This window comes from Cryobacterium sp. TMT4-31 (assembly GCF_004403385.1).
Lineage (GTDB): Bacteria > Actinomycetota > Actinomycetes > Actinomycetales > Microbacteriaceae > Cryobacterium > Cryobacterium zongtaii.
In genome coordinates, this window is the sequence record NZ_SOGI01000013.1 from 1 (window position 1) to 108,649 (window position 108,649).

A 108,649-nucleotide genomic window follows, 5' to 3' on the forward strand; every position below is an offset into this window, starting at 1 on the left:
CAGCCACCCCGCGAGAAGCCCTGCATCAGCTACTCTCAGACCAAGAAAACAGCGGTGTTGCATCGACCAGTTGAATCCACCCCCGGCGTACCGGGTGCACTTGTCCGCACGGGCAACAGTTGGCGGGGCGGACCGGCCTAGCGTTTGGCGGTGGGCAGCGGCGGCCGAGCTGCCGCGATCTCGAGGATCCGGCCACGGCAGGCGAACCAGCCCAGGATCAGCGCCGGGATGATCAGGCCGAGCGAGCTGATGGTGAGGGTGCCGACCGGCCAGTCGAACGCCATCAGCACGAGCACCGTCGCGAGGAAGGCCAGCGTGAGGTACCCGGTGAACGGGGCTCCGGGCATCCGGAACGCCGGCCGGGTGAGGATGCCCGCCTTCGCCCACGCCTGCAACCGCAGCTGGCAGAGCACGATCATGCCCCAGGCGCTGATGATGCCGATCGCGGCCATGTTCAGCACGATCTCGAACGCCTCGTCGGGAACAAGCGCGTTCAGGGCCACGCCGAGCAGGGTGACGACACCGGTGAGCAGGATGCCGCCGAACGGCACCCCATTGCGGCTCACCTTGTCGGCGAACCGGGGGGCCGACCCGGCCAGGGACATCGACCGGAGGATGCGTCCGGTGGAATACAGGCCGGCATTCAGTGAGGACAGCGCTGCGGTGAGGACAACGAGGTTCATGATCACGTCGACGCCCTCGACACCGATCGAACCGAAGAACGTCACGAAGGGGCTCACGCCGGCCTCGTATGCCGTGTACGGCAACAACAGCGAGAGCAACAGGACCGACCCGACGTAGAAGACCGCGATGCGCACGATCACCGTGTTGATGGCCTTGGGCATCACCTTCTCGGGGTTCTCGGTCTCGCCGGCGGCCGTGCCGATCAGTTCGATCGAGGCGTAGGCGAAGACCACGCCCTGCACCACGAGCACCGACGCGAGCAGGCCGTTGGGCAGCCAGCCGCCGTTGTCGGCGATCAGGGAGAAGCCCACCGTCGCGCCCTCCACCGGGGTGCCGAAGATGACCATCCAGGTGCCCACGATCAGGAACACCACGATGGCGACGACCTTGATCAGGGCGAACCAGAATTCCAGCTCACCGAACACCTTCACCGAGAGCAGGTTGAGGCCCAGCACCACGGCGAGGGCCAGCAGCGCGAACAGCCACTGTGGCACGTCGCCGAACGGGGCCCAGTACTTGCCGAAGAAGTTCATGTACAGCGCCACCGCGGTCACGTCCACAATCGCGGTCATCACCCAGTTCAGCCAGTACAGCCAGCCGGTCACGAACGCGGTCTTCTCCCCGAAGAACTCCCGCGCATACGACACGAAGGAGCCGGAGGTCGGCCGGTGCAGCACCAGCTCGCCGAGCGCCCGCAGGATCAGGAACGCAAAAAAGCCGCAGATCGCGTACACGAACACCAGGGCGGGACCGGCGATGGCCAGCCGGCCGCCCGCGCCGAGGAACAGGCCGGTGCCGATGGCGCCGCCGATCGCGATCATCTGCACGTGCCTGGCCTTGAGGCCCTTGTGCAGGCCCTGGTCCTCGTGCACGCTCAGGGCGTCGTCGATGTGCTCGAGCGGGGTTTCCTCGTGGCCGGAGCGGTGCGGGGTGGCGCTGGTGCGTGCGGGCGAGTTCTCGGGGCGGTCTGGCCCTGTGGTGCGAGTGGTCACGTGGAGCATCCGATCTGGGGTTTGCGGCAACACTAGTCGACGGATGCTCAACGGTCAGGGTCGAAAGACCCCTCCTGTAGACTGGGCAGCGACACTCTGACCGTAGAGACGACACTCTTTTACAGAGAGCCGGGAGGCCCCATGGCGACAATTCTCCTGGTCTTCCTGCTCGTTTCCGTTCTCACTCCCACGCTCACCCGCCTGATCGGGTTGCGCGTTTTTTATGTCGTGGCCATCCTGCCCACTGTGGCGTTCGGCTACACCCTCACCCAGACGAGCGTGGTCACCGTCGGCGGCGCCGTCACCCAGAGCCTGCCGTGGATCCCGCAGCTGGGCATCAGTCTGTCCTTCCGGGTGGATGCGCTCGCGTGGCTGCTGGCCCTCGTCGTCACCGGTGTCGGTGCGCTGGTGCTCATCTATTGCGCTCGCTACTTCGACGCCGACGAGCCCAGCCTGGGCCGGTTCGCCGCGCTGCTGCTCGCCTTCGCCGGAACCATGTACGGTCTGGTCACCGCTGACGACATCCTGGTGATGTTCATGTTCTGGGAGATCACCAGCGTGCTTTCCTACCTGCTGATCGGGCACTACACGACCAAACGGGAAAGCCGCGGTGCCGCCCTGCAGGCCCTGCTGGTGACCACCTTCGGCGGCCTGGTGATGCTCATCGGCGTTGTGATGATCTCCGTCGACGCCGGCACCACCTCGCTGGCCGCGATCGTCGCCGAACCCAGCGGGACCCCGATCGCGATCTGGGCGGTGCTGCTGATCCTGGTCGGTGCGCTGTCGAAGTCGGCTCTGATCCCGTTCCACTTCTGGCTTCCCGCCGCGATGGCCGCGCCCACCCCGGTGAGCGCCTACCTGCACGCCGCCGCGATGGTGAAGGCCGGCATCTACCTCACCGCCCGGTTCGCGCCTGGCTACGCGGACTCGCCGGGCTGGTTGCCGGTGCTGGTCACCATCGGCATCTGGACCATGCTCGTCGGCGCCTGGCGGTCGCTGCGCCAACACGACATCAAGCTGATGCTCGCCTACGGCACCGTCAGCCAGCTCGGCTTCCTCATGGTCGTCGTCGGCTTCGGCACCCGCGACGCTGCCCTCGCCGGGGCGGCGCTGCTGCTCGCCCACGCGCTGTACAAGGCCACCCTGTTCCTCGTGGTCGGCATCATCGACCACCGCGCCGGTACCCGCGACTGGCGCAAGCTCTCGGGGATCGGCCGCCGCGAACCGGCGCTCGCCGCCATCGCCCTCATCGCCGTCGCGTCGATGGCCGGCCTGCCGCCGCTCCTGGGTTTCGTCGCCAAGGAGTCGGTGTTCACCGCGTTCCTCGAGGCCGGCCTGGCCGGCGACGGCTGGGGCTGGATCGCCCTGGCCGGTACCGCGCTCGGTTCGGTGCTCACCGTCGCCTACAGCGCCAAGTTCTTCTGGGGCGCGTTCGGCACCCGCCCGGTGATCAGCGACACCCCCCTGCACGCCAGTCGGTGGGACTTCGCTCTGGCCCCCGGCATCCTCTCGGTCGCCACCGTGCTGCTGGGCCCATTCGTTATGCTGCTCGACCCGATGCTGGCCGCGTACGCCGACACCGTGCCCGGCGGCGGCGATTACCACCTGGCGCTCTGGCACGGGTTCGAACCGGCCCTGTTGCTCAGCACGATCGTGGTGCTGCTGGGCCTGGTCATTTTCGCCCAGCGCAAGCGGGTGGCCCGCTGGCAGGCCGCCGTGCCCGCCTGGGTGGACGCCGGCCACGGCTATGGCCACACCGTGCGATTCATCGACAGGGTGGCCGCCCGCACCACCCACCTCGCCCAGCGAGGCGGTCTGCCGCAGTACCTGTCCACCATCCTCGTGGTGTTCGTGCTCGCGCTGGGCGCGGCGTCCTTCGTCAACCGCACCTGGCCCGACGCCATCGTGCTCTGGGACTACCCGGGGCAGGTGATCATCGGCCTGGTCATGATCATCGCCACCGTGATGGCCGCCAGGGTCGGGCAGCGGATGACCGCGGTGCTGCTGGCCGGCGTCACCGGCTACGGCCTGGTCGCCCTGTTCGCCTTCCACGGCGCCCCCGACCTGGCGCTCACCCAGGCGCTCGTCGAATCGATCACCCTCGTGGTCTTCGTGCTCGTGCTCCGCCGGCTGCCCAGCCGCATCGCCGAGCACAACCGCCCGATGCACCGTCGCCGGCGGGCGATCATCGGCGCCCTCGTTGGCATCGTGATGGGCACCATCGCGGTCATCTCCCTCGGCGCCCGCCAGGCGCAGAGCATCGCCGCGGAACTGCCCAGGCTGGCCGTCGAAGAGGGCCACGGCAACAACATCGTCAACGTGATGCTCGTCGACATCCGGGCCTGGGACACCATGGGCGAGATCTCAGTGCTCATCGTGGTGGCCACCGGCGTCGCGAGCCTGCTGTTCGTGTCCGGTCGCAGCACAGAAATGCCCAGGCTCCGCGAGTCCCGCAAACGCCGCGAGCCGAAGAACCGCCGCCGCGTCGTGGCCGACCCGCACGCGAGCTCCGCCGGCCACGCCGTGACCCGCCAGTCCTGGCTGCTCGGCGGTCGCACCCAGTCGGCCGAGAACCGGTCGATCATCATCGAGGTGCTGGTGCGGCTGCTGTTCCACCCGGCCATCATCGTGTCGATCTACCTGCTCTTCGCCGGCCACAACCTGCCCGGCGGCGGCTTCGCCGGCGGCCTGCTGGCGGGCTTGGCCCTGGTGGCCAGGTACCTGGCCGGCGGCCGGTACGAATTGGGCGAAGCCGCCCCGATCGACCCGGGCAAAATCCTGGGACTCGGCGTGGTGCTCGCCGTCGGCACGGCCGTGGGATCGCTGTTCGTCACCGGGATCCCGCTGGAGTCGGCGTACTTCGAGGCGGACCTGCCGGTGCTCGGCCACCTCTCCTTCGGCACCTCCAGCATCTTCGACATCGGCGTGTACCTCGTGGTCATCGGCCTGGTCCTCGACATCCTCCGCAGCCTCGGCAGCGAGATCGACCGGCAGAGCGAACTCGACGAACCCGGCGACGACGGAGAAGACCACTCCACCGTGCCACCGATCGGCAACGCCTCCAGCGACGCCGGCGACGCTCTCGGCTTCGACGCGTCGTCGGAGTGGACCCCCGCCGAGGCGCCCGCGCCCGGCACCGGACCTGACACGGCCCCGATCACTCAGCCGGCCGGCGAGAGCCGTAACGCACCGGAAGGAGACCGGCGATGAGCGCCTCCCTGACCCTGGTGATCGTGATGGCGGTGATGTACGCCGCGGGCATCTACATCATGCTCGAGCGCAGCCTCACCCGGGTGCTGATCGGATTCCTGCTCGTGGGCAACGCCACCAACCTGCTCATCTTCATCATGAGCGGCCGGCCCGGCAGCTCACCGATCGTCACCGGCACGTCCCTGGACGACACCATGGCAGACCCGGTTCCGCAGGTGCTGATGCTCACCGCGATCGTGATCAACTTCGGCATCACCGCACTGCTGCTCGCGCTGATCTACCGGTCCTGGTGGCTGGCCCAGCTCGGCGACGAGGGCGACACCCTCACCGACGAGCACGCCGCGGAGACCTCCGGGGATTCCGAGGTCACCTTCCGCTCCTCCACCGACGACGAGGCCGCCGTGCAGGCGTCGCTCGACGCCAGCGAGGACGGCAGCGACGACGACAGCAGCGGAGCCGACAACACCGGCAACAGCGACCGGGAGGCCGGCACCTGATGAACATACTCGTGCCCCTCGTGGTCGCCATCCCGCTGCTCGGCGCCGCGCTCACCCTCGCCCTCGGCCGCCGCTCGCGCTACCAGGTGGCGGTGAGCGTGTTCTCGCTGGCGGCCGTCGTGGTGATCAGCGCCATCCTGCTGGTGCTCGTCGACCAGCAGGGACCCGCCGTGGTGCACGTGGGCGACTGGCAGGCGCCGTGGGGCATCGTGCTCGTCGTCGACAGGTTGTCGGCGATCATGCTCATAGTCTCGGCGCTGATGCTGCTGGGCGTGCTGCTCTTCGCCGTCGGCCAGGGCATCGTGGAGGGCGACCAAGAGACCCCGGTGTCGATCTTCCACCCCACCTACCTGGTCCTGGCGGCAGGGCTGTTCAACGCGTTCATCGCCGGTGACCTGTTCAACATGTACGTGGGCTTCGAGATGCTGCTCTCGGCCAGTTACGTGCTGCTCACCCTCGGCGGCACCGGTGCACGCATCCGCGCCGGCGTGACCTACATCGTCGTGAGCCTGGTCTCCTCGATCCTGTTCCTCTCCGCCATCGCCCTGATCTACGGCGCCACCGGCACCGTCACGCTGGCGCTGCTGGCCGAACGCATCCCGGAGCTGCCCGGCGACGTGCAGCTGATCCTCGGGCTGATGCTGCTCATCGCCTTCAGCGTCAAGGCGGCGGTGTTCCCGCTCTCGTTCTGGTTGCCGGACTCCTACCCGACGGCGCCGGCCCCGGTCACGGCGGTGTTCGCCGGACTGCTCACCAAGGTGGGCGTCTACGCGATCCTGCGCACCCAGACGCTGCTCTTCCCCGACAACCGACTGCAGGTGCCGCTGATGATCGTGGCCCTGCTCACCATGGTCATCGGCATCCTCGGCGCGCTGGCCCAGGCCGATATCAAACGACTGCTCTCGTTCACCCTGGTCAGCCACATCGGCTACATGATCTTCGGCATCGCCATCGGCACCGAGGCGGCGATCGGGGCCACCATCTACTACGTCGTGCACCACATCATGATCCAGACGACACTGTTCCTGTGCGCCGGGCTTATCGAGCGCATTGGCGGCACCACCTCGCTGGCCAGGCTCGGCGGGATGCTCAAGGCCGCCCCGTTCGTCGCCATCCTGTTCTTCATCGGGGCGATGAACCTCGGCGGCATCCCGCCGTTCTCCGGCTTCCTCGGCAAGGTAGCCCTGTTCGACGCGGGCGTGCAGGTCGGCGGGGGCCTGAACTACCTGCTGCTCGCCGGCGGTGCGGCGACGTCGCTGCTGACCCTGTACGCGCTGGCCCGGGCTTGGAACATGGCGTTCTGGCGGCCGCGTCGCGACGTGGAAAACTACGACTCCGCCATGCTCAGCGCCCTGCAGGACGACCCGCACGACGAGGGCACCGTGCTGACCAAGACCACATCACCGCTGATGACCGCGGCCACCGCGACCATGCTGGCGCTCACGGTGTGCCTCACCGTCTTCGCCGGCCCCGCCTTCGACCTCGCCGCCCGCGCCGCCGCGAACATCGAAGAGCCGTCGACCTACATCGACGCCGTCTTCCCCGGCGGTGCCCCGTGAGCGCGCGCCGGGAGCGCCTCGCCGCCGCCCTGAACCAATTGCCGCTGTTCCTTGGCCTGGTGCTGCTCTGGGCGCTGCTATGGGGCAAATTCTCCTGGCTGAACCTGCTCACCGGGGTGATCTTCGCCGCTGTCGTCTCCATCGTCTTCTACCTGCCGGCCGTGCAACTGAGCGGCCGAATCAACCTCTGGCGCAGCGCCTGGCTGTTCGGCAAGCTGCTCTTCGACATCGTGCGCGCCTCCGTCGACGTGTCCTGGCTCGCCCTGGGCCCCACCTACACCCCGAGCAACGCCATCGTCGCGGTGCACCTGCGCACCCGCAGCGACCTCATCCTCACCTGGACCGCCGTGGCCACCTCCATCGTGCCCGGCTCCATCGTGGTCGACATCGAACGGCTCGACTCCACCCTGTACCTGCACGTGATCAACATGCACGACGTGGCGGCGACCCAGAAGTTCCGGGCCCGGGTGCTGGCCACCGAGCGACGCATCGTGCTGGCGTTCGGCTCCGCCGAAGACGTCGAGCGGGTCTCCAGGGTGCGCGCCGAAGAAGACCTGCGCCACGGCCTCGACCGGTCGGCCGGGCCGCACACCCCCACGGACCCCCAGAACGGAGCCCCGGCATGACCCCCATGGATATCGTCGCGATCGTCGCCGGCCTCATGTTCGGCGCCGGCGCCCTCGCCGCCGTCTACCGCATCATCCGCGGACCATCGGTGCTCGACAGGGTGATCGCCTCCGACGTGCTCGTCGCCACCATCATCTGCGCGCTGGGCGCCGAGATGGCGTTCAACCGGCACACCGACAACCTGCCGGTGCTACTGGTGCTGGCCCTGTTCGCCGTGCTCGGTTCGCTCAGCGTCGCCCGATTCCTGCCCGGCCGGAACCGCGCATGAACGCCCTCTGGAGCGACGTGGTCACCGCGGTCCTTGTGCTTCTCGCCGCCCTGATGTGCCTCGCGGCCGGCGTCGGCCTGCTGCGCTTCCCCGATGTGCTCACCCGGCTGCACTCCGCCACCAAGCCGCAGATCCTCGGCCTCATGGCGGTCACCCTGGACATCGCGGTGACCAATTTCAGTGTCGGCACCGTGACCCTGGTGGTCGCGATCGTGCTCTTCCAGGCGCTCACCGCTCCGATGGCCGCGCACCTCGTGGCCCGCGCCTCCTACCAGACCGACCACCTGCGGCCCGATCTGCTCGTGATCGACGAGCTTCGGAACGCACGCGGCTGATAGTATTGCCGGGTCGCGACTGGCGTAGCACGAAAGATGGGTCACCATCGGGGAGCGACTGACACGGTTAGTGACCGCACGCCTGGGCCACGACACATCCATCGATAGTCTCAAGGAGTTTTCCCGTGTCCGACAGTGTGCTTACCAGTTCCGTACCCTCCACCTTCAACGAGCCCCTCGAGGTCGTCGACCCCGAGATCGCCGCGATCCTCGAGCAGGAGCTCGGTCGCCAACGCGACTACCTCGAGATGATCGCCAGCGAGAACTTCGTGCCCCGCGCCATCCTGCAGTCGCAGGGTTCGGTGCTCACCAACAAGTACGCCGAGGGCTACCCCGGCCGTCGCTACTACGGCGGCTGCGAGTACGTCGACGTGGCCGAGCAGCTCGCCATCGACCGGGCCAAGAGCCTGTTCGGCGCCGAATACGCGAACGTGCAGCCGCACTCCGGTGCCACCGCCAACGCCGCGGTGCTCTCCGCGATCGCCACCCCCGGCGACACCATCCTGGGTCTGGAGCTGGCGCACGGCGGCCACCTCACCCACGGCATGAAGCTCAACTTCTCCGGCAAGCTCTACAACCCGGTCGCCTACGGCGTCGACCCGGAGACCTTCCGAGTGGACATGGACGTCGTGCGCGACAAGGCGCTCGAGCACAAGCCGCAGGTCATCATCGCCGGCTGGTCGGCCTACCCCCGCCAGCTCGACTTCGCCGCGTTCCGCGCCATCGCCGACGAGGTGGGCGCCAAGCTCTGGGTCGACATGGCCCACTTCGCCGGACTCGTCGCCGCCGGACTGCACCCGTCGCCGGTGCCGTACGCCGACGTCGTCTCCAGCACCGTGCACAAGACCCTCGCCGGTCCGCGCTCGGGCTTCATCCTCTCCCGCGACACCGCGCTGGCGAAGAAGCTCAATTCCAACGTGTTCCCCGGCCAGCAGGGCGGCCCGCTCATGCACGTGATCGCCGCCAAGGCCACCGCGTTCAAGCTCGCCGCGCTGCCCGAGTTCAAGGAACGCCAGGAGCGCACCCTCCGCGGCGCCCGCATCCTGGCCGACCGGCTCACCGCCGACGACTCCCGCGCGGCGGGCATCGACGTGCTCACCGGCGGCACCGACGTGCACTTGGTGCTCGCCGATCTCCGCAACTCGGAGATCAACGGCCAGCAGGCCGAAGACGCCCTGCACGAGGTGGGCATCACCGTCAACCGCAACTCGGTGCCCTTCGACCCGCGCCCGCCGATGGTGACCTCGGGCCTGCGCATCGGCACGCCGGCCCTGGCCACGCGTGGATTCGGCGACGCCGAGTTCACCGTCGTGTCCGACGTCATCGCCGAAGCGCTCAAGCCCGGCGCCGACATCCCCGCGCTCCGCGCTCGGGTGAAGGGCCTCACCGACGCGTTCCCGCTCTACCCCGGCCTGTCCCAGTAGGTCCGTCGGGTCGTGACGGATGCGGCCACTAGCGTCAGCGCATCCGTCACCGCCCGCACCCGGCAGCACTTCGCCGCCCCCGCGTCGGGGGCCGGCAGGGCCGCTGCCCGATTGGCGCGTGGCCCCAGGCTGGGGCCGGCGCGCAGTACTACCAACAGATCGGATGTCGCATGACCGCACTCACCCTCGACGGCGTCGCCACCGCGACCCAGGTCAAGCTTGAACTCACCGAGCGCGTACGCGCGTTGGCCGCGCTGGGCTCTGTGCCCGGCCTCGGCACCCTGCTCGTCGGCGACGACCCGGGCTCGCGCTCCTACGTGGCCGGCAAGCACCGGGACTGCGCCGAGGTGGGCATCGAGTCGATCCGCGTCGACCTGCCCGGCTCCGCCACGTCGGCGGATGTGCGCGCCGCGATTGCCGACCTCAACGCCGCCCGTGAGGTCACCGGCTACATCATCCAGCTGCCGCTTCCGGTGGGCCACAACGAGAACGCCATGCTCGAGCTGATGGACCCGGCCAAGGACGCCGACGGCCTGCACCCCACCAACCTCGGACGCCTGGTACTCGGCATCGAGGGGGAGCTCAGCTCGCCGCTGCCCTGCACCCCGGCCGGCATCGTGGAGCTGCTGCGCCGCTACGACGTGCCGATCGCGGGCAAGAACGTGGTCGTCATCGGCCGCGGCCTCACCGTGGGTCGCCCGCTGGGCCTGCTGTTCACCCGCAAGGGCCTGGACGCCACCGTCACCCTCACCCACTCCCGCACCGTCGATCTGGCCGCCGAGGTACGCCGCGCCGACATCGTCGTGGCCGCCGTGGGAGTGCCGCACCTGGTGCAGGCCGACTGGATCAAGCCCGGCGCGGCGGTGCTCGACGTGGGCATCACGAGGGTGGAGAACCCGGAGACCGGCAAGGGCATCCTCACCGGAGACGTGCACCCCGACGTCGCGTCAGTCGCCGGTTACCTCTCGCCGAACCCCCGTGGCGTGGGTCCGATGACCCGCGCGATGCTGCTGGCCAACGTGGTCAAGGCCTCCGAGCGCCTGCTCAAGCCCTAGTCTCGTTCCGCGAACCGTGAGGTAGGCCCCAGAATCCCGCCGATTCTGGGGCTCTCAGTTCGCGAGGCGATGCAGCGCTGCATGGCCCAGGTAGGCCACGGCGTTGTGCCGGATGCCCTCGATTTCCTCTGGCGTGAGGGCGCGGCGCACCTTGGCCGGCACGCCGGCCACCAGGGAGCCCGGCGGCACGATGGTGCCCTCGAGCACCACGGCGCCCGCGGCCACGAGCGAGCCGGCGCCGATCACGGCACCGTTGAGCACCGTGGCGGCCATGCCGATCAGGGCGCCGTCCTCCACAGTGCAGCCGTGCAGCACGGCACCGTGGCCCACCGAGACGTCGCGGCCCACGGTCAGCGGGAACCCGCCGTCGACGTGGCAGGAGACGTTGTCCTGCAGGTTAGAGCGCGCGCCGATGCGGATGGGCTCTGCCTCGGCGCGCAGGACCGCGTTGTACCAGACGCTCGCGTGCTCCGCCAGGCTCACGGTTCCCACCAGCACGGCGCCGGCGGCGACGAATGCGCTCTCGGCCACCCGGGGCCCCGGACGGTCGGGCAGGGTGATGAGGCGGGCGGCACTGTCGGCGGTCATGGGTCCACCCTAGTAATCCGACGCCGTGTTGCGCTGACCCCTTGAGCCCAAGGCCCAAAGCGTCCTATTTATCGGCCCATGTCCTTTCGACCGTTCGACCAGGTGGGCGGAAGGTGGGGGGCATCTAGGATGCAGGAATGGTGAACACCGCGCATCCGGCCGTCGACAGAGTGCGCCTGGCGCTGAACGCCCAGGGTCTCGACCCCGAGATCCGCTGGTTCGACGACGCCGCCACAACCGCTGTCGCGGCAGCCGCCGCGTTGGGCATCGAAGTGGGCGCCATCGCGAACTCACTGGTCTTCACCCTCGACGGCGCGCCGCTGCTGGTGCTCACCTCCGGCGCGCACCGCGTGGACACGGCTTGGCTGGGGGAGCGGCTTGACGGCACCATCGGCCGGGCGTCGAAAGACCTGGTGAAAGAGGCCACCGGGCAGGTCATCGGAGGGGTCGCGCCCGTCGGGCATCCGTCGCCGATTCGCACCCTGGTTGACGAGGACCTGGCCGATTACCCCGTGGTCTGGGCCGCGGCTGGGCACGCGCACACGGTCTTCCCCACCACGTTCGCCGAGCTGCTCCGCCTCACCGGCGGCGAGGCGACCCCCGTCGTTCCGGCGAAATAGGCGTCCGCCACCAGCCTTCGGCACACTGGAACCGTCCGCGGCAGCTCGGGCAGGTCGTCGAGGCGGATCTCCGGAGCCTCACTCACTCGAAGCTGGGGTGGATCGTCGACTGCCTGCCCTCGATCTCGGGCCGGTCGACGATGGGTGATCCGTGACGCGGCCGATCACGCGCTCCATGTGCTCGCGGTCCTGTACGGACATCTTGGCCAAGACTCTCGGCCGCCTGCGCGCGGCGCGCAGGTCCTGTTCGACCTGCTGCACGCGGCGGCGCCTGATGCCCGTGCTCTCGTCGAAGGCGCCGCCAAAGACGGTGTGGATGACGTCGTGGATGGTGGGGGGTCGGCTCGTTCATGTGGACAGCGTGAGCCGAGCCACCGACACTCGGGGCGCCCTGAGACTCAATTGCGGACTTCCCGCCTTAGCTGGTGAAACGAAGGCGGGAAGTCCGCAATTCGATCGCGGATGGTGTCTCGTTAGACGAGGCGGGCGGCCCCGGCCGCGGCGCGCACCACGAACATGTCGGGCGCGGTGAAGCCCGCGGCGGCGAACGCAGAAGACACGGCCTGCTGCACCGCGGGGATCAGTGCGTGCGGGGTGAGCGCGATGGCAGAGCCGCCGAAGCCGCCGCCGGTCATGCGGGCCCCGAGGGCGCCGGCGGTGCGGGCGGTCTCCACGGCCAGGTCGAGCTCGGCGACCGAGATCTCGAAGTCGTCGCGCATGGAGGCGTGCGACGCATCCAGCAATGCACCGATGGCGCTGGGACCCTCTTCGCGCAGCACCTGCACGGTGTCGAGCACCCGCTGGTTCTCGGTGAGGATGTGCCGCACCCGGCGGTATGTCTCCTCGTCGAGAACCGACGCGGCCCGCGGCAGGTCGTCCACGGTGAGGTCGCGCAGCGACCCGACGCCCATCAGCGCCGCGCCCTTTTCGCAGGAGGCACGTCGGTCGGCGTAGCCGCCGGTGGCGTGCGCGTGGCTGACCTTGGTGTCGATCACCAGCAGCTCGAGGCCCGCGGCGTCGAAGCCGAGCGGGATGACCTCGGACTCGAAGCTGCGGCAGTCCAGGAACACGGCGGCATCCGTCTGGCCCAGTAGCGACGCCGACTGATCCAGGATGCCGGTGGGCGCGCCAACGACCCGGTTCTCGGCCAGCTGCCCCACCCGCACGAGCACCCGCTTGTCGAAGCCGAGGTTCCAGACCTCGTCGAGGGCCACGGCGGTGGCGCACTCGATTGCCGCGGAAGACGACAGCCCGGCGCCGATCGGCACGTCGGAGTCGATGTAGGCGTCAAAGCCGGTCACCGCTTCGAGGTCCGCGCCGTGTTCGCCGAGGGCCCAGGCCACGCCGAGCGGATACGCCGACCAGCCCGACACTGTCTCGGGGGAGAGGTCGTCGAGCGAGATCTCGACGACCTCGTCGGTGAAGGAGCTGGCGACCCGTAGCATCCGGTCGTCTCGCACCGCGAGGGCCACGACGGCACGGCGGTTGATCGCGAACGGAAAGACGAAGCCGTCGTTGTAGTCGGTGTGCTCGCCGATCAGGTTGACCCGGCCGGGGCCGAACCACAGGCCGTCGGCGTCGCGGCCGAACCGGCCCTGGAAGCCGCTGAGAATGCTCTGGTGGTCGCTCACGAGTGGGCCTTTCCGGTGGTGCTGTCGGTGGCTGCGGCATCGGCGGCGTCCGACCGCGCGATCGCTGCACGGATGTTGTCGGCCGCCTGCTCGGGCGTCACGTCGCCGATCCAGGCGCCCATGGCGGCCTCGGAGCCGGCCAGGAACTTCAGTTTGTCCTCGGCGCGGCGCGGGCTGGTGAGCTGCAGCATCAGCCGGATGTCGTCCCGGTGCACGTTCACCGGCGCCTGGTGCCAGGCACCGATGTACGGGGTGGGCGTGGAGTAGAGCTGGTCGATGCCGCGCAGCAGCCGGCGGTACAGCACCGCGAGCTCGTCGCGCTCGGCCAGAGTGGTGCCGGCGAAGTCGGCCACCTGCCGGTGCGGCAGCATGTGCACCTCGACGGGCCAGCGGGCGGCGAACGGCACGAAGGCCGTCCAGTGCTCGCCCCGCAGGATGACTCGCTCGCCGGCCTGTTCGCTTTCCAGGATGTCGGCGAACAGGGTGGGGCCGTAGCTCTCGATCGAGTCGATCAGCCGCTGGGTGCGCGGGGTCACGTACGGGTAGGAGTAGATCTGGCCGTGCGGGTGGTGCAGCGTGACACCGATGGCCTCGCCACGGTTCTCGAACGGGAACACCTGCTCGATGCCGGGCATCTGGGAGAGCGCGTGGGTGCGCTCGGCCCAGGCTTCGATCACGGTGCGGGCGCGGGTGACCGAGAGGCTGCCGAACGAGCCCTCGGTGGCGGGGCTGAAGCAGACGACCTCGCAGCGGCCGACCGAGGTGCGGATGCGCCCCAGCCCGATCGTGCGCAGATCGTCCAGGCCGGTGGGCGCGTCGTCGTCGGTGAGCAGCGGGCCGAACGAGGGCGACTTGTTCTCGAACACGGCCACGTCGTAGTTGCTGGGCACCTCTGAGGGGTTCTCCGGGGTGGACGGCGCGAGCGGGTCCAGGTGCGCCGGCGGCAGGAACACCCGGTTCTGCCGGGCCGCGGCGATGGACACCCATTCGCCGCTGAGTGGGTCCTGGCGCATGCGCGCGTTCGCCGGACGCGGACCGAGGTCGCGCAGGTCGGGAGCCCGGTCGGGCGACAGGGTGGTGTCGGGGTCATCGAAATAGATGAGCTCGCGGCCGTCGGCCAGGGTGTGCGCCTGGCGTGCGATGGCGGTGTCTGCGACGAATTCTGGGGTGGGAGTCATGATGGCATCAACGCTAGCCGATTTGCGCAACCGAAACCACCGCTTGCGTATTGAAAAGCGACACAAAATAAGTGAAGATTGCGGTATGGCCTCAGCGGAACATCCGACCGACCGGGATTTGTTGCCCGCCCACCAGCGCCGGGAACAGATCCAGCGGCTCGTCGACGAACGCGGCTTCGTGCGCGTCAGTGAGCTCAGCGACACCTTCGGCGTCTCCGGCGTCACCGCCCGCGCCGATCTCGACCAGTTGGAGAGCGCCGGCACGCTCACCCGCATCCACGGCGGTGCGGTGCCCGCAGGGATCGCCACCACGAGCCGTCCCGACCGGGAGTTCTCCTTCGAGGAAGCGCTCGTCTCCTCGGTGATCCCCAAGCAGCAGATCGGCGAGCTCGCCGCATCGCTGGTGGCCAGCGGCCAGAGCGTGATCCTCGACGTGGGCACCACGACTCTCGCGATCGCCCGGGCCCTGGTGGCCCGCACCGACCTCACCGACATCGTCGTGATTACCAACGGGCTGAGCATCGCCCTGGCCCTGGAAAGCGCCATCCCACGGTTCACCGTGATCGTCACCGGCGGGTCGCTGCGCCCGCTGCAGCACTCGCTGGTCGACCCGCTCGCCGCGACCGTGCTCAGCCAGGTGCACGCCGACCTCGCCTTCATCGGCTGCAACGGCGTCGACGCCGACGGCGGCGTCACCAATATCAACCTGCCGGAGGCCGGCGTGAAGACCCTGATGCTCGCCGCTGCGGCGCGCGCGATCATCGTCGCCGACGGTGCCAAACTAGGGCAGGTGCACCTGGGCCGGATCGGCCCGCTTGCCGCCTTCGACACCCTGGTGACGGATGCGGCCGCCGACCCGCTCACCCTGGCCCCGCTCCGCGAGGCCGGCCTCGCCGTGCTCCAACCGAGCTGATCCGAAAGTCCACCATGTCGTTTGCTGCCGCCACCGGAACCCAATACAGCCTCACCCTGCAGACCCCGCAGGGCCCGGCCACGGCGACCATCACCGAGGTCGCCGCCGGCATCCGTGAATATGCACTCAACGGCACAGACCTGGTGGAGGGCTTCGCGGCGACGTCCGTACCGCCGCTCGGCGCCGGGACCGTGCTGGTGCCCTGGCCCAACCGCATCCGCGACGCGATCTGGACCCAGCACGGCGTGCGGCACCTGCTGGCCATCACCGAGCCGGCGCGGCTGAACGCCATCCACGGGCTGCTCGCCGTCACGGCTTATCGGCTGGTCGCCCAGAGCGACGCCGAGGTGACCCTGGCCGCCACGGTCTACCCGCAGGCCGGCTACTCGTACCAGCTGGACACCACCGTCAGCTATGCGCTCACGGCCGACGGCCTGGCCGTCACCCACACCATCCGCAACGTCGGCAGCGAGAGTGCCCCGGTCGCACTGGGCACCCACCCCTACCTCAAGATCGGTGACGTGCCCACCGGCGACCTCGTGTTGCGTCTGAACGCGACCAGCCACATCGACGTTGACCACCGGCTCAACCCCATCGGCGTCAGTCCCGTCGACGGCACCGCGTTCGACCTGCGCGCCGGCGCCCGGGTGGACGACCTCGACCTTGATGACGGGTTCGGCGGTGTGATCGTTCGGGACGGCCGCGGGGAGCACTCCCTCACCGCTCCGGACGGCCGCCGGGTCACACTCTGGGGCGACGAGAACATGGCCTACGTGCAGGCGTTCACGCCGCGCAACTTCCCGGTGCGCACCGGCACCGCGGACGGCGGCGAGACCACCGAACTCGGCCAGGCCGTGGCGATCGAGCCGATGACCGCTCCGGCGGATGCCTTCAACTCCGGCCACGGCCTCCGTTGGCTGGCTCCCGGCGAGGACTGGGTCGTTCGCTGGGGAATCACCCCGACGGGTTTCGCAGCCTGAGCAACCCGGCCTAGGGTGGCGGGAGCGCTGCGCACACCGCGCTCCCGGACCGACGAGGAACGACCAGACCCATGGCAACACCCTCCCTGAGTACATCCGCCCCCACCGCTCCCGGCGGCCGAGCCCCACTCAGCGCCTCCGACGAGGCCCGCCGGGTCGCACTCGTGGGCATGAAGCGATTGGCCCTGGGTCTGCTCGTGGCCATGGCCGTGGTCTTCGCGGTGTCGTTCGCGCTGCAGGACCGCTACCCGGGGCTCGAGTACGTGCGTGCTGCCGCCGAGGGCGGCATGGTGGGCGCGATCGCCGACTGGTTCGCCGTCACCGCGCTGTTCCGCTACCCGCTGGGGCTGCGCATCCCGCACACCAACATCATCGCCAACCGCAAGGACGAGATCGGCGAGAGCCTCGGCGAATTCGTGGAGTCGAACTTCCTCTCCGATGCCGTGGTGCGCGGCAAGCTCGAGTCCATCGGCATCTCCCGCCGCCTCGGCGCCTGGCTGGTGCAGCCCGCCAACGCCGAACGGCTCACCGACGAACTCGCGCACGCCGGCACCGGGCTGCTCGACCTGCTCAGCGACGACGACATCAAGGACCTGCTCGAGGGCGTCGCCCGTGAGCACCTGCTCGAACCTTCGTGGGCGCCGAGCCTGGGCCGGTTGGGCGAGAACCTGGTGGTCTCCGGCCGGCACCACGCCGCGGTGGACCTGCTGGTGGACAAGGCCCAGAGCTGGCTGCAGACCCACCCCGAGGCCTTCGGCACCTCGGTGTCGACCCGGCTGCCCCGCTGGGTGCCCGGCTTCGTCGGCGAAATGGTCGACGACAAGGCCTATCGCGAGGTGCTCGGTTTTGTGGCGACGGTGCAGGCCGACCCCGAGCATCCGCTGCGCGCAGCCATCGACCGCTACCTGGCCGAGCTGATGGACGACTTGCAGCACGATGACACCATGATCGAGAGGGTCGAGGTGCTCAAGCTCGAGTTGGTCGACAACGCCAAGCTGCGCGAGTTCGCCGGCGACGCGTGGGAGTCCGTCAAGCAGTCGCTGCTGAGCGCCCTGGCCGATCCGGCCAGCGCCGTGCGCACCGGCATCACCTCGACGGTGCTGGATGTGGGCGGCCGGCTGGTGCGCGACGCATCGCTGGGCGCCCGCATCGACCGCTGGCTGGCGGATGCGGCCGGCTACCTGCTGCAGAAGTACCGGCACGAGATCGCCGGCGTGATCACCGAAACCGTGGAGCGGTGGGACCCGGCCGAGACCACCGAGAAGATCGAGTTGCAGGTGGGCAAGGACCTGCAGTTCATCCGAATCAACGGAACCGTCGTCGGTGCGCTGGCCGGCCTGCTGATCTTCTCGCTCGCCCAGGGGGCGGTGCTCGTGTTCGGCCTGTGACCGCCTGGCACCTGGCGGATCCGGCCGATGCGGATGCCCGGACACTCTGACGGCGCCCACCGCGGTGAGCCATACTGAAACGGTGGAGAACGGTTCGCACAACACCCAGGGCAGCGCCACCCCGGGCCCGGCCACGCCCTCCACCGGCAGGATCGTCGACGAGGGCATGCTCATCGCCCTCGCCGCCGTGCGGATGGCCCTGAAGAACCGCATCATCGTCGGCGCCCTCCGCGACCACAGCGACTATGACCCGGCACAGTATGCCGCGCTCGCCAGGCAGGAACTGCTCGAGGTGGCCCGGCAGAACGACGAGGACTCCACCCGCGTCGAACGCCTCGGCGCCCACCTCTCGCGCACCACCGGTGCGGGCAAGAGCCGGGAGCTGGAGAACAAGCGCAGGGACGTCGTGCGGCTGGGTCGGCGACGCACCCTGCACGACCACGTCGCCGAACGGTTGCGGGAGATAGCCGACGACGACGAACAGGTCGCCGCTCTCGTACAGAAGGCCCGAGCGGATGCGCTCCAGGAGATCAACGACGCGCTCGCGGCCCGTCTCCTGGCCCAGCGCGTCGACCCGAACCAGCCCGGCTACGAGGCCGCCCGCGCCGCCAGTATGCGGGCCGTCGGCAAGATCGACCTCGCCGCCCTGGCCAAGAAGTCCCGGCACCGCGGCTGATCGCTGAGCGCCGGGGCGTGCGGGGCGGCCGGCACCGGCCCAGCCGTCGGCACGAAAGCCGTCGCCGTTCGCTACGCTCGAAGGGTGGATACCCAGGCAATACAGACTTTTCTCGATGACAGCGATTTCTCCGGCGTGGTGTTGGTGCGTGACGGCGACCGCACCATTTTTGAGGCGGCCCGCGGGTTCGCCACCCCGCGTTGGCAGGTGCCCAATACTCTGGACACCCGCTTCGACACGGCGTCGATCACCAAGCTCTTCACCAGTGTGGCCGTGCTGCAGCAGGTGGAAGCCGGCCGGCTCGACCTCGAGGCGTCGATCCACGAGTACGTGGACCTGGGGGGCAGCTCGATCGGCACCGACGTCACCCTGCTGCACCTGCTCACCCACACCAGCGGCATCGCCGATGACGTCGACGAGGAGGCCGGCGAGGACTACGACGAGTACTGGGCTGTGACCCCCAACTACTCGCTGATCGAAACGATCGACTTCCTGCCGTTGTTCGCCGACAAGCCGCGCCTGGCCCCGCCTGGGGTGCAGGTCGAGGACTGCAACGTCGGCTATATCCTCGCCGGGCTGGCCGTGGAGAGGGCCTCCGGCCTGTCCTACCGCGACTATGTGCGCGAAGAGGTCTTTGCCCGCTCGGGCATGGCCGACTCCGGTTTCTTCGACCGCCGCGACGCTGTGGAGCGGGTCGCCGAAGGCTGGGACCGCCGCGAGGACGGCAGCTGGGTCTCGAACATCTACAGCTCCCCGGCGATCGGCTCGCCCGATAGCGGCGCCCACACCACCGCCGGTGACCTGATGAACTTCCTCAACGCCGTCCGCGGCGGCCAGCTGCTCTCCAAGGAGTACACCGACGAGTTCTTCACCCCGCAGGTGGATTACGACGACGACGTGAAGTACGGCTTCGGCCTCGAGTTCGACCTCGACGACAACGGCAAGGTGCGCTCGTACTACAAGGACGGCGTCAACGCCGGCGCCAGCGGCATCCTGCGGCACTACCCCAAGAGCGGTCTCGACGTGGTGGTGCTCAGCAACGCCGAAGAGGGAGCCTGGGACCTCGTGGTGGAGATCGACGCCCAGTTCTAGGTGGATGACGGTACCGGGTGCCGGTCGGCGGGTCAGGCGCCGGTATGCGGGTGGCACGCCACCCGCATAACGGCGGGGCGCCCGCACACCTGACCGCGTGCGCTCCGGCGACGGGATGGCGCGCAGGGTCCTACTCGGCCACCGTGGGCTGCGGGCAGCGCAGCTGGGTGCGCTCGCCGCTGCGGTCGATGTCGTGCGCGGTCATCGGCTCCCCGCAGAGCGGGCACCGGGCCACCGGGCGCTCCTGCGCAGGCACCTCGTCGTCGTACGGGCCCAGCGGCGGCGGGCCGATGAAGGGCAACAATCGACCGTTCAACCACGCCGTGAAGCCGCCGGCCTCCTTGATGGTCGGTTTGCGTTTCTTGGCAGAGGTCATAATAGTTAGTGTACTAACTAAATGGCGGCGTGGCCACGGGTGCCCGACGACGGATGCCCGGCCCCGGATGCCCGCTCAGGAGACGCGATGACCGAACCGAACGTGCTCGCCCTGGAGAACCAGGTCTGCTTCGCCCTCACCGTCGCGGCACGCACGACTGTGGCCCTGTACAAGCCGATCCTGGAGCCGCTGGGCCTCACCCATCCGCAGTACCTGGTGATGCTGGCGCTGTGGGAGCAGCATCCGCGCACCCTTCGCAGCCTGGCCGAGGTGCTGCGGTTGGAGCCGGCCACCCTGTCACCGTTGCTCAAGCGGCTGGAGGCGACCGGCCACATCCGCCGCGAGCGGTCGGCGACCGATGAGCGTGCGCTGCAGGTGACGTTGACCGAGCACGGCCGCGAGCTGCGCCACATCGCCGAGACCATCCCGGAACGGGTGGCCGGCACCCTGGAGATGTCGCCCGAGACCCTGATCGCCCTGCGGGACACCCTTAACGAGGTCATTCGCGCCACCAGCGCGACCCGGTAACCCGAACCGGCGGCGGAGTCGTACGCTGGCGGCATGCAGAAGATCTCGATCGACGCCCTCGCCCGCCAGCAACTCGCCGCGGCCAGCACCGCCAGCAGCGGCCGGGCGGCCGACACCGTGTACGGCGGCCACGAGAAGGTGCTGCGCCAGACCGTCATCGGCATGGTCAAGGGCACCGTCCTGGCCGAGCACGAGAACCCGGGCGACGCGACCGTCTTCGTGGTGAGCGGGCGGGTGCGCCTGATCGTGGGGGAGGACTCCTGGCAGGCGCGCACCGGCGACCTGCTCATCGTGCCCGACGCCAGGCACAGCCTCGAGGCCGAAGAGGATGCGGCGATCCTGCTGACCGTCGCGAAGCGTCCGTAGGGAACGCCGAGGTGCCCTGTTCCGGACGAGATGCCCCGGTGTGCCGGGGCAACTCGTTTGCGCGGGGGCTACTCGGTGGGAGAGCCGTTACTCGGGCGGGGCGGGCCAGCCCAGAGCGAGCTCGGTCGCAGCGGCGCTCGCCGCGGTGATGTCCTCGGCGCTGCCGCCGTTCTGCGCGGCAGCCAGCCCCACCAGGAACAGGCTCAGCGGCGCCGCCGGCCGGGCCACATTGTGCGCCACGTCCCGGGCCACGTCCAGAAGCAGTCCGGTGGGGACCACGTCGGCGTCGAGGCCGAGCCGGGTCGCGAGGGCGGCCAGCCACTCGTCGAGGGCTTCGGGAGGGAGCGGGATGTTCGTGCTCATGGTGTCACTCCTCGGTGGCGGTGGCGGTGGCAATAATGGTGGCAACGGGTGAGGCACCGGGCGCGGATTCCGCGCCGTCGGTCTCGATCCCGGCACCGGAGGCGGCAGGCTGGGCCACCGGCAGCTGAGCGGCGTCGAACCGGCCGGACTCGGCATCGATGGTGAGCACCCGGCCGATCAGCGGCTCGCCGGTGCCGGTGATCAGGCGGACGGCCTCCGCCGCCAGGATCGCGCCGGCCTGGCCGCGCAGCGCACCGAGCACGCCGGGGTCGGCTGGGGCAGCGGCCGCGCCGGCCGCATCCGTGCCGAAGAAGTCGCGCAACCGGGTCGAGCGCTGGCCGCTGCGTCGTGGTGGGCTCGACCAGAACACCGACACCTCGGCGTTGCCGCGGGCCACGGAGCCCCACACCAGCGGCAGGCCGAGGCTGGCGCAGGTGTCGCCAACGAGGAACGGCTGCGGGGTGAGGTCGCTGCCGTCGATCACCAGGTCGTAGCCGCCGAGGATGCGGGTAGCCGACTCGGCCGTGAGGTCCTCGTCGTGCGCCGTCACGGCGGTGTCGGGGGAGAGGGTCAGGATGGTGGTGGTGGCGAGCACCAGGGCGTCGACGTCGAGTGGGCCCACGTCGGCCAGCCCGATGGTGCCCACCCCGGCCGCGGCGAGGGAACGCACGGCGGGCGCGCTGAGTCCCGTGGTGCCCAGCACCAGCACGCGGGCGGCCGCGAGGCGGCGGTGCCCGAGGTCATCGATCGGCGGCAGTCGCAGCTGGGGCAGGTTGCGCACCTGCTGCAGACGCGCGGTTTCGGTGGGGCTGAGCGGGCCGGTGGGCTCGACGAGAGGGGGAAGTGCCATGACACCACGGTACGCGGCAATCGTCCCCGGCATGCCCACGCCGCCCCGACCATCCAGCAACCACAGTCCCGCTCTAGCGTGTTGTCCCTTCCGCGAGAGCGGCCGGATGGCTACTTCGCGGCGCTCGAAGCAGCCACGCTCCCGCTCTCGCGTGTTGTCCCTTCCGCGAGAGCGGCCGGATGGCTACTTCGCGGCGCTCGAAGCAGCCATAGGCCCGCTTTCGCGAACGGCCCGGTCCCTCCCACCATTCGAATCCGAGGATTAGGCTCGAAGGAGGTTCCGGTGATCCCGCACGGGCACACCCGACGCACTCCCGAGGAGGGCACCCATGAGTAGAGTCACGGCACGGCGCAAGATCACCCGGCTTACGGTGGGCCAGCCGCCGATCCGCCGGGAGGACGTGCTCGCGGTGGAGGAGCCGCTCGAGATGCGGGTCAACGGCCGTTCCCTGGCCGTGACCATGCGCACCCCCGGCCACGACGTCGATCTGGCCGCCGGTTTCCTGGTCTCCGAGGGCATCCTCACCCAGGCGGAGCACCTCGCCACCGCCCGGTACTGCGCCGGTGCCACCGCCGAGGGCGTGAACACGTACAACGTGCTCGACCTGCGCCTGGCGCCCGGCGTCGCCGGGCCCACCCCCGGCATGGAGCGGAACTTCCTCACCACCAGCTCCTGCGGGCTGTGCGGCAAGGAAAGCATCGATGCCGTGCGCACCAAGTCCACCTGGGACGTGCGCGCGGATGCCGTCCGCGTCGACGCCGAACTGCTCACGACGTTCCCCGACACGCTGCGCCAGGCGCAGGCGGTGTTCGAGAAGACCGGGGGCCTGCACGCGGCCGCCCTGTTCGTCGGGGCCACGGGCGAGATGCTGGTGATGCGGGAAGACGTGGGCCGGCACAATGCCGTCGACAAGGTGATCGGCTGGGCGGTCAAAGAAAACCTGCTTCCTTTGCGCGGGACCGTGCTGATGGTCTCCAGCCGGGCCAGCTTCGAACTCGCCCAGAAGGCACTGATGGCCGGCATCCCGGTGCTCGCCGCGGTGTCAGCGCCGTCGTCGCTCTCCGCCGAGTTCGCGCACGAGGTGGGCCTGACACTGGTCGGCTTCGTCCGCGGCGACTCGATGGTGATCTACGCCGGTGAGGAGCGCATCGTGCAGGGCGCGCTCGCCGCGGTCTGACCCAGCCTCGACTGTGCCCCGATCGGACTTCTGCGTCCGGCGCACCGGGCGCAGAAGTCCGATCGGGCAACAGCTGCCCGCCTCAGCGGCCCGGCGTCAGCTCAGAACCGGAAGCCCGGCCTCGTGTGCGATGAACCGCACACTCATGGCCTTGTAGCCGGGGGTGTTCGATTCCCGGGCCACCAACTCCCGGTGCATCAGCTGGTTCGCCTCGGGGAAGTACGCCGCCGCGCAGCCGCGCGGGGTGGGGTACACCACGAGCCTGAACTTGTCGGCCCGGCGTTCGTGCCCGCCGAAGGTGCTGATCACGTCGACCAGATCGCGGTCCGCAAAGCCCAGCTCGGTGACGTCGTCAGCGTGGATGAGGATCACCCGGCGGCCGTCCTTGATGCCGCGGTAGCGGTCATCCAGCCCGTAGAAGGTGGTGTTGTACTGGTCGTGGCTGCGCATGGTCTGCAGAATCAGGTGCCCGGGCGGCGGGGTGAGGTACTCCAGCGGGCTCACCGTGAACCGGGCCCGGCCGATGTCGGTGGCGAAGCTGCGGGTGTCGCGCGGCGGGTTGGGCAGCACAAAGCCGTTCTTGTCGCGCAGCCGCTTATTGAAGTCCTCAAAACCCGGCAGCACCCGGGCGATGTGGTCGCGGATGACGTCGTAGTCCTCCGCCATCGCCTTCCAATCCACCGGGTGGTCGTCGCCGAGCGTGGCCCTGGCCATCCGCGCCACGATCACCGGTTCGGCCAGCAGGTGCTCGGAGACCGGGGCGAGCCTGCCCTGGGTGGAGTGCACCATCGACATCGAGTCCTCCACCGACAGAACCTGCCGGCCCGACGGATGCTTGTCATCGGTGTCGGTGCGGCCCAGCGTCGGCAGAATGAGCGAGGTGACCCCGTGCATCACGTGCGACCGGTTCGGCTTGGTGGAGATGTGCACGGTCAGGCCCACCCGCTGCATCGCGGCCTCGAGCAGGTCGGTGTCGCTGCATGCGAGCGCGAAGTTGCCGCCCATCGACACGAACACGTCGACGTCGTCGTTCTCGAACGCCTCGACGGTATTCACCGAATCGAGGCCGTGCTCGCGGGGTGAGACGATGCCGAACTCGGCGTCGAGCGCGGCGAGCATGGCCTCCTTGGGCTTCTCCCACACCCCCATGGTGCGGTCGCCCTGCACGTTGGAATGCCCGCGTACCGGGCAGGCGCCGGCGCCGGGCTTGCCGAAGTTACCCTGCAGCAACAGCAGGTTGATGATCTCCTTGAGAGTGTTCACCGAGTGCGGCTGCTGAGTCAGGCCCAGCGCCCAGCAGATGATGGTGGCCTTCGACGCGGCCAGCATCTTCGCCACCACACTGATCTCCAGACGCGACAGCCCGGTGGCCTTCTCGGTTTCGACCCAGTCGATCTCGGTGCGGGCGGCCCGGTACGCCTCGATGCCGTCGGTATTCAGGTCGATGAACTCCTGGTCCACCACGGAACCGGGTACCCGGGCCTCCTCCTCGAGCAGCAGGTGGCCGAGCGCCTGGAACAGGGCCAGGTCACCGCCGACCTTGATCTGCAGGTACTCGTCGGCCAACGGCACCCCGTGGCCCACCAGACCGGTGGGGGTCTGCGGGTCCTTGAAGTTGAACAGCCCGGCCTCGGGCAGCGGGTTCACGGCGACGACCTTGCCGCCGTTGGCCTTGCAGTCGGCCAGGGCGGACAGCATCCGAGGGTGGTTGGTGCCCGGGTTCTGGCCCACCACCAGAATCAGTTCGGCCACGTGGATGTCCTCCAGCGAGACGGTGCCCTTGCCAATGCCGATCGTGGGGTTCAGTGCCGACCCGGAGGATTCGTGGCACATGTTCGAGCAGTCCGGAAGGTTGTTGGTGCCGATCGACCGGGCGAACAATTGGTACAGGAACGCGGTCTCGTTGGCGGTGCGGCCCGAGGTGTAGAACACGGTGCGGTCCGCGGTGGTGGCGCGGATCTTCTCGCCGATCAGCGCGAAGGCGTCTTCCCAGGCGATGGGGGAGTAGTGGGTGTCGCCGGGGCGCACCACCACGGGCTGCGAGATGCGGCCCTGGTTGCCCAGCCAGTACTCGGTCTTGTCGGCCAGGTCGGCGAGCGAGTGCTCGGCCCAGAATCCCGGTCCGACGGTGCGGAGGGTGTTCTCCTCGGCCACGGCCTTGGCGCCGTTCTCGCAGAACTCGGCGGTTTTGCGGTGCCCGGTCGACTCCGGCCAGGCGCAGCCCGGGCAGTCGGTGCCGTTTCGCTGGTTGAGCCGCAGCAACGCCCGGGCGGTGCGACCGACCCCGGCCTGCGCGATGCCGCGGTCCAGCGCCACCACCACCGCCTCGAGGCCGGCGGCGGCCTTCTTGGGGGTGCCGATAACGAGGTCGTCTTCGTTGATGTCCTTGACCGGTGCGCGACGTGTCATGACCCCATCCTGCTCCTGTCGGAGCCGGATGCGTGCACCGGGTGCTCGCGGGTTTTGCGCTTTTACCGGGCCAAACGGATGCTCACGCGGCCAGCCCGTGTGAGCGGCGACCGTCCGCGCCCACGTTGCCTGCGGCCACGTCGGTGCCGTCGGGCACCCGGGTGTCCCGGTCCAGGCGTACACCGGCGGCGATCCGCACGTTGCGGCCGATGCGCACATGGCTGCCCAGGTGGGCACCGCCCGAGACGAGGCTGCCCTCGCCGATGTGCACGTTCTGGCCGACGAACACCTTGTCGCCGATGACGACGTCGTGGTCGATCCAGCTGCCCGGCCCGACCCACGACTCCCGGCCCACCTGCGCGCCTGACTCGATGTAGGCGGACTCGGAGATGAACGCGCTCGGTTGCACGGTCGACTTGCCGGACACCCACCCATTGCCGTTGGGGTGTCGGCGGTACTTCTCGATCACGCCGGTCTCCACCTCGACGTCGATGTTCTTGCGCACTGGGCTCCTCTCCTGACGCGCGGTATGTGCGCCGTCCTGCGCCGAAGCGCCGATTACGCGCCCGCGGCCGGACTACAGCACACCAGAATGCGCGTCTAGGGAGGGGGAAACACTGAAGACTCGCAGGACATTCCGTGCGCGTGCCCAGTCTCGGCGGCCGTTGTGGGATTGCGGTGACGATCCTAGGGTGGGGCCATGGCCAGAGGTGAGCTGTTCCCGGTCGTCAATTGTGTCGATCTCGCGACCACCTGGAGATGGTATGTGAGCGTGCTGTCCGGCGTTGTCGACTACCGGTTTCCCGAGCGCGGTGAGCCGGACGTGCCCGACCTGGCGGCCGTGGTCGAGGCCGCGGCCGCGGCCGCGGCTGTCGTGGTGCCGCCGGCCGACATGCCGTGGGGTGAACGGGTCGCGTACCTGCGCGATCCCGAGGGCACCATGCTCCTGGTGATCCAGGATGCCGACAGCAACGAATCGGGGCCGTCCTGAGCAGTCAGACGCGGCACGATCGACCGGCCGTGTCCCGGCACCCGAGAACACCCCCGGCGTTAAGAAAGTGGGCCCCGTCGGGCTCGAACCGACGACCCAAGGATTAAAAGTCCTTTGCTCTACCAACTGAGCTAGAGGCCCGCGGTTAATAACTTAGCGTGGATTGGCGGACGGTTTTTGTGACTAGCGTGGATGCATCCGCCACAGACGTCGGCCGGCAACACCCACACCAACCGGCGACGTACCCGACTACGCTGCCCTGAAAGCCAGGAGGAGAGCGATGGCCGACGATTTCCACAAGCCCACCCAGTTCTCGGGCGCCAAGTTCGAATCGATGATGGGCGGCGAAGATCCCGCGCAGATCAGCCGGGTCGCCCACGAGACCGCCCAGGCGTTGATCGCCAGGGTGCGTGACAGCCCCGACCCCGAGGTCGTGGAGCGCCTGGTGGCGTACACCGACGAGCACGGCATAGACGCGGTGGCGGAGCTGTGGTCGCGGGCCACGCCGCGCAGCCTGCCGGGCGCGCTCTGGCGCATCTACCTGGTGCGGTTGCTGATCCGGCAGGATGCCGATGGCACGGCGTTCCTTTACCAGCGCGGTATCGACGTGGCCGTCACCATCGACCCCCTCGTCGCCGGTGCGGCCGTGCCGACCGGTCCAGCCGAGATCATCCTGCTCGCCGACGAGATCCTCCGGGGCGTATTCACCGGCGACTTCGCCGTCGCCCTGGACCGGGCAGCCGCCTTCTGCCGGGTGATCGGCGCCGGCTGCGCGAGTGTCGCCGACGACCTGGACAGCACCGAACCTGGCCGTTCCTCGGAGCTGACCACCCGGGCCCTGCGGTTCTCCACTACCGCGCAGGAGTTCACCTCCTGCGCCCGGCTGTGGCGCAGCGACTCCCTCGAATAATTTCCCGGGCATCCCGGAATGAACTCTCAGCCGATGTCGTTTACACTTGATGCTGGCCGGACCGTAGTAACCCCGGGCTCCAATATTCGCCGTCTAGAACGGCCTCACGCCGAGAGGCGTTCTGCGGTCCGGCCTTCACTTTGCCCGGCGGCCACCCGGGCGGATCTTTTTCGCTCCAGACCAATCCAGCAGGGACTCGGTACCGAACCCTAAGCATGGAAGGGGACTGGACCTGACATGCTGGATCTCATGACTGCTGAGTTCGACCTCGACGCCTCGTCGACAGCGCCTTCGAAAGAAGAGCTGCTCGCTCGGGTAGCCGAAGGCGACCAATCGGCTTTCGGTGAGCTTTACGACCAGATCGCTCCACGGGTGCTTGGCCTTGTCAAGCGCGTACTGATCGATCACGCACAGTCGGAGGAAGTGACCCAGGAGATTTTCCTGGAGATCTGGCAGACGGCATCGCGGTACGAGTCGCAGCGTGGCGGGGCCTCGACCTGGATCATGACCATGGCGCACCGACGTGCGATCGACCGGATTCGGTCGTCGCAGGCCGGCCGCGACCGGGACACCAAAATCGGAATCCGCGACCTCGCGGTGCCCTATGACCACGTCGCCGAAACCGTCGAGGTCAAAATCGAGCATGAAAGGGTGGAGAAGGCGATGTCCAGACTGACCGAACTGCAACGCCAGGCCGTGAGCCTGTCGTACTTCAGCGGTTACAGTCACCGTGAGGTCGCCGACCACCTGCACATCCCGCTCGGCACCGTGAAAACCCGGCTGCGCGACGGGTTAATTCGTCTGCGAGATGAACTGGGGGTGGGCGCATGAGCGACACCGACAAGCCCGACACCGATCTGACCGGCAACGGTCCCACCAACAACCCGGCCGACCTGGCCGGCGCATACGCCCTGCACGCCCTCAGCGCCGACGAGGCCGCCGAATACGAGCGGTACCTGGCTCAGTCGGAGCAGGCCCGCATCGAGGCCGCCGAACTCAGCGACACCGCCGTGGCCCTCAGTCTGTCGGTGGCGCCCGTGCAGCCCTCCAGCGCGCTCAAGGCCGGCCTGATGGCCCAGCTGGCCTCCACCCCGCAACTCTCCCCGCTCCCGCCCGCGGCCGACTCGGTGACTCCTGACGAACCCACCGCCACGACGGATGCGCCGCCCGCGGCCATCCCGATCGGTTCCGCGTCCGCTCGCGCCGCTGCCGTTCCGGGCAGCGCCTCGACTTCGGCGTCCTCGGCCGACAAGTTCGCCGCCGGCAAGGGATCCGCCGGCGCCCCGGGCTCTGCCGCCGAACGGGCCCAGCGCCGCTGGTTCCAGCGTCCCGCCGGGTACCTCGTCGCGGCAGCGGCCGCCGCCGCCCTCTTCGTCGGCGGCACGTTCGCCGGCCAAGCCCTCTACGGCGATCCCAGCCAGGACTTCGCCCAAGAGCAGGCCGCCAGCCTCGCCGAGATCAACGCGGCCTCCGACAGCCAGCGGGCGTCGACCAAGACCGCCGACGGCCAGGATGCCACGCTGGTGTGGTCCGGAGAGCTCGGCCTGTCCGCGATCATCGTCGACGACCTGCCCGCCCTCGGCGACGACCAGGACTACCAGCTCTGGTACATCGGAACCGCAGGGCCCGTCCCGGCGGGCACCTTCGACTCCGACGGCTCCGGCACCGCCTGGCGGGTGCTCGACGGCACCATGTCCGCCGGCGACGCCGTCGGTGTCACGGTGGAACCTTCGGGTGGATCCGAGCAGCCCACCAGCGACCCGATCGTCGCCATCCAGAGCTAGCTCGCTCGCCAACGGGCCCGCACCCGGTGCCGGCACCTGCCGGTCCGGACCGGGCCGGCACGTACCTGCCCGGCCGGCACGTACCCGCCCGGCCGGCACGTACCCGCCCGGGCCTGCCCGTACCTGCCCGTGCCGGTCGGCGCCGGCCCGCGTGGCGCGAGGCCAGCATCCCGATGACCCCGACTTGCCGCAAAGTCTCCCGTCCGGGGCCCTGAAGCGGTACCTTGACCGAAGTCGCTGGCCGGCAGCATCCTTACTTGCCGCAAAGCCCCCCCCGCCGGAAGGGGCAGCAACTGGCAAGTCGGCCCCGCACCCAGCGGTGAGTTGCCGGTTCGGGCCCCTTCAGGGAGCCGGAAGGGGCGCCAAATGGCAACTCGCTGGCGCATGCTCGCTGTGTGCCCTAAAGCTGGAGGCCGGCTGCGCCGGGTGGGTAGGCTCGAGACATGACCCTGCCTTTCACGCTGCTCATCGACCCGGAGCCGGCCGACTCCACCCGCACCGACTTCGTGGACACGTTCCACGAGATCGACTCCGGCGCCCCGGCACTGCGGGTCGCCGAGCTGAGCACCCAACGCGGCGACGGCATCTTCGAGACCCTCAGCGTGGTCAACGGGCACCCGCAAGAGGTTGAGCCGCACATCAGCCGGCTCATCAACTCCGCCCAGATCTGCGACCTGCCGGTGCCCAACCCCGCCCAGTGGCGCGCCGCGATCGCCTATGCAGTGGCCCGGATCCCCGGCGAGGGCGAACTGGCGCTCAAGTTCGTGCTCAGCCGCGGCGTCGAGCACGGACCCGCGCCCACCGCCTGGCTGCACGCCACCCGCGCCGCCGACTTCACCGCGGTGCGCGAGCACGGCATCAGGGTGATCACCCTCGACCGCGGCTACCCGCGCGGGGTCGCCGAGCAGGCACCCTGGCTGCTGATGGGCGCCAAGACCCTCAGCTATGCCATCAATATGGCTGCCCTGCGCGAGGCCAAGCGCCGTGGCGCCGATGACACTATCTTCCTCACCCACGACGGCTATGTCATGGAGGGTCCCACCTCGAGCGTGATTCTGCGCATCGACGGCCGTTACGTCACTCCGGCGCCGAGCGGCGCCATCCTGCACGGCACCACCCAGCAGAGCGTGTTCGAGTACCTCACCGCGCACGGGGAGAGCGTCGAGTACCGCGATGTCACGGTCGATGAGCTGCGGGCGGCGGATGCGGCGTGGCTGGTCTCCAGCGTGCGTCTCGCGGTCGCTGTGATCGCCCTGGACGGCGTGGAGTTCCCCCACGACACCGAGCTCACCCGCGCCCTGAACGCGTCCCTGCTGGCTCGCACCGGCGCCTAGCGCAGCCACCCGTCGCGCGAGAGCGGCCGCGTGGCTGCTTCGCGGGGCACGAGGTGACCGTTTGGCCGCTTCCGCGACACGACGGTTCCGCGAGAGCGGCCGCGTGGCTGCTTCGCGGGGCACGAGGTGACCGTTTGGCCGCTTTCGCGACACGACGGTGGTAGACGGGGAACACGCACGGCGGGAACGAAAGACCGCCCGGGCGACCTTGGGGTCGACCGGGCGGCGGGAGCAACGGGTGGTGCGTGGTTAGCCGAAGCGGCCGGAGACGTAGTCCTCGGTGGCCTGCACGGTGGGGTTGGAGAAGATCGTGGTGGTGTCGTCGTACTCGATGAGCTTGCCCGGCTTGCCGGTGCCCGCGATGTTGAAGAACGCGGTGCGGTCCGAAACCCGCGAGGCCTGCTGCATGTTGTGCGTCACGATGACGATCGTGTAGTCGGTCTTCATCTCTTCGATGAGGTCCTCGATCGCGAGGGTGGAGATCGGGTCGAGCGCCGAGCAGGGCTCGTCCATCAGGATCACGTCGGGCTGCACGGCGATGGCGCGGGCGATGCAGAGACGCTGCTGCTGGCCGCCGGAGAGGCTCGAGCCGGGCTTGTCCAGGCGGTCCTTCACCTCGTTCCAGAGGTTCGCGCCGCTCAGTGAGCGTTCGATCAGCGCGTCGGCGTCGCTCTTGGCCATCCGACGGTTGTTCAGCTTGACGCCGGCCAGAACGTTGTCACCGATCGACATGGTGGGGAACGGGTTGGGCCGCTGGAACACCATCCCGACCTGACGGCGCACGAGCACCGGGTCGACGCCGGGGCCGTAGAGGTTGTTGCCGTCGATGAGCACTTCACCGTCGACGTGAGCGCCGGGGATGACCTCGTGCATGCGGTTGAGGGTGCGCAGGAACGTGGACTTGCCGCAGCCGGAGGGGCCGATCAGCGCGGTCACCGTGCGCGGTTCAATGGTCAGCGACACGCCCTCCACGGCGAGGAATTTGCTGTAGTAGACGTCGAGGTCGTTGACTTCAATGCGCTTGGACATGTGTTCCTTCGAATCTGTTGAAGCTGGAGTCTGGGCGGCGGCTGCGTCAGCGGCCGAGTTTGGGGGAGAAGGTGCGCGCGACCAGCCGGGCCACGAGGTTGAGCAGCATGACGATCACGATCAGGGTGAGCGCACCTGCCCAGGCCCGGTCGATGTAGGCCTGCGAATCGGCGCCCTGGCTGGCGTACTGGTTGTAAACGAACACCGGCAGGGTCATCATCCGCTCGTTGAACAGGTCGTAGTTCATGCTGGCGGTGAAGCCGGCGACGATCAGCAACGGCGCGGTCTCGCCGATCACGCGGGAGATCGAGATCATGATGCCCGTGACGATGCCGGCCAGTGACGTCGGCAGCACCACCTTCACGATGGTCAGCCACTTGGGCACACCGAGTGCGTAGGCGGCCTCGCGCAGCTCGTTGGGCACCAGCTTGAGCATCTCTTCGCTGGAGCGCACCACCACCGGGATCATCAGCACCGACAGAGCCACCGAGCCGCCGAAGCCGAACCGGATGCCGGGGTCGTTGAACAGCAGCGAGAACAGGGCGTAGGCGAACAGGCCGGCCACGATCGAGGGGATGCCGGTCATCACGTCGACGAAGAAGGTGATGCCGCGCGCGAGCCGGCCGCGACCGTATTCGGTGAGGTAGATGGCCGTGAGCAGCCCGATCGGCACCGAGATGAGGGTGGCCAGCCCGGTGACGAAGAGGGTTCCGACGATGGCGTGCAGGGCCCCGCCGCCGGCGCCCACGACGTTCCGCTGGGACTCGGTGAAGAAGGTGGGGGTCATGAAGGCGGGCAGCCCGTTGACGATGGTCGTGCCGACCAGGGAGATCAACGGGATCAGCGCCACCACGAACGCGATGGTGACCAGGGCGGTGACCAGGCGGTCCTTGGCCCGGCGGGTGCCCTCGACGAAGTAGGAGAACAGGAACAGGGCGATGCAGTACAGGACGGTTCCGAAGAACAGCGTGCCGGCCCAGTTGAAGCTCTCGGTGGCGCCGGAGAGGAAGATCACCAGGAAGATGGCGCCCACGACCAGCCAGCTGGCGGCGAGCACCATCATGGGGGCGTTCTTGGGCAGTTTGCCGGCGGTGAGGGAGTTCGTCACGGGAGAGGAGGCGGTCATGGTGATGCTCATCAATTCGCTCCTGAGAAGGCCTTGCGGCGGTTGATGATCACGCGGGCGATCATGTTCACGATCAGCGTGATGACAAAGAGTACGAGGCCGGTGGCCAGCAGGATGTTGACCCCCACGCCGTGTGCCTCGGGGAAGTTCAGCGCGATGTTGGCCGCGATGGTGTTGGAGTTCTGCGAGGTGAGCAGCTGGAAGATCACCTCGGGGTTGGGGGAGAGCACCATGGCCACGGCCATGGTCTCGCCGAGCGCGCGGCCCAGGCCCAGCATGGCGGCGGAGATGATGCCGGCGCGGCCGAAGGGCAGCACGGCCATGGTGATCATTTCCCAGCGGGTGGCGCCGAGGGCCAGCGAGGCTTCCTCGTAGAGCACCGGGGTCTGCAGGAAGATCTCCCGGCAGATGGCGGTGATGATCGGCAGCACCATCACGGCGAGCACGATGGCCACGGTGAGGATCGTGCGGCCGGTGCCGGACACGGGGCCGGCGAACAGCGGGAACCAGCCGAACCAGTCGACGAGGTTGGCGTAGAACGGCTGCACCATCGGGGCCAGCACTCCGATGCCCCAGAGGCCGAAGACCACGGAGGGAACGGCGGCGAGGAGGTCGATGAGGTAGCCCAGGCCCTGCGCGAGTTTGCGCGGGGCGTAGTGCGAGATGAAGAGGGCCACGGCGATGGCGACGGGCACGGCCATCAGCAGGGCCAGGAAGGCCGACCAGACCGTACCGAAGGCCAGCGGGGCCACGTAGGACCAGAAGTTGCTGAAGTCGCCCTTGAAGGCGTCAGCCGGCGCCACGAAGGCGGGGATGCTCTGCACGAAGAGGAACAGGGCCACGGCGGCCAACATGGCCAGGATCAGGCTGCCTGCTACCACCGTTGCGGTGGAGAAGATGCGGTCGCCCGGTCGTTCCTTGGCCTTGATCGCAATACGGTCAACTGCGGTCGTCATTCCGAGCGTCTCCCTGGAGGGGTGAGGTGTTACCGGTAAGGGTGGATCTTGAGCCGGACCCCAAGCCTCAGTGTGCCCGGCAGGGCGACCGCGTGCAACGCGATCGCCCTGCCGGGCGGTGTTACTGAAGCCGGAAGCTCAGCGGATGTTGAGTTACTTGACGGTCTCGAGGACAGCGGCAACCTTGGCCTGCAGGTCAGCGGACAGCGGTGCGGCGCCGGCGGATGCCGCAGCCTCAGCCTGGCCGTCCTCGCTGGCCATGTAGCTGACGTACTCCTTGACGAGGGCGCCCTGTTCGGCGTCCGCGTACTCGGTGCAGACCAGCGCGTAGCTCACCAGAACGAGCGGGTAGTGCGTCGCGTCGGTGGTGAGGCGGTCCAGCTTGACGGCCAGATCGTTGTCGGCGCGGCCTTCGACGAGCGGCGAACCGTCGACGACTGCTGCGGCGGCCTCGGCCGTGTACTCGACGAACTCGTCGCCGACCTTGATCTTGGCGACACCGAGGTCACCGGCGCGGGAAGCGTCGGCGTAGCCGATGGTGCCGGTGCCGTTGGTGACGGCGTCGACGACACCGGAGGTGCCCTGGGCGCCCTCACCGGTGGCGTACGGGAACGGGTCGGCCGGCTTTTCGGTCCACACGTCGGGTGCGGCCTGGAAGAGGTAGTCCGCGAAGTTCTTGGTGGTTCCCGAGTCGTCCGAGCGGTGCACGGCGGTGATCGCGGTGGCCGGCAGGTCGGCGTCGGCGTTCAGCGCGACGATGGCCGGGTCGTTCCAGGTGGTGATGGCGCCGGTGAAGATCTTGGCGAGCGTGTCGGCATCCAGGTTGAGGTCGGTGACGCCCTCAACGTTGAAGATGACGGCGATCGGGGAGATGTAGACCGGCAGGTCGACGGCGAGGGTGTCGGGGGCGCAAGCGGCGAACGTGCCGGCCAGCTCCTCGTCGCTCAGGTAGGAGTCAGAACCGGCGAAGTCGGTGCCGCCGGCGATGAAGGTCTCGCGGCCGGCGCCGGAGCCCGACGGGTCGTAGTTGATGGTGACGTCCGGGTTGGCCGTCTGGAAAGCGGAGATCCACGCTTCCTGGGCCGAGCCCTGCGAGGAGGCGCCCGCGGCGTTGATCGTGCCGGTGAGGGTGCTGTCGGCGGCGTCGTCGGTAGCCGTGCTGCCGGCTTCGTTCGAGGCGCAGGAGGAAAGAACGAGGGCTGCGGCAATAGCAATGACCGCGGGGCGGCCAAAACGCATGAGATTCACAAGGATCCTTTTCAGGTTGACTACAGGGAATGCGATCACAGGAGAATCCTGCGAACTTCGGGCCGGTGCTGGCCCTCGGTAGACGCTAATCCGTGTGGTTAACGACACTCCCCCTCCTTGGTGAACGGGAGGTAAACGACATCCGTCGAGTGGACCTCGTGCCACCTGCGCTGCGCACATCAGCGCCCGCAGTCCCGGTCGGGTCTGTGAGCGCTGGGAGAACCGGGTCAGAGGCGCGGCGGGTGGGTCTCGATGGCGAGGATGCCCGCGCTCGGGTTGTCGCTGGAGAGGTGCACGACCGAGAACCCGCTGGGCGACAACGCCGCGGCGTTGCCCAGCTGCTGGGTCATCGGGGAGCCCGTCGCCAGGGCGATCTCGCGCAGGATGTCTGGCAGCACCGGGCCGTGGCTGCAGAGCACCGCGGTTTTGCGGGCGCGGATGCGCTTGCCTACGTTGTGGCGCACATCGGAGGTGCCCTGCTCCCACGCATCCTGGCTGATCAGGTCGGTGCGCTTGAACGGCACCCCTGTCGCGGCCGACAGCGGTGCCACGGTGGTCACGCAGCGGGTGGCGGTGCTGGTGAAGATGCGCTGCGGCTGCCAGGCGCTCACCGTGGGGACCAGGGCGGCGGCCTGGGTCACGCCGCGTTCGCTGAGCGGGCGGGTGGCGTCCGGGCCAGACCAGTCGTGCGGCGCGGTGGCCTTGGCGTGGCGCAGCGCGATGATCGCGAAGGTGCTCGTGATGCCCTGGGCCACCAGGCGGGCGAACGCGTCGATGATCTCCACGTCCGGGGCGTAGCTGAGGTAGGTCCTGGCCTTCTTGATGGTCACCCATTCCAGGGCGGCGACCTCACCGTTGGGCACAAAGGTGGAGCGCAGAATGTGCTCCGGCAGCACCTCGGCGGCCCAGTAGTGCACGATCTTGGCCTTGCCGTTGGGCATCGGGTACTCCGACACGCCCAGCGGCACGCCCAGGGCGATGGCGAGCCCGGTCTCTTCCTCGATCTCCCGCACGGCCGTGACCGGCAGTGTCTCGCCGGGGTCGACCTTGCCCTTGGGGATGGTGATATCGCCGTGCACGGTGCGGTGGATCAGCAGCACGTGCATCCGGCCGTCGATGAGGCGCCAACAGACGGCTCCGGCCGCGAACACGGGGGCGAGGTCGCTCATCGGCGGCTCACGGGTCGCTTGCGCTGGCCGATCTGCTGCATCAACCGGTTCTGCATGTCGTCCAGCGGCTTCCCGTCGGCGTCCTGGTGGTGCCGGGTCCACTCACCGTTCTCGTCGAGCCACCACGACGAGGTGCGCTCGTCCATCGCCCGGGTGAACAGGGCATCCACCTCGCCCAGGTGCCGCGGGTCGACCAGGCGCACCAGCGCCTCCACCCGACGGTCGAGGTTGCGGTGCATCATGTCCGCGCTGCCGATGAAGACCTGGGTCTCGCCCAGGGTGTGGAACGAGAAGATCCGCGAGTGCTCGAGGTAGCGGCCCAGGATCGACCGCACCCGGATGTTCTCGCTCATGCCGGGGACGCCGGGCTTGAGGCTGCAGATGCCGCGTACCCACACGTCAACGGGCACACCGGCCTGGCTGGCGCGGTACAGCGCGTCGATGATGTCCTCGTCCACCATCGAGTTGACCTTGATGCGGATGCCGGCGGGCTTGCCGGCCAGCGCGTTCGCGGTTTCATCGGCGATGCGCTTGAGCAGGGCCTTGCGCAGGTGGAGGGGAGCAACCAGCAGGCGCTTGAACTTCTTCTCGATCGCGTAGCCGGAGAGCTCGTTGAACAGCCGGGTCAGGTCCTTGCCGACCTGGTCATCCGCGGTCAGCAGCCCCATGTCTTCGTAGATGCGGCTGGTCTTGGGGTTGTAGTTGCCGGTGCCGATGTGGCTGTAGTGCCGCAGCACGCCCTTCTCATAACGCACCACCAGGGCCAGCTTGCAGTGGGTTTTCAGGCCCACGAGGCCGTAGACAACGTGCACGCCGGCCTTCTCCAGCTTGCGCGCCCAGGAGATGTTCGCCTGCTCGTCGAAGCGGGCCTTGATCTCCACCAGGGCGAGAACCTGCTTGCCCGATTCCGCGGCGGCAATCAAAGCCTCCACGATCGGGCTGTCGCCGGAGGTACGGTACAGGGTCTGCTTGATGGCCAGCACGTTCGGGTCCGCGGCGGCCTGCTCGAGGAACGCCTGCACGCTGGTCGCGAAGGATTCGTACGGGTGGTGCAGCAGCACGTCGCCGCGGCTGATGGCGCGGAAGATGTCGGGTTCGTCGTTGGGTTCGCCGGTGAGCAGCTGCGCGGCCGTGGTGGGCACGTGCTTCGTGTAGTGCAGGTCGGGACGGTCGATGCGCAGGTCGAACAGCCCGCCGAGGTCCAGGGGCGCCGGCAGCCTGTACACCTCCTGCTCGGTCACGTCGAGTTCACGCACGAGCAGGCCCAGGGTCACCTCGTCCATGTCCTCGGTGACCTCGAGGCGAATGGGCGGGCCGAACCGGCGGCGCAGCAGCTCCTTCTCAAGGGCCTTGATCAGGTTCTCGGTGTCGTCTTCCTCGATGACGACGTCCTCGTTGCGGGTGACCCTGAACACGTGGTGTTCGAGGATGTCCATGCCGGGGAAGAGGTCCTCGAGGTGGTTGGCAATGAGGTCCTCGAGGGTGATGAAGCGCACCTTGTCGACGGACTCGGTGCGGTCCACCCGCACGAAGCGCGGCAGCATGGAGGGCACCTTGAGGCGGGCGAACTCCTGCTTGCCGGTCTTGGAGCTGTGCAGGCGCACGGCCAGGTTCAGCGACAGACCGGAAATATAGGGGAACGGGTGCGCGGGGTCGACGGCCAGCGGCATCAGCACCGGGAAGATCTGATTGCCGAAGTAGCCGCGCAACGACCGGCGGTCCACGTCGCTCAGGCTGTCCCAGGTGACGATGTCCACGCCGTGTTCGGCCAGCGCCGGGCGCACCAGCTCCTGGAACGCGTGAGCGTGCCGGTCCTGCAGCACGTGGGCGGCGGCGGCGATGTCGGAGAGCACATCCTGCGGGGCTCGGCCCACATTGGTGGGCACGGCCAGCCCGGTGAGGATGCGGCGCTTGAGGCCGGCGACCCGCACCATGAAAAACTCGTCGAGGTTGTTGGCGAAGATGGCCAGGAAGTTCGCCCGTTCGAGCACCGGCAGGGCCGGGTCCTCGGCGAGTTCGAGTACCCGCTGGTTGAAGGCCAGCCAGCTCAGCTCCCGGTCGAGGTACCGCTCGCTCGGTAGCGCCGGATCGTTTTTGCCGATCTGGGGGTCAAAATCGTCGTCGAGTTCGCTCTCGAGCCCTGAGGTGCCTGGGATGTTGTCGCCGTCCATCTGTCCATCTTGACACCCGGCGCCGAGCGGGCGCGACGTTCACGGTGAACGGAACGTTAACGAGGCGAACGGTGGTACTGCACATCCACCGTGCGGTCGGTGAATCCGAGGCTGCGGTACAGGCGAACCGGCCCGGCGCTCTCGGCCTCCACATACAGTTCCACGCTCGAGCAGCCGCGCCGCCGGAGGCGGGCCAGGCCCGCCAGCATGAGGGCGCGACCGAGGCCTGCGCCGGCGGCATCCGGATGCACGCCGAGCACGTAGATTTCGCCGAGCGGGGCGCCCGGTTCGATCTTGACCCAGTTGTAACCCAGGATGCGTCCGGGCGCGGCGTCATCCGTGCTCGCCCGGGCCAGCAGCAGGTCGCCGGCGTCGAACCAGGGTTCGGCCATGCGGGCGGCCAGATCGGCCTCGGTGACGGCGCCCTGCTCGGGATGCGTGGCGAAGACCAGCGCGTTCAGGCTCACCCAGTCGGCGTTGTCGCCGGGCTCGTCGGCGGTGGCCGCCCGGAACCCGGTGATGGCGACACCGTCGGGCAGCACAGGGGAGGCCTCGGTGTCGGCGTCGGTCAGCGGACGTTCCAGCTGCAGCAGGGTGCGCACGGCGCTGAAGCCGAACCTGTCGGCCAGGGTGCGGGCGCCGGGCAGGTCGCCGTGGGCCCAGGCGGTGAGGTCGCCGGACATGCCGCCCTCATCCTCGAACAGGCGGCGGAGCGCGGCGGTGGCATGGCCGCGCCGGCGATAGCGCGGATGCACGACGAGGGCGATCTGCCCCTCCCCGACGATCGCGGCGCCGACAGCGTCTTCGCCCTCGAGCAGCAGCTGCGGGCTGCGCCGCCCCGACCGGGCATCGAGCAAGGCCTGTTCGTTGAACGGGCGGTAGCCATCCGTGTGCGCAGCCGCATCGGCCACGTCGTGGAAGCGCGCCGCGAAAGCGGCGTCGGACAGGTCAGGCGCCGACAGAGTGCGGGACACGATCTCCTTCTTCCTCGTACACGTTGAACCGGTAGCCGACGTTCCGCACCGTTCCGATCAGGGACTCCTGGTCGCCGAGCTTGGCGCGCAGCCGCCGCACGTGCACGTCGACGGTGCGCGTGCCGCCGAAGTAGTCGTAACCCCACACCTCGCTGAGCAGCTGCTCCCGGGTGAACACCCGCGACGGGTGCGCGGCGAGGAAGCGGAGCAGCTCGAATTCCTTATAGGTGAGGTCGAGCGGTTTGCCGTGCACCTTGGCGGAGTAACTGGCCTCGTCGATGACGACACCGGCGGCGCGGATGGTGGGGGAGGGCGAGTTGTGCGGGGTGCGGCCGGCGGCGAGCCGGATGCGAGCATCGACCTCGGCGGGGCCGGCGGTGTCCAGCACCACGTCATCGACACCCCAGTCCGGACTGACCGCGGTCAGACCGCCCTCGGTGATCACCAGGAGCAGCGGCACACTGCTTCCCGTGGTGCGCAGAATCTGGCAGAGCGACTTGGCGGCCATCAGATTGGACCGGGCGTCGACCAGAATCAGGTCGGAATCGGGCGCTGTGACGAGCTGATCGGCCTGGGCCGGAATGAGTCGTGTGCTGTGGGACAGCAACGCCAGGGCCGGTAGAACGTCATTATTCAGGGCCGAGGTCAGGATCAACAGCTGCGCCACGCAGGTCCTCCAAGTATCGTGCGGCCCATACTAGCGTGCCACGGAATGCGACTCGGGCGTGCAGAATGGGACAGTGAGCTGGAAGCGTTTGAGTGTAGTGATGATTTGGTTGGTCGCCGTCGTCTGTGCGGTGCTGACCGGCGTCCTTGTCGCCCCCGCGGACCGGCTGGTGTGGGTCAGCCTGTCCCTGGCCGGTTGTACGATCCTCACCCTCGCCGCCCAACTGTCCACGGGGCAGAAGGAAGGCTACGTGCACAGAGTCACGCTCAGCCTGGTGGGTGCCGTGCTCGTTCTCGGTGCCGCGACGGGGTTGTTCGCCCTGATCGGCCTCGTATAACACTTCGCCTCACCTGGCGGCTTCCGGCCGGCCAACGGCTAGAGTTGGGGCATGTCAACGCTCGCACTCGAAATCCTGTTCCTGGGCCTCCTCGCGCTGGCCAGCCTGTCGATCGCCTGGGTATCCGGCATCGTGCTGTTCAAGCTGTTCCGGGGCCAGCGGTAACCCAGCGTGTACGAACTTCCGGTCGGCCTCCCGTCCGAACTCGTTCCGCTGTCGTGGCTGATCGGCGTCTGGGAGGGGTCGGGGATCCTCGACTACACAGTTGACGGCAAGAAGGTCACCCGTGAGTTCGGGCACCGGATCAGTTTCAGCCACGACGGTCTGCCGCACCTGAACTACAGCTCGTATACCTGGCTCGAGCCCGAACCGGCCGACCCGGATGCCGACGGCACCGTCGCCCCGACCGGTGCACCGGTCCCGCTGATGACCGAAACCGGCTATTGGCGGCTCAGCCGCCCCCAGGAGGCCGGCGACCCCGGCCCCGGCCTGTTGCCCGGTGTCGGGCCGGCGCCGTTCCAGACCGCGGAAGCCGTGGAGACGCTGCGGAACACCGACGGGGGTTTCGACATCGAGGTGAGCCTGGTGCATCCTGGCGGCATCATCGAGCTCTACCTCGGCCAGGTGAAGGGTCCGCGCATCGATCTCGCCACCGATGCCATCGTGCAGACCAGCGGTGCCAAGCCGTACGCGGCCGCCACCCGGCTCTACGGCCTCGTCGACAGCCATCTGCTCTGGGCATGGGACATCGCCGCGCTCGGCCAGGACCTGCAATCGCACGCGTCCGGACGGCTCAGCCGCGCGTCCTGACCGGCTCGCTGCGCACCGTGACCGGGCGCAACCGGCTGAGCCCGAACACCGCCGCGCCGGCCGTGATGACGGCCACGGCGATCAGCAGCACGTAGAGCAGCACCGAGCCGTACCCTGTCACCGGGTTCAGGAACGGGTACGGCACCCAGCCGTCCGTCGCGCCGCGCACCAGGACAACCGCGCACCAGAGCACCGGATAGACCAGCACCACCCACAGGCGGCGCCACGGCAGCGGCCCCCGGTCAGCCACGAGCGCCCAATCGAGCAGGCAATACACCGGGAAGACAACGTGCAGCACGGTATTCGCCCAGGGCAGCTCCACGCCGCCGGGCAGGCCGACAAGCAGGGTGTTGTAGACCAGGCCGACGACGATCATGTATGCCGTGGTCGCCGCCCTGGCCAGGACCAGCCAGGCCGGCGCCGTCCGGCCGAGCAGCACCAACACCGCGGTGGCGCTCAGCGCGGCGGCCGCCAGGAGGTTGGACTGGATGGTGAAGAACCCGAAGAAGTTGAACGGGTTGATGGTGGCCCGCGACGCCGTGGAGAAGAACGTGGCGCCGACGGCGATCAGGGTCAGTGCCGCCGCACTGAGGCGGAGTGCGGCGATCGAACGGGCGGGAAGACGCATTTATAGCTCCTTGCCGGGTGACGGCCGGGACGTGAGGGGAATACGGGGGACCGCTCAGACCGTTGGGCTAGCATATGGGCCGGAGTTCCCCCCTGTCGACAGCGCTCAGGCGGTCTCGTCGGCAGGGCGCCCGGAGCATTCACCGAAGGAGAGCTCGATGACCACCACCGCCGAACCGCTCGCAGCCGCCGCAGGGTCGCCGCTTCTCGAACTCGACGGCGCCGTGCAAGCCGACGGCATCGACGTCGGCGTCGCCGCGCACTACGGGAGCCCGAACACCGAACAACGCAAGCTGCTGGCCGGGACGGCCATCGTGGACCTGTCCCACCGCGGGGTGCTCTCCATCGCCGGCCCCGACCGGCTCACCTGGCTCAACTCGATGTCCAGCCAGGAGCTGCGCGGCCTCACCCCCGGCCAGTCCACCGAGACCCTGCTGCTCGACCCCGCCGGCCACCTCGAATACGCCATCGCCCTGATCGACGACGGAGTGGAGAGCTGGCTGCTCGTCGAGGCCGCCGAGCTGCCCGGCCTGCAGGCCTGGCTCGACCGGATGCGGTTCACCCTGCGTGTGCAGGTGGTGGACCACACCCTCGCCTACGCCACCATCGGCACCATGGCCGCAGACCCCGCGGCGCTCCCGCTCGGCCCGGCGAGCCCGAACGGGGTGCCCTTGGTCTGGCGCGACCCGTGGTCAGAGGTCGCTCCGGGCGGCTGGCAGTACGCCGCCGACACCGACCACCCCGGCGCCGCCTGGCACTGGACTGAGGTCCTGATCCCGCGGTCGGCGTTGCCGGCCCTGCGTGACGCCATCGCCGCCGGCACCGTGCAGGCCGCGGGGCTCCTGGCCCTGGAGGCGCTGCGCATTGCTGCCTGGCGCCCCCGCGGCGCCCTGGACGCCGACGAGCGCACGATCCCGCACGAACTGGACTGGCTGCGCAGCGCCGTGCACCTGAACAAGGGCTGCTACCGCGGTCAGGAGACCGTCGCGAAGGTGCACAACCTCGGCCACCCGCCGCGCCGGCTGGTGCTGCTGCACCTGGACGGTTCCGATTCGGTGTTGCCCGCGCACGGCGACGAGGTGCAGGGCGACAGGTTCGTCGCCAACGCCGCACCCGAGCGCCGCACCGTGGGCGCCATCACCTCCAGCGCCATCCACTACGAGCTCGGACCGATCGCCCTCGCCGTCATCAAGCGCACGGTGCCGGGAACGGTGACCCTGCACGTGCTCTCCCAGGGCCTCTCGATCACCGCCAGCCAGGAGGTCATCGTGCCGGAGTCGGCCGGGTCCGTGGCGGAGATCCCGCGGTTGCCGCGGTTGGGCGTGCGGGTTCCCCGCGGCTGAATGCGGGGTATCCGGCGGGACTTTCGTCACGCAGACGGGTACGGTGTGTCCGCGTGCGCCTCGCTAGAGTTGGAGCATGTCTGCTCCCTATACCCTCATCCTCCTCCGCCACGGCAACAGCACCTGGAATCAGCAAAACCTCTTCACCGGTTGGGTGGATGTGCGTCTGAGCGACCAGGGCCGGGCCGAGGCTCTGCGCGCCGGCGAGCTGCTGGCCGAGTCCGGTCTGCTGCCGGACATCCTGCACACCTCCGTGCTCACCCGCGCGATCCAGACCGCGAACATCGCCCTCGAAGAGGCCGACCGCCTCTGGATCGACGTCAAGCGCTCCTGGCGTCTCAACGAGCGCCACTACGGCGCTCTGCAGGGCCTGGACAAGGCCGAGACCCTCGCCACCTACGGTCCGGAGCAGTTCCAGACCTGGCGTCGTTCGTTCGACGTGCCGCCGCCCGTGCTTGACGACTCCTCCGAGTGGTCCCAGGCCAACGACGCCCGTTACGCGGACCTCGGTGACGACCTGCCCCGCACCGAAAGCCTCAAGGACGTCATCGCCCGGATGCTGCCGTACTGGGAGTCCGACATCGCCGCGGACCTCCGCACCGGCAAGACCGTGCTCGTCACCGCGCACGGCAACTCGCTGCGCGCCCTGGTGAAGCACCTCGACGGTGTCTCCGACGCCGACATCGCCGAGCTGAACATCCCCACCGGCATCCCGCTCGTCTACCGCCTCGACGAAGACCTCAAGCCGATCGGCGCCGGCGAGTACCTCGACCCCGCCGCTGCCGCAGCCGGCGCCGCCGCCGTCGCGGCCCAGGGTAAGAAGTAACCCACAGCCCAACAAAAAGCCCCCGTCACTGACGGGGGCTTTTTCGTGTGCGGATGCGACCTATTCGGTCGGCGTCGGCTGGTGCCAGTCGCCGGTGCCCAGGTACTGCACCTTCTTGGCGATCGACACCGCGTGGTCGGCGAACCGCTCGTGGTAACGGCTGGCGAGGGTGGCGTCGACGGTGTCGGCGGCCTGGCCCTTCCATGTCTCGCCGAGCACGGCGTCGAACACGCTCAGGTGCAACGCGTCCACCTTGTCGTCCTCGTTGCGGATGTCCTCGGCCAGCTGCATGTCCTCGGTGGTGAGCAGCTCGGCGAGCATCTTCGCGATCTTCACGTCGAGAGCGCCCATCTCGGCGAACGTCGGGCGCAGGCTCTTGGGGATCACCTTGTCGGGGAACCGGTACCTGGCCAGCTGCGAGATGTGCGTTGACATGTCGCCCATCCGCTCGAGCGATGCACTGATGCGCAGTGCGCTCACGACGATCCGCAGGTCCCGGGCCACCGGCTGCTGCCGGGCCAGGATGGTGATGGCCAGCTCATCGAGCTCAACGGTGAGGGCGTCGATCTTGTCGTCGTCGGCGATGACCTCTTCGGCCAGCGCCACATCGGACTTGTTGAAAGCCTGGGTGGCCTTCTCGATGGAGATGGCCACGAGGCGTGCGATCTCGGCGAGGCGGTCCTGCACCTCGGCGAGCTCTTGCTGAAATACTTCTCGCATTGTGTCTGTGGTCCTTCCTGGTCGCGCCAAAGCGCGCGAACGCATGAGACCCGCCTGGCCCCCGAACAATATTGGCGAACGAGGGTTAACGGCAGGTGCCGTGCGACTGAACAATTACCAAAGTAGCGTGTGCCCACCCTTGCCGTCGCGATCGACTCGTGCCAGAGTCACTAATCTGGTGAAATGGAATCGACCTGGCTTGTGTTGCTGTCTCTGGCACTGGGCCTCACCGTCGGTGCCGGGTTCGTGACCTTGTTGTATGTCGCGGAACGGCACGGCAAGCGGGCCGCCGAGGTGGTCAACCCGGCGGTTCCGGACGGCATAGACCAGGTTCTCGACGCGTTGGAGAGCGCCGGGCTGGTGCTGGACCCGTCGAACAACGTGATCAAGTCCTCGCCGGGGGCGTTGAACATGGGGCTGGTGGTGAACCAGCAGCTGGCCCATCCGGAGCTGCTGGACCTGGCCCGCGGCGTGCGCCGCACCGGAGAGGCCGTGTCGGAGGAGCTGGTGCTCTCCAGGGGCCCGTTCGGCGACGCGAGCATGCACCTGCGGGTGCGGTTGGCCCGGCTGGGCTCCCGCTACGTGCTGCTGCTCGCGGAGGACCGCACCGAGGCGTTCAGGCTCGACGAGGTGCGCCGGGACTTCGTCGCCAACATCAGCCACGAACTGAAGACCCCGATCGCCGCCGTCGGGCTGCTCGCCGAGGCCCTCGGCCACGCCGCCGACGAGCCCGTGCAGGTGCGGCGTTTCGCCGACCGCCTCACCACCGAGGCCGGCCGGCTGGCCCGGCTCACCCAGGAGATCATCGAACTCTCCAGGCTGCAGGCCCAAGACGCCCTCCGGGAACCTGAACTGCTCGACATCGACGACATCGTGGCCGCCGGCATCGACCAGAACCGGGTCGTGGCGGATGCCGACCGCATCACCATCGCGTTGGGCAAGAAGTCCCGCGCCAAGGTCTACGGCGACGAGAGACTGCTCGTGATGGCCGTGCACAACCTGGTCGCCAATGCCGTGCACTACTCGGCGCCGGGCTCCAGGGTCGGCGTGGGGGCACGAGTGTCGGAAGGGGTGATCCAGGTCACCGTCACCGACCAGGGCGTCGGCATCCCGGAGAGCGACCTGGACCGGATCTTCGAGAGGTTCTTCCGCGTCGACCAGGCCCGGTCCCGCAACACCGGCGGCACCGGCCTCGGCCTGGCCATCGTCAAGCACGTCGTGCAGATCCATGGCGGCGACATCCGGGTCTGGTCACAGCCCGGCCATGGTTCGACCTTCACCATTCGCCTGCCAGAGGCGACCCACCCCGCACCAGCGGCGACAGGAGACACCCCATGACCCGAATCCTTCTTGTTGAAGACGAGCAGGCGCTGAGCGAGCCGCTGAGCTTCCTGCTGGAACGGGAGGGCTACGAGGTGACGGTGGCCGAGGACGGCCCGAGCGCCCTCGCCGAATTCGACAAGGCCGGTGCCGATCTGGTGCTGCTGGACCTCATGCTCCCCGGCCTCCCCGGCACCGAGGTGTGCCGGGAGATCCGCACCCGCTCCGCGGTGCCGATCATCATGCTGACCGCCAAGGACTCCGAGGTGGACATCGTGGTGGGGCTCGAGCTGGGCGCCGACGACTACGTCACCAAGCCGTACTCGACCCGGGAGCTGCTCGCGCGCATCCGGGCTGTGTCGCGCCGGCACACCGATCCGGCCGAAGAGGATGACGGCGTCCTCGCCGCCGGCACCGTGCGGATGGACATCGAACGGCACACGGTGTCGGTGTCCGGCGCCGTGGTGAACATGCCGCTGAAGGAATTCGAGCTGCTCGAGTTCCTGCTGCGCAACGCCGGCCGGGTGCTTACCCGCGGGCAGCTGATCGACCGCGTCTGGGGCACCGACTACTTCGGTGACACCAAGACCCTCGACGTGCACATCAAGCGCATCCGCTCGCGCATCGAGGCGACGCCGTCGGAGCCCACGATGCTCGTCACCGTGCGCGGGCTCGGCTACCGCTTCGAGGCCTGACCCGCCGGGCGGCCATCCGCCCCTGAAACATCAGAATGCCCCGTGACCCAAGGTCACGGGGCATTGTGATGCGGTTCGCGGAAGTTACGGGGCCGTGGTGGCTTCCGGGGTCGCCGCGGGCGCCGGGACCTCGGCGGCGGGCTCCGTCGGTGTCACCGTGGGAACCGGAGGTTCGGTGGGCACCAGGGTGGAGTACTCCGCCAGGGTGCCGTCGAGCACCGGCACGAGAAGCTCGAGGCCGGTCAGGTCGCCGTACTGGAAGTACACCGGGAACAGCGAACCCGCTGTTGCGTTGAGGTTCTGGACGGCGACACTCTCGCCACCGGGGATCCCGATCTCGGTGGTCGCGTTGGCGTCGATCGTCAGGGTCGTGTCGACCTTTTCGTCGACACCCTCGTACTGCACGAGCAGCTCGATGTCTTCGTCGGCGCTGTTCACCACGTGCACGACGAGGTTGGCGTTCTCACCGTCCTCGGTGATCAGCATCGCGTTGCGGATGGCCAAGTCGCCCAGGTCCCCGCTGACGCCGTCGCTGGCGTCGTACTGGATGGTCGTCGCCTGGGGGGCGAACAGATTGCATCCGCTGGTGCCCAACAGGATGCCGGCCGCCACTACGACGGTTGCCATGGTTCGCGCTCTCACAAGACCTCCACAAGAGTTCAGCGTTCAGCCCAAGTGGCGTGAACGCTGCAGATTTGGCTCGAGTTTACCTTACGGAATCGTGCCGGGCAGGGCGGACCCTGATGAGCCGCGAATATCCCCTCAAAAGGGTGCCGGGGAGGGGTGGTATCATAGACGTTGCTGAAGGGATATCAATACATGTTATTTGAAGTCGGCGAAACAGTCGTTTATCCCCACCACGGCGCTGCGACGATCACCGAGGTGAAAACTCGCATCATCAAGGGTGAAGAAAAACTGTATTTGAAACTCAACGTCACCCAGGGGGACCTCACCATCGAGGTGCCCGCCGAGAACGTCGATCTTGTCGGTGTGCGCGACGTGATCGGTCAGGACGGCCTCGACCGGGTCTTCGAGGTCCTGCGCGCTCCGTTCACCGAAGAACCCACCAACTGGTCACGCCGGTACAAGGCCAACCTGGAGAAACTTGCCAGCGGCGACGTCATCAAGGTGTCCGAGGTCGTGCGCGACCTGTGGCGCCGGGATCAGGACCGCGGCCTGTCAGCCGGGGAGAAGCGGATGCTCGCGAAGGCGCGGCAGATCCTCATCTCCGAACTGGCCCTGGCCGAGAAGACCGACGAGGACCAGGCATCAACCGTGCTCGATGAGGTGCTCGCCTCGTAGAAGATCCTGTTCCAACGACAGGCGGCACCCCGCGGTGCCGCCTTTCGCACGTTCAGCCCCAGCCTCACCCAGCCCTTTCCACCCTGCGTCACCGCGCCCCACCAGATAGCCTCCAGACATGACTGAATTCCCGGTATCCGCCGTCGCGGTCATCGTCGTCGCCGCCGGCAGCGGCAGCCGGCTCGGCAGAGACCAGCCCAAGGCGTTCGTGCCGCTGGGGGACCGCAGCATCCTCGAGCACGCCCTCGCCGGCGTGTTCGGCCTGAACGAACCGGCCCAGGTCATCGTGGTGGCGCCCGAGACGCACCTGGCCGAGACCAGGACCATCGCCGGCCGCGTCGCCGGCCCCGCCGCCTGGTACCTCGACGTCGTCGCCGGCGGCGACACCCGGCAGGCATCCGTGGCCCGCGGGCTCGCCGTGGTGCGGTCCGGTGCCACCGTGGTGCTCGTGCACGACGCCGCCAGAGCGCTGACCCCCGCAGCCCTGATCGACGCCGTGGTGGCCGCCGTCCGCAGCACCGGCCACGGAATTGTGCCCGGTCTTCCCGTGGTGGACACCATCAAGAGCGTCGACGCGGCTGCCACCATCCTGGGCACCGTCGACAGGTCACAGCTCTCCGCCGTGCAGACCCCGCAGGGCTTTCCCCGCGCCATGCTCGACGCCGCCTTCGCCTGGGCCGCGACCCTGCCGTCAGCGGATGCGCAGGATCTCACCGACGACGCGGCGCTGGTCGCCGCATCCGGCAACACCGTCAGCGTCATCCCCGGTGACCCGTTGGCATTCAAGGTCACGACCGCCTGGGACCTGCGCCGCGCCGAACTCCTGCTCCGCGACGACGTCGGCGCACCGGCATCCACCGACCCGCGGGTGGGTACGGGGCTGGACGTGCACGCCTTCGATGACACCAGCGACCTGTGGCTGGCCGGCCTGCACTGGCCGGGGGAGCGGGGCCTGTCCGGGCACAGCGACGGTGACGCCGCCGTGCACGCCATCTGCGACGCCATGCTCGCCGCCGCGGGGCTGGGCGACATCGGCCAGGTCTTCGGCACCGCAGACCCCCGCCTCACCGACGCACACGGCGAGGTGTTCCTCACCGAGACCCTGCGCCTGGTCACCGAGGCCGGCTACAGGGTCGGCAACGTGACGGTGCAGATCATCGGCAACCGCCCCAAGCTCGCCCCTCGCCGGATCGAAGCCCAGGAACTGCTCACCGGCATCCTGCACGCCCCGGTGTCGGTATCGGCGACCACCACCGACGCTCTGGGCTTCACCGGACGCGGCGAGGGCATCGCCGCCCTGGCCACCGCACTGCTTCACCCGATCAGCCCCACCCGAGCATCCGACCGACCCTCGCCTAAACTGAACCAGTGAGCATGCGACTATACGACTCGAAGGCCCAGACCCTTCGCGATTTCCTGCCGATCGTTCCGGGCAAGGTGGGAATCTACGTCTGCGGACCCACCGTGCAGTCGTCGCCGCACATCGGTCACCTGCGCAGCGCCCTGGTCTATGACCAGCTGCGCCGCTGGCTCAGCTACCGCGGCAACGATGTCACCTTCATCCGCAACGTCACCGACATCGACGACAAGATCCTCCTGAACGCTGCGGGCACCACCGAGCAGTGGTGGGCGCTCGCCTACCGCTTCGAGCTCGAGTTCACCGCCGGTTACCAGAAGCTGGGCATCCTGGCGCCCACCTACGAACCCCGCGCCACCGCGAGTGTGCAGGAGATGCAGGACATCATCGGCCGCCTCATCGACAACGGGCACGCCTACCCGGCCGCCGACGACTCCGGCGACGTGTACTTCGACACCCGCAGCTGGCCCGCGTACGGCGAGCTGACCCGGCAGAACCCCGACAACATGGAAGCGGCCACCGACGCCGACCCGCGCGGCAAGCGCGACGCGCGCGACTTCGCCCTCTGGAAGGGTCACAAGGCCGACGAACCTGCCTCGGCGGGCTGGGTCTCCCCGTGGGGAACCGGCCGGCCCGGCTGGCACATCGAATGCTCCGCCATGGCCGCTCGTTACCTCGGCCCGCAGTTCGACATCCACGGTGGCGGCCTCGACCTGCGCTTCCCGCACCACGAGAACGAGCTGGCCCAGTCCAATGCGGCCGGTGACGGTTTCGCGAACTTCTGGGTGCACAACGGCCTGGTCAACACCAACGGCCAGAAGATGTCCAAGTCGCTGGGCAACTCGGTCTACGCGGCCGAGCTGCTCGACCAGGCCCGCGCCATCGTGGTGCGCTACTACCTCGGCGCCGCGCACTATAGGTCCACCCTCGACTTCCACGAGGGGTCGCTGGCCGAGGCCGAGGCCGCCCTCGAACGCATTGAGAGCTTCCTCGACCGCGCCGACCGGCGCCTGGCCGACACCCGCTTCGCCGGCTCCGGCGTCGAGATCGTGCCGGATGACTTCGCCACGGCCATGGACGACGACCTCGCAGTTCCGCAGGCGCTCGGCGTGCTGCACGACACCGTGCGCGCCGGCAACGCGGCCCTCGACGCCGAGGACCTGCACGCGGCCGCGGCCGCGCGCGGTCAGGTTCTCGCGATGAGCGAAGTCCTCGGCATCAACCCCCTGTCGCCCGGCTGGGCCGTCGCGACAGATGAACCCGCCATGGTGGCCCTCACCGCCCTCGTCGAGCGCCTGCTCGACGACCGGGAGACCGCCAGGCAGAGCCGCGATTACGCGGCTGCAGACCGTATCCGGGACGAGCTCGTCGCCGCCGGCATTACCATCGAAGACACCCCGTCGGGTGCACATTGGAGTTTTGACTGATGAAGAACACAGATCGCAAGTCGCGCACCGGCGCGGTGCGCAAGGGCAGCAGGGGACCGCAGGTCGGTTCCGGCGGCCAGGGCCGTCAGGCTCTCGAGGGCAAGAAGCCCACCCCCAAGGCCGAAGACCGTCCGTACCACCCCGCCGGTAAGGCCAAGGCCGCCAAGGACCGCTTCGCCGCGGCCGGCGGCGGCCGCAGCCGCGCCCCGGGCGGCTCCGGTGCCCCGCGCACCGGCCGCAACACCGGAACCGGCAACACCGGCGGCGGCGGTTCGTCTACCCGCAAGGCAAAGTCGGATGCCGAGTTCGAGGTCGTCACCGGCCGCAACTCGGTGCTCGAGGCGCTGCGCGCCAAGATCCCCGCGTCGGCGCTGTACGTGGCCACCCGCATCGAAATGGATGACCGGGTCAAGGAAGTCCTCAAGCTCGCCACGACCCGCAACATCCCGGTGCTCGAGGTCATGCGCCCCGAAATCGACCGGCTCTCCGGTAAGGACGCCGTGCACCAAGGCCTCGCGCTCAAGGTGCCCGCGTACGAGTACGCGCACCCGATCGAGCTGCTCGACCTCACCATCAGCCGCGGCCACAAGCCGCTGTTCGTGGCGCTGGACGGCATCACCGACCCGCGCAACCTGGGTGCGATCATCCGCTCCACCGCGGCGTTCGGCGGCCACGGCGTCATCGTGCCGCAGCGGCGTTCCGTCGGCGTGACCGCGTCGGCCTGGAAGACCTCGGCCGGTGCGGCCGCCCGTCTGCCCGTGGCCATGGCTCCCAACCTCACCCAGACGCTCAAGGCGCTCAAGGAGCGCGGCATGCTCGTGATCGGCCTCGACGGCGGCGGCGACACCGAGCTGCCCGAGCTGGGCCTCGGCTATGCCGAGCGTCCCATCGTCGTGGTCGTCGGCAGCGAGGGCAAGGGCCTGTCCCGCCTCGTCACCGAGACCTGCGACGCCATCGTGTCGATCCCGATCAACGCGAACACCGAGTCGCTGAACGCCGGAATCGCCGCCGGTGTCACCCTGTACGAGATCTCCAAGCTGCGCGCCGAGGCCCTCGCGGCCAAGGTCGCCAAGGCTGCCGCGGCGGCGGAGGCCTAACCCGCCAGGTTGTTCGTCTGAGAACGGCGTGGATCGTCCCTTCGGGGTCGGTCTGCGCCGTTTCTTGTTGGTGGTGGAGGTGCTGTGGCCCGGTTCAGGGCGTGCTGATTATGGATGCGGGTGCTTCGGTGGGTGCCGCGCGTCCCGTCCCGGAGACCCTGCGGGCGCCACTTCGTGGGCCCAGATGCGTGAGTTGCCGCAAAGTGTCCCTAGGGAGCATCCGAAGGGGTCTTTGGGCGCAAGTCGGCGCAGCCAAGTGTCGCCAGAACGCGCAAAATGCCCCTTCGGACCTGCCGAAGGGGCATTCTGGCGCAACTCATGGGGCTGTGTTAGACGTTCAGGCGCCAATCGTCGGCGTCGGCGCCGACCTCGTCAGACTCGAGGTCGTCGTCGTCGCCTTCCTGCACCTCGATCGGCGTGGTGGGCGGGTCGATGACGGTGGCTTCGTCGCGGCGGTGACGCAGCACATCCTGAACGTACGAGGTGACGGCCTCGGCCAGCGGAATGTCCCGGTTCGCGTTCTGCGCCATGTACCAGCGGTGGTCCAGCAGCTGGTGGAACACCTCGGCGGGCTCGAGCTTGCCCTTGAGCTCACGCGGGATGGCGCGCACGACGGGCTCGAAGACCCGCACCAGCCACTCGTGCGCCATCATCTCCTCGTCGGCATCGGGGTTGCCGTAGGCGACCCCGTAGGAGTCGAGGTCGTTGAGCAGGCGGCGGGCCTGGTTCTCCTCGGCGTCGAGGCCGGTTAGGCGCAGCAGCCGGCGCTGGTGGTGGCCGGCGTCGACGACCTTGGGCTGGATGCGCACTGTCGTGCCGTTCTCGTCGGTCTTGATCGCGAGTTCCTCGATGTCGAAACCGAGGTGGTTGAGGCGTTCCACGCGCTCGGTGATGCGCCAGCGCTCGCTGCTGGCGAAGGACTCGGATCCGGTGAGTTCCTTCCACAGCAGCCGGTAGGCCGCGACGATGCCGTTGCTCACGTTCACAGGGTCGAGCTCGTCGGCCACGCGGCCGCCGGCCTCGAGGTCCATCAGTTCGCCGGCGATGTTCACCCGAGCGATTTCGAGGTCGTTCTCGCGCTGCCCGTTCGACAGGCCGCCGGGGTAGAGCTGCCCGGTCTCGGCGTCGACGAGGTAGGCCGCGAACGCCCCGGCGTCCCGGCGGAAGAGGGTGTTGGACAGCGACACGTCACCCCAGAACAGGCCAACCATGTGCACGCGCACCAGCAGCAGGGCGAGGGCATCGACGAGGCGGGTGGCCGTATCCGGGCGCAGGGCCTGGGAGTACAGCGCCCGGTAGGGCAGCGAGAATTTGAGGTGCCGGGTCACCAGCACCGAGTTGAGCGGGTCACCGTCTTCGTCGGTGCGGTTGGTGATCACCGCGAGCGGTTCGACGCAGGGAATTTCCAGGCTCTGCAGGGTGCGGAGCATCTCGTACTCGCGCTTGGCCATCTCACTGGTGGTCTCCTTGATGGCCACGACACGGCCACTGAGGTGGGCGAAGCGCACCAGGTGCCGGGAGAGGCCCTTGGGCAGCGAGGCGATGTTCTCGTTCGGCCAGGCATCCAGCGGAACGTTCCAGGGGAGATCGAGCAGGGCCGGATCGGCCGTGGCGGAGGTGATGTTGAGAGAACCGCTCATGAGGAGCCTAACTATCGAAAAGGCCCGTCAGGGCCGCAAGCCGCCCCGGCCGGAATCGGCACGAAGACGAGGAAAAGGCGCCGGGGAACCCGGGCGCCGATATGACAAACTCGACCGCCGAAACTGCCGGCGGTCGAGTTTGTCGATCAGTGCTTAGTCGGTGACGGCGCCGCCGAGACGGAGACCGGACTCTGCGTTGAACACGTGCAGGTGGTTCGGCGTCGTGGTCAGGTAGACGGTGTCGCCGGCCGACGGGTGCGAACGGCCATCGACGCGGGCGACGATGTCGGTGCGCTTGCCCTCGACGGTGGAGTGGCCGTACAGGTAACCGTCGGCGCCGAGCTCCTCGACCAGGTCGACGTCAACGGCGAGGCCTTCGCCCATCGTGGTCGACAGCTGGATGTCCTCGGGGCGCACTCCGATGGTGACCTTGGGGCCGTTGGCTCCGGACAGCGTCTCGCGGGATACGGGGACCGTCGCGGTGCCGAACTTGATGCCGCCGTCGACGGCGTCGGCCAGGAACAGGTTCATGGCCGGGCTGCCGATGAAGCCGGCAACGAAGACGTTGTTCGGCTTGGCGTACAGGTCGCGCGGGGTGCCGACCTGCTGCAGGACGCCATCCTTGAGGACAGCGATGCGGTCACCCATGGTGAGCGCCTCGGTCTGGTCGTGGGTGACGTAGACGGTGGTGACGCCCAGGCGACGCTGCAGCGACGCGATCTGGGTGCGGGTCTGCACGCGCAGCTTGGCGTCGAGGTTCGACAGCGGCTCGTCCATGAGGAACACCTGAGGCTGACGCACGATGGCGCGACCCATGGCAACACGCTGACGCTGGCCACCGGAGAGGGCCTTCGGCTTGCGGCTGAGGTAAGGCTCGAGGTCGAGCAGCTTGGCGGCTTCGAGAACGCGGGTGGCGCGCTCGTCCTTGTTGACGCCGGCGATCTTGAGCGCGAAGCCCATGTTCTCTGCGACGGTCATGTGCGGGTACAGGGCGTAGTTCTGGAAGACCATGGCGATGTCACGGTCCTTCGGGGGAACGTCGGTGACGTTGCGCTCGCCGATGAAGATGTCGCCGTCGTTGACCTCTTCGAGGCCGGCGAGCATGCGCAGCGAGGTGGACTTTCCACAGCCGGACGGGCCGACCAGGACGAGGAACTCACCATCGGCGACCGACAGGTCGAGGTGATCGACCGCGGGGCGGGTGGAACCCGGGTACAGACGGGTGGCCTTGTCAAAGGTTACTGAAGCCATTATTTCGTTATTCTCCTTCACCGGCAGGTACGTGCCGGACGATCCGTTGTGATGGGATTTATGTCCGGCCGACGTAGCGCCAGCGCAAGACCTCTCTAGTATGGCATGCCCGGGATGGGTGACCGCTGAATTGACAGCTCACCGCGCGCCGGAGGTACCCGGTGAGCCCGCAGTGAGCCCGCTGTGAGCTGCCGGTTGGTTATTTCCCAGACTGGGGTCCTACTATTTGGAGTGCTACCGCGCACAACCGCGAGCGCACCCCCTCAACTCGGAGCGATCATCCATGACAACTGGCGGCCCAGGCGACCCCCGTCCCTCGAAGAATCAGCGACGCGACGCAGCGCGCACGAAGGCAGCACAGATTCGAGTCGAGCAGAAGAAGCGGGATCGCCGCAACCGGGTGTTCCTGCAGGGCGGTATCGCCCTGGCCGCCATCGCCGTCGTGACGGCCATCGTCCTGATCATCGTCAACTCCGTTCAGCCCGCCGGACCGGGCCCGCGCAACATGGCCAGTGACGGTCTCCTGGTCGGCGAGGGCCTGACCGCGGTGACCACCCCCGCGCTGCAGCCGGATGCCGAGCCGGTGCCGTCCACCCCGGACGCCACCGGGACCATCGCCGACATCCGCGTCTACGTCGACTACCTCTGCCCGTTCTGCGGCACCTTCGAGACCACCAACGCCGAGCAGATCTCTCAGTGGGTAGACTCCGGCGCCGCCACCGTCGAGATCCACCCGATCTCGATCCTGACCAGCAAGTCCGCCGGAACCCAGTACTCACTGCGTGCCGCGAACGCGGCCGCGTGCGTGGCGGATTCCGCGCCGGACGACTTCCTGGCGTTCAACTCGGCGCTCTTTGCGGCCCAGCCCGTCGAAGGCACCGCCGGTCTCAGTGACGACGAGATCAAGGCGATCGTGAAGAGCTCGGGTGTGTCGGAGAACATCACCGCAATCAACGAGTGCATCGACGAGACCACCTTCAAGTCCTGGGTTCTCGCCTCCACGGATCGGGCTCTGAGCGGACCGATCCCGAACTCGTCCTCCCTCGAAGCGATCACCGGAACCCCGACGGTGCTGGTGAACGGCAAGCAGTACGTCGGCGCCCTCGACGATGCCAAGGAGTTCGCGGCCTTCGTGCTGCAGGCCGCCAGCGAGGCGTACTCCACCGCGACGCCGACGCCCACTCCGACGCCGGCCGGGTAACCGGTCGTTTCCCGGGCCGGATGCCGCGCCGATGCACGATTGCGTCGGCATCCGGTCGCCGGGTGATTTAGGATGAATGCTCGAGGCAGTTCGATCGCCTCATGCCGGCCTGGCGCAATTGGTAGCGCACCACTCTTGTAAAGTGGGGGTTACGGGTTCAAGTCCCGTGGCCGGCCCCATCTTTTCGGCACTTCTCGACGGCACTGCCCGGGCTACGATGTCCGCGTGCCGGCCAGCCTCAGTGCCGGCGGAATCGAGGATTCCCATGTTCACCCTGCACATCGAACACTCCGTCGGGGACTACGACGCGTGGAAGCAGATGTTCGACTCTGATCCGCTCGGCCGCAAGACGGCCGGCGTCAGCAGCTTCCGGGTCATGCGCCCGGTCGACGACCGTTCGGCGGTCCGGATCGATCTTGACTTCGGCTCCCGCACCGATGCCGAGAAGATGAAGGTCGCGCTCGAGGAACTCTGGAAGGGTCCGGGGGCTGCTCTGATGCGCAATCCGCGCGCCCTGCTCACCGAGACCGTGGAGGACGTCGCCCTGTGACCGGATTCCGTCCGGACAGCGAGACCGTCGCCGACCCGACCCTGATCTCGGCAGCCGACGAGACGCACCTCGCCCGGGCCATCGACGTGGCTCGTCTGGCGCGCGCGAACGGGAATCACCCGTTCGGCGCCATCCTGGTGGCCCGTGACGGCACGATCATCGAGGGCCAGAACAGCGTGGTCACCGCGGGCGACCCGACCGGCCATGCCGAGACCAACCTCGTTCGCCTGGCCAGTGCCCGGCTCTCCAGGGACGACCTGCACGCGAGCACGCTCTATACGAGCACCGAACCGTGCGTGATGTGTTCCGGCGCCATCTACTGGGCTGGAATCGGCCGGGTCGCCTACGCGCTGCCCGAGCAGATGCTCGGCGAGATGGTGCCGGAACAAGGCGGCGAAGCGACGCTCGACCTGCCCTGCCGGGAGGTGTTCGCCCGCGGCGGCAACACCGTGATCGTCGCCGGCCCCGCCCTGATCGACGCAGCGGCCTCCGTGCACGCGGGATTCTGGGACGCCGCACCCTGATTGCGGGCAGGCCGGGTCAGACCGTCGACGGGCTGGCGGAGGGGAGCGCGCCGCTCAGCCGCCGGCCCGGCGGCTCGGGTAACCGGCCGGTGATCACGTGCGCGACGACCACCGCCACGATCACCAGCGGCATCACGGCATACGCGTCGCTGCTGAGCAACACCGTGGCCAGCAGCACACTGGTCAGCGGCAGGCGCAGCATCGACACGCACATGGCGCCGATGCCCACCCCCACCGCCGGCACCAGCGCCATGCCGGGCAGGTGCGAGGCCGCGATCCCCAAAGCGGCACCGACGAACATGGCCGGGAACACCGGACCGCCGCGGAACGCGCTCAGCGACAGGCCGTAGGCGAGCGCTTTGCACAGGATCAGCAGCCCGACGGCGCCGAGCGGCCAGGAGGCCCCGTCATTGATCAGCGACGGCAAGGTCGACTGGCCGGAGAAGAGCACTTCGCCGGTGTCCTCCCCGGTCACCTGCGCGAACAGCACGGCCAGGCCCGCGATCGCCAGGCCGAGCACCGGGGTCACCAGGAGCCGATGGGCGTGCACGCACGGGCGCACGATGCGGGCCAGGGCCCGGATGCCCCACGCCAACAGCGGGCAGGCGACCCCGATCCCCAGCGCCCAGAGGAACATGGCCGCGGTGGGGGTGGAAAACGACGGCAGGTCGGGGAGTGCGAGGGAGAACGTGCCCAGGCCGGTCCAGGAGTCCAGGCCCACGAAGACCAGGGAGCCGATGCCGGAGGCGAGCAGACCGGGCAGCAGGCCCACCCCCAGCATCGCGCCGGCCAGCCCGGATGCCTCCATCAAGAGGAAGGCGCCGAGCAGCGGCGAGCCGAGGAGGGTGCTCACCGCCGCGAAACTGCCCGCGGAGGCGACCACCGCCACGGCCGACGGCGGTGAGTCTTTCTTGATCAGCCGAATCGCCAGGGCGCCCAAACCGCCACCGAGCGCGATCAGCGGCGCCTCCGGACCGAGTACGGCGCCGAGAGCCAGGGTGGCCAGAGCAGCAAGCACCACTCCGGGCAGCTCCCGGGGTTGCGGGAAGCCGCCGGCCTTGAACCCTTCAGACGGCGGATGCCCGCTGGTGCCCGGCAGTCGCTGGATGCACAGACCCACCAACAGTCCTGACAGGGCCAACAGTGGAAACGGCCACCAGAGCGGAACGTCGGCGAAGCCCAGGACACCGGGCAGTTCGGTGAACAGGTACTCCTGTAGCCAGTCGACCAGCGCGAGGAAGCCGTAGGCGGCGATCGACACCGGCACCCCGATGAGCCCGGCCAGCAACAGGATGCGCAGGTAGCCGCGGGAGCGGATCACCGCCAGTGGGTCGGGCGATGGTTTCGCCGGCGCCGACGGGTCGGGGTGCGCGTCCATGTCGGGGTCCTCCTCGATAGGGTGCGGGCGTGCCGGCGTCCCAGTCCACGCTGGCCCGGACGAATCGACAACGCAAGGCCCCACGGACCCGGCCGGGGCGGGTTTGACCGGTCGCAGCATCCGGCCGCAAATGGGGGCTGGTCGGTCGAGCGCCCCGTTCACTAGGCTGACCGGCATGTATGCGCTGTTCTCCGCTGTGCTCCTGGTTCTCATCGTCGCCGCCCTCGCAGACATCATCACCCGGCAGGACGGCCAGGTGAAACACCTGCCCAAGGTCCTCTGGGTGCTGTTGGTGATCTTTCTCCCGGTGATCGGCAGCCTGCTCTGGTTCGCGATCGGCCGGGAGTATCCCGCCCCGGCCGCGCGGTCGAGCAGAAGCGCGCCGCGCAGCGGGCCCGCATCGGCCGGGGCATCCGCTGTGCTGCCCGCACGCCGGGTGTCGAGCACCGAGGAGGAACTGGCCGCTCTCGACCGCGAGATCGACTTCCACGCCGAACAGGCCCGCATCCGTCGTCTTGAGGCCGAGCTGGCCGAACGACGCCGGCTGGCGGAGGGGCGTGAGTCGTCGGTCTGACGCCGACCCGGCAACGGGCTACGCTTGGGTTTGTGGTTACAGACAACAAAACACCCCAGGATTCTGCTCGCTCCGAATTCGACAAGATGGTGGCGGGGGACTGGTACCGGTATCGCTCCGGTCCCGAACTCGCCGAGATGACGACGAGCACTCAACGCACCTGCCGGCAGATCACCGCGCTCTACGACGACGACCAGCCCGCGGCGCATGCGCTGTTCACTGAGCTGCTCGGCAGCGTGGGAGCGGGCGCGGACTTCCGGCCGCCGCTGTACCTGGACTACGGGTCCCGGCTGCACGTGGGCGCCAACACCTTCATCAATGCGGACTTCCTCGCTTTGGGCGGTGGCGAGATCACCATCGGCGCCAACGTGCTGGTCGGACCCAGCGCCCGCCTGTACACCCCGACTCACGCCGTGGACGTTGCGGAACGCCGCGCCGGCTTCGAGCGTGTCTCGCCGATCACCATCGAAGACGACGTCTGGCTGGGCGGCAACGTCGTGGTCTGCCCAGGCGTGACCATCGGCGCGGGCAGCATCATCGGCGCCGGCTCCGTCGTCACCAAGGACGTGCCGGCCGGGGTCATCGCCGCCGGCAACCCGGCCCGCGTGGTGCGCGAGATCGGGCCGGGCGACCGGGTCGGCCTGGGTGTGGCCTGACTTACGGCGCCGACCGGGAGCGTATGCGGGACCGCAGTACCCGTCGCGTCAGAGCCGCCCGAGGATATCCTGGCGCTTGGTTGCGTATTCGGCGTCGGACAACAGTCCCCTGGCATGCAACTGCTCCAGCTGCGCCAACCGGTCAGCGTGATCGCCCACCTGCCGACGGCGCGCCACGCGAATGGCCAAGAATACGATCGCGAGGGCGACCAGGACCATCGTGCTGAGCGCGCCCAGGATGATGAGCGCGTGCCAACCAGTCAGATTGCTGAGCATCAGTTCCCCCAATGCCGGACTTCCCGGCCGGTCGGGGGAAGTCTATCCGTGCCGGCCGGCCCCGGCCTGCTCACCTCGCAGGATCCCGCAGTGGGCGAGCGTACGCTGGAGCGATGACCCTCACGCCCCAGCACGCCCTGTCCACCGGATTCACCGCCCAGTCCACCGCGACCGAGGTACTCGCGGGTGTCGACCTGAGCGGTAAGACGGCGATCGTCACCGGCGGCTACTCCGGCCTCGGCATCGAAACCGTCGCCGCTCTCGCCGCGGCCGGCGCCCAGGTGATCGTGCCGGCCCGGCGTCCGGAGGTGGCCCGGGCCGCCCTGGCTGCGCGCGGCCTGAACGCCGTGGAGGTCGAGGCCCTCGACCTGGCCGATCTGGTCAGCGTGCGCGCCTTCGCCGAACGATTCGTGGCCACCGGACGCAGCCTCGACATCCTGATCAACAACGCCGCCATCATGGCGTCCGCCGAGGCCAGGGTCGGAGACGGCTGGGAATCCCAGTTCGCCACCAACCACCTCGGCCACTACGTGCTCACCAACCTGCTCTGGCCCGCGCTTACGGCCGAGGGCGGCGCTCGGGTCGTTGCCCTCTCCTCGACGGGCCACAAGCTCAGCGGCATCCGCTTCGACGACCCCGACTTCAGCGCCGGCTACGACAAGTGGCAGGCGTACGGACAGGCGAAGACCGCCAACAGCCTCTTCGCGGTGCACCTGGATGCTCTCGGCGCCACCCGTGGCGTGCGCGCCTTCGCGGTGCACCCCGGCGGCATCATGACCGAGTTGCAGCGTCACCTGCCCCGGGAGGAGATGGTCGCCGCGGGTTGGATGACCGAGAATGGCACCGTCAATCCGCTGTTCAAATCACCGGAGCAGGGTGCCGCCACCTCCACCTGGGCGGCCACGTCGCCGATGCTCGACGGGATGGGCGGCGTTTACTGCGAAGACTGTGACATCGCCGAACCCACCGAGCCCGACAGCTCCACGGCCCGGATCAGCGGGGTCGAGTACCACGCTATCGATCCGGATGCGGCGGCCCGGCTCTGGGCGTTCTCGGCCGAGCTCACCGGAGTGAATGCCTTCGCCTGAACCCTGCACCGTACGGGGAACCGTTGCGGCTCCGGAACCCGAATCGTAGGTTGGAGACATGGCTCAGGACGGTTCTGGCAGTGCGGGTGCGGATGAGGCGGTCTGGCTGGCTCAGGGGATCCCTGCTCCAGCGCGGCGCGCGCTCGTGGCCGCCGGCATCCTGACCGTTGACGACCTGCGTGCGACGGACCTTGACGTCCTCGCCCGACTGCACGGGATGGGCCCGAAGGCGCTGGCGCGGCTGCGTCCGCTGCGCGAAGGCTGAGGTGCCCGGTGACCACGCAACTGGTCCCGCTGCGGACAAGTGCACCCGGTATGCCGGGTGCACTTGTCCGCACGGGTAACAGTCGCGGCCGCGGAGGCCGGCGCCGGACTAGTCGACGGGGGTGAAGTTGAGCGAGATCGAGTTCATGCAGTACCGGTCTCCGGTGGGGGTGCCGAAACCATCGTCGAACACGTGGCCCAGGTGCGAACCGCACGCTGCGCAGCGCACCTCGGTGCGCACCACGCCGAGCGACCGGTCTTCGATGAGCTCCACGGCCTCTGGCCGCACGGACTCGTAGAAGCTCGGCCAGCCGCAGCCGGAGTCGAACTTCGTGCCGCTCTTGAACAGCTCGGCATTGCAGGCGCCGCAGGTGTAGACGCCCGAACGACCCTCGTCGAGGAGCTCACCGGTCCAGGCGCGTTCGGTGGCCGCCCCGCGCAACACGGCGTACTGCTCGGCGGTGAGCTCCGCCTTCCATTCGGCGTCAGACTTGGTGACCTCGTAGTCCATGGTGCGTCCTTTCGATCCAGTCTCGGCAGAGAACTGCCTCCAGCGTAAACTCGGCCGGGGTCCCCGGCATTCCCGCATGCGGCGCACCCGGTGATTCCTCAGCCGATTCCCACCCTCGACGCTAGCGGGTCCGTGTTGCGCGACAGGCGGGACCGGTCAGCGAAAACCCAGTCCGTGCCAAATAAGATGACGCGTATGGCGACCAGCGGGCACGACGAGAGCACGCGGGGCGCCGAGGGCTCCGTCGGGCTCAGCCCTCGTGACGAAAACCTGCTCGCGTTCGAGCGGCGACTGTGGTCACACCCCGGTGCCAAGGAACAGGCCATTCGCTCCGAATTCGGTCTGTCGGCCGCCCGGTACTATCAATTGTTGGGTGCCCTGCTCGACTCCCCGCTTGCCCTCGCCCACGATCCCATGCTGGTCAACCGACTGCAACGGATGCGTGACGCACGGTCGCAGGCGCGGTCGGCCCGAGCCATCCGCCCCATCGAGTAGGGAACCTCCTACCGTGTGTTCAGCCAAACGAGGATCGAACCAAACAGACGATGCCCACTTCGTACCCGAAAGACCGCTTCGATGACCTCCCGCACAAGCTCGACCGCGTGGGGGCGCACCGCGCACCAGCCAAGAAGGGGCGTCGCTGGGTAGCCGTCTGGTGGGCCCTCGCCGCGACCGCCCTCCTCATCGGGGTCGGCGCGATCGGTCTGACGGTCCTGAACAACCGGCTGAATATCACCATTCCCGGCATCGAGGCCGAGACCACGACCGCGGAGCCCACGCCGGAGCCGGTGCCCACCGCCGAGCCGACCACTGACCCCAGTGCGAGTGTCACGGTGCTCAACGGGACTCCGACGAGCGGGGTGGCCCGGTCGGTTGGCGACCTGCTCACGACCGGCGGCTGGACCGTCGGCAGCACCAGCGACGCAGACACCGAGGACGTCGTCACGACGACCGTCTACTACGCGGACGCGGCCCTGGAGGGCGCTGCACGCGGTGTGGCGGCTCTGCTGCCCGGTTCCGAGGTCCTGCTGGCGGATGACTTCGCGGGCTCGGATGCCACCCTCACCGTCGTCGTGGGCAGCGACTACGCGATGCCCGCCGGCTGACCCGGCCCGACGACTCCCCGTCATACTGGGGTTGCCCTTCCCAGTCAACCCCCTATTGAGTTTCACTCCCGTCACTAGTGTCTGCAGTGGTCGCTCATTTTCTCGGCTGAGCGCTCTCTACCCGAGAGTGCTCGTTTCGAGACGGTGGACGCAGCTTCTGCGCCAGGCCCGGTAGCACCAACGGGTGAGTGCCGAAACACAACACTGCAACAGGGGAGTTTCACATGGCGAACGGAACCGTCAAATGGTTCAACGCTGAAAAGGGTTTCGGCTTCATCACCGTCGATGGAGGTGGGCAGGACGTCTTCGTTCACTACTCCGCCATAGACATGCACGGCTACAAGGTTCTCGAGGAAGGCCAGCACGTCATCTTCGAACTCGGTACCGGAGCCAAGGGTCCGCAGGCCGAGTCGGTTCGCCCGGCCTAACCGCCCGGCGTCGAACGCAGCCAGCCTCAACCAGCTGAGAACACCACGCACGTGCTCGACCATTGATCATTGGATGATCGGTCGACCACCGAGTGTCAGTCACGCCACCACCGTGACCCCGGGCAGACATACCGGGCGGGCTAGGGTGTGTGGCGTGACTGCGTTTCGGATGTTCCCTGCTGCTCCCCGTCGAATCCGATCCGGACGGCGGACGCCTGGCGGCGCGGCCCTGATCGGCGCGGGCCTGTGCTTGGGGCTGGGCCTGGGACTGAGCTTGGGGCTGGTCGGCTGCTCTGCGCCGGTGCCCGAAGCGACGGCGTCGGCGGACCCGACACCGCAACCGGGCATCATGCCGCTGCGCGGCACACCGGTGGACCCGTCCCGTGCCGAGCATCCGTCCCTGGCCGTGAAGATCGACAACCACCCGGCCGCGAGGCCGCAGCTCGGTCTCGAGCGCGCCGACCTGGTCTTTGAAGAGCTGGTCGAGGGCGGCATCACCCGCTACGTCGCCCTCTGGCACTCCGACGTGCCGGATGCTGTCGGCCCGGTACGTTCCATCCGTCCGATGGACCCGGAGATCCTGAGCTCGTTCGGCGGCATCGTGGCGTATTCCGGCGGCCAGCCGCAGTTCGTGGCCGCGATGAGGGCCTCTCCGCTGCTGAACGTGGTCTTCGACGACGACGCCGGAGGCCTGTTCGTCCGGTCCGACGACCGGGATTCACCGCACGATGTGGTGCTCGCCGCGGACGAGACCGTCACCCTGCACTCCGACCTCGCGCCGCCGCCCGGCCAGTTCGACTACGCCGACAGCGCCGCGGAGGCCACAGCGTCCCTCGCCGGCGATCGGACCACCACCATCGTCACCCGGTTCTCCGAATCCGGCGGGAGGGCCTGGGCCTGGGACCCGGCGGCCACCGGGTACCTGCGCAGCCAGGACGGCGCTGCCGACCTGGACAGTACCGGTGCCCAGCTCAACGCCACCAACGTCGTGGTGCTGCGGGTGGAGGTCGATCGCGGCAGCGACGTGCCCCGCACCATCTTGACCGGGTCGGGCACGGCGTGGGTGTCGACCGGCGGTTCGACGATGCCCGCCACCTGGTTCAAGGATGCCGCGGCCGCGCCGATCCGGCTGGCCGACGCTGTCGGGGCCACGATCGAGCTCGCACCGGGCAACACCTGGATCGAACTGGTACCCACCGACGACGGCAGCGTGGAACTGGTGCCGTAGGTCGACCGGAACCCGGCACCGGCCCCCGCCGTTCACTTGCACTCTCGACCCCAGAGTGCCAGAATCGGTTTAGCACTCTGCTGTTCGGAGTGCTAACCCATCATCGTTTTGGTAACGTCCGGGAGGGACGAGAAACACATATGGCAAAGATCATTGCTTTCAATGAAGAGGCCCGTCGCGGCCTTGAGCGCGGCCTCAACATCCTCGCTGACACGGTCAAGGTGACCCTCGGCCCGCGCGGACGCAACGTCGTGCTGGAGAAGAAGTGGGGCGCCCCCACGATCACCAACGACGGCGTGTCCATCGCCAAGGAGATCGAGCTCGACGACCCGTACGAGAAGATCGGTGCGGAGCTCGTCAAGGAGGTCGCCAAGAAGACTGACGACGTCGCCGGCGACGGTACGACCACCGCCACCGTCCTCGCTCAGGCCCTGGTTCGCGAAGGCCTGCGCAACGTCGCAGCCGGCGCCGACCCGATCAGCCTCAAGCGTGGCATCGAGAAGGCGACCGCTGCGGTCATCGCCGAGCTCATCGCCAGCGCCAAGGAGATCGAGACCAAGGAAGAGATCGCGGCCACGGCCTCCATCTCTGCCGGTGACGCCGAAATCGGCGCGATCATTGCCGAGGCCATCGACAAGGTCGGCAAGGAAGGTGTTGTCACCGTCGAGGAGTCGAACACCTTCGGCACCGAGCTGGAGCTCACCGAGGGCATGCGCTTCGACAAGGGCTTCCTGTCGGCGTACTTCGTCACTGACCCCGACCGTCAGGAAGCGGTCTTCGAAGACCCGTACATCCTGATCGTCAACTCCAAGGTCTCCAACATCAAGGACCTGCTGCCGATCGTCGACAAGGTCATCCAGAGCGGCAAGCAGCTGCTCATCATTGCCGAGGACGTCGACGGTGAGGCCCTGGCCACGCTCGTCGTGAACAAGATCCGTGGCATCTTCAAGTCGGTTGCCGTCAAGGCCCCCGGATTCGGCGACCGCCGCAAGGCGCAGCTGCAGGACATTGCCATCCTCACCGGTGGCCAGGTCATCTCCGAGGAGGTCGGCCTCAAGCTCGAGAACGTCACCCTCGACCTGCTCGGTAACGCCCGCAAGGTCGTCATCACCAAGGACGAGACCACCATCGTCGAGGGTGCCGGCGACGCCGAGGCCATCGCCGGTCGTGTTCAGCAGATCCGCAACGAGATCGAGAACACCGACTCGGACTACGACCGTGAGAAGCTGCAGGAGCGCCTGGCGAAGCTCGCCGGTGGCGTTGCCGTCATCAAGGCCGGCGCCGCGACGGAGGTTGAGCTCAAGGAGCGCAAGCACCGCATCGAGGACGCCGTTCGTAACGCGAAGGCAGCCGTCGAAGAGGGCATCGTCGCCGGTGGTGGCGTTGCGCTGATCCAGGCCGGCAAGACCGCATTCGAGGGCAAGGCAATTCTTGACCTCGTCGGCGACGAGGCAACCGGCGCGAACATCGTGCGTGTTGCCATCGACGCTCCGCTCAAGCAGATCGCGCTCAACGCCGGCATGGAGCCGGGCGTTGTCGCCGACAAGGTACGCAACCTGCCCGTCGGATTCGGCCTCAACGCCGCAACCGGTGAGTACGTCGACATGATCGCTGCCGGCATCAATGACCCGGTGAAGGTCACCCGCTCCGCGCTGCTGAACGCATCGTCGATCGCCGGACTCTTCCTCACCACCGAGGCCGTTGTCGCCGACAAGCCCGAGAAGAACTCGGCTCCGGCCGGCGACCCCTCTGGTGGCATGGACTTCTAAGTCCCGCAGCCCCTGCACTAACGCACCACCTCAGGCTGGGCGTCTCCTTCGGGAGGCGCCCAGCCTTTGTTGTATCCGGTGTCGGGCTACCGGGCGAACAGCCGGGCGTTGGCCTGCTCCACCTCGGCGTACTGCTGGCCGGCTTGCCCGAGCGCCTGATTGAGCGCATCCGCGCTCTGCTCGACGTGCAGCTGCGTGGTGCGCCACGCCGCGACGGCCCCCTGGAACTGGGCCGACGCCTGCCCTGTCCAGGAACCCTCCAGCCCGGTGAGTTGACCGAGTAGCGCCGCCACCTCGGCCTGGATGCGGGCCATGGTGGCGCGTGCCGCGCCGGTGGTGGTGATCAATGCATCGCTGTCGACCTGGAACTGGGTCATCAAGAGGCTCCGTCCGCTCGTGTAGGCGTCGGGGTGACGCCCGCGGGCGACGCTACGGCGTGCGGGAAGCCGCCGAAGTGCCCGAGGCGGCCCTGAGGACAACCGGCCGCCCCACCGGGCTGGGGAGGAGCGGGGCCCCGCCGCCGGCGCCGGTCAGTCCAGGGTCGGCGACGTGAGCGCCTGCGGGGCGGCGGGCGACTCGGCCAGCGGGAACCAGACCCGGAAGGTGGCTCCGCCGCCCGGGGTCTCGACGACCTCGATCGACCCGTTGTGGCTGGCCACGATGGACGCCACGATCGCCAGGCCGAGTCCGCTGCCGCCGGTTTCCCTGGCGCGGGAGGTGTCGGCCCGCCAGAAGCGCTGGAAGATCTTGTCGCGGATCTGTGGCGGGATGCCCTCGCCGTGGTCGATGATCGAGATGGAGGCCCGCTGGTTGCGGCGGTCGACGGAGACCTCGAGTTCCACCGGGCTGTCGGCCGGGCTGAACCGGAGAGCGTTGCCCATCAGATTGGTGATGACCTGGCGCACCTTGTTCTCTTCGGCCATGATCACCGCGTCCAGCTCAGGTGGGGCCTCCACAACCTCGGGGGTCTCGGCGGCGGGAGTAGCCGCATCCGTGCGCCTGGGCCTGCGCGTGCGGAGGCGGGCGAGGGTGGCGCCGGCGAACGAGATGGTGCCGGTGCCGGACGTTTCGCCCTTCGTGGCCGCACCCTTGGTCGCGGCGGCTTTGGCTGCCGCGGGCTTGGCCGGTGTCCCCTCGGCGGCAGGGGTCGGCGAAGGCGTCAGCGGGGCTGGTGCGACCTCGCCGGTGGAGTGCGCCAAATCGATGGACGACGCCGGGGCTTCCGCGTCGAACTCGGTGGGATGGCTGGTCAGTACCGTGACCTGACGACCGGGGGAGGAGGCCATCGCGTCCAGCGCGGCGTCGTGGGCGAGGGGCAGCAGGTCCACTCGGGTGAGGACGAGGGGTTTGGTCTCATCCAGCCTGGCGAGCTCGAGCAGGTCCTCGACGAGACCGCCCATGCGGATCGCCTCCTTCTCGATCCGCTCCATGGCCTGGGCCACGTCTTCGGGGGTCTGCAGTGCGCCCATCCGGTAGAGCTCGGCGTAGCCGCGTACCGAGACCAGTGGGGTGCGCAGCTCGTGGCTGGCGTCACCGACGAAGCGGCGCATCTGGTCGATCGTGCGGGCCCGGTCCTTGAAGGCCCGGTCGATGCGGCTGAGCATGGTGTTGAGGGACCGATTGAGCCGGCCGACCTCGGTATTGGGGGTGGCCCCGCCCAGCCGTTGGCTGAAGTCGCCGTCGGCGATGGCCGCCGCCGTACGCTCGGCCTCGCGCAGCGGCGCGAAGGTCGTGGTGACGAGCAGCCGGGTGAGCATGGCGCCCACCAGCACCACGCCCACCCCGAAGCCGAGGAAGATGCTGAGGTACGTGTTGACGGTGTTCTGCGCTGATTGCAGGGACACAGCCATCAGCAGGGTGCCGTAGGTGCCGGTGGAGTTGATCACGAACGGCACCGCCACCGCGTGGAACTCGGTGGAGCCTTCCGCGTCAGAGAGCTTCTGCACGGCGCCGTTCATGGCGATCACGCTGGGCAGGTCCAACGCCATGGTCACCGCGGGCAGGCTGGAGCGCGGGCGGTCCCGCCAGGTGCGGTCCTTCAGAACACCGTTCTGGTCATAGATCGCGACAAAGTAGTCGGAGTCCACCCCGGCGGCGCTGCCGTTGGCCATCGAGTTGCGATAGTCCATCAGGGTGGTCTGCGCCTCGGTCTGCAGGCTGGCATCCACCTGCTGCACGACGTAGTTGCGCAGGATGACCATGGTGCCCACCCCGGAGACGAGCAGGCCGAGGGTCAGCATCAGCACGGTCACACCGGTGATCTTGGAGCGGAGCGAAATCCGGCTCCAACGGTCCATCAGGGCCACATGCATGGTTCCAGTCTAAGGAGGGGAAACTGGGTCTATGCCTTGGCGGCCTTGAGCATGTAGCCGAAGCCGCGCTTGGTCTGGATCAGCGGCTCGCTGGAGTGCATGTCCACCTTGCGGCGCAGGTAGGAGATGTAGGACTCCACGATGCCCGCATCGCCGTTGAAGTCGTACTCCCAGACGTGGTCGAGAATCTGCGCCTTGGAGAGTACCCGGTTCGGGTTGAGCATCAGGTAGCGCAGCAGCTTGAACTCGGTGGGGCTGAGCTCGATGGGCTGGTCGCCGACGAGGACTTCGTGGGTGTCCTGGTCCATGGTGAGCTCGCCGGCACGGATGACCGCGTCTTCGTCGGCGTGCATGGTGCGGCGCAGGATGGCCTTGATCCGTGCCACTATCTCGTCGAGGCTGAACGGCTTGGTGACGTAGTCGTCGCCACCGACGGTGAGGCCGGTGATCTTGTCTTCGGTGTCGTCCTTGGCTGTGAGGAAGAGGATCGGCGCGGTGTAACCGGCCGAACGGAGGCGTTTGGTGACGCCGAAGCCGTTCATGTCGGGCAGCATCACGTCGAGGATGATCAGATCGGGCTCTTCCTCAAGCACGGCGGAAATCGCCTGGGCACCGTTTCCCACGGCGCGCACGGCGAACCCGGCGAAGCGGAGGCTGGTGGTGAGAAGATCCCGGATATTGGGTTCGTCGTCAACGATAAGGATGCGGGGGCCGTCAGTCATGCCCCTAGTATCTGCGCGTTAGCTGGTGCTTTCCTGTGAGTGGGCGGTATGTGTGCGGATGATCCGGTGACAGCGCTTTCGGCAGGTCGAGGTCGTCTTCCGCGGCGCGTCAGGGTGGACCAGCGCCGACTGGCGGATGAGAGCATAGCCTGGGAAGACCTGCTCGATCCGTCACCGGGCGCCGCCTGAACGCACACCCGTCGCCGTCGCACCGCGGCCCAACACCACAAGGAGTCAGATGGTCAGCTCGACCGACCCGACCGGGGTCATCCGGCCCCGGCTGGACGTGCCCCGGCGCCGCATCAACGGGCGTGACTTCGACTTCGCGCGTGAGGTGGCGGTAATGGCGGTGATCAACCGCACGCCGGACTCCTTCTATGATCAGGGCGCCACTTTCGCGCTCGATCAGGCCGTGGCGGCGGCACATCGGGCCATCGACGACGGCGCCGACTGGGTCGACATCGGCGGGGCCAAGTTCGCCCCGGGTCCGGCCGTTCCGGTCGCGGAGGAGATCGACCGGGTGGTACCCGTCGTCGCCGCCCTACGGGGCACCGGCGTCGTGATCTCCGTCGACACCTTCGACCCCGACGTGGCCAGGGCCAGCATCAACGCCGGCGCGCACGTGATCAACGACACCACCGGTGTGCACGACCCGCGGATGGCCGAGGTCGTCGCGGACAGCGACGCCACTCTGGTGATCACGCACAGCCTGGCCCGGCCCCGCACGCCGTACCCGGCGCCGCAGTACACCGACGTCGCCGCCGAGGTGTCCGGCTTCCTGCAGGCCAGGGTGCAGCGCGCCCTCGACCACGGGATGCCGGCCGACCGGCTGGTGATCGATCCCGGGCACGACCTGAACAAGAACACCCGGCACTCCCTCGAGCTGACCCGCCGGTTGGCGGAGATCACCACGCTCGGCCTGCCCACGCTGGTGGCGGTCTCGAACAAGGACTTCATCGGAGAGACCCTCGACCGGGGCCGCGACCAGCGAGTGGAGGGCACCCTCGCCGCCGTCGTCTACTGCATCATGCAGGGCGCCCGCATCGTGCGGGTGCACAACGTGGCGGCCGCGGTGGACGCCGTGCGGATGACCGAAGCTATTCTCGGCTGGCGCGAACCGGCGTACCTGCGCCACAACCTCACCTGATGAGCGCCATCGATCCCGGCGACGTGCTGGCCCGCTACACGGTGCACGACAGGTCCGCCCCGCACCTGCGGGTGAACTTCATCAGCAGCCTGGACGGCGCCGCCACCCACGACGGCCTGAGCGGCGGGCTCGGCGACGACGCCGACAAGTTGGTTTTCGACACCGTGCGGATGCTCACCGACGTGATCCTCGTCGGTGCGGGCACCGTGCGCGCCGAGGGCTACGGGGGCATCCGGTTCACCGACGAGGCGGTGGCCTGGCGAGTTGCCCACGCGCTACCGGAGCACCCGCCGGTGGCGTTGGTGTCCGGCCGTCTCGACCTGGACCCGGCGCACCCGGTGTTCACCGCCGCCGCCACCCGGCCGATCGTGATCACCCACGCCCAGGCCCCCGCCCAACGCCGGGCGGCGCTCGCCGCGGTGGCCGACGTGTGGGTCTGCGGGGAGGCATCCGTCGACCATGCGTTGATGGTGCGCGCGCTCACCGCGCGGGGCTACCCGCAGGTGCTCTGCGAGGGCGGCCCGAGCCTGTTCGGCTCACTCCTGGCCGCGGATGCCGTGGACGAGCTCTGCCTCACCCTGGCCCCGCTGCTGGAGTCCGGCCGGGCAGCGCGCATCGCCGGCGCGCCGGACGCATCGCCGCGCCGGATGCGCCTGGCCCACGCCCTCCCGGCCGGCGACACCCTGCTGCTGCGCTACCTTCGCGCCCGCGAACTGTGAGCTGAGCCCCTAAAACTTGGCGATTCTGGGGCTTTTCTCTCAGTTCGCGGCCACGGTGGGACGGGCGAGGGAGTGCGCGTCGAGGATCGTGTACGAGTAGCCCTGCTCGGCCAGGAAACGTTGGCGGTTCTGGGCGAAGTCCTGATCGACGGTGTCGCGGGCGACGAGGGTGTAGAAGCTGGCGGTGAGGCCGGACTCCTTCGGGCGCAGCAGCCGGCCGAGGCGTTGGGCCTCCTCCTGCCGGGACCCGTAGGATCCGGATACCTGGATGGCGACGGAGGCCTCGGGCAGGTCGATCGAGAAGTTAGCCACCTTCGACACCACGAGCAGGTTCTCCTCTCCCACCCTGAACGCCTGGTACAGCCGTTCGCGTTCATCCACCGGCGTGGCCCCGGTGAGCTTGGGCGCCTGCAGGGCCTCGGCGAGCTCGTCGATCTGGTCGAGGTACTGGCCGATCACGAGGATGCGTTCGCCGGGGTGCATCGCCACCAGCTCCTTGACGATGTCCAGCTTCGCCGGCGCGGTGGCGGCCATCCGGTAGCGCTCGTCGTCGGGCGCAGCGGCGTAACGGAGCCGCTCGCTGTGGGGCAGGTCGATGCGTACCTCGAAGCAGGCGGCGGGGGAGATGAAGCCCTGGGCCTCGATCTCCTTCCACGGGGCGTCGAACCGCTTGGGCCCGATCAGGCTGAAGACGTCGCCCTCGCGGCCGTCCTCGCGCACCAGGGTGGCGGTCAGGCCGAGCCGGCGCCGGGCCTGCAACTCGGCGGTGAGCTTGAACACCGGGGCGGGCAGCAGATGTACCTCGTCGTAGATCACCAGGCCCCAGTCCATGGCGTCGAGCAGCTCGAGGTGCGCGTACTCGCCCTTCCGCTTGGCGGTGAGGATTTGGTAGGTCGCGATGGTGACGGGCTTGACCTCCTTGACCTGGCCGGAGTATTCGCCGATCTCCTCCGCCGTGAGGGTGGTGCGCTTCTGCAACTCGTCGCGCCACTGCCGGGCAGAGACCGTGTTGGTGACCAGGATCAGGGTGTTGGTCTTGGCGGTGGCCATCGCGCCGGCGCCCACGAGGGTCTTGCCCGCGCCGCAGGGCAGCACCACGACGCCGGAGCCGGCCTCGAAGAAGTTCGCCACGGCCTTGTGCTGGTAGTCACGCAGCGCCCAACCGTCTTCCAGCAGCGCGATGTCGTGCGGGGTGCCCGGGGTATAGCCGGCGAGGTCCTCGGCGGGCCAGCCGAGCTTCACCAGCTCCTGCTTGAGCTGCCCGCGCGCCCACGGCGCCACCAGGAACGAGTCCGGGGTGGGCTGGCCGATCAGCAGCGGGGCGATGCGCCGCGCACCGGCCACCTCGGTGAGCACCGGCGCGTCGAGACTGCGCAGCACCAGCTGGCCCTCGGGGTCCCGGTCGATGACCAGGCGGCCGTAGCGGCCCACGGTCTCTTCGAGGTCGACCGTGACGGTCTGCGGAATCGCGAACTTGGAGTATTTCTCGAGCGTGGCCAGCATGTTGGCCGCGTCATGCCCGGCGGCGCGGGCGTTCCAGAGGCCGAGCCGGGTGATGCGGTAGGTGTGGATGTGTTCCGGCGCGCGTTCCAGTTCGGCGAACACGGCCAGGTCGTGCCGGGCATCCTCGGCCAGAGGGTGCGCGACTTCGAGCAGAACCGTGCGGTCACTTTGGACGATCAGCGGGCCATCGGACATAAGCAACAATGCTACGCCCGTGGGCTGTGACCGTACCTACCCGCGTACGGGGGTGCGCCCGACCGGCCCCGCCGCCGGGTCAGGGAGCGGGGACGATGCTGACGACGCTGGAGAGCGGCAGTGTGCGCTCGATATCGGCCCGACGGTCCCGGGCGCGGAACCGGCCGCCGCCGACGCTGGCCGGTTCGAGGAGGTAGTCCACCACATCGCCGCCGGGCATCTGCACGCTCACCAGCACCGTCTGCCGGTGCTTGATGGCGGAATCCAATTGCCGGGCCAGCCAGGCGTGCGCGGCCTTCGCCTCGCCGCCGTCGGTGGCGCGCAACTCCTCGACGAGCGCGACCGTGGGGTCCGGTATCTCCACCCGGCTCGAACGGAGGACGGGGTGCCGGCGCGGATGCACCACCTCACCTGCCGCGTTCTCGGCGGCGACGGGGTAGCGGGCGTCGGTGAGCGCCCAGAACACAGTGCCGGCGGGATGGGGGCTGGTGAGGCGGCTGGGGGAGACCGTTGTCAGCGCGAGCGCCGTGAACGTCTGGTCGACGGCGATGGCGCCGAGCACCGCGGTGTCCTCGGACGCGATGTAGCTGGGCCCGGCCGGGTCCTCCGGGTCGATGCGGCCCACCCGCACCGTCCCATACCGGCTGGCGGCGTCACGGATGAGGTAGTCCACCGGCTGCGGGACACCGGTGAGCGAGATCGTGGCCAGGAAGTGCAGGATGGAGTCTGCGTCGTCGCCGGTCGCGAGGGCGCGGTTGACCGACGCACCGCTCAACCGGTAGCTGGACGCCAGCTCGCGGCTCTCGACATCCGCGAAGGTGCGCAACCGGGCGTCGATCGAGGCTGACAACGGGCCGGGGGCCACGATCGAGAGATCGTGCTGCAGGTAGACGGTACCCACCTCGGCGGGCAGCGACGCGGCGATGGCGGCGATGGCGGCGTCGATGTCGCCGCGAAGCACTGAGGCGCCGGCCGGGCTGGTGGACTGGCGAGCGGTGATGCCGATCAGCTCGCCCTCGTGAGCGAAGTCGGCGATGCGGTCATCCATCCAGGTGCCGCCGGCCGGGTACAGCCAGTCCACAAAACGGTGCAGGGCATCGCCCCAGGCCACGCCGGGCCGCTCGGCGACGATCTGGCGGACGTCGGCGGGCAGGGCAGCCAGCCAAGATGCGGCCAGCACGCCCCAACGGGCCGGTGCGTTCTCGAGCAGCCAGGCCACTCCCTCGGCGGACTCCGACCAGTAACCGGAGCCCAGGGTGACCAGTTCGGCGCGGGCGGCGATGCCCACAAGTGGGGCAACGGCGTCCAGGTCGACCCGCATGGCGACGGAAAGACGTTTGGTGTCCGGCAGGCCGAGGCCGCCCCGACTGAGTTCGCGGGCCGGCTCCTGGCTGAGTTCGGTGAGGAGTTCGGCGATCGAGGAGACGGCGGTGAAGGCACGCTCGGCGGCCAGTCGCTCAGTGAAACGGCTGTCGGTGGCCGAGAGCGGGGCCAGTGGGGTGGGGGCGGGCACCCCGGCCAGCTCGGCGGCGCTGGGCAGACCTTCCTCCGGCCAGGACCGAAGGCGTTCGGCGACGGCTGCATACGGCCGCACGGTGTCGCCTGTGCGCACCAGGAGCAACAGCTCGTCGAGGCGGTCGACGCGAGCGGAGATGTCGTCGGCGTTCAGGGTGTCGTGCCCGAGGTCGGCCAGTCGTTCGACAAGTTCGGCCATCGGGGCGGCGCCCAGTTCGCCGGCCACGGCCAGAACGGCGAGGGTGCTGCGGTCCAGGTGCGCGAGCGTCGACTGGATCGCTGCGGGCTCGAGGAGCGCTTCGGCGAGGTCGAAGAAGTCGTGGATGCCGTGCGGGGGAATCGATCGGAGCACGATAGTGCGGCGCAGTGCTGCGTCGTTCAGTGCGCGGAGGCGTGAGGCGAGCGTCAGCATGTCGGTTACTCCAGTTTCTGTCGAGCCTCGCGAGCACGGCGGACTCCGCTGACGACCATCAGGGCGATGATCAACAGGAAGCCGAGGGGAAGACCGAAGAGGGGCAGAGTGAGCACGGCGGGCCAGACGCCCTTGCTGAATCCGTCGTTGTCGCCGGCCCCGGCCGCGGTGCCGAGAATCACGGCGAGGAAGGCCAGGATGGACAGCCCGACCACACCCGCAACCATGTAGGCCAGGATCTTCTCGAGCCGGCCGGGGTCGTGGGGAGTTTGAGTGGTCACAGACCTAAGGATACGGGGCATAGTCAGCTACAACGGAATATGCTGAGTGAAGCGGCGCGTATTCTGCGCGCCTCAAAATCACAGCGAGGTTCAGATGCCCACCGGCAAAGTCAAGTTCTACGACGAGGAGAAGGGCTTTGGCTTCATCACGTCCGATGAAGGCCACGAGGTCTTCCTGCACGCTTCCGCAGTGCCCGCCGGAGTGACGGTGAAGGCCGGGATGAAGCTCGAGTTCGGCATCGCCGACGGCAAGCGCGGCGCTCAGGCGCTGTCCGTGCGCGTGATCGAGGCTCCGCCGAGCCTGGCCAAGCTCAGCCGCAAGCCGGCTGACGACATGGCCATCATCGTCGAGGACCTGGTGAAGTTGCTCGACGGTATCGGCTCGAGCCTCCGCCGCGGTCGGTACCCCGACTCCGCGCACAGCAAGAAGATCGCGGCCGTGCTGCGCAAGGTCGCCGAGGAACTGGATGCTTAATCCTTTCGACCCCACCCCGCCCCAGGCCCCGCCGGTCGTTCCGACCGACACCCCGGCGGCTGAGGCTCCCGTCGACGAACCCACGGCCGACGAGACCATTGTCGTCGACGACGGCCGGGCGGGTGCGACGGGGGACGGTCCCGCCGAGGACGCCGAGGACGCCGACGACGTTGCCGACGACGAGGTCTTCGAGGCCGATGAGGTGCTCGTGGCCGCCGTCGACCAGGCCAGGTCCGCTCTCGAACTGATCACCCCGGCCGACACGATCGGTGAACCGCTCGGTTACATCGTCGAGGGTGAGCACGTGCTGTCGCTGCTCTTCGACTGCCTGATGACCGGTTACCCGGGCTGGCGCTGGACGGTCAGCCTGTCCCGCGTCGACGGCGACTCCGAGCCGCAGGTGCTGGAAACCGAACTCATGCCTGGCGACGATGCCCTGCTCGCTCCGGAATGGGTGCCGTGGAGCGACCGGCTCGCTGACTCCAAGGTCGCCGAGGAGCTGGCTGCCGCCGGGTTCGCCGAGTCCGACGACGACGACAGCGACGACAGCGACGACGATGACGACAGCGACGACGACGATCATGATGATGACGACGACGACAGTGACGACGACGACGACAGTGACGACGACGACGACAGTGACGACGACGACGAGAGCGCAGAGTCCGACGACGCCGTCGACAACGGCGTCGACGTTCTCGACGGGATCGACGTGGACGAGGCGCTAGCGGCGTCTGAACAGCACGAAGCCGAGTCCGCAGAGGCCGAGGCCCAGACCGATGACGGCGCACCACAGCCACCAGCCCAGGCCGGCGTCGTTCAGTTCAGCTCGGAAGACGACGGCCAGCACGAGCAGCACTAGCCAGCCGACCGAACCCGCTGCCACCGCTTTCCGCGCATTAGCGCGGGCGGGCAGCGGGTCGGGCCGCCGTTCGCTGTCTCTGAGCCAGAAACGCATGGGCGACTAACCCAGGTTGGCCACTACGTATTCGATCGACGAGACGAGCTTGCGCACGTCCGCCGGGTCGATGGCCGTGAAGGTGGCGACACGCAACTGGTTGCGACCGAGCTTGCGGTACGGCTCGGTGTCGACGATGCCGTTGGCACGCAGGATTTTGGCAATGGCCGCGGCATCGATCGCGTCGTCGAAGTCGATCGTGGCGACGACCTGTGAGCGGTGGCTCGGGTCGGTCACGAACGGCGTCGCGTAGTCCACGGTCGCGGCCCAGTCGTAGAGCACCGAGGAGGACTCCGCGGTGCGCGCCGACGCCCAGGCCAAGCCGCCGTTGCCGTTGATCCAGTCGAGCTGGTTCTCCATCAGCAGCAGGGTCGACACGGCGGGCGTGTTGAGCGTCTGCTTGAGACGGGAGTTGTCGATGGCGTTCTTGAGGCTGAGGAATTCGGGGATGTACCGCCCGCTGGCGGCGATGCGTTCGACGCGCTCAATGGCCGCGGGGGAAAACAGAGCCAGCCAGATGCCGCCGTCAGAGGCGAGGTTCTTCTGCGGAGCGAAGTAGTAGACATCGGCCTGGTCGGCCTCGAAGTCGATGCCGGCGGCGGCGCTGGTGGCGTCGATGACGGTCAGGGCGCCAGCGTCTCCGTGCACCCGGGTGACCGGGGCCATCACGCCGGTAGACGTTTCGTTCTGCGGCCAGGCGTACACGTCGATGCCCTCGGTGGGTACGGCGGTGGCGCGCGAGCCGGGGGCGGCCTTGATGACATCGGGAGCCGTGAGGAACGGCGCGGCGGCGGCGGCGGCGAACTTGCCACCGAACTCACCGAAAACGAGGTTCTGGGCGCGGGTCTCGATGAGCGAGAACGCGGCAGCGTCCCAGAACGCGGTCGAGCCGCCGTTGCCCATGACGAGCTCGTAGCCCTCCGGGGCGCGGAACAGGTCGGTGAGGCCGGTGCGGACGCGCCCGACCAGGTTCTTCACCGGTGCCTGGCGGTGGGAGGTGCCCAGGATGCTCGCGCCGGCGCCGGACAGGTAGTCCAGCTGCTCCTGACGGATCTTGGACGGGCCGCAGCCAAAACGTCCATCGGCGGGCAGTAATTCTGTGGGGATCTGTAGGTCCGGCATAACAGGATTCTAGTTGCCCGCCTCGCACGGGTAGTGTTGTGGCGTTGCACATATGGCCGAGCGGGAGGCTGCGGATGACTGACCTTATCGACACGACCGAAATGTATCTCCGCACCATCCTCGACCTCGAGGAGGAGAACATCGTTCCCCTCCGGGCCCGCATCTCCGAGCGGTTGGGTCACTCCGGACCGACGGTGTCCCAGACCGTCGCCCGGATGGAGCGCGATGGTCTCGTCGTCGTCTCCGGCGACCGGCACCTCGAGCTCACTCTCACCGGCCGCACCAAGGCCGTGCATGTGATGCGCAAGCACCGCCTCGCGGAACGCCTGCTCAGCGACGTCATCGGTCTCGAGTGGGAGTTCGTCCACGACGAAGCCTGCCGCTGGGAACACGTGATGAGCGAACAGGTCGAGCGCAAGATCCTCGAAATTCTCGGTCACCCCACCGAATCCCCGTACGGAAACCCGATTCCCGGCCTCGACGAACTGGGCGACTCCCCGGCCGTGGCATTCATGGCGGGCGTCACCAACCTGCTCGACGTCGTCGCGGCGTCGCAGGCCCCCGTGACTGCCGTCATCCGTCGGCTGGGGGAGCCCGTGCAGTTCGACCCGGTTCTCCTCGCTCAGCTCAAGCAGTCCGGTGTTCTGCCGGGCAACACCGGTGTGTTCTCCGCCGTGGGCTCCTACGTTCTGGTGCAGGTGGAGGGCTTCGGCGCTGGCCTGGAACTACCCAACGAGGTCGCCGGTCACATCTTCGTGACCACCCCCGTCACCGGCTCCTAGCCGGACCGGATTTCCGGCGAAATTCACCGTCCTGTTACCAATTCGTTAGAAATCGTGCATTTTGGGTGACAAACCGGATTCGGTCACGTAGCCTCGACCTGCCCACAGATCAGAGACCGATCGTCGGGCCCGCGCAAGACGTCTCTACCCTTCCCGTCGCTTGCTGCGGAAATTCACGCGTTCACTCGCACCTGGACGGGGCAACTTCCTAGTGTTGTCGAGGCGCCGGAGGTCCGAATTGACTCTGTTAAGAAGAAGACTGTCCAGCCGCGGTCGACGTGCCACTGCTGTGGCCATACGCCCCGCTCCGGCCGATCCGATGCGCGCGACACAATCCGAGGTGGGGCCGCGCATCGTCATGAGGCCGGGGGAGCCCGTCAGGCGATCCAGACTCCGCAGCACAGTGGGTCCGGTCGTGATGATGACCCTGGCCACCGGTCTCGTCGCCACCATGGCGCTGCCGGCCTACGCGTTCGCCCCGGCGGACCCCGCGGGTAACTTCGCGGCCACGGACGCCACCGAGCTGACCCAGGCGGGCGCCCAGGGGGTGGCCGTCGATGACGGTGCCGCTTCGGTCTCGGTCGCCCAGGACGCCTTCGCGGCCACGCCACAGGCTGAGATCGACGCCGCCGAGGCCGCCGAGGCCGCCGAAGCCGCCGAGGCCGCGCGAGCGGCCGCGGCGACCTCAATGACCACCTATGCGGAGTCGTTCACCGGCCCGTCGGCGGCCGACTACCTGGCCAGCTCGGCCTACCCGAGCTTCAGCCTCTCGTCGGTCTACAGCGTTGCGTTGCAATATCAGGGCGTTCCCTACGTGTACGGGGGTGCCACCCCGGCCGGGTTCGACTGCTCCGGCTTCGTGATGTACGTATATGCACAGTTCGGCATCTCCCTGCCTCACTCTTCCACCGGACAGGGCGCGGCCGGCACCCGGATCGACCTGGCGGATGCCCAGCCGGGCGACCTGGTGATCATGGACGGCCACGACGGGTTCTACGCCGGCAACGGCAACATCCTGCACGCGCCGTACGAAGGGGCGGCGGTGCGGGTACAGCCGATCTGGACCGCTGACTATTACATCGTGCGATTGGGCATCTGAGCCGTTTGATCTGGCCGCTCCTGAGACCGCCCGGGTAAACACTGGGTTACGCATAGCACAAATGGTGCGACACGTTTTCGTAGCGCACCATTTGTGGGTTAACCTGATGCCCTGATGTTCTGCGGGATTTTGGGAGAGCCAATGCGCAAGCTACGCACGATCCACACCATGGATGTGCGCGGACACTTCGCGCTGCGGCACAGCAGTCAAATCTGTCTGGGTGTCGTGTGCCCCGAGCACACCGAAGCCCATGGGGCGTTGTCATGATGACGACGCCCTTTTTGTTTGCCCGCATCTCCTCCCCGTCGACGCCAGACAGCAGTTCGAATGGCTGGAAGCCGTCCAGCCTTTTTCGAAAGGGAGCGCATGCGCACACTGGTCCTTAACGCGGGATATGAACCTCTCGCGGTCGTGTCGTTCAAGCGGGCACTCGTGCTCGTCATGAACCAGAAGGCAACAATCATTCAGGCGGACCAGGGGCACCCGGTCTGGGCGGCGACGGAGTCGTGGGAGCGGCCCAGCGTCATCCTGCTCACCCGTTACGTGCGCCTGCCGCGGTCGCGGGCCGTGCCGGTCAGCAGGCGCGGAGTGCTGCGGCGCGACGACCACCGCTGCGGCTACTGCGGCAAGAACGCCAGCACCATCGACCACGTGCAGCCGCGGTCACGCGGCGGCCGCGACACCTGGGACAACCTCGTGGCCTGCTGCCTGCGCTGCAACAACCTCAAGAGCGACCGCACACCCGCCGAAATGGGCTGGGACCTGCGCTTCGACCCCCGGATGCCGCAGGGCACCACCTGGGTGGTCAGTGGCGTGGAACGACCGTTGCCGCAGTGGGACGAGTTCCTCGCGCCGGCCGCCGCGTAGTCTCATCGCTCGGCTCGACTTTGTGGATGTGCACCCCTTTGTAGTGCCATTGTCACGAAAACGTAACGCTCAACGTGACAGCCGCCCACGCATCGCCTACAGTTGAAAAGTCCCCCCTTCCGGTAGTGGCTGTTTAGAGGATTATCTGTGACTCATTCCGGCCCCGCCGGCTCGCCTGAGGGCGTCGGCGCGTTACCTTCGCGCCGCGAGGCCCGGGCCCAGCGCGCAGCCGCTGAGGCATCCGGCACTTCCGCCGTCGTCGTTTCTTCCGAGGCCGTTGTCGTGCCCGCCGAGGCCGTCATCGTTTCCGCCGAGTCGGTTGAAGTCTCCGCTGAGTCCGTCGACGTCACCGCCGAGTCCGCTGTCATTTCCGCCGAGGCGATGGTCGTCACCGCGGTTCCCGTACCGCCGGTTTCGATCCGGTCGGTGTCCCCGGACCTCGCCGTCATCGTCGGCAGCGCGAGCACCTGGGCCGACGAGTCGTCAGCCCAGGACGACACCGTTCCGCCGCGTGCGGTCCGCCCGGCCCGGTTCCGGCCGTTCTCCACGCCATCCGCACCGTCCACGGCACCCGCCGGCGCCCGCACCGGTCCCGCCCGGCGGCCCGTCAAGCGCCGCAAGCAGTTCGCGAAGATGGTTACCTTGCTGGCGATCCCGGCCATTTTCCTCACTGCCGCGCTGCCCGCCTACGCGTTCACCCCGCAGGGCGGCTCGACCGCTCTCACTGCCAAGGCCTCCGGGGACACCCAGGCCGTCACCGTGGGCGCCGCCGCTGCCGCCGTGACTATTTCGGCCGACAGCTTCACAGCCACGAGCCAGGCCGAACTCGACGAGATCGAGGCGAACATCGCGGCGGACCTCGAGCAGCAGCAGGTTGCCGAAGAGACCCGCAGCTCCGCGGCCGAGTACGCCGTGGTCGGCATCCGGGCCGAGGGTGACGACTACCCCTGGCGGGACGCCGCCACCGAATCCCAGGGCGGCGGGTTCTCCCCGCTCGGCTACTACTACCGCGAGTGCGTGGACTTCGTGGCCTGGCGGCTCAACCGCGACGCCGGCGCCACCGGCCCGTTCAAGTGGACCTGGTCGACGATGACTCCCGGCGGCGGCAACGCATCCGCCTGGGCCAACGCCTGGGCGAACAAGGGTTGGGCCAGCAGCAAGGCACCCGTCGTGGGTGCCGTGGCCTGGTTCACCTACAACCACGTCGCCTATGTTCAGTCGGTGCCGGGGGACGGCACCGTTGTGCTCGAGGAATACAACTGGAACGGCTCGCACGCTTATCACACGCGTACAGTGCCGGTCAGCGAGGTTCCGGTCTACCTCTACCCGCCGACCTAGTTCCTGTCGCGGCGTGCCCGCCTCCGAACGAGGGCAGCCCGGCGTACCTGCGCTCAACCGGCGCGGATAACGGCTAAACTTTCCCGGTCAGCCTCTGTAGCTCAATGGAAGAGCAGTTCCGTCCTAAGGAAAGGGTTGGGGGTTCGAGTCCCTCCAGGGGCACCCCGCACCGCCGCAACAGATTCAGCTCCCTCACCGGGAAAAGGTCGTCGCCGAAGGTTGGTACCTTCGAGGAATGAAGACTACGCGGTGGGCAATCCTAGGACCTGGCGATATCGGCGGCTGGTTCGCCCGGGCTCTGCCCGGCTCGGCGCACGGCACTCTGCACGCAGTCGGCAGCACCAGCCCCGAGCGGGCGGCCGCGTTCGCGGCCACGTACGGGGCGCCCGTCACCGGAACCTACCAGGATCTCCTCTCCCGGGACGACATCGACGCCGTGTACATCTCCACGGTGAACACGACCCACGCGGACCTCGCCGTGGCCGCGCTGCGGGCCGGCAAGGCGGTGCTGTGCGAGAAGCCGGTCGCGCCGACCGTGGCGGAGGTCGAACGAGTCCTGGATCAGGCCGCGGCCTCCGGACTGCCGTTCGTCGAGGCGTACAAGCACCGGTTCGGACCGTTCGCGCGGGCCCTGGATGCCGCCGTCGCCAACCGGGAGGTCGGCACTTCGTTGCAGCTGGTCGCCTCGTTCGGCTTCGCGGCGGGGCAGCGATCGGGACGCCTGTTCGATCCGGAGCTGGCCGGCGGGGCGATCCTCGACGTGGGCGGCTACCCCGTATCGCTCGCGGTGGCACTCGCCGCTGCTGCCGGCGTTGACCCGGCAGACCTGACGGTCACCGTCGCCACGGGCGATGTCGGCGACACCGGCGTGGACGAGCACGCCAGCGCGACAATTGCCGCGGCCGGATTCTCCGCGGAGGCGGAGTGCTCCATCGTCGCCGAGCTGCCGCGGTCGGCGAGGCTCAGCGGGAGCGCCGGGGTCATCGAGCTGGCCGATGTGTTCGGCAGCCGCAGCGACTCGGCCGCGTCGTTCCTCGTGCGGGCGGATGGCCGTGACCGACTGGTGGAGGTGCCGACGGTGGACCCGTTCGCGGCAGAGGCCGATGCCGTGTCGCTGGCCCTGCTGGACGGGCGGACCGAGGCGCCCGAGGTGCCGTGGGCGCACAGCCGCAGCGTCGCGCGCCTGCTCGCGCAGTGGCGGGCTGGACTGGACGCGGCACCGCGCGGCTGAGCGCATCCGAAGCCAGTACCGACGCGTGAGGCGGGTCAGGCGCCGGTATGCGGGTGGCGCGCCACCCGCATACCGGCGCGGCACCCGCATAACGCGGTCGGGTGCGACGTGGGGGCACCGGTCACCGGAACTGGGTCAGCTTCAGGACCAGATGCTCGTCTCGAACCCGGTCTAACTCCCGGCGGGCTGCGATCGACTCGGGAGCGAGAGCGGGGCGTTCCCGGCGACGAGCCCTGACGGGCCGGCGACCCCAGCGGATCAGCGCGACACCGAGGTGCATGGCAGCGCGGTCGATCAGGCCTACGCGGCGCGCCGGGTGCGCCTCGGGCGAGAGAACGGGTTGGGGTGGGTGATCGTGGCGGCCCGGATCGGGCGCCAGTTGGGTATTCATGATGATGCGTTCCTTAACGAGGACGGTTCGCGAATCCGGGCGCTCTGGAAGAACGTTCGGGCTCGCAGAATGAAGGGTGGCCGCGCACGGCGGCACGAGGGCGACGCGCGGAGTGCGCGCCGCTCACGGGGTGAGTGACCCGGGCAGACGGATGCAGAAGGTGCGGGATGCACAGAGTGCGGATGCTGCCTGGTCGGGCTTCGAGAGCGTCACCACCGTCTGGACCGGTGGGTTACCTACTGGCCGATCAGGCGGTGAAGACGCCGACGAAGCCGGCGGTGGTACGGAATGCGAATGCAATCTTCTGAGTAATCACGCGAGGCTCCTTTCGTCGTATGGCGTAGGCATCACCGTAGTGGGCAATCCGCTCTTCGCGCAACACTTTCTCGCACTTCCGTGGCCGGGCCCGGCTGGGTACCCTCGAAGTATGTGTCGGAACATTCATCAGCTTCACAATTTTGAACCTGCCGCCACCGACGACGAGGTGTATGCGGCGTCGCTGCAGTTCGTGCGCAAGATCAGCGGGGCGACCAAGCCGTCGAAGGCCAACGAGGAGGCCTTCAACCGGGCGGTCGCGGAAATCGCCCACACCTCGCGGCATCTGCTCGAAGACCTGGTCACGACCGCTCCGCCCAAGAACCGCGAGGTGGAGGCGGACAAGGCCAGGGCTCGCTCGGCGAAGCGGTTCGCCGCGGCCTGATCGACCGGCAGTGTTGGGCCGGGTCAGGACTCCGCGAGTTCCCGCGGCACGGTGATCGCGTCGACCAGGGCGCCGTTTCGCCAGACCGTGATCTCGATGGGTGTGTCGATCGCGGCCTCGACCATCAGCTGCTGCACTGCTGTGGCCGTGACCACCGGCTGCCCGGCGAGTTCGACCACGATGTCACCGCGGTGCAACCCGGCCTCCTCTGCCGGGCTGCCAGGGGACACTGCCGCCACCCGTAGGCCGGTCGGCGAGCCGATCCGGGCCGCCAGGGTCGGTGGCAGCGGCACCTGGGCGCCGGCGATGCCCAGCCAGGCCCGCCGCATCCGCCCGGTGGTCATCAGCGCCGTGATGATCGCCCGGGTGCTCACATTGATCGGCACCGCCAGCCCCACTCCGATGCCCGCCACCGCGGTGTTGACCCCGACCATGCGCCCGGTGCTGTCGGCCAGCACCCCGCCGCTGTTGCCCGGGTTGAGGGCGGCGTCGGTCTGGATCACCTCGTCGATCACCCGCCCGGACCGGGTGGGGAGCGACCGGCCGAGCGCCGAGACGATGCCGGCGGTGACGCTGCCGGCCAGACCCAGCGGATTGCCCAGGGCCACCACCACCTGGCCGACGCGCAACCGCGCGGCGTCGCCGAACCGCACCGGCGGCGGGGTGGCATCGCGTGCGTGCAGCACGGCCAGATCGGAGAGGGTGTCGCGGCCGACGACGTCGACCCGGCTCCCGGTGCCGTCGGCGAACCCGACGTCAGCGGTGCCGGCGCCGGCTACGACATGGGCGCTGGTGAGGAGGAATCCGTCGTCGGTGATGACACTCGCGCTGCCCGCTCCCGCTCCCTGGGAACTGCGCACCGAGACACTGGCCACGCTGGGCAGCACCCGCGTGGCCACGGCCGTGACGGTTCTCGAGTAGGCGTCGAGCAGCCCGTCGTCATCCATCGCCGGGATATCGTTCATGGCACCAGAGCGTACGTCCGTCGGATTGGACTGTGGGCGCCGTTCGCTGCCAGCAGACTGGGGCTTCGAGACGGCGGGACGACGGCGTGCCGCGAGGGTCGGCGTGCCGGCGGCGAGTGCCGAAGACACCGATGGGTTCGCCGGGTGCCGCCGGCCGGATCAGTCGCCCTCCTCGAGGGAGTCGGCGACCTCGCGTGCGTCGCGGGCGCGGGTTCTGGAGTCCTCCACAGCGGTGTGCGCCTCGGCGCGGGCGTCGGCCAGGGCGCTCTCGTCGGCGACGACGGAGGCGAGCGCCGCGGAGGCCGTATCCAGCTGTTCCCGAAGCTCCGCAATCTCCGCTTCGAGGCTGGTCCGGCGAAGCGTGAGCCGGTGGGTGCGACGGTCCAGGGCGTCGACTTCCGCCTCGGCGACGTCCGCATTGCGCTCCAGACGTTGCGCTTCCCGCCTGGCCTCCTTCCGGCGGCGGACGTCGGCGAGTTGAACGGGATCCGGCAGTGCCGCGCCGCGGGAGCGGCCCCGAGGCGCCGGCCACGACTCCGGATCAGACACGGCCATGGCACCGTCCAGGTCGACGGGCTCATAACCGACCGCCCGCAACGGCTTGACCAGAAGTCCGCTGGCGATTGCCGCGGCGGCCGAAGGATCAGACGTTGCGGCCTGCAGGGTCTGCTCGACCTCGCCGACGACGCTTGCAGTAGGCCGGTGACCGAGGCCGGCGGCGAGGTCGGCGCCCGCAGCGGCGAGGGCGGCGATGGCGACTCGGCGCTCGCCGCCGAGCCGCCTGAGCGCGTCCCGCTCGAGATGCTCCTGCGCTGTGCGCATCTGTTCGCCGAGGTCGAGGAGCACAGTAAGTTCGTCGACGTTCTCCCGGGCGAGGAGGTTGACCACCCAGGCCGCAGGAGAGGGTTTCTTCATCACCGCGACCTGCTTGGCGAGAGCGGCATCCGATGACTTCAGCTCCTGTGCCCTGGCATTGCGCGCGGCCGTGAAGTCCTGGGGCCGAAGGCCGTACAGTTCCCGAGCGACATCCGTGAGAATTGCGACCATGGGACCATCCTCGTCCGCACCGGCGGCAGCCGCCAGCACCACGCGGTCCCAGGCACGGATGGTGCCTCAGCGGATGCGCACCCCCGAGGCCTTGAGCTCCAGCGCGGCGAGTGAGCGCATCACCTCGGGGTCGCCCCGACGCCACGCGGACACGGGGTCGGCGTCGACCGCCGCGAACACCGACAGCTTCTGATTCGTCAGGGCCCGCAGCGCGAGCAGGTCCACGGTGATGCCTGCGCGAACCAGCCGCCGTGTCGTGGCCGCCCGGCGCGTGAACCGCAGGCGGGGTACGAGCCAGAACAGCAGGATCGTCGCGACAGGCACGACGGCGATTCCCCATCCCAGGCCGACGGCGAGATTCAGCACGGCCTCCTGCTGGCTGCGGCCGGCCGCCTCCAGGCTCTGGCCCGCGCCGCTGGCGGCCTCGAACGGTGCCCGGATGCCGCCGCCGATGAGCGGCATACCGCCGAACCTGTCGCCGATGTCAGTCATCGTGGTCGAGAAGTCGGAGCCGGCGGACTCCATCTGCTCGCCGAACCGGGCGAGGTCGATCACGAGCGAGTAGACGAAAGCGCCGAGCCCGATCCAAGCGGCGATGGCGGCGACGGCGATCACGTCGACCGCGACCTGACGGGAGCGATGGGCGGCGTAGTCGGAGTAGATCTGCATCCCCTCACTATCGCGTAAACGGCGATGTCGTCGTGCGGGCTCCCTGCTCGCCGATGCCGTTCGCTGACGATCGGATCGGACCCGGCCGCCGCTGTGCGGCGGTATCGCTTCGCGGTCAGCGCGGTTACCCTGTGTGCCATCGGGTAGTCAGGGAGTTCTCACGGGAGCGGAGGAGCTGATGGCATCGGACGGTCGTGGCAACGTGACGGTGGGAGACGGGGGGTGGGGGTTCTTCTTCCTTCTGGCTTACGTTGGAGCGGCCATCTACTTCGTCTCCACGTCGGACGGATCGTTCTGGGGCTTCATCCTGGGCCTGCTCCAGGCCATCGTCTGGCCGGTCTATCTGACCTATGAGGTGTTACTTCTGCTGGTCGGGCCCTAATCGGGGGAGCCCCACGGGCCCTCCTGCGGCGGTTTACGCCGCGCGGTCGATCCCGGCCTGCTGGGCCGCCCACAGGGCAATCCGGTCGAGGGAGTGGGCAGGCACCCGGTCGACGGCCACGGGCGGGCCGGCGGGCAGGTCGGCGGGACCGTGGGTGCCGGCCGACACCATGACCAGGGTCGCCGTCATGACGATGGGGCGCAGGGACCGGTGGGCAGGAATAGTGTGCAGGATCGTGGTCATGGGAGTCCTCTCGACGGGCGGCTGCCGACCGGGTGAACGGGATCGGTACCTCCATCGTCGCGAAACACGGGTACGCAGACATCCCCTGGACGGATGAACCCGGGTACTACCCGCGATGTAGTCGGCGTACCGTGCTGGTTAGCCGCGGGACTGTAGGAAGACCATGACGAGGGTGCCCGCGCCGTAGAGCAGCAGCTTGCCCTTGTAGCCGGCCCACCACTGACGCGGTGCCGGCTCGGTGTCCTCGAGGTCCTCGGGGAGATCGGCATCCGAGTCGCCGTCAACAGTCGTGTTGCCGTCCGACCGGTCTCTGGGGGTGGGCCGGATGGGTGTGCCGACGCCCGGTCCGCCGGCGAGGCGCTCGAAAGGCCGGGCCAGAAACTCGGGTATCTGGATACGGTCGAACTCGTCGCGCGGTTCGTCGCTCTTGTTCTTGCTCATCCGAAAATGCCCCCTTCGCTCTCAGTCTAGGGACTCCGCGCGGCCATCACATCGCCCGGGGTGCCCGGCGTCGGACCTGGCAGAAGACACCCAGTATTGTCGTGCCGAGCACAGGAGTCCCGATGACCGAACACGAAACCTTCACACGCACCCGGGTCTGGGCGGCCGAGCCCGTGCAGACCGACGACGCGATCCTCGAGAACACCGGGCATGCGTGGGAGGAGTGGGTCGATCTCATCGACGACGGCCCCGGCCACCAGGCCGGGCACACCGCCATCGCCGCCTGGGTGCACGCCGCGCACGGTGTGGACGGCTGGTGGGCGCAGAGCGTGACCGTGGGTTACGAACGCATCACCGGCCTGAGGCTGCCCGGCCAGATGCCCGACGGCAGCTTCAGCGTGAGCCGCGCGCGGGTGCTGGCCCTGGACCGCGACGTGGTGCGCGAACTGCTGCTCGACGAGGGTAGCCGCGCCGATCTGTTTCCCGGTCTCGACCTGGTGCTTCGCTCGAAGCCGGCGTCGAAGGCACTGCGATTCACCCTCGCGCGTGCAGACGAGCCGCTGGGGTCGATCCTGTTCTCCACCGACCTGCTGCCCGACGGGCGGCTGCGGCTGGGCGTGACGCACGACACGGTGGCGTCGTTCGACGAGGCCGAGCGGTGGAAACTGTTCTGGGCCGAGTGGCTCGCCGCCGTCGAGCGGCTGGCCTAGGGCAGCAGTCCGGCGATGGTCGCCACGGCGGCCTCGAAGAGCTCGGGGCGGGCGCGGGAGTAGTTCAGCCTGAAGAAGGAACCGGTCGGCTCGGCCGGGAACCAGTCGCCGCCGGGGGAGAACAGCACCCCCTCGGCGCGACTGCGCCGGGCCAGGTCGGCCACGTCCACCCCGTCGGCAGCGCGCACCCACAGGCTCAGCCCGCCCCTGGGGACCAGCTCAAGGGCGTCCGCGCCCAACTGTCCGCGCACCTGCCGGGCCAGCTCATCGCGGCGGCCGCGCAGCGACCCACGCAACCGGGTGAGGTGGCTGTGCCAGCCCGGGTCGGTGAGCACATCGAGCGCTGCCGCCTGCAGGAGCCCGCTGACGTACAGGTCGTCCACGGTGCGGTCCACCTGGATCCGGGCCAGGGCGGGGCCGCGGGCCACGACCGCCGCCACCCGGATGGCGGGGGAGAGGCTCTTCGTGAGCGAGCGCACGTAGACGATGTGGCCGTCGGCGTCGTCGGCGGCAAGGGTGGCCACATCCGCTTCGATGCCGAAATCATGCGCCCAGTCGTCCTCGATCAGGTACGCCCCGCGAGCGCGGAGGACCGCGGTGATGGCACTGCGATCGGCGCTGCTCCACAACGCCCCGGTGGGATTGGCGAAGTGCGGCTGCGCGTAGAACAGGCGGGCCCCGCTGACGCCCAGGGCGTCGTCGAGGTCGGCAGCCGCGGGGGCGCCGGCGCCGCGGGAGATGGGCACGATGCGCAACCCGGCCTGCCGGGCGGCGGCCATGGCGCCCCAGTAGGTAGGGGACTCCATCACGATCGCGTCGCCCGGAACGGCCAGCGCCCGGAAGATCGACGACAGCGCGCTCTGGCCGCCCGGGGTGATGACGACGTCGTCGGCGGCCGGCGGGGCGGCGGCGGAGGCGCCGACCGGTGCCAGTTCCGCCGCAAACCAGCTGCGGAGCTCCGGCAACCCCGAAATTGGGGCCCGGTCGACGGCGGTGCCGGTGCGAGCCGCGCGGACCAGGGCGGTGCGCACCAGCCGGGTGGGCAGCAGCTCCTCGGCCGGGTACCCGGAGTGCAGGGCGATCATGCCCGGTCCGGCGCTCGTCATGGCGGTGCCGATCGCGTCGGCACCGGTGCGGGCCGCGCCGAGCGCCGTGGTCTGCCAGCCGAAGTCGGCCCGGTGCACGGCATGCGGCCGCGCCACGAAGCTTCCCGCGCCCGGTCGGGTCTCCACCAGGCCCTCGAGCACCAGACGCTGCAGCGCGCGCTGCACAGTGAGCGGGCTGGCGGCATGGTCGAGCACGAGGGTGCGGGTGGAGGGCAGCCGGTCGCCGGCCGGCCGGCTGGCGACCAGGGCACGCAGACGGCGTTCGATGGCGAGATGCGCCGATTCGTTGTCCGCGGAACCCGCTCGGGTGCTATCCTCTTTCATGAAAATACAGAATAGCGCTATCGTCGCGGCGCCGCCAGCGCTATCGCCACCGGAAGCGTCGCCCGCCGCCGCCGGCCTGGTCTTCGGGCTGCTGGGCGTGCTGGCCTTCTCGTTCACCCTGCCGCTCACCCGGGTGGCCGTGGCCCAGCTCGACCCGCTGTTCGTCGGTGCCGGCCGTGCCGTCGGAGCCGGCATTCTCGCCATCGCTGTGCTCGCCGTGCTCCGGCAGCGTCTTCCCAGGGGCAGCCAATGGTGGCGGCTGGCCGTGGTGGGGGCCGGCGTCATCGCGGGCTTCCCCATTCTCACCTCCTTCGCCCTGCAGAGCGTGCCGGCCGCGCACGGCGCCGTTGTGATCGGCCTGCTCCCCGCAGCCACCGCGGTGGTCGCTGTCGTGCGGGCCAGGGAACGGCCCACTCCTCGCTTTTGGCTGGCCAGCGGTCTCGGCGTGGTGGCCGTGGTCGGATTCGTGGCGCTCACCGCGGGCGGGCTCAGCGGCCTGCAGCCGGCCGACCTGCTGTTGGTGGCGGCCGTGGTGCTTGCGGCGATCGGCTACGGTGAGGGCGCGCTGCTGGCCCGCGAGCTGGGCTCCTGGCAGACCATCTGCTGGGCGCTGATCGTGGCGCTGCCGGTGATGGTGCCGCTGATGCTGGCCGGACTCGCTTCCGGCCGGCCCGCTGCTGATGCGTCGGCCTGGCTGGCCTTCGCCTACCTTGCCGGGGTGAGCATGTTCCTGGGCTTCTTCGCCTGGTACCGGGGCCTGGCCATCGGGCCGATCGCCCGGGTGAGCCAGATCCAGCTTCTGCAACCGGTGCTCACCATCGCGTGGGCGGCGCTGCTCCTCGGTGAAGACCTGGACCCTCTCGTGCTGATCGGCGCGCTTGCGGTCATCCTCTGCGCGGCCGGCGCCGTGCGTGCCCGCATCCGCTGACCGGCCGTCGTGCGGGGCACGGTCGGGCCGGCGTGGGGTCACCCCTCGCGGGCGGCCCGGCGCACAGAGGCGTCGTGTTCGAGGTGAGCCCTGCGGAGCAGATCGGCGAGCTCCGCGTCGTCCTGGACCGCCTGCCGGTACTTCGGGCCGAGCTTATGGATGGACTCTTCCTCTTCCCGAAGCGCCGTGTACACCCGGATGCGTTCGGTGTGGTCCTCGGTGTAGCCGAGGTCCAGGTAGTCGGTTGCGTACCGCCGGGCGTTGGCGGTGGCCGCTTGTGCCCGGCCCGCCGGGCTGAACAGCGACGCCAGCACGGTGACCAGGAGCACACCGATGATGACCGTCAGGGAGACACCCGTGCTGATCTCGAACACCGGCACCGGCTCGCCGCCGTTGATGAACGGAAGGTTGTTCTCGTGCAGGGCGTGCAGGATCAGCTTCACGCCGATGAAGGCGAGGATCGCCGCCAGCCCGAAGGAGAGGTAGATCAGCCGGTCCAGCAGGCCGTCGAGCAGGAAGTACAGCTGACGCAGGCCGAGGAGCGAGAACGCCGTCGCCGTGAACACGATGTAGACATCCTGGGTGAGGCCGAAGATGGCGGGGATCGAATCGAGCGCGAAGAGGAGGTCGGTGCCGCCGATCGCGACCATCACCAGGAGCATCGGGGTCAGTGCGCGCCTGCCGTCGTGGATGGTGAAGAGTTTGTCGCCGTCGTACTCGGGACTGGTGTGGAAGACCTTGCGCGCGACCCGCACGATGAAGTTGTCCGCGGACTTGGACTCCGAGCTCTCCGGTTTGAGCATGTTGCCCGCCGTCATCAACAGGATCAGGCCGAAGAAATAGAACACCCAGGCGAAGGTGTTGATCAGGGCGGCGCCGAGGAAGATGAAGCCGGTGCGCGCGATGAGCGAGAACGTGATGCCGAACAAAAGCACCTTCTGCTGGTCCTCCCGGGGCACGCGGAAGCTTGTCATGATGATGAGGAAGACGAACAGATTGTCGACCGAGAGCGCCTTTTCGGTGATGTACCCCGCGAAGTACTCGGATCCGGGGGTGCTGCCGCCGATGATCAGGACACCAATGCCGAACAGTATGGCGATCCCGACGTAGATCGACGACCAGATTGCCGCTTCCTTCAGCGTGGGGGCGTGGGCCTTCCGCACGTGAAAGACGTAGTCGAAGGCGAGAAGCCCGACGATTCCGAGGACCGTCAGGGTCCAGACGAGAGGTGAGGTATCCATTCGGTCGGCTTTCGGTCGAAGACGTGGGGCGCATCCGGTATCAAAAGGCTACGCGGGCAGGCCGCCGGGGGAACAGGGGTGGCGGAGAAAAACCCGCCGGAGACGGGAACGCGCCCGAAGAATGTACTCATGTGACGCGTGTTCACCCGCCGGTCACCCGGTCGTTCTAGGCTGTCGCCATCGCGGATTCTCGCGAGCCCGGACAGGAGTATGCGTGACCTCGTTCCACCCCGATCCCAGCACCCGGTCCGCCGGCTCGACCGTCGCACCAGCAATCGTGCGTCCGCTGCCGGCCGCGCCGACGCCCGGCCACGAGCAGGGCGTGCTGGATGCCGGTTATCTGGTGCACCCCGAGCGCACCCTGATCGACATCCTGCTGGCCACCGCGGAGGAACACCCCACCGCCCTGGCCCTCGAGGACGCCGCCGGGGCCCTGAGCTACCGGCGGCTGGTGCGGCTGGTCAACGACCAGGCCGTGCGGCTGAGCCGGGCCGGGGTGCGCCGCGGCGACACGGTCGGCATCCGCATCCCGTCCGGCACCCGCGACCTCTACCTGTCGATTCTCGCCACCCTCACCGTCGGCGCCGCCTACGTGCCCGTCGACGCCGACGACCCTGAGGAACGGGCCCGGCTGGTCTTCGGCGAGGCCCGGGTCGTGGGTGTCATCGGCGACGGTGGTCTGTTCACGGTGCGTGACGGCCTGGACGCCGGGGTGCTCACCGAGCGGCCCCTGGCCGCCGAGGAGGACCCGTCGCTGGCGCACTGGGGCGAGCCGATGCCCGGCCCGCACGACGACGCCTGGATCATCTTCACCTCCGGCTCCACCGGGGTGCCCAAGGGTGTCGCCGTGACGCACCGCTCGGCGGCGGCGTTCGTCGACGCCGAGGCCGGCCTGTTCCTGGCCGGCGAACCCATCGGCCCCGGCGACCGGGTGCTGGCCGGCCTGTCGGTGGCGTTCGACGCCTCCTGCGAGGAGATGTGGCTGGCCTGGCGGAACGGCGCCTGCCTGGTGCCGGCCCCGCGCTCGCTCGTGCGGAGCGGCGCCGACCTCGGCCCCTGGCTCATCGCGCACGGCATCACCGTTGTCTCCACGGTGCCCACCCTCGCCGCACTCTGGCCCGAGGAGGCGCTGGAGAATGTGCGCCTGGTGATCTTCGGCGGCGAGGCCTGCCCGCCCGAGCTGGCCGCCCGCATCAGCGCCCGCGGCCGTGAGGTGTGGAACACCTACGGCCCGACCGAGGCGACGGTCGTGGCCTGCGGCGCCCTGCTCGACGGCAGCGACCCCGTGCGCATCGGCCTGCCGCTGGACGGCTGGAGCCTGGCCGTGGTGGATCCGGCCGGCCAGCGGGTGCGGGCCGGCGAGACCGGCGAACTGATCATCGGCGGCGTCGGCCTGGCCCGGTACCTCGACGCGACCCAGGATGCGGTGAAGTACGCCCCGCACGCCGGGCTCGGCTGGGAACGCGCCTACCGCAGCGGCGACCTCGTGCGCTTCGACCCCGCCGGGCTGGTTTTCGTGGGCCGGGCCGACGACCAGATCAAACTCGGCGGCCGGCGCATCGAGCTCGGCGAGATCGACGCCGCCCTGCAGGCGCTGTCCGGCGTGGCCGGCGCGGCCGCTGTCGTGCAGACCACCCCGGCCGGCAACCAGGTGCTGGTGGGTTACCTCGCGCTCGCCGATGAGGCAGCCGGATCCTTCGACCTGCCCGCGGCCACCGCGGCCCTCCGGGTGGCGTTGCCCGCCGCCCTCGTGCCGCTGCTCGCCGTCGTGGAATCCATCCCCACCCGCACCTCCGGCAAGGTCGACCGTGCCGCCCTGCCCTGGCCGCTGCCCGGCCTGGCCGGCGCCGAGACGGCCGGCGCGGATGCGCTCAGCCCGACCGCCGCTTGGCTCGCCGGGCATTGGGTCGCGATCCTCGGTGTGCCCGTCGCCGACGCCGACAGCGACTTCTTCGCCTACGGCGGCGGCTCCCTCTCGGCCGCCCAATTCGTGTCCGCGATTCGGGAGCGCCACCCGAACACCCGGATCAGCGACATCTACGACCACCCGCGGATCGGCTCCCTCGCCGACGAACTCGACGGCCGCACTCCGACGGTGGCCCGCGCCACGCGGCAGGTGCTGCCCACCCCGGCCCGCACCGGGCTGCTGCAGGGCGTCCTCAGCGTGCCGTTGCACCTGCTCGTGGGTGCCAAGTGGCTGGTGTACCTGGCCGCGGCCAACAATCTGCTCGCCGCCGCCGGCGCATCCTTCGCCCCCACGGTGTCATGGTGGGCGGTGCTGGCCGGATTCGTGCTGCTGGTCACCCCATTGGGCAAGATGGGCATCTCCGTTGCCGCCGCCCGGCTGCTGCTCCAGGGCGTGAAACCGGGCAACTACCCGCGCGGCGGCTCGGTGCACCTGCGGCTCTGGCTGGCCGAACAGGTGGCCACCTTCGTCGACGCGGCCAGCCTGGCCGGGGCGCCGTGGATCAGCTACTACGCCCGGCTGCTCGGCGCCACCATCGCCCCCGGCGTCGACCTGCACTCGGTGCCGCCGGTCACCGGGCTGCTCAGCATCGGCGAGCGCGCCGCGATCGAACCCGAGGTGGACCTGGCCGGCTACTGGCTCGACGGCGACACCCTGCGGATCGGCCGGGTGCGCATCGGCGCGGAGGCCGTGATCGGCTCCCGCAGCACCCTGCTCGGCGGCGCCAAGATCGGCGACGGCGCCGAGATCGAACCGGGCTCCGCCGTCTCAGGCCGGGTGCCACGAGGCGAGCGCTGGGCCGGCTCACCGGCCACCCGGGTCGGCTCGGCCCGCCGCGCCTGGCCCGCGGAACGACCGGCGAACGCCCGCCGCTGGCTGCTCGCCTACGGCGCCGGCTCGGTGGGACTCACCGCCATTCCCACCGTCGCGGTGCTGCTCGGCGTGCTCATCGTGGGCGTGGTGATCGGCGACGCCGACACCCTCGGCGCCGCGGCCGCCCGCGCCGCGCTGGCCGTGCCGTCGGCCGTGCTCGCCGCCGGAGCGCTCTACGCCGGCACCGTGATCGGAGCCGTGCGCCTGCTGGGCCTGGGCCTGACCGAGGGCCACCACCCGGTGCGCAGCCGGGTGGGCTGGCAGGTGTGGATGACCGAACGACTGCTCGACGGCGCCCGCACCCTGCTGTTCCCGCTTTACGCCAGCCTGCTCACCCCGGTCTGGTTGCGGCTGCTCGGCGCGAAGGTCGGTCCGGGCGTCGAGGCGTCCACGGTCCTGCTGGTGCCCTCGCTCACCACCATTGCGCCCGGCGCGTTCCTCGCCGACGACACCATGGTCGCCTGCTATGAACTCGGCGGCGGCTGGATGCGCATCGGCCGCGCCAAGATCGGCCGCCGGGCGTTCCTGGGCAACAGCGGCATCGCCGGCCCCGGCCGCACGGTGCCGAGGGACGGCCTCGTGGCGGTGCTGTCGTCCACCCCGCGCAAGGCCAAGCGCGGCTCCTCCTGGCTGGGCAACCCGCCGACACGGCTGCGTCGCCGGGTGACCGACATCGACGAGGCCCGCACCTTCCACCCGCCGGCGCGGCTGGTGTTGGCCCGGTCGCTCTGGGAGGTGCTGCGCCTGGTGCCGGTGTTCGCCTCCGCGTGGATCGCCCTCAGCGTGCTCGTGGCCCTCGAGGTCCTCTGGCTTTTCGGCGGTCCTGGCCTGGCGCTGCTGCTCTCCGGCTTCGTGCTGATCGGCGCAGGCGCCGTCGCGGCCGCGCTGACCACCGCCGCGAAATGGTTGCTGGTGGGGCGCATCCGCGCCTCCGAGCATCCGCTCTGGTCGTCGTTCATCTGGCGCAACGAGGTGTCGGACACCTTCGTAGAGATGGTGGCGCGGCCCTGGTTCGCGCAGAACGCCGCCGGCACGCCCTGGCTGGCGCTCTGGCTGCGGTCGCTGGGCGCCACGATCGGGCGCGGCGTGTGGTGCGAGTCGTACTGGCTGCCGGAGGCGGACCTGGTCACCCTGGCCGCCGGTAGCAGCGTCAACCGCGGCTGTGTCGTGCAGACCCACCTGTTCCACGATCGCATCATGCAGCTGGACACCGTGCACATCGGCGCCGGTGGCACCCTCGGGCCCAACAGCGTGATCCTGCCGGCGGCGCGCATCGACGATCACGCCACCGTTGGACCGGGTTCGCTGGTGATGCGCGGGGAGCGGGTGCCCACCGATTCGCTCTGGTCCGGCAACCCGATTGCGCCGTGGCACCGGCCGCCATGGAAGACTTGATCCCTATGTTGCAGCCCACACCCACCATCCTGGGGTCCGCGTCCGCGGGTGACCCCTACCTTCCCGCGAGTGGCAATGGTGGCTACACGGTGGCGCACTACGACCTCGAACTGGACTACAGGGTCGCCACGAACCGGCTGACCGCGACCGCCACGATCACGGCGCGGGCCCTCACCGCGCTCGGGCGGTTCAGTCTCGACCTGGCCGGCTTGAGCGTCGACAAGGTCACGGTCAACGGTGTTGCGCCGGTGAAGACGGTGCACGCCGCCCGCAAGCTCGTGATCACTCCCGCCGTGCCGCTGGCCGTGGGAGAGGCGTTCGAGGTGGTGGTGCGCTACCGCGGGGCGCCGCATCCGGTGCGCAGTCACTGGGGCGAGCTGGGCTGGGAGGAACTCACCGACGGTGTGCTCGTGGCCGGTCAGCCCAGCGGGGCGCCGTCGTGGTTTCCCTGCAACGATCACCCGAGCGACAAGGCCACCTTCCGTATCCAGCTCACCTGCGAGGCGCCGTACACGGTGGTCAGCAACGGCCCGTTGGTGGCCAAGAGCACCCGGTCCGGTCGCACCTCCTGGACCTTCGACGTGCGGGAACCGATGGCCGCATACCTGGCCAGCGTTCAGATAGGTCGCTATCGCCGGCACGACATCGCCGCAACCCCGGTGGCGCACAGCCTGTTCTTCCCTCCCGCGCTGGCCCGGCCGGTGGCGGTGGACTTCGCCAGGCTCGGCGAGATGATCACGGTGTTCAGCCAGGTCTTCGGCCCGTACCCGTTCCCCGCATTCTCCGTGATCGTCACCGCCGACGACCTCGAGATCCCGCTCGAGGCGCACGGCCTGGCCGTGTTCGGCCGTAACCACGTGGACGGCCTGCACGGCAGCGACCGGCTGATCGCGCACGAACTGGCGCACCAGTGGTTCGGCAACAGCCTCACCCTCACTCGCTGGGCCGACATCTGGCTGCACGAGGGCTTCGCCTGTTACGCCGAGTGGATCTGGGCCGAGTCCAGCGGCGGACTTACCGCCCACGCGAACGCCCTGCTGCACCGCGCCGAGCTGGACCTGCTGCCCAAGAACATCGTGGTGGCCGACCCCGGCCCGCACGACATGTTCGACGACAGGGTCTACAAGCGCGGGGCCCTGGCCCTGCACGCCGTGCGTCAGGCGATCGGCGACGAGGCCTTCTTCACCGCCCTGCGCGCCTACACCCGCACCCACCGGCACGGCAGCGTCACCACCGACGACCTGCTCGGCTGCTTCCGCATCGCCTCCGGCACCGGTGTCGCCGACAAGATCATCGCCCGCTGGGTGTCGGCGAAGAGCCTGCCGCGGCTGCAGCCCGCCGCGCCGCTCGAACCCGCCCCCTGATCTCGCGCGCGTCACTCGCTGAGTTGCGTTTGCGGCAGGTCGGGGACGCTCTGAGCGGCGGGGACGCCTCGAAGGGATCGTCACCGATCGAGGTACAACCGCGGGCGCCTGGCGCACACCACGGCGACTGTAGCGACGAGACCCTCGGGAGCCGCCACGGATATGAGGTGCGCCTGGTTCAGCGGAAACGGCGCAGCCGGCCAGCCGACCAGGGCCGGGCCGGGGGAGTGTTCGGCGGGCACTTCGTCGGGCGCACGAGCGATGGTGAGGTCACGAGGATCGACCCTGAGCCCCACGCCGGCGGCCTTGAGGACCGCCTCCTTGGCGGTCCAGATGGCGGTCACCGCGGCCGTGGCCGATCGCGGATGCAGGGCGGCCACGGCATCCGCTTCGGCCGTGGAGAGCAGCACGTCATCCAGGGGTGCCCGGGCGAGCGCACCGACGGATTCGAGGTCGATGCCCACCGGGCCGGCCGCAGTGACGGCCAGAGCGAGCCGGCCGTCGGCCCGGGCCAGGCTCACGTGCACGGTGGGGGAGTCCACCGCCGCGCCGCCGAGTTCGACCCGGAGGGGGCCGTGACCGGACCGTCCGCAGTTCGGGCAGACCTGGCTGAGAGTGATGGATGCGCCGGCGAGGCCGGTCAGCCGGCCCACCAGCTCTGCCAGCGCCCGGTGGTCGCCGTCCTGGGTCGCCGCTCGGGTGCCCAGCGCCACCACCAGGGTGGTGGACAGGTCCACGCCCCGCACACCGTCGAGGTCGCGGGGGGAAGAGGCATCGGGCACGCCATCACCCTAGCGCCGGCGACCCTTCTGCCCGAGGTGGCCGTTGCGGCCCTTGTCCCGCCACCCGGCCGGTGCGAGAATCGTCGGGACCAGCCCAATCGATGGAGTGCGGGGCTGTCGAGGCTCCAGGCGCGGTGGGTGAGGTTCCAGTGAAGAGGTTCGAAGGTCTGGCGAAGCCATCCACTCTCGCCGCCGGGGCCGCATTCCTGATCGGCGGCATCCTGGACCAGGCGATGCGCCTCACCGGCGAACCGGTCAGTGAACTCGTGCAGACCCCGCTGTATGCCCTGCGGTCTCTAGCCCTGCTCGGCGGAGCACTGCTGCTGATCCTCTCGTTGGTGGCGATCTACGAGCGCCACGCCAAGCAGATCGGCCCGTTCGGCTTCTCCGCCGCGATCATGGCCGGCACCGGCACCATCCTGATCAGCGGCCAGTTCTGGGCGGAGGCCTTTCTCTACCCCACCCTGGGCCGGGTCGCACCTGACCTACTCGACGGTGCCGAACGGCCCGGCTCCTATGCGTTCGGCTTGCTGTTGACCGCCGCGGTGTTCGGGGTCGGCTGGATGCTGCTGGGCGCCGCCATCCTGCGTGCCCGCGTCTACAGGGTGCTGCCGGCCGTCTTCATCCTGGCCGGCGGCGCCGTCTCGCTGCTGCCCGGCCAGGCGCTCGGCCAGCTGGTTCTCGGAGTCGGCCTGGTGCTGCTCTCCTTCAGCCCCACCTACCGCAAGCACGAGGGTCCAAAGCGACAGGGCAGCCAACCGCACTGACGCCGGTGCGCCGCACCCCGTCGCCGGTGCCACACTTGTACGGCGAGTGAGGAGCAGCCGTGGCGCTGATTGATGACGCGATCTATGTGGATGGCCTTCGGGTGGCAACCCCGGAAACGTTGCAGGACGTCTTTGAGGTACTCAAGGAGAAGGCCGGGTTCGCCTGGATCGGACTGTACCGGCCGACCGATGCCGAGGTCAGGAGCGTGGCCGATGAGTTCACCCTGCACCACCTCGCCATCGAGGATGCGCTCAAGGGACATCAGCGAGCCAAGATCGAACGATACGCCGACACCCTGTTCCTGGTGCTGCGCCCGGCCAGATACCTCGACGACGTCGAGCGAGTCGAGTTCGGCGAGCTGCACGTCTTCGTGGGTCCCGACTTCGTCGTGACCATCCGGCACGCCGAGTCGCCCGACCTCGCCTCGGTGCGCCGCCGGCTGGAAAGCACCCCGGACCTCCTCGCCTTCGGGCCGCAGGCGGTGCTCTACGCGATCCTCGATCAGGTGATCGACGAGTACGCGCCGGTGGTCGCCGGCCTGGAGAACGACATCGACGAGATCGAGGACCAGCTCTTCGACGGTGACCAGGCGGTGTCCAGACGCATTTACGACCTCTCCCGCGAGGTCATCGAGTTCCAGCGGGCCACCCAGCCGCTGATCGGCATGCTCGAGTCGCTGCAGGAGGGCTTCGAGAAGCACGGCGTGGACGTGGAACTGCACAGGCACCTGCGCGACGTGCTCGACCACACCATCCGGGTCGTCGAACGTGTCGACGCGTTCCGGGAACTCCTGCAGAACGCCCTCACGGTGCACAGCACCCTCGTCGCCCAACGGCAGAACGACGAAACCCGCCGGTTGAGCGAAACCGGGCTGGCGCAGAGCGAGGAAGTGAAGAAGATCTCCAGCTGGGCGGCGATCCTGTTCGCCCCCACCCTGGTGGGCACCATCTACGGCATGAACTTCACTCACATGCCTGAGCTAAAATGGCAGTTCGGTTACCCGTTCGCGATCACCCTGATGGTGGCGATGGGATTCGGGCTCTACGCCGTGTTCAAACGCAAGGACTGGCTATAGCGCCTGCGAAAACGGCTGTATCCGCAGAGAATCCTGCGAATGCGGGAAATAACCGGGTGGCCTAACCGAGAACCGGCCGGTGGAGAAATAGGGTGTGGGTGTGTGGCGCCTCGATAGAAAACCAGAAGATGACGACTTCGCGTCGGATTACTCCGACGCGCCGTCTGCCGACTCGCGTCTCGCGACCTCCCCGGACTCGGTGAGCCTGGGAGACCCGGCGCTGGTCGCCGGGAACATCGCCGAACCCACCTGGCAACGCTGGCGTGACGAACTCGCCGCCGTCGGCGGCCACTCGCCGCTGCTGCACTTCGGTGACAGCCCGCGCTCCCGCATCGAGCTGTCCGCCACCCACCCCGGCGGTCTGCCGCAGTTCATCACCGGCAAGACCACCCTGCTCTCCAACCTCATCCGCGACGAGCTGGCGCTACGCAACGCCCGCCTGGCCGCCAACGAGATCACCCAGAAGGGCATCGAGCTGCGGTCGATGCGGGGCATCGAATCGGTGCACCTCGCGATCGGGCTGGCCCAGTGGCGCTACGGCGACGTGGACTTCACCGCACCGGTGCTGCTGCGCCCCCTGGCCATCCGCCGCTACGGTCGAGACTTCGAGCTCAAGCTCAAGGGAGCACCGTTCCTCAACCCCGAACTGGCGCGGGCGTTGCACGACCAGTTCCAGATCACCCTCGACGCCGACGCGTTCGTGGCGCTCGCCGTGACCAACGGAGCGTTCAAACCGCAACCGGTGATCGACCGGCTGCGGGGCCTCACCTCGCACCTGCCCTGGTTCAACGTGGTGCCCCGCCTGGTGGCGTCGTCCTTCGCCGACGTCGGCCGGGCCATGGCCACCGACGCGCAGAAGCTCACCCATCCGGTGCTCGACGCCGTCGCCGGCAACCCCACCGCCAAGCGCGCCATCGAAATGGCCTACAACCCGGTGCTGCCGATCGCTCAAGACGTGCGCCCGCCCGGCACCGACACGCTGCTGCTGGATGCCGACGCCGAGCAGGAGAACGTCGTCGCCCAGATCAGCGCCGGCAACTCCCTCGTCGTGAAGACCCTGCCCGGCACCGGTGGCACCCAGACCATCGTCAACGCCATCGGCTCGCTCATCGCCCAGCACAAGCGTGTACTCGTGGTCAGCGCCCGCCGCTCCAGCCTCGACGGCATCGCCCACCGCCTCGTGCAGGTGGGTCTGCCCGGCGTCGCCGTCACCCCGCGCACGCTGCGCCGCGACCTGATCCAGTCGATCACCCGCAACGAGAAGAGCACCCAGCCGCGCGTCGGCGACGTCGACGACGCCCTTGTGCGTCTGCGCAAGGTGCTGCTGGACTACAGGTCGGCGCTCACCCGTAAGGATGCCGCGCTCGGCGTGTCGGTGCTCGACGCCCTCGGTGAGCTCGCCAGGCTTGCCCAGCTGCCGGCACCGCCGTCGACGACCGCCCGGCTCGACAGGGTCGCCCTGGAGCGTCTCGCCCACGACCGGGCCAGCGCCGCCGCGATCCTGATCAAGGCCGCCGTCCTCGGCCAGTTCCGCTACGGCCCCGGCGACTCGCCCTGGTACGGAGCCTCCTTCACTTCCACCGCCGACGCCGGCGCATCCCACGAGCTGGCCAAGCGGCTGAGCAAGACCGACCTGCCCCGGCTGCTGGAACGCGCCGGACACCTCATCGGCCAGACCCGGTTGCGCCCGTTCGAGACCGTGCACGAGCTGGGCATCTACCTGCGCCTGCTGCTGGACATCCGCGAGACGCTGGACAAATTCCAGCCCGCCGTGTTCGACCGCTCCCTCACCGAACTGATCGCCGCCACCTCCGCCCGCCGCGACTCACCCGAGATGACCAGCGCCAACCGGCGCCGGCTGCGCAAGCTCGCCGACGAGTACCTGCGACCGGGCGTGCACGTGAGTGACATGAACGAGAGCCTGCGGCGCATCCAGCAGCAGCGCACCCTGTGGCAGCGCTACGCCGCCGCCGGCGTGACCCCGGAGGTGCCGGTCGGTATCAACGACGTGCACGTCGCCTATCAGCGCGTCGCGGAGGACCTCGGCAAGCTCGACGTGCCGCTGGGCAACACCGGGACCCCGCGTCAGCTGGTCTCGCGGCCGCTGCGTGAACTCGTCTCCACGATGACCGGACTGGCCGCCGAGAGTGAGGTGCTCGCCAACCTGCACGAGCGCACCGCCCTGCTCGCCACCCTGCGCGAGCACAACCTCGACCCGCTGATGACCGACCTGTCCCAGCGCCACGTGTCCGAGAAGGATGTCGCCGCCGAGCTCGAACTCGCCTGGTGGCAGTCCGTGCTCGAGGTGATGTTGGGCGGCGACAAGGCCCTGCTCAACGCCAACACCCAGGTGCTCGACAGGCTCGAAGCCGACTTCAAGCTCGTCGACGAGGCGCACGCCTCCACCACCGGGCAGATCCTGGCCTGGCTGCTCGCCGAGACCTGGAAGATCGGTGTGGTCGACTGGCCCGACGAAGCCGACCAGCTGCGCCGGCTGCTGCGCGCCGACCGCGCCACCCCGGCCCGCATCAACGAGGTCTCCCCGCACCTGGGCCGGGTGCTCGCCCCGGTCTGGCTGGCCTCGCCGTACGAGGTCGCCGCACTCGACGACAGAATGACCTTCGACGCCGTGCTCCTCGTCGACGCCGGCGCCACCACCCTCGCCGAGAACGTCGGCGCCATCCGCCGCGCCAAGCAGGTCGTGGCCTTCGGCGACCCGGTCACCCAGACGCCGTCCGGCTTCGAGACCGGCATCGTCGAACCCTCCGATGTGCCGAGCCCGCAGGAGACCAACGTCGACGCCCTGCACGCCGACTCCGCGCTGGCCCGGCTGGGTGAACTGCTGCCCACCCTCACCCTGACCCGCAGTTACCGGGCCGGCGGCGAGGACCTCGCCGAACTGGTCAACCACCGCTTCTACGGCGGCCGCATCGACTCGCTGCCCTGGGCGGGCAGCTTCCTCGGCCACGGCAGCCTCACCCTCAACTACGTCAAGGGCGGCCACGGCATGCCCGACGTCGACAGCGGCGCGGTGGAGAGCGTTGACGCCGAGGTGGCGAAGGTCGTCGACCTGGTCATGGACCATGCCGTCAAGCGGCCCCGCGAATCCCTCATGGTCATCACCGCCAGCGCCCGCCACGCCGTGCGGGTGCACCAGGCCGTGCTGGCGGCGTTCTCCAAGCGCACCGACCTGAGCGACTTCATCCTCAAGGACCGTGCCGAACCGTTCACGGTGCTCACGCTCGAGCAGGCCGTGGCGCAGAGCCGCGACCGGGTGATCTTCTCGATCGGCTACGGCCGCACCCCGCACGGACGGCTGCTGAGCAACTTCGGCTCGCTCGGCGAACCCGGCGGCGAACGCCTGCTCGCGATCGGCATGACCCGCGCCCGCCGGGCCATGGACATCGTCTCCTGCTTCCGACCGATCGACATCGACGCCGACCGGCAACGGCACGGCATCCTGGCCCTGTCGCAGGTGCTCACCGAGACCGAAGCCCGCCGCAACGAGGTGGCCGTGCCGGATGCCCGCGAGGCCATGCTCGTCGACCTGGGCCGCCGCCTGGAACGCAAGGGGCTCACCGTCTCCCTCGGGCACCGCGGCAAGCTGGCGCTGGCGGCCTCGCACGCCGGCCGCGCCGTGGTCGTGGAGACCGACGCCGTGGTCAACCGGGCCAGCCTGCGCGAGTCCCTGCGGCTGCGCCCCGAGGTGCTGCGCCGCCTGGGCTGGCACTACCTGCGCGTGCACAGCTTTGAACTGTTCAGCAACCCGGATGCCGTCGCCGCCCGCGTCGCCGCCCTCGCGGGCATCACGGGCGTCGCGCCGACCGAAGGGTCGGATGGTCCGGCGCACCGTGCCTGACCCGGCGGCGCCCGACGGCGCCGTCGGGTCCGCGGGCGCGACAGCGCCCGAGACAGCACCCGCGGCATCCGTCGGCGACACCGGAGCTGCAGAACCGCGTCAGTCGGTGGTCAAGTCGACCGGCGCCCGCCGGGCGCGCCTGACGCCCGCGCCGGACACCGACACCAGCCCCGAGCCGCCCTCCCGCGAAGAAGGCGGGCAGACCACGGGCGACGGCTCCTCGACGAGCGCGAACGACGCCCGGCTGCGCCAGGACAAACCGCCGCACTGGTAGCCCGCCGCCGCTCCGCCCGGGTTCTCGACCGGAGTGTCCCGTCGAGACGCCGCAAAGCATCCCGTCACGAGCGCCGAAGGGGCAGTCTGCGGCAAGTCGGTGACCCGCGCATCCCCGAGATGCTGCAAAAGGCCCCTTGGAGCGCATCCAAGGGGCCATTCGCCGCAAGTCGGCGGGGTCGTGCCGTACGTGCGAAGGAGTTAGAGGGTGTGCTTGGCGGCCGCGGCGGCCGCGCTGGAGGACACCGTCTGGGCCCCGGTCGATGCGGCGAGCAGGTCGCGGATCTCGGTGAGCAGGTCGAGGTCGGTGACGGGGTTCTTCTTCGGGTCCAGCGGCACTCCGGCCTGACGGCGACGTGCCTGGTTCTCCTTGAGCTTGTTGAGCGGCATCACGAACGCGAAGTACACCACGGCCGCGACCAGGAGGAACTGGATCAACGCCGCGAGAACCAGGCCGAAGGACAGCTCGGCATCGCCCAGCGGAACCGTCAGGGAGTTCTTCAGGGTGTCCGCGTTGAAGATCGCGGCGATCAGCGGGTTGAAGATCCCCGTGACGATCGCGTTGACCAGGCCGGTGAATGCGGCACCGATCACGACGGCCACGGCCAGTTCGATGACGTTGCCGCGCATGATGAATTCTTTGAAACCGTTGATCATGGCTGGGATCTTTCTGGTGCGGTACTGCGAGGAATTGAGGAGAGGGGTCAGGACGCCTTCGGCGCCGCCGTGGGCGTCGAGCCGGACGAGGAGCCCGAGCCGCTCGAGGACGACCCGCTGGTCGACGCGGCCGGGGTGCTGCTCTTCTCGGCCGGCTTGGCCGAGGACGATTCAGACGAGGAGTCCGTCTTCTTGGCGCCCTTCTCGGCGGAGAGCGACGACTTACCGCCGGACTCGGCGCGCGAGTCGTTGCGGTAGAAGCCGGAGCCTGTGAAGCTCACGCCGATCGACGAGTAGACCTTGCGCAGCTTGCCGCCGCAGGCGGGGCACTCCGTGAGCGTGTTGTCGGTGAACGCCTGCTGGATGTCGAAGGCGGTGTCGCACTCGGTGCAACGGTATGAATAGGTAGGCACTGCGTCTTTTCGGTTCGGGTGTGCGGAGCTGACCGGCAGGTGCCGGAAGGGGAAAGTCTAGAAGACGACGATGCGAGTGGGAGTGACGAGGCCGTTCACCGGCTGGTCGTGCACCTCCCGGGGAACATCGTCGACATATTCATTGTCGTAGACCACGGCGTACACCGGCGGGCATTTCTCCATCGACCCGAGGGTCTTGTCGAAGTAGCCGCGGCCCCACCCCATCCGCAGACCGGTCTTGTCGATGGCCGCCGCGGGCACGATGATCAGGTCAACGTCGTTGATCGCGATCGGGCCGAGCAGCTCGCCCTGGGGTTCCGGGGCACCCGAGAGGCCCTGCACCTCGGTCTCCTCCTCGCCGACGGTCCAGTCGAGCAGGCCGTCGTCCCGCGACACCGGGAACAGCACCCGGATGCCCCTGGCTTCGGCCCAGTTGACGAACGGGCGGGTGTTCGGCTCGGTGGGGCTGGAGAGATAGCAGGTGATCGACCGGGCGGACAGGTCGGTGACGATGCTCTGCAGGTTCTCGGTGAACCCCGCGGTGGCGGCTTCGCGCTCGGCTGCGGGCATGTTGTGGCGGCGCTCCCGGAGGTCTGCGCGGAGCGCCCGCTTGCGGTGCTCGATGTCAGAATCCATACAAGTCATCCTAGGTGCGTAACCAATACAGGTTGCCGCTAACCTAATGCCATGGTTACTCACATTACAAAGGCCGTTATTCCCGCTGCCGGTATGGGAACCCGGTTTCTGCCGGCAACCAAGGCGATGCCCAAGGAAATGCTGCCGGTCGTCGACAAGCCTGCCATCCAGTATGTGGTGGAAGAGGCCGTGGCCGCCGGCCTGACCGATGTGCTCATGATCACCGGCCGCAACAAGAACGCTCTGGAGAACCATTTCGACCGGGTCACCGAGCTCGAGGCGGTGCTCATCCAGAAGGGTGACCGCGACCGCCTGGCCAAGGTGAACGAGTCCACCGACCTCGCCGACATGCACTACGTGCGCCAGGGTGACCCGCTGGGCCTCGGCCACGCGGTGCTCCGCGCCAAGATGCACGTGGGCCGCGAACCGTTCGCCGTGCTGCTCGGTGACGACATCATCGACGCCCGCGACCCGCTGCTGGACAAGATGCTTTCCGAGCAGGTCACCCGCAACACCAGCGTCGTGGCCCTGCTCGAGGTCGACCCGTCGCAGATCCACCTGTACGGTGCGGCCGCGATTGAGAAGACCGACGATCCCGACGTGGTGCGCATCACCGGTCTGGTCGAGAAGCCGGCAGCAGAGGATGCCCCGTCGAACCTGGCCATCATCGGCCGGTACGTGCTGCGCCCCGAGGTCTTCGACGTGCTCGAGCACACCAAGCCGGGCAAGGGCAACGAGATCCAGCTCACCGACGCCTTGCAGGAGATGGCCGTCAACCCCGAGACCACCGGCGGCGTCTACGGCGTCATCTTCCGCGGCCGCCGCTACGACACCGGCGACCGGCTCGACTACATCAAGGCGATCATCCAGCTGGCCGTCGACCGCGACGACCTCGGCGTGGAACTGCGCCCCTGGCTCAAGGAGTTCACCTCCACTCTCGAGTAGCGTGCAGGTTGATCAGGTCGGCACCGGACTAAGATTCGGTCATCATCGGGCTTCGGCCCCCAAGTAGACGGGTTCATCGTGCCGACCGCGATTCCTACGCTCCGTGAGGGGGCCGTGACCCTGCGCCCGATCCGGTTACGTGACGCCAGGGCCCTCGAGCGTGAGCTGATGGAGAACCGGTCCTGGCTGCGCACCTGGGAGGCCACCAGCCCGTACGCGCCGATGTCCTTCGACACCCGGGCCAGCATTCGCAGCCTGCTCGCGCACTCACGCACCGGCAGCGGATTGCCGTTCCTGGTCGAGTACAACGGCGAACTGGCCGGCCAGCTGAACGTGTCGTCGATCACCTGGGGGTCGCTCTCCAGCGCGTCGATCGGCTACTGGGTCGGCGAGAAGTTCGCGGGCCGGTCGATCACCCCGATCGCGGTGGCCCTGGCCACCGACTACTGCTTCAGCCAACTCGGCCTGCACCGGATGGAGATCTGCATCCGGCCGGAGAACGCCCCGTCGTTGAGGGTCGTCGAGAAGCTCGGCTTCCGGTACGAGGGTCTGCGCCGCCGGTTCATCCACATCAACGGCGCCTGGCGCGACCACTTCGCGTTCGGCATGGTGGCCGAGGAGGTGCGCGGTGGCGTGCTGCGCCGCTGGCAGGACGGCCTGGTGCCGCCGGGTCTGGCGTCCGTGAACGAGTTCGACACGGCCGCCGCCGCGCATCCACTAGAGGTGGCCGACAAGTGACACACCCCCCGGTAATCAGGCACGGAAGGCCCCGCGACTCATACGTTAGGGAGCATGAGTAGCGAAGTCCTGGGTGGGGGAGTGATGGTGGCCGTTGCCGCCGCGCTCTGGGTGACGTATCTCATGCCGACATGGGCGAGACGCCGGCAATATCTCGCCACCGAACGCAATGCCGTGCGTCTGCAGCAGACCCTGCGGATCCTCGCCGAGACGTCGGAAATTCCCCAGGAGGTACGCGTGGAAACCAACGCACGCGGAGTGTCCGCTCAACGCAAACTCCTCGCCCAGGCCGAGGAAGACGCCCGGATTGCCTCGAAGGCCGCCGGCGATGCCGCCACGGCCGCCCGGCGCGCCGCGGTACTGCGCGCCGCCGCCGCCCGGCCCAAAGCGCTCACCCCGGCCGGCAAGGCCAAACGCCTGCGCACCATGCGTGCCCTCTCCACCCTGCTGCTGCTCATCGGTCTGGTGTTCGCCGTGGTGGGCGCCACCATGCTCTCAGCGGGCGTGTGGACGCTCCTGGCCGGCGGCCTGGTCGCCGTAGCGACCGCCGTCGCCACCCTCGGCCGGCTCGCCACCGTCAGCCGCTCCGCCCGCGCCCCGCGCGCTGCAGCGGATGCCGACGCCGCTGCC

General features: G+C 68.9%; 109 protein-coding genes, 3 tRNA genes, 2 pseudogenes and 1 riboswitch. Of the genes and pseudogenes, 68 read left to right on the top strand and 46 right to left on the bottom strand.

The features are described 5' to 3' along the window. Positions 1-137: 137 nt before the first annotated feature. Positions 138-1,574: an amino acid permease gene (locus E3T19_RS03040; protein WP_240632507.1), complete on the bottom strand. Its 1,437-nt coding sequence runs from the start codon at positions 1,572-1,574 to the stop codon at positions 138-140. Positions 1,575-1,817: 243 nt separating this feature from the next. Between E3T19_RS03040 and E3T19_RS03045 the strand changes: the two genes are divergently transcribed. The 8 genes from E3T19_RS03045 (at position 1,818) to E3T19_RS03080 (ending at position 10,651) form a co-directional block, all read left to right on the top strand. After that, complete coding sequence (locus E3T19_RS03045) at positions 1,818-4,886, top strand: Na+/H+ antiporter subunit A (protein ID WP_134408105.1); 3,069 nt, start codon at positions 1,818-1,820, stop codon at positions 4,884-4,886. Beyond that, positions 4,883-5,383: a sodium:proton antiporter gene (locus E3T19_RS03050; RefSeq protein ID WP_088457098.1), complete on the top strand. Its 501-nt coding sequence runs from the start codon at positions 4,883-4,885 to the stop codon at positions 5,381-5,383. Before E3T19_RS03045 ends, E3T19_RS03050 begins: the two co-directional genes overlap by 4 nt. Further along, complete coding sequence (locus tag E3T19_RS03055; RefSeq protein WP_134408106.1) at positions 5,383-6,942, top strand: Na+/H+ antiporter subunit D; 1,560 nt, start codon at positions 5,383-5,385, stop codon at positions 6,940-6,942. The genes E3T19_RS03050 and E3T19_RS03055 overlap by 1 nt, the downstream gene beginning before the upstream one ends. After that, positions 6,939-7,568, top strand: a complete 630-nt coding sequence (locus E3T19_RS03060) for a Na+/H+ antiporter subunit E (RefSeq protein ID WP_121678497.1) — start codon at positions 6,939-6,941, stop codon at positions 7,566-7,568. The genes E3T19_RS03055 and E3T19_RS03060 overlap by 4 nt, the downstream gene beginning before the upstream one ends. Next, a complete protein-coding gene (locus E3T19_RS03065) occupies positions 7,565-7,837 on the top strand; it encodes a monovalent cation/H+ antiporter complex subunit F (RefSeq protein WP_088457095.1) in 273 nt (90 codons plus the stop codon). The genes E3T19_RS03060 and E3T19_RS03065 overlap by 4 nt, the downstream gene beginning before the upstream one ends. Beyond that, entirely contained in the window at positions 7,834-8,172 is a 339-nt protein-coding gene (mnhG, locus tag E3T19_RS03070; protein WP_103432207.1) for a monovalent cation/H(+) antiporter subunit G, read from the top strand. Before E3T19_RS03065 ends, mnhG begins: the two co-directional genes overlap by 4 nt. A gap of 5 nt (positions 8,173-8,177) precedes the next feature. Next, a riboswitch (ZMP/ZTP riboswitch) is annotated at positions 8,178-8,267 on the top strand. Positions 8,268-8,297: 30 nt separating this feature from the next. After that, complete coding sequence (glyA, locus tag E3T19_RS03075; protein ID WP_279327050.1) at positions 8,298-9,596, top strand: serine hydroxymethyltransferase; 1,299 nt, start codon at positions 8,298-8,300, stop codon at positions 9,594-9,596. A 170-nt stretch (positions 9,597-9,766) separates the two neighbouring features. Further along, a complete protein-coding gene (locus E3T19_RS03080; protein WP_103432208.1) occupies positions 9,767-10,651 on the top strand; it encodes a bifunctional methylenetetrahydrofolate dehydrogenase/methenyltetrahydrofolate cyclohydrolase in 885 nt (294 codons plus the stop codon). Between the two features lie 54 nt (positions 10,652-10,705). Here the strand turns inward: E3T19_RS03080 and E3T19_RS03085 are convergent, their stop codons facing one another. Further along, positions 10,706-11,239, bottom strand: a complete 534-nt coding sequence (locus E3T19_RS03085; RefSeq protein ID WP_134408107.1) for a gamma carbonic anhydrase family protein — start codon at positions 11,237-11,239, stop codon at positions 10,706-10,708. Positions 11,240-11,376: 137 nt separating this feature from the next. Between E3T19_RS03085 and E3T19_RS03090 the strand changes: the two genes are divergently transcribed. Continuing rightward, on the top strand, positions 11,377-11,859 hold the full coding sequence (locus tag E3T19_RS03090; RefSeq protein WP_088457091.1) for a YbaK/EbsC family protein: 483 nt from the start codon (positions 11,377-11,379) through the stop codon (positions 11,857-11,859). Positions 11,860-12,332: 473 nt separating this feature from the next. Here the strand turns inward: E3T19_RS03090 and galK are convergent, their stop codons facing one another. Then, positions 12,333-13,490, bottom strand: coding sequence for a galactokinase (galK, locus tag E3T19_RS03095; RefSeq protein ID WP_134408108.1), 1,158 nt, complete (start codon positions 13,488-13,490; stop codon positions 12,333-12,335). Beyond that, positions 13,487-14,668, bottom strand: coding sequence for a galactose-1-phosphate uridylyltransferase (gene galT / locus E3T19_RS03100; RefSeq protein WP_088457089.1), 1,182 nt, complete (start codon positions 14,666-14,668; stop codon positions 13,487-13,489). Before galT ends, galK begins: the two co-directional genes overlap by 4 nt. Before the next feature lie 85 nt (positions 14,669-14,753). On the opposite strand from galT, the gene E3T19_RS03105 reads away from it, so the two are divergent. From E3T19_RS03105 to E3T19_RS03125, 5 genes are all read left to right on the top strand, one after another. Continuing rightward, entirely contained in the window at positions 14,754-15,581 is an 828-nt protein-coding gene (locus E3T19_RS03105) for a DeoR/GlpR family DNA-binding transcription regulator (RefSeq protein ID WP_088457088.1), read from the top strand. Positions 15,582-15,595: 14 nt separating this feature from the next. Further along, positions 15,596-16,561 carry an aldose 1-epimerase family protein gene (locus E3T19_RS03110; protein ID WP_088457087.1) on the top strand — a complete coding sequence of 322 codons (966 nt, stop codon included), beginning with the start codon at positions 15,596-15,598 and terminating at the stop codon, positions 16,559-16,561. 71 nt (positions 16,562-16,632) lie between these two features. After that, positions 16,633-17,949, top strand: coding sequence for a DUF445 domain-containing protein (locus tag E3T19_RS03115; protein ID WP_134408109.1), 1,317 nt, complete (start codon positions 16,633-16,635; stop codon positions 17,947-17,949). 82 nt (positions 17,950-18,031) lie between these two features. Continuing rightward, positions 18,032-18,625 (top strand): hypothetical protein, encoded by a 594-nt coding sequence (locus tag E3T19_RS03120; protein WP_134408110.1) that lies wholly within the window; start codon positions 18,032-18,034, stop codon positions 18,623-18,625. Positions 18,626-18,709: 84 nt separating this feature from the next. After that, positions 18,710-19,717: a serine hydrolase gene (locus tag E3T19_RS03125; protein ID WP_088457085.1), complete on the top strand. Its 1,008-nt coding sequence runs from the start codon at positions 18,710-18,712 to the stop codon at positions 19,715-19,717. A gap of 130 nt (positions 19,718-19,847) precedes the next feature. Here the strand turns inward: E3T19_RS03125 and E3T19_RS03130 are convergent, their stop codons facing one another. Continuing rightward, positions 19,848-20,093, bottom strand: coding sequence for a hypothetical protein (locus E3T19_RS03130; protein ID WP_088457084.1), 246 nt, complete (start codon positions 20,091-20,093; stop codon positions 19,848-19,850). Between the two features lie 87 nt (positions 20,094-20,180). Here E3T19_RS03130 and E3T19_RS03135 point away from each other — a divergent pair, with 87 nt between their 5' ends. Continuing rightward, on the top strand, positions 20,181-20,621 hold the full coding sequence (locus E3T19_RS03135; protein WP_103459212.1) for a MarR family winged helix-turn-helix transcriptional regulator: 441 nt from the start codon (positions 20,181-20,183) through the stop codon (positions 20,619-20,621). A 33-nt stretch (positions 20,622-20,654) separates the two neighbouring features. Beyond that, a complete protein-coding gene (locus tag E3T19_RS03140) occupies positions 20,655-20,987 on the top strand; it encodes a cupin domain-containing protein (RefSeq protein ID WP_134408111.1) in 333 nt (110 codons plus the stop codon). Between the two features lie 87 nt (positions 20,988-21,074). On the opposite strand, the gene E3T19_RS19165 is transcribed toward E3T19_RS03140, so the two are convergent. Both E3T19_RS19165 and E3T19_RS03150 read right to left on the bottom strand, forming a co-directional pair. Next, entirely contained in the window at positions 21,075-21,350 is a 276-nt protein-coding gene (locus E3T19_RS19165; protein ID WP_088457081.1) for a DUF6457 domain-containing protein, read from the bottom strand. Positions 21,351-21,354: 4 nt separating this feature from the next. Then, positions 21,355-22,200: a ThiF family adenylyltransferase gene (locus tag E3T19_RS03150; protein WP_166788780.1), complete on the bottom strand. Its 846-nt coding sequence runs from the start codon at positions 22,198-22,200 to the stop codon at positions 21,355-21,357. A gap of 328 nt (positions 22,201-22,528) precedes the next feature. Between E3T19_RS03150 and fdhD the strand changes: the two genes are divergently transcribed. Then, a complete protein-coding gene (gene fdhD / locus E3T19_RS03155) occupies positions 22,529-23,377 on the top strand; it encodes a formate dehydrogenase accessory sulfurtransferase FdhD (protein ID WP_088457079.1) in 849 nt (282 codons plus the stop codon). A gap of 96 nt (positions 23,378-23,473) precedes the next feature. On the opposite strand, the gene E3T19_RS03160 is transcribed toward fdhD, so the two are convergent. Next, entirely contained in the window at positions 23,474-25,786 is a 2,313-nt protein-coding gene (locus tag E3T19_RS03160; protein WP_134408113.1) for an FdhF/YdeP family oxidoreductase, read from the bottom strand. Positions 25,787-25,868: 82 nt separating this feature from the next. Beyond that, positions 25,869-26,291, bottom strand: coding sequence for a hypothetical protein (locus E3T19_RS03165; protein WP_165787893.1), 423 nt, complete (start codon positions 26,289-26,291; stop codon positions 25,869-25,871). Between the two features lie 195 nt (positions 26,292-26,486). Here E3T19_RS03165 and E3T19_RS03170 point away from each other — a divergent pair, with 195 nt between their 5' ends. Next, positions 26,487-26,777 carry a hypothetical protein gene (locus E3T19_RS03170; RefSeq protein ID WP_134408114.1) on the top strand — a complete coding sequence of 97 codons (291 nt, stop codon included), beginning with the start codon at positions 26,487-26,489 and terminating at the stop codon, positions 26,775-26,777. A 68-nt stretch (positions 26,778-26,845) separates the two neighbouring features. Here E3T19_RS03170 and E3T19_RS03175 read toward each other — a convergent pair. After that, a tRNA-Lys gene (locus tag E3T19_RS03175) sits at positions 26,846-26,918 on the bottom strand. Positions 26,919-27,057: 139 nt separating this feature from the next. Here E3T19_RS03175 and E3T19_RS03180 point away from each other — a divergent pair. The 4 genes from E3T19_RS03180 (at position 27,058) to E3T19_RS03195 (ending at position 30,805) form a co-directional block, all read left to right on the top strand. Next, positions 27,058-27,687, top strand: coding sequence for a DNA-directed RNA polymerase subunit beta (locus E3T19_RS03180; protein ID WP_088457075.1), 630 nt, complete (start codon positions 27,058-27,060; stop codon positions 27,685-27,687). A gap of 249 nt (positions 27,688-27,936) precedes the next feature. Beyond that, positions 27,937-28,518: a sigma-70 family RNA polymerase sigma factor gene (locus E3T19_RS03185; protein ID WP_240632256.1), complete on the top strand. Its 582-nt coding sequence runs from the start codon at positions 27,937-27,939 to the stop codon at positions 28,516-28,518. After that, positions 28,515-29,471, top strand: coding sequence for an anti-sigma factor (locus tag E3T19_RS03190; protein WP_088457073.1), 957 nt, complete (start codon positions 28,515-28,517; stop codon positions 29,469-29,471). The genes E3T19_RS03185 and E3T19_RS03190 overlap by 4 nt, the downstream gene beginning before the upstream one ends. 443 nt (positions 29,472-29,914) lie before the next feature. Continuing rightward, positions 29,915-30,805, top strand: coding sequence for an aminodeoxychorismate lyase (locus tag E3T19_RS03195; RefSeq protein ID WP_134408115.1), 891 nt, complete (start codon positions 29,915-29,917; stop codon positions 30,803-30,805). 249 nt (positions 30,806-31,054) lie between these two features. Here E3T19_RS03195 and pstB read toward each other — a convergent pair whose 3' ends face one another. From pstB to E3T19_RS03235, 8 genes are all read right to left on the bottom strand, one after another. Beyond that, positions 31,055-31,834 (bottom strand): phosphate ABC transporter ATP-binding protein PstB, encoded by a 780-nt coding sequence (gene pstB / locus E3T19_RS03200; protein ID WP_088457071.1) that lies wholly within the window; start codon positions 31,832-31,834, stop codon positions 31,055-31,057. Positions 31,835-31,880: 46 nt separating this feature from the next. Continuing rightward, positions 31,881-32,972, bottom strand: a complete 1,092-nt coding sequence (gene pstA / locus E3T19_RS03205; protein WP_134408116.1) for a phosphate ABC transporter permease PstA — start codon at positions 32,970-32,972, stop codon at positions 31,881-31,883. Next, positions 32,972-33,916: a phosphate ABC transporter permease subunit PstC gene (gene pstC / locus E3T19_RS03210; protein ID WP_088457069.1), complete on the bottom strand. Its 945-nt coding sequence runs from the start codon at positions 33,914-33,916 to the stop codon at positions 32,972-32,974. Before pstC ends, pstA begins: the two co-directional genes overlap by 1 nt. 153 nt (positions 33,917-34,069) lie before the next feature. Next, positions 34,070-35,164 (bottom strand): phosphate ABC transporter substrate-binding protein PstS, encoded by a 1,095-nt coding sequence (gene pstS / locus E3T19_RS03215; protein WP_370028165.1) that lies wholly within the window; start codon positions 35,162-35,164, stop codon positions 34,070-34,072. Between the two features lie 227 nt (positions 35,165-35,391). Beyond that, on the bottom strand, positions 35,392-36,333 hold the full coding sequence (locus tag E3T19_RS03220) for an NUDIX hydrolase (RefSeq protein ID WP_088457067.1): 942 nt from the start codon (positions 36,331-36,333) through the stop codon (positions 35,392-35,394). Beyond that, complete coding sequence (locus E3T19_RS03225; protein ID WP_088457066.1) at positions 36,330-38,504, bottom strand: RNA degradosome polyphosphate kinase; 2,175 nt, start codon at positions 38,502-38,504, stop codon at positions 36,330-36,332. The genes E3T19_RS03220 and E3T19_RS03225 overlap by 4 nt, the downstream gene beginning before the upstream one ends. 56 nt (positions 38,505-38,560) lie before the next feature. Beyond that, a complete protein-coding gene (mshD, locus tag E3T19_RS03230; protein WP_240632255.1) occupies positions 38,561-39,478 on the bottom strand; it encodes a mycothiol synthase in 918 nt (305 codons plus the stop codon). Beyond that, positions 39,453-40,145, bottom strand: a complete 693-nt coding sequence (locus E3T19_RS03235) for a response regulator transcription factor (protein WP_088457064.1) — start codon at positions 40,143-40,145, stop codon at positions 39,453-39,455. The genes mshD and E3T19_RS03235 overlap by 26 nt, the downstream gene beginning before the upstream one ends. A gap of 100 nt (positions 40,146-40,245) precedes the next feature. Here E3T19_RS03235 and E3T19_RS03240 point away from each other — a divergent pair, with 100 nt between their 5' ends. Continuing rightward, positions 40,246-40,482 carry a hypothetical protein gene (locus E3T19_RS03240; RefSeq protein ID WP_088457063.1) on the top strand — a complete coding sequence of 79 codons (237 nt, stop codon included), beginning with the start codon at positions 40,246-40,248 and terminating at the stop codon, positions 40,480-40,482. 171 nt (positions 40,483-40,653) lie between these two features. Then, on the top strand, positions 40,654-41,292 hold the full coding sequence (locus tag E3T19_RS03245; RefSeq protein WP_103459220.1) for an FABP family protein: 639 nt from the start codon (positions 40,654-40,656) through the stop codon (positions 41,290-41,292). Here E3T19_RS03245 and E3T19_RS03250 read toward each other — a convergent pair. Continuing rightward, complete coding sequence (locus E3T19_RS03250) at positions 41,276-41,920, bottom strand: Pr6Pr family membrane protein (RefSeq protein WP_088457061.1); 645 nt, start codon at positions 41,918-41,920, stop codon at positions 41,276-41,278. The genes E3T19_RS03245 and E3T19_RS03250 overlap by 17 nt on opposite strands. Positions 41,921-42,077: 157 nt before the next feature. On the opposite strand from E3T19_RS03250, the gene E3T19_RS03255 reads away from it, so the two are divergent. Together E3T19_RS03255 and E3T19_RS03260 are read left to right on the top strand one after the other, a co-directional pair. Next, positions 42,078-43,262, top strand: coding sequence for a folate-binding protein YgfZ (locus E3T19_RS03255; protein WP_134408117.1), 1,185 nt, complete (start codon positions 42,078-42,080; stop codon positions 43,260-43,262). A 76-nt stretch (positions 43,263-43,338) separates the two neighbouring features. Further along, positions 43,339-44,088: a phosphoglyceromutase gene (locus E3T19_RS03260; protein ID WP_088457059.1), complete on the top strand. Its 750-nt coding sequence runs from the start codon at positions 43,339-43,341 to the stop codon at positions 44,086-44,088. A 60-nt stretch (positions 44,089-44,148) separates the two neighbouring features. Here the strand turns inward: E3T19_RS03260 and phoU are convergent, their stop codons facing one another. Next, positions 44,149-44,808 carry a phosphate signaling complex protein PhoU gene (gene phoU, locus E3T19_RS03265; protein WP_088457058.1) on the bottom strand — a complete coding sequence of 220 codons (660 nt, stop codon included), beginning with the start codon at positions 44,806-44,808 and terminating at the stop codon, positions 44,149-44,151. 183 nt (positions 44,809-44,991) lie between these two features. On the opposite strand from phoU, the gene E3T19_RS03270 reads away from it, so the two are divergent. Next, positions 44,992-46,146 carry a cell wall metabolism sensor histidine kinase WalK gene (locus E3T19_RS03270; RefSeq protein ID WP_134408118.1) on the top strand — a complete coding sequence of 385 codons (1,155 nt, stop codon included), beginning with the start codon at positions 44,992-44,994 and terminating at the stop codon, positions 46,144-46,146. Then, the gene (locus E3T19_RS03275) at positions 46,143-46,823 is read left to right on the top strand and encodes a response regulator transcription factor (RefSeq protein WP_088457056.1); all 681 of its coding nucleotides are present in this window, start codon (positions 46,143-46,145) and stop codon (positions 46,821-46,823) included. Before E3T19_RS03270 ends, E3T19_RS03275 begins: the two co-directional genes overlap by 4 nt. A gap of 84 nt (positions 46,824-46,907) precedes the next feature. Here the strand turns inward: E3T19_RS03275 and E3T19_RS03280 are convergent, their stop codons facing one another. Continuing rightward, positions 46,908-47,450 carry a hypothetical protein gene (locus E3T19_RS03280; RefSeq protein ID WP_088457055.1) on the bottom strand — a complete coding sequence of 181 codons (543 nt, stop codon included), beginning with the start codon at positions 47,448-47,450 and terminating at the stop codon, positions 46,908-46,910. Between the two features lie 192 nt (positions 47,451-47,642). Between E3T19_RS03280 and E3T19_RS03285 the strand changes: the two genes are divergently transcribed. From E3T19_RS03285 to rlmB, 4 genes are all read left to right on the top strand, one after another. Next, positions 47,643-48,125 carry a CarD family transcriptional regulator gene (locus E3T19_RS03285; protein ID WP_088457054.1) on the top strand — a complete coding sequence of 161 codons (483 nt, stop codon included), beginning with the start codon at positions 47,643-47,645 and terminating at the stop codon, positions 48,123-48,125. 118 nt (positions 48,126-48,243) lie between these two features. Then, on the top strand, positions 48,244-49,497 hold the full coding sequence (gene ispD / locus E3T19_RS03290; protein WP_088457053.1) for a 2-C-methyl-D-erythritol 4-phosphate cytidylyltransferase: 1,254 nt from the start codon (positions 48,244-48,246) through the stop codon (positions 49,495-49,497). Further along, positions 49,494-50,909, top strand: coding sequence for a cysteine--tRNA ligase (gene cysS / locus E3T19_RS03295; protein ID WP_088457052.1), 1,416 nt, complete (start codon positions 49,494-49,496; stop codon positions 50,907-50,909). Before ispD ends, cysS begins: the two co-directional genes overlap by 4 nt. Beyond that, a complete protein-coding gene (gene rlmB / locus E3T19_RS03300; protein ID WP_088457051.1) occupies positions 50,909-52,006 on the top strand; it encodes a 23S rRNA (guanosine(2251)-2'-O)-methyltransferase RlmB in 1,098 nt (365 codons plus the stop codon). The genes cysS and rlmB overlap by 1 nt, the downstream gene beginning before the upstream one ends. Before the next feature lie 329 nt (positions 52,007-52,335). Here rlmB and E3T19_RS03305 read toward each other — a convergent pair whose 3' ends face one another. Both E3T19_RS03305 and E3T19_RS03310 read right to left on the bottom strand, forming a co-directional pair. After that, a complete protein-coding gene (locus E3T19_RS03305; protein WP_103459227.1) occupies positions 52,336-53,646 on the bottom strand; it encodes a DUF4032 domain-containing protein in 1,311 nt (436 codons plus the stop codon). A 153-nt stretch (positions 53,647-53,799) separates the two neighbouring features. Further along, complete coding sequence (locus tag E3T19_RS03310; RefSeq protein ID WP_088457049.1) at positions 53,800-54,897, bottom strand: ABC transporter ATP-binding protein; 1,098 nt, start codon at positions 54,895-54,897, stop codon at positions 53,800-53,802. Between the two features lie 283 nt (positions 54,898-55,180). Between E3T19_RS03310 and E3T19_RS03315 the strand changes: the two genes are divergently transcribed. From E3T19_RS03315 to E3T19_RS03330, 4 genes are all read left to right on the top strand, one after another. Then, positions 55,181-56,098, top strand: coding sequence for a thioredoxin domain-containing protein (locus E3T19_RS03315; RefSeq protein ID WP_088457048.1), 918 nt, complete (start codon positions 55,181-55,183; stop codon positions 56,096-56,098). A gap of 103 nt (positions 56,099-56,201) precedes the next feature. Further along, positions 56,202-56,277: transfer RNA gene (locus tag E3T19_RS03320), tRNA-Thr, on the top strand. 86 nt (positions 56,278-56,363) lie between these two features. After that, positions 56,364-56,648, top strand: coding sequence for a hypothetical protein (locus E3T19_RS03325; protein WP_103459229.1), 285 nt, complete (start codon positions 56,364-56,366; stop codon positions 56,646-56,648). After that, a complete protein-coding gene (locus tag E3T19_RS03330) occupies positions 56,645-57,172 on the top strand; it encodes a nucleoside deaminase (RefSeq protein WP_240632254.1) in 528 nt (175 codons plus the stop codon). The genes E3T19_RS03325 and E3T19_RS03330 overlap by 4 nt, the downstream gene beginning before the upstream one ends. A 16-nt stretch (positions 57,173-57,188) precedes the next feature. Here the strand turns inward: E3T19_RS03330 and E3T19_RS03335 are convergent, their stop codons facing one another. After that, positions 57,189-58,550 carry a chloride channel protein gene (locus tag E3T19_RS03335; RefSeq protein ID WP_134408119.1) on the bottom strand — a complete coding sequence of 454 codons (1,362 nt, stop codon included), beginning with the start codon at positions 58,548-58,550 and terminating at the stop codon, positions 57,189-57,191. A gap of 175 nt (positions 58,551-58,725) precedes the next feature. Between E3T19_RS03335 and E3T19_RS03340 the strand changes: the two genes are divergently transcribed. Together E3T19_RS03340 and E3T19_RS03345 are read left to right on the top strand one after the other, a co-directional pair. Then, on the top strand, positions 58,726-59,124 hold the full coding sequence (locus E3T19_RS03340) for a PLD nuclease N-terminal domain-containing protein (RefSeq protein WP_134408120.1): 399 nt from the start codon (positions 58,726-58,728) through the stop codon (positions 59,122-59,124). Positions 59,125-59,156: 32 nt separating this feature from the next. After that, positions 59,157-59,780, top strand: a complete 624-nt coding sequence (locus E3T19_RS03345) for a sugar O-acetyltransferase (protein WP_240632253.1) — start codon at positions 59,157-59,159, stop codon at positions 59,778-59,780. A 48-nt stretch (positions 59,781-59,828) separates the two neighbouring features. On the opposite strand, the gene E3T19_RS03350 is transcribed toward E3T19_RS03345, so the two are convergent. Beyond that, complete coding sequence (locus E3T19_RS03350; protein ID WP_134408121.1) at positions 59,829-60,056, bottom strand: SHOCT domain-containing protein; 228 nt, start codon at positions 60,054-60,056, stop codon at positions 59,829-59,831. Between the two features lie 113 nt (positions 60,057-60,169). Between E3T19_RS03350 and E3T19_RS03355 the strand changes: the two genes are divergently transcribed. Both E3T19_RS03355 and E3T19_RS03360 read left to right on the top strand, forming a co-directional pair. Continuing rightward, a complete protein-coding gene (locus E3T19_RS03355) occupies positions 60,170-61,144 on the top strand; it encodes an SDR family NAD(P)-dependent oxidoreductase (protein WP_134408122.1) in 975 nt (324 codons plus the stop codon). A gap of 58 nt (positions 61,145-61,202) precedes the next feature. Continuing rightward, positions 61,203-61,409, top strand: coding sequence for a helix-hairpin-helix domain-containing protein (locus E3T19_RS03360; protein ID WP_088457041.1), 207 nt, complete (start codon positions 61,203-61,205; stop codon positions 61,407-61,409). A 108-nt stretch (positions 61,410-61,517) separates the two neighbouring features. On the opposite strand, the gene msrB is transcribed toward E3T19_RS03360, so the two are convergent. Then, positions 61,518-61,919, bottom strand: coding sequence for a peptide-methionine (R)-S-oxide reductase MsrB (msrB, locus tag E3T19_RS03365; RefSeq protein ID WP_088457040.1), 402 nt, complete (start codon positions 61,917-61,919; stop codon positions 61,518-61,520). A gap of 195 nt (positions 61,920-62,114) precedes the next feature. On the opposite strand from msrB, the gene E3T19_RS03370 reads away from it, so the two are divergent. The 5 genes from E3T19_RS03370 to groL all read left to right on the top strand — a co-directional run bounded on the left by E3T19_RS03370 (position 62,115) and on the right by groL (position 66,450). Beyond that, on the top strand, positions 62,115-62,414 hold the full coding sequence (locus E3T19_RS03370; RefSeq protein WP_198415021.1) for a DUF3263 domain-containing protein: 300 nt from the start codon (positions 62,115-62,117) through the stop codon (positions 62,412-62,414). A 50-nt stretch (positions 62,415-62,464) separates the two neighbouring features. Further along, the gene (locus E3T19_RS03375; protein WP_134408123.1) at positions 62,465-63,025 is read left to right on the top strand and encodes a LytR C-terminal domain-containing protein; all 561 of its coding nucleotides are present in this window, start codon (positions 62,465-62,467) and stop codon (positions 63,023-63,025) included. Between the two features lie 224 nt (positions 63,026-63,249). Continuing rightward, positions 63,250-63,453, top strand: coding sequence for a cold-shock protein (locus E3T19_RS03380; protein ID WP_088457037.1), 204 nt, complete (start codon positions 63,250-63,252; stop codon positions 63,451-63,453). A 154-nt stretch (positions 63,454-63,607) separates the two neighbouring features. After that, positions 63,608-64,681, top strand: a complete 1,074-nt coding sequence (locus tag E3T19_RS03385) for a DUF3048 domain-containing protein (RefSeq protein ID WP_166788781.1) — start codon at positions 63,608-63,610, stop codon at positions 64,679-64,681. 140 nt (positions 64,682-64,821) lie between these two features. Then, positions 64,822-66,450, top strand: coding sequence for a chaperonin GroEL (gene groL, locus E3T19_RS03390; RefSeq protein ID WP_088457035.1), 1,629 nt, complete (start codon positions 64,822-64,824; stop codon positions 66,448-66,450). Positions 66,451-66,536: 86 nt separating this feature from the next. On the opposite strand, the gene E3T19_RS03395 is transcribed toward groL, so the two are convergent. The 3 genes from E3T19_RS03395 to E3T19_RS03405 all read right to left on the bottom strand — a co-directional run bounded on the left by E3T19_RS03395 (position 66,537) and on the right by E3T19_RS03405 (position 69,484). Further along, positions 66,537-66,827, bottom strand: a complete 291-nt coding sequence (locus E3T19_RS03395) for a WXG100 family type VII secretion target (protein WP_088457034.1) — start codon at positions 66,825-66,827, stop codon at positions 66,537-66,539. Between the two features lie 153 nt (positions 66,828-66,980). After that, entirely contained in the window at positions 66,981-68,762 is a 1,782-nt protein-coding gene (locus tag E3T19_RS03400; protein ID WP_088457033.1) for a cell wall metabolism sensor histidine kinase WalK, read from the bottom strand. Between the two features lie 29 nt (positions 68,763-68,791). Then, positions 68,792-69,484 (bottom strand): response regulator transcription factor, encoded by a 693-nt coding sequence (locus E3T19_RS03405; RefSeq protein WP_066597326.1) that lies wholly within the window; start codon positions 69,482-69,484, stop codon positions 68,792-68,794. 238 nt (positions 69,485-69,722) lie between these two features. Here E3T19_RS03405 and folP point away from each other — a divergent pair, with 238 nt between their 5' ends. Further along, positions 69,723-70,631 (top strand): dihydropteroate synthase, encoded by a 909-nt coding sequence (gene folP, locus E3T19_RS03410; protein ID WP_134408124.1) that lies wholly within the window; start codon positions 69,723-69,725, stop codon positions 70,629-70,631. After that, entirely contained in the window at positions 70,631-71,350 is a 720-nt protein-coding gene (locus E3T19_RS03415; protein ID WP_088457031.1) for a pyrimidine reductase family protein, read from the top strand. Before folP ends, E3T19_RS03415 begins: the two co-directional genes overlap by 1 nt. A gap of 39 nt (positions 71,351-71,389) precedes the next feature. Here E3T19_RS03415 and E3T19_RS03420 read toward each other — a convergent pair whose 3' ends face one another. The 3 genes from E3T19_RS03420 to E3T19_RS03430 form a co-directional block, all read right to left on the bottom strand. Beyond that, on the bottom strand, positions 71,390-73,048 hold the full coding sequence (locus tag E3T19_RS03420) for a DNA repair helicase XPB (protein ID WP_088457030.1): 1,659 nt from the start codon (positions 73,046-73,048) through the stop codon (positions 71,390-71,392). Positions 73,049-73,127: 79 nt separating this feature from the next. Further along, a complete protein-coding gene (locus E3T19_RS03425) occupies positions 73,128-74,975 on the bottom strand; it encodes a helicase-associated domain-containing protein (RefSeq protein ID WP_088457029.1) in 1,848 nt (615 codons plus the stop codon). Between the two features lie 5 nt (positions 74,976-74,980). Beyond that, positions 74,981-75,256, bottom strand: a complete 276-nt coding sequence (locus tag E3T19_RS03430; RefSeq protein ID WP_088457028.1) for a hypothetical protein — start codon at positions 75,254-75,256, stop codon at positions 74,981-74,983. 94 nt (positions 75,257-75,350) lie between these two features. Between E3T19_RS03430 and E3T19_RS03435 the strand changes: the two genes are divergently transcribed. Continuing rightward, complete coding sequence (locus E3T19_RS03435; protein ID WP_088457027.1) at positions 75,351-75,731, top strand: cold-shock protein; 381 nt, start codon at positions 75,351-75,353, stop codon at positions 75,729-75,731. Further along, complete coding sequence (locus tag E3T19_RS03440) at positions 75,724-76,593, top strand: DUF3027 domain-containing protein (protein ID WP_134408125.1); 870 nt, start codon at positions 75,724-75,726, stop codon at positions 76,591-76,593. The genes E3T19_RS03435 and E3T19_RS03440 overlap by 8 nt, the downstream gene beginning before the upstream one ends. On the opposite strand, the pseudogene E3T19_RS19305 reads toward E3T19_RS03440, so the two are convergent. Both E3T19_RS19305 and serC read right to left on the bottom strand, forming a co-directional pair. Further along, positions 76,519-76,689 (bottom strand): annotated as a pseudogene (locus tag E3T19_RS19305) (DUF2530 domain-containing protein); the annotation flags it as partial. The gene E3T19_RS03440 and the pseudogene E3T19_RS19305 overlap by 75 nt on opposite strands. A gap of 6 nt (positions 76,690-76,695) precedes the next feature. Continuing rightward, the gene (gene serC, locus E3T19_RS03445; RefSeq protein ID WP_088457025.1) at positions 76,696-77,811 is read right to left on the bottom strand and encodes a phosphoserine transaminase; all 1,116 of its coding nucleotides are present in this window, start codon (positions 77,809-77,811) and stop codon (positions 76,696-76,698) included. Positions 77,812-77,885: 74 nt separating this feature from the next. Between serC and E3T19_RS03450 the strand changes: the two genes are divergently transcribed. From E3T19_RS03450 to E3T19_RS03480, 6 genes are all read left to right on the top strand, one after another. Beyond that, a complete protein-coding gene (locus E3T19_RS03450) occupies positions 77,886-78,593 on the top strand; it encodes a metal-dependent transcriptional regulator (RefSeq protein ID WP_134408126.1) in 708 nt (235 codons plus the stop codon). Between the two features lie 418 nt (positions 78,594-79,011). After that, the gene (locus E3T19_RS18860; RefSeq protein WP_241979981.1) at positions 79,012-79,692 is read left to right on the top strand and encodes a C40 family peptidase; all 681 of its coding nucleotides are present in this window, start codon (positions 79,012-79,014) and stop codon (positions 79,690-79,692) included. Positions 79,693-80,058: 366 nt separating this feature from the next. Further along, positions 80,059-80,559 (top strand): HNH endonuclease, encoded by a 501-nt coding sequence (locus tag E3T19_RS03465; protein ID WP_088457022.1) that lies wholly within the window; start codon positions 80,059-80,061, stop codon positions 80,557-80,559. A gap of 147 nt (positions 80,560-80,706) precedes the next feature. After that, positions 80,707-81,897: a CHAP domain-containing protein gene (locus E3T19_RS03470; RefSeq protein WP_088457021.1), complete on the top strand. Its 1,191-nt coding sequence runs from the start codon at positions 80,707-80,709 to the stop codon at positions 81,895-81,897. Between the two features lie 90 nt (positions 81,898-81,987). Continuing rightward, positions 81,988-82,059: transfer RNA gene (locus E3T19_RS03475), tRNA-Arg, on the top strand. A 73-nt stretch (positions 82,060-82,132) separates the two neighbouring features. Further along, positions 82,133-83,128 (top strand): Gfo/Idh/MocA family protein, encoded by a 996-nt coding sequence (locus tag E3T19_RS03480; protein ID WP_088457020.1) that lies wholly within the window; start codon positions 82,133-82,135, stop codon positions 83,126-83,128. Positions 83,129-83,249: 121 nt separating this feature from the next. Here E3T19_RS03480 and E3T19_RS03485 read toward each other — a convergent pair whose 3' ends face one another. Continuing rightward, on the bottom strand, positions 83,250-83,519 hold the full coding sequence (locus E3T19_RS03485) for a hypothetical protein (RefSeq protein ID WP_088457019.1): 270 nt from the start codon (positions 83,517-83,519) through the stop codon (positions 83,250-83,252). A 427-nt stretch (positions 83,520-83,946) separates the two neighbouring features. Here E3T19_RS03485 and E3T19_RS03490 point away from each other — a divergent pair, with 427 nt between their 5' ends. Continuing rightward, positions 83,947-84,219 carry a DUF2277 domain-containing protein gene (locus E3T19_RS03490; protein ID WP_088457018.1) on the top strand — a complete coding sequence of 91 codons (273 nt, stop codon included), beginning with the start codon at positions 83,947-83,949 and terminating at the stop codon, positions 84,217-84,219. Positions 84,220-84,242: 23 nt separating this feature from the next. Here the strand turns inward: E3T19_RS03490 and E3T19_RS03495 are convergent, their stop codons facing one another. The 3 genes from E3T19_RS03495 to E3T19_RS03505 form a co-directional block, all read right to left on the bottom strand. Beyond that, positions 84,243-85,184 (bottom strand): S1C family serine protease, encoded by a 942-nt coding sequence (locus E3T19_RS03495; RefSeq protein WP_240632252.1) that lies wholly within the window; start codon positions 85,182-85,184, stop codon positions 84,243-84,245. A gap of 159 nt (positions 85,185-85,343) precedes the next feature. After that, entirely contained in the window at positions 85,344-86,231 is an 888-nt protein-coding gene (locus E3T19_RS03500; RefSeq protein WP_134408127.1) for a hypothetical protein, read from the bottom strand. Positions 86,232-86,297: 66 nt separating this feature from the next. Continuing rightward, positions 86,298-86,900 carry a hypothetical protein gene (locus E3T19_RS03505; RefSeq protein WP_088457015.1) on the bottom strand — a complete coding sequence of 201 codons (603 nt, stop codon included), beginning with the start codon at positions 86,898-86,900 and terminating at the stop codon, positions 86,298-86,300. Between the two features lie 178 nt (positions 86,901-87,078). Between E3T19_RS03505 and E3T19_RS03510 the strand changes: the two genes are divergently transcribed. After that, the gene (locus E3T19_RS03510; protein WP_088457014.1) at positions 87,079-87,282 is read left to right on the top strand and encodes a hypothetical protein; all 204 of its coding nucleotides are present in this window, start codon (positions 87,079-87,081) and stop codon (positions 87,280-87,282) included. 33 nt (positions 87,283-87,315) lie between these two features. On the opposite strand, the gene E3T19_RS03515 is transcribed toward E3T19_RS03510, so the two are convergent. Continuing rightward, positions 87,316-87,525 carry a hypothetical protein gene (locus tag E3T19_RS03515; RefSeq protein ID WP_088457013.1) on the bottom strand — a complete coding sequence of 70 codons (210 nt, stop codon included), beginning with the start codon at positions 87,523-87,525 and terminating at the stop codon, positions 87,316-87,318. 138 nt (positions 87,526-87,663) lie between these two features. After that, positions 87,664-87,966, bottom strand: a complete 303-nt coding sequence (locus tag E3T19_RS03520; RefSeq protein WP_088457012.1) for a hypothetical protein — start codon at positions 87,964-87,966, stop codon at positions 87,664-87,666. A gap of 122 nt (positions 87,967-88,088) precedes the next feature. Here E3T19_RS03520 and E3T19_RS03525 point away from each other — a divergent pair, with 122 nt between their 5' ends. After that, entirely contained in the window at positions 88,089-88,676 is a 588-nt protein-coding gene (locus E3T19_RS03525; RefSeq protein WP_134408128.1) for a hypothetical protein, read from the top strand. On the opposite strand, the gene E3T19_RS03530 is transcribed toward E3T19_RS03525, so the two are convergent. Further along, positions 88,673-90,106 (bottom strand): PLP-dependent aminotransferase family protein, encoded by a 1,434-nt coding sequence (locus tag E3T19_RS03530; protein WP_134408129.1) that lies wholly within the window; start codon positions 90,104-90,106, stop codon positions 88,673-88,675. The genes E3T19_RS03525 and E3T19_RS03530 overlap by 4 nt on opposite strands. Here E3T19_RS03530 and E3T19_RS03535 point away from each other — a divergent pair. Beyond that, positions 90,105-91,034, top strand: coding sequence for a DMT family transporter (locus E3T19_RS03535; protein ID WP_088457009.1), 930 nt, complete (start codon positions 90,105-90,107; stop codon positions 91,032-91,034). The two genes, E3T19_RS03530 and E3T19_RS03535, sit on opposite strands and share 2 nt — an antisense overlap. Before the next feature lie 38 nt (positions 91,035-91,072). Here E3T19_RS03535 and E3T19_RS03540 read toward each other — a convergent pair whose 3' ends face one another. After that, positions 91,073-92,275, bottom strand: coding sequence for a TerC family protein (locus E3T19_RS03540; RefSeq protein ID WP_088457008.1), 1,203 nt, complete (start codon positions 92,273-92,275; stop codon positions 91,073-91,075). Between the two features lie 214 nt (positions 92,276-92,489). Between E3T19_RS03540 and E3T19_RS03545 the strand changes: the two genes are divergently transcribed. Both E3T19_RS03545 and E3T19_RS03550 read left to right on the top strand, forming a co-directional pair. Beyond that, positions 92,490-96,509 carry a Pls/PosA family non-ribosomal peptide synthetase gene (locus tag E3T19_RS03545; RefSeq protein ID WP_370294245.1) on the top strand — a complete coding sequence of 1,340 codons (4,020 nt, stop codon included), beginning with the start codon at positions 92,490-92,492 and terminating at the stop codon, positions 96,507-96,509. Between the two features lie 5 nt (positions 96,510-96,514). After that, entirely contained in the window at positions 96,515-97,873 is a 1,359-nt protein-coding gene (locus E3T19_RS03550) for a M1 family metallopeptidase (protein ID WP_166788783.1), read from the top strand. Positions 97,874-97,953: 80 nt separating this feature from the next. Here E3T19_RS03550 and E3T19_RS03555 read toward each other — a convergent pair whose 3' ends face one another. Beyond that, positions 97,954-98,655 (bottom strand): 4'-phosphopantetheinyl transferase superfamily protein, encoded by a 702-nt coding sequence (locus tag E3T19_RS03555; RefSeq protein ID WP_134408131.1) that lies wholly within the window; start codon positions 98,653-98,655, stop codon positions 97,954-97,956. A 149-nt stretch (positions 98,656-98,804) separates the two neighbouring features. Between E3T19_RS03555 and E3T19_RS03560 the strand changes: the two genes are divergently transcribed. From E3T19_RS03560 to E3T19_RS03575, 4 genes are all read left to right on the top strand, one after another. Then, a complete protein-coding gene (locus E3T19_RS03560; protein ID WP_103459258.1) occupies positions 98,805-99,422 on the top strand; it encodes a hypothetical protein in 618 nt (205 codons plus the stop codon). 59 nt (positions 99,423-99,481) lie between these two features. Continuing rightward, positions 99,482-100,498 (top strand): magnesium and cobalt transport protein CorA, encoded by a 1,017-nt coding sequence (locus E3T19_RS03565; RefSeq protein WP_088457004.1) that lies wholly within the window; start codon positions 99,482-99,484, stop codon positions 100,496-100,498. A gap of 100 nt (positions 100,499-100,598) precedes the next feature. Then, on the top strand, positions 100,599-104,357 hold the full coding sequence (locus E3T19_RS03570; RefSeq protein ID WP_134408134.1) for an ATP-binding protein: 3,759 nt from the start codon (positions 100,599-100,601) through the stop codon (positions 104,355-104,357). Beyond that, positions 104,335-104,631: a hypothetical protein gene (locus E3T19_RS03575; protein WP_134408132.1), complete on the top strand. Its 297-nt coding sequence runs from the start codon at positions 104,335-104,337 to the stop codon at positions 104,629-104,631. Before E3T19_RS03570 ends, E3T19_RS03575 begins: the two co-directional genes overlap by 23 nt. Before the next feature lie 200 nt (positions 104,632-104,831). On the opposite strand, the gene mscL is transcribed toward E3T19_RS03575, so the two are convergent. The 3 genes from mscL to E3T19_RS03590 are packed head-to-tail and all read right to left on the bottom strand — an operon-like array spanning position 104,832 to position 106,336. Then, entirely contained in the window at positions 104,832-105,287 is a 456-nt protein-coding gene (gene mscL, locus E3T19_RS03580) for a large conductance mechanosensitive channel protein MscL (RefSeq protein WP_088457002.1), read from the bottom strand. Between the two features lie 47 nt (positions 105,288-105,334). After that, a complete protein-coding gene (locus E3T19_RS03585) occupies positions 105,335-105,700 on the bottom strand; it encodes an FmdB family zinc ribbon protein (RefSeq protein ID WP_088457001.1) in 366 nt (121 codons plus the stop codon). Positions 105,701-105,757: 57 nt separating this feature from the next. Further along, complete coding sequence (locus E3T19_RS03590; protein ID WP_103432297.1) at positions 105,758-106,336, bottom strand: 5-formyltetrahydrofolate cyclo-ligase; 579 nt, start codon at positions 106,334-106,336, stop codon at positions 105,758-105,760. 51 nt (positions 106,337-106,387) lie between these two features. On the opposite strand from E3T19_RS03590, the gene galU reads away from it, so the two are divergent. The 3 genes and pseudogenes from galU to E3T19_RS03605 all read left to right on the top strand — a co-directional run. Continuing rightward, positions 106,388-107,281, top strand: coding sequence for a UTP--glucose-1-phosphate uridylyltransferase GalU (gene galU / locus E3T19_RS03595; RefSeq protein WP_088456999.1), 894 nt, complete (start codon positions 106,388-106,390; stop codon positions 107,279-107,281). 78 nt (positions 107,282-107,359) lie between these two features. Further along, a complete protein-coding gene (locus E3T19_RS03600) occupies positions 107,360-108,019 on the top strand; it encodes a GNAT family N-acetyltransferase (RefSeq protein WP_088456998.1) in 660 nt (219 codons plus the stop codon). A gap of 54 nt (positions 108,020-108,073) precedes the next feature. After that, positions 108,074-108,649: pseudogene (locus E3T19_RS03605) on the top strand (hypothetical protein); the annotation flags it as partial.

Bases quoted from the DNA above. Each gene is read 5' to 3' on its own strand.
- E3T19_RS03315 (WP_088457048.1), top strand. From the start codon at position 55,181: ATGACAACTGGCGGCCCAGGCGACCCCCGTCCCTCGAAGAATCAGCGA.
- E3T19_RS03500 (WP_134408127.1), bottom strand. From the start codon at position 86,231: ATGGTCGCAATTCTCACGGATGTCGCTCGGGAACTGTACGGCCTTCGG.
- E3T19_RS03280 (WP_088457055.1), bottom strand. From the start codon at position 47,450: ATGGCAACCGTCGTAGTGGCGGCCGGCATCCTGTTGGGCACCAGCGGA.
- E3T19_RS03510 (WP_088457014.1), top strand. From the start codon at position 87,079: ATGGCATCGGACGGTCGTGGCAACGTGACGGTGGGAGACGGGGGGTGG.
- E3T19_RS03135 (WP_103459212.1), top strand. From the start codon at position 20,181: ATGACCGAACCGAACGTGCTCGCCCTGGAGAACCAGGTCTGCTTCGCC.
- E3T19_RS03355 (WP_134408122.1), top strand. From the start codon at position 60,170: ATGACCCTCACGCCCCAGCACGCCCTGTCCACCGGATTCACCGCCCAG.
- E3T19_RS03525 (WP_134408128.1), top strand. From the start codon at position 88,089: ATGACCGAACACGAAACCTTCACACGCACCCGGGTCTGGGCGGCCGAG.
- E3T19_RS03465 (WP_088457022.1), top strand. From the start codon at position 80,059: ATGCGCACACTGGTCCTTAACGCGGGATATGAACCTCTCGCGGTCGTG.
- E3T19_RS03240 (WP_088457063.1), top strand. From the start codon at position 40,246: ATGATTTGGTTGGTCGCCGTCGTCTGTGCGGTGCTGACCGGCGTCCTT.
- E3T19_RS03325 (WP_103459229.1), top strand. From the start codon at position 56,364: ATGTTCACCCTGCACATCGAACACTCCGTCGGGGACTACGACGCGTGG.
- E3T19_RS03250 (WP_088457061.1), bottom strand. From the start codon at position 41,920: ATGCGTCTTCCCGCCCGTTCGATCGCCGCACTCCGCCTCAGTGCGGCG.
- pstB (WP_088457071.1), bottom strand. From the start codon at position 31,834: ATGTCCAAGCGCATTGAAGTCAACGACCTCGACGTCTACTACAGCAAA.
- E3T19_RS03170 (WP_134408114.1), top strand. From the start codon at position 26,487: ATGGCCAGAGGTGAGCTGTTCCCGGTCGTCAATTGTGTCGATCTCGCG.
- E3T19_RS03400 (WP_088457033.1), bottom strand. From the start codon at position 68,762: ATGCATGTGGCCCTGATGGACCGTTGGAGCCGGATTTCGCTCCGCTCC.
- E3T19_RS18860 (WP_241979981.1), top strand. From the start codon at position 79,012: ATGATGACCCTGGCCACCGGTCTCGTCGCCACCATGGCGCTGCCGGCC.
- E3T19_RS03050 (WP_088457098.1), top strand. From the start codon at position 4,883: ATGAGCGCCTCCCTGACCCTGGTGATCGTGATGGCGGTGATGTACGCC.
- E3T19_RS03590 (WP_103432297.1), bottom strand. From the start codon at position 106,336: ATGGATTCTGACATCGAGCACCGCAAGCGGGCGCTCCGCGCAGACCTC.
- E3T19_RS03130 (WP_088457084.1), bottom strand. From the start codon at position 20,093: ATGACCTCTGCCAAGAAACGCAAACCGACCATCAAGGAGGCCGGCGGC.
- pstC (WP_088457069.1), bottom strand. From the start codon at position 33,916: ATGACGACCGCAGTTGACCGTATTGCGATCAAGGCCAAGGAACGACCG.
- mnhG (WP_103432207.1), top strand. From the start codon at position 7,834: ATGAACGCCCTCTGGAGCGACGTGGTCACCGCGGTCCTTGTGCTTCTC.
- E3T19_RS03195 (WP_134408115.1), top strand. From the start codon at position 29,915: ATGACCCTGCCTTTCACGCTGCTCATCGACCCGGAGCCGGCCGACTCC.
- E3T19_RS03065 (WP_088457095.1), top strand. From the start codon at position 7,565: ATGACCCCCATGGATATCGTCGCGATCGTCGCCGGCCTCATGTTCGGC.
- galT (WP_088457089.1), bottom strand. From the start codon at position 14,668: ATGACTCCCACCCCAGAATTCGTCGCAGACACCGCCATCGCACGCCAG.
- E3T19_RS03310 (WP_088457049.1), bottom strand. From the start codon at position 54,897: ATGGCTTCAGTAACCTTTGACAAGGCCACCCGTCTGTACCCGGGTTCC.
- E3T19_RS03260 (WP_088457059.1), top strand. From the start codon at position 43,339: ATGTCTGCTCCCTATACCCTCATCCTCCTCCGCCACGGCAACAGCACC.
- fdhD (WP_088457079.1), top strand. From the start codon at position 22,529: ATGAGTAGAGTCACGGCACGGCGCAAGATCACCCGGCTTACGGTGGGC.
- msrB (WP_088457040.1), bottom strand. From the start codon at position 61,919: ATGGACTACGAGGTCACCAAGTCTGACGCCGAATGGAAGGCGGAGCTC.
- mscL (WP_088457002.1), bottom strand. From the start codon at position 105,287: ATGATCAACGGTTTCAAAGAATTCATCATGCGCGGCAACGTCATCGAA.
- E3T19_RS03375 (WP_134408123.1), top strand. From the start codon at position 62,465: ATGCCCACTTCGTACCCGAAAGACCGCTTCGATGACCTCCCGCACAAG.
- folP (WP_134408124.1), top strand. From the start codon at position 69,723: ATGGTCAGCTCGACCGACCCGACCGGGGTCATCCGGCCCCGGCTGGAC.
- E3T19_RS19165 (WP_088457081.1), bottom strand. From the start codon at position 21,350: ATGAGCACGAACATCCCGCTCCCTCCCGAAGCCCTCGACGAGTGGCTG.
- E3T19_RS03305 (WP_103459227.1), bottom strand. From the start codon at position 53,646: ATGAGCGGTTCTCTCAACATCACCTCCGCCACGGCCGATCCGGCCCTG.
- E3T19_RS03415 (WP_088457031.1), top strand. From the start codon at position 70,631: ATGAGCGCCATCGATCCCGGCGACGTGCTGGCCCGCTACACGGTGCAC.
- E3T19_RS03505 (WP_088457015.1), bottom strand. From the start codon at position 86,900: ATGCAGATCTACTCCGACTACGCCGCCCATCGCTCCCGTCAGGTCGCG.
- E3T19_RS03575 (WP_134408132.1), top strand. From the start codon at position 104,335: ATGGTCCGGCGCACCGTGCCTGACCCGGCGGCGCCCGACGGCGCCGTC.
- E3T19_RS03140 (WP_134408111.1), top strand. From the start codon at position 20,655: ATGCAGAAGATCTCGATCGACGCCCTCGCCCGCCAGCAACTCGCCGCG.
- E3T19_RS03180 (WP_088457075.1), top strand. From the start codon at position 27,058: ATGGCCGACGATTTCCACAAGCCCACCCAGTTCTCGGGCGCCAAGTTC.
- E3T19_RS03540 (WP_088457008.1), bottom strand. From the start codon at position 92,275: ATGGATACCTCACCTCTCGTCTGGACCCTGACGGTCCTCGGAATCGTC.
- E3T19_RS03420 (WP_088457030.1), bottom strand. From the start codon at position 73,048: ATGTCCGATGGCCCGCTGATCGTCCAAAGTGACCGCACGGTTCTGCTC.
- E3T19_RS03395 (WP_088457034.1), bottom strand. From the start codon at position 66,827: ATGACCCAGTTCCAGGTCGACAGCGATGCATTGATCACCACCACCGGC.
- E3T19_RS03090 (WP_088457091.1), top strand. From the start codon at position 11,377: ATGGTGAACACCGCGCATCCGGCCGTCGACAGAGTGCGCCTGGCGCTG.
- E3T19_RS03220 (WP_088457067.1), bottom strand. From the start codon at position 36,333: ATGAGCGACCTCGCCCCCGTGTTCGCGGCCGGAGCCGTCTGTTGGCGC.
- E3T19_RS03185 (WP_240632256.1), top strand. From the start codon at position 27,937: ATGACTGCTGAGTTCGACCTCGACGCCTCGTCGACAGCGCCTTCGAAA.
- E3T19_RS03370 (WP_198415021.1), top strand. From the start codon at position 62,115: ATGGCGACCAGCGGGCACGACGAGAGCACGCGGGGCGCCGAGGGCTCC.
- E3T19_RS03495 (WP_240632252.1), bottom strand. From the start codon at position 85,184: ATGAACGATATCCCGGCGATGGATGACGACGGGCTGCTCGACGCCTAC.
- E3T19_RS03085 (WP_134408107.1), bottom strand. From the start codon at position 11,239: ATGACCGCCGACAGTGCCGCCCGCCTCATCACCCTGCCCGACCGTCCG.
- E3T19_RS03405 (WP_066597326.1), bottom strand. From the start codon at position 69,484: ATGACTGACGGCCCCCGCATCCTTATCGTTGACGACGAACCCAATATC.
- E3T19_RS03340 (WP_134408120.1), top strand. From the start codon at position 58,726: ATGTATGCGCTGTTCTCCGCTGTGCTCCTGGTTCTCATCGTCGCCGCC.
- E3T19_RS03440 (WP_134408125.1), top strand. From the start codon at position 75,724: ATGCTTAATCCTTTCGACCCCACCCCGCCCCAGGCCCCGCCGGTCGTT.
- E3T19_RS03530 (WP_134408129.1), bottom strand. From the start codon at position 90,106: ATGAAAGAGGATAGCACCCGAGCGGGTTCCGCGGACAACGAATCGGCG.
- E3T19_RS03105 (WP_088457088.1), top strand. From the start codon at position 14,754: ATGGCCTCAGCGGAACATCCGACCGACCGGGATTTGTTGCCCGCCCAC.
- groL (WP_088457035.1), top strand. From the start codon at position 64,822: ATGGCAAAGATCATTGCTTTCAATGAAGAGGCCCGTCGCGGCCTTGAG.
- E3T19_RS03350 (WP_134408121.1), bottom strand. From the start codon at position 60,056: ATGCTCAGCAATCTGACTGGTTGGCACGCGCTCATCATCCTGGGCGCG.
- ispD (WP_088457053.1), top strand. From the start codon at position 48,244: ATGACTGAATTCCCGGTATCCGCCGTCGCGGTCATCGTCGTCGCCGCC.
- E3T19_RS03190 (WP_088457073.1), top strand. From the start codon at position 28,515: ATGAGCGACACCGACAAGCCCGACACCGATCTGACCGGCAACGGTCCC.
- E3T19_RS03115 (WP_134408109.1), top strand. From the start codon at position 16,633: ATGGCAACACCCTCCCTGAGTACATCCGCCCCCACCGCTCCCGGCGGC.
- E3T19_RS03055 (WP_134408106.1), top strand. From the start codon at position 5,383: ATGAACATACTCGTGCCCCTCGTGGTCGCCATCCCGCTGCTCGGCGCC.
- E3T19_RS03520 (WP_088457012.1), bottom strand. From the start codon at position 87,966: ATGAGCAAGAACAAGAGCGACGAACCGCGCGACGAGTTCGACCGTATC.
- galU (WP_088456999.1), top strand. From the start codon at position 106,388: ATGGTTACTCACATTACAAAGGCCGTTATTCCCGCTGCCGGTATGGGA.
- E3T19_RS03225 (WP_088457066.1), bottom strand. From the start codon at position 38,504: ATGGACGGCGACAACATCCCAGGCACCTCAGGGCTCGAGAGCGAACTC.
- E3T19_RS03270 (WP_134408118.1), top strand. From the start codon at position 44,992: ATGGAATCGACCTGGCTTGTGTTGCTGTCTCTGGCACTGGGCCTCACC.
- phoU (WP_088457058.1), bottom strand. From the start codon at position 44,808: ATGCGAGAAGTATTTCAGCAAGAGCTCGCCGAGGTGCAGGACCGCCTC.
- E3T19_RS03450 (WP_134408126.1), top strand. From the start codon at position 77,886: ATGACTGACCTTATCGACACGACCGAAATGTATCTCCGCACCATCCTC.
- rlmB (WP_088457051.1), top strand. From the start codon at position 50,909: ATGAAGAACACAGATCGCAAGTCGCGCACCGGCGCGGTGCGCAAGGGC.
- E3T19_RS03150 (WP_166788780.1), bottom strand. From the start codon at position 22,200: ATGGCACTTCCCCCTCTCGTCGAGCCCACCGGCCCGCTCAGCCCCACC.
- E3T19_RS03160 (WP_134408113.1), bottom strand. From the start codon at position 25,786: ATGACACGTCGCGCACCGGTCAAGGACATCAACGAAGACGACCTCGTT.
- E3T19_RS03480 (WP_088457020.1), top strand. From the start codon at position 82,133: ATGAAGACTACGCGGTGGGCAATCCTAGGACCTGGCGATATCGGCGGC.
- E3T19_RS03275 (WP_088457056.1), top strand. From the start codon at position 46,143: ATGACCCGAATCCTTCTTGTTGAAGACGAGCAGGCGCTGAGCGAGCCG.
- E3T19_RS03360 (WP_088457041.1), top strand. From the start codon at position 61,203: ATGGCTCAGGACGGTTCTGGCAGTGCGGGTGCGGATGAGGCGGTCTGG.
- E3T19_RS03045 (WP_134408105.1), top strand. From the start codon at position 1,818: ATGGCGACAATTCTCCTGGTCTTCCTGCTCGTTTCCGTTCTCACTCCC.
- E3T19_RS03550 (WP_166788783.1), top strand. From the start codon at position 96,515: ATGTTGCAGCCCACACCCACCATCCTGGGGTCCGCGTCCGCGGGTGAC.
- E3T19_RS03285 (WP_088457054.1), top strand. From the start codon at position 47,643: ATGTTATTTGAAGTCGGCGAAACAGTCGTTTATCCCCACCACGGCGCT.
- E3T19_RS03535 (WP_088457009.1), top strand. From the start codon at position 90,105: ATGAAAATACAGAATAGCGCTATCGTCGCGGCGCCGCCAGCGCTATCG.
- E3T19_RS03425 (WP_088457029.1), bottom strand. From the start codon at position 74,975: ATGCTGACGCTCGCCTCACGCCTCCGCGCACTGAACGACGCAGCACTG.
- E3T19_RS03255 (WP_134408117.1), top strand. From the start codon at position 42,078: ATGACCACCACCGCCGAACCGCTCGCAGCCGCCGCAGGGTCGCCGCTT.
- E3T19_RS03110 (WP_088457087.1), top strand. From the start codon at position 15,596: ATGTCGTTTGCTGCCGCCACCGGAACCCAATACAGCCTCACCCTGCAG.
- serC (WP_088457025.1), bottom strand. From the start codon at position 77,811: ATGCCGGACCTACAGATCCCCACAGAATTACTGCCCGCCGATGGACGT.
- E3T19_RS03335 (WP_134408119.1), bottom strand. From the start codon at position 58,550: ATGGACGCGCACCCCGACCCGTCGGCGCCGGCGAAACCATCGCCCGAC.
- E3T19_RS03435 (WP_088457027.1), top strand. From the start codon at position 75,351: ATGCCCACCGGCAAAGTCAAGTTCTACGACGAGGAGAAGGGCTTTGGC.
- E3T19_RS03380 (WP_088457037.1), top strand. From the start codon at position 63,250: ATGGCGAACGGAACCGTCAAATGGTTCAACGCTGAAAAGGGTTTCGGC.
- E3T19_RS03485 (WP_088457019.1), bottom strand. From the start codon at position 83,519: ATGAATACCCAACTGGCGCCCGATCCGGGCCGCCACGATCACCCACCC.
- E3T19_RS03490 (WP_088457018.1), top strand. From the start codon at position 83,947: ATGTGTCGGAACATTCATCAGCTTCACAATTTTGAACCTGCCGCCACC.
- pstA (WP_134408116.1), bottom strand. From the start codon at position 32,972: ATGAGCATCACCATGACCGCCTCCTCTCCCGTGACGAACTCCCTCACC.
- E3T19_RS03080 (WP_103432208.1), top strand. From the start codon at position 9,767: ATGACCGCACTCACCCTCGACGGCGTCGCCACCGCGACCCAGGTCAAG.
- E3T19_RS03515 (WP_088457013.1), bottom strand. From the start codon at position 87,525: ATGACCACGATCCTGCACACTATTCCTGCCCACCGGTCCCTGCGCCCC.